This is a genomic window from Rhizobium sp. SAFR-030, from assembly GCF_059415005.1.
The window spans coordinates 392,245-504,068 of the sequence record NZ_JBPFDO010000004.1 but is presented as its reverse complement, the minus strand read 5'-3'; the positions used below and the strand labels follow the sequence as shown (position 1 = coordinate 504,068).

General features: G+C 63.8%; 110 protein-coding genes (1 of these 110 running past the window's edge). 60 read left to right on the top strand and 50 right to left on the bottom strand.

Annotated features, from left to right (window positions below):
* The 5 genes in view from ACR65N_RS15395 to cyoA are tightly spaced (at most 39 nt apart) and all read right to left on the bottom strand, a layout consistent with a single transcriptional unit that may run on beyond the window.
* Positions 1-698: the 5' portion of an SURF1 family protein gene (locus tag ACR65N_RS15395; RefSeq protein ID WP_440457776.1), read on the bottom strand. 46 nt of this gene lie to the left of the window's left edge; only the first 698 of its 744 coding nucleotides appear in the window; the start codon lies at positions 696-698; the stop codon falls past the left edge of the window.
* A gap of 39 nt (positions 699-737) precedes the next feature.
* Positions 738-1,145 carry a cytochrome o ubiquinol oxidase subunit IV gene (gene cyoD, locus ACR65N_RS15390; protein ID WP_430304834.1) on the bottom strand — a complete coding sequence of 136 codons (408 nt, stop codon included), beginning with the start codon at positions 1,143-1,145 and terminating at the stop codon, positions 738-740.
* Positions 1,142-1,762, bottom strand: coding sequence for a cytochrome o ubiquinol oxidase subunit III (gene cyoC / locus ACR65N_RS15385; RefSeq protein WP_430304833.1), 621 nt, complete (start codon positions 1,760-1,762; stop codon positions 1,142-1,144). Before cyoC ends, cyoD begins: the two co-directional genes overlap by 4 nt.
* A 4-nt stretch (positions 1,763-1,766) precedes the next feature.
* On the bottom strand, positions 1,767-3,773 hold the full coding sequence (gene cyoB, locus ACR65N_RS15380; protein ID WP_430304832.1) for a cytochrome o ubiquinol oxidase subunit I: 2,007 nt from the start codon (positions 3,771-3,773) through the stop codon (positions 1,767-1,769).
* Between the two features lie 30 nt (positions 3,774-3,803).
* Positions 3,804-4,934: a ubiquinol oxidase subunit II gene (cyoA, locus tag ACR65N_RS15375; protein WP_440457713.1), complete on the bottom strand. Its 1,131-nt coding sequence runs from the start codon at positions 4,932-4,934 to the stop codon at positions 3,804-3,806.
* 334 nt (positions 4,935-5,268) lie between these two features.
* Here cyoA and ACR65N_RS15370 point away from each other — a divergent pair, with 334 nt between their 5' ends.
* Positions 5,269-6,615, top strand: a complete 1,347-nt coding sequence (locus ACR65N_RS15370) for an MFS transporter (RefSeq protein ID WP_430304830.1) — start codon at positions 5,269-5,271, stop codon at positions 6,613-6,615.
* A 179-nt stretch (positions 6,616-6,794) separates the two neighbouring features.
* Positions 6,795-7,538: a hypothetical protein gene (locus tag ACR65N_RS15365; protein WP_440457712.1), complete on the top strand. Its 744-nt coding sequence runs from the start codon at positions 6,795-6,797 to the stop codon at positions 7,536-7,538.
* 69 nt (positions 7,539-7,607) lie between these two features.
* Here the strand turns inward: ACR65N_RS15365 and ACR65N_RS15360 are convergent, their stop codons facing one another.
* Positions 7,608-8,399 carry an AAA family ATPase gene (locus tag ACR65N_RS15360; RefSeq protein ID WP_440457711.1) on the bottom strand — a complete coding sequence of 264 codons (792 nt, stop codon included), beginning with the start codon at positions 8,397-8,399 and terminating at the stop codon, positions 7,608-7,610.
* A gap of 289 nt (positions 8,400-8,688) precedes the next feature.
* On the opposite strand from ACR65N_RS15360, the gene treZ reads away from it, so the two are divergent.
* Positions 8,689-10,464, top strand: coding sequence for a malto-oligosyltrehalose trehalohydrolase (treZ, locus tag ACR65N_RS15355; RefSeq protein WP_440457710.1), 1,776 nt, complete (start codon positions 8,689-8,691; stop codon positions 10,462-10,464).
* Positions 10,457-12,334, top strand: coding sequence for a 4-alpha-glucanotransferase (gene malQ / locus ACR65N_RS15350; RefSeq protein ID WP_440457709.1), 1,878 nt, complete (start codon positions 10,457-10,459; stop codon positions 12,332-12,334). The genes treZ and malQ overlap by 8 nt, the downstream gene beginning before the upstream one ends.
* Here malQ and cysG read toward each other — a convergent pair.
* On the bottom strand, positions 12,331-13,845 hold the full coding sequence (gene cysG, locus ACR65N_RS15345) for a siroheme synthase CysG (protein WP_440457708.1): 1,515 nt from the start codon (positions 13,843-13,845) through the stop codon (positions 12,331-12,333). The genes malQ and cysG overlap by 4 nt on opposite strands.
* 267 nt (positions 13,846-14,112) lie before the next feature.
* On the opposite strand from cysG, the gene ACR65N_RS15340 reads away from it, so the two are divergent.
* The 3 genes from ACR65N_RS15340 (at position 14,113) to ACR65N_RS15330 (ending at position 18,153) form a co-directional block, all read left to right on the top strand.
* Positions 14,113-15,159, top strand: coding sequence for a LacI family DNA-binding transcriptional regulator (locus ACR65N_RS15340; RefSeq protein ID WP_440457707.1), 1,047 nt, complete (start codon positions 14,113-14,115; stop codon positions 15,157-15,159).
* Between the two features lie 286 nt (positions 15,160-15,445).
* The gene (locus tag ACR65N_RS15335) at positions 15,446-16,375 is read left to right on the top strand and encodes a nucleoside hydrolase (RefSeq protein WP_440457706.1); all 930 of its coding nucleotides are present in this window, start codon (positions 15,446-15,448) and stop codon (positions 16,373-16,375) included.
* Positions 16,372-18,153: an adenine deaminase gene (locus ACR65N_RS15330; RefSeq protein WP_440457705.1), complete on the top strand. Its 1,782-nt coding sequence runs from the start codon at positions 16,372-16,374 to the stop codon at positions 18,151-18,153. Before ACR65N_RS15335 ends, ACR65N_RS15330 begins: the two co-directional genes overlap by 4 nt.
* A gap of 31 nt (positions 18,154-18,184) precedes the next feature.
* On the opposite strand, the gene ACR65N_RS15325 is transcribed toward ACR65N_RS15330, so the two are convergent.
* Positions 18,185-18,934 carry a response regulator gene (locus ACR65N_RS15325; protein ID WP_440457704.1) on the bottom strand — a complete coding sequence of 250 codons (750 nt, stop codon included), beginning with the start codon at positions 18,932-18,934 and terminating at the stop codon, positions 18,185-18,187.
* Positions 18,935-19,056: 122 nt separating this feature from the next.
* Here ACR65N_RS15325 and ACR65N_RS15320 point away from each other — a divergent pair, with 122 nt between their 5' ends.
* Both ACR65N_RS15320 and ACR65N_RS15315 read left to right on the top strand, forming a co-directional pair.
* Complete coding sequence (locus ACR65N_RS15320) at positions 19,057-19,809, top strand: Crp/Fnr family transcriptional regulator (protein ID WP_430304820.1); 753 nt, start codon at positions 19,057-19,059, stop codon at positions 19,807-19,809.
* Between the two features lie 30 nt (positions 19,810-19,839).
* Positions 19,840-21,747 (top strand): PAS domain S-box protein, encoded by a 1,908-nt coding sequence (locus ACR65N_RS15315; RefSeq protein WP_440457703.1) that lies wholly within the window; start codon positions 19,840-19,842, stop codon positions 21,745-21,747.
* Positions 21,748-21,753: 6 nt separating this feature from the next.
* Here ACR65N_RS15315 and ACR65N_RS15310 read toward each other — a convergent pair whose 3' ends face one another.
* Complete coding sequence (locus ACR65N_RS15310) at positions 21,754-23,517, bottom strand: ABC transporter ATP-binding protein/permease (RefSeq protein ID WP_440457702.1); 1,764 nt, start codon at positions 23,515-23,517, stop codon at positions 21,754-21,756.
* A 309-nt stretch (positions 23,518-23,826) separates the two neighbouring features.
* Between ACR65N_RS15310 and ACR65N_RS15305 the strand changes: the two genes are divergently transcribed.
* From ACR65N_RS15305 to ACR65N_RS15275, 7 genes are all read left to right on the top strand, one after another.
* Positions 23,827-25,455: an AMP-binding protein gene (locus tag ACR65N_RS15305; protein ID WP_440457701.1), complete on the top strand. Its 1,629-nt coding sequence runs from the start codon at positions 23,827-23,829 to the stop codon at positions 25,453-25,455.
* A 161-nt stretch (positions 25,456-25,616) separates the two neighbouring features.
* Positions 25,617-26,753, top strand: coding sequence for an ABC transporter substrate-binding protein (locus tag ACR65N_RS15300; RefSeq protein ID WP_440457700.1), 1,137 nt, complete (start codon positions 25,617-25,619; stop codon positions 26,751-26,753).
* A 9-nt stretch (positions 26,754-26,762) separates the two neighbouring features.
* Positions 26,763-27,683 carry a branched-chain amino acid ABC transporter permease gene (locus ACR65N_RS15295; protein ID WP_440457699.1) on the top strand — a complete coding sequence of 307 codons (921 nt, stop codon included), beginning with the start codon at positions 26,763-26,765 and terminating at the stop codon, positions 27,681-27,683.
* 13 nt (positions 27,684-27,696) lie between these two features.
* Positions 27,697-28,668 carry a branched-chain amino acid ABC transporter permease gene (locus ACR65N_RS15290; RefSeq protein ID WP_440457775.1) on the top strand — a complete coding sequence of 324 codons (972 nt, stop codon included), beginning with the start codon at positions 27,697-27,699 and terminating at the stop codon, positions 28,666-28,668.
* A complete protein-coding gene (locus ACR65N_RS15285; protein WP_430304812.1) occupies positions 28,661-29,410 on the top strand; it encodes an ABC transporter ATP-binding protein in 750 nt (249 codons plus the stop codon). Before ACR65N_RS15290 ends, ACR65N_RS15285 begins: the two co-directional genes overlap by 8 nt.
* Positions 29,410-30,093 carry an ABC transporter ATP-binding protein gene (locus ACR65N_RS15280; RefSeq protein ID WP_430304810.1) on the top strand — a complete coding sequence of 228 codons (684 nt, stop codon included), beginning with the start codon at positions 29,410-29,412 and terminating at the stop codon, positions 30,091-30,093. Before ACR65N_RS15285 ends, ACR65N_RS15280 begins: the two co-directional genes overlap by 1 nt.
* Positions 30,094-30,153: 60 nt before the next feature.
* Entirely contained in the window at positions 30,154-30,459 is a 306-nt protein-coding gene (locus ACR65N_RS15275) for a hypothetical protein (protein ID WP_440457698.1), read from the top strand.
* A gap of 49 nt (positions 30,460-30,508) precedes the next feature.
* Here the strand turns inward: ACR65N_RS15275 and ACR65N_RS15270 are convergent, their stop codons facing one another.
* Genes ACR65N_RS15270 through ACR65N_RS15260 form a run of 3 tightly spaced genes read right to left on the bottom strand, consistent with a single transcriptional unit; the run spans position 30,509 to position 33,255 of the window.
* Positions 30,509-31,720 (bottom strand): pyridoxal phosphate-dependent aminotransferase, encoded by a 1,212-nt coding sequence (locus tag ACR65N_RS15270; RefSeq protein WP_440457697.1) that lies wholly within the window; start codon positions 31,718-31,720, stop codon positions 30,509-30,511.
* A 15-nt stretch (positions 31,721-31,735) separates the two neighbouring features.
* Entirely contained in the window at positions 31,736-32,380 is a 645-nt protein-coding gene (locus ACR65N_RS15265) for a TetR family transcriptional regulator C-terminal domain-containing protein (RefSeq protein ID WP_440457696.1), read from the bottom strand.
* Complete coding sequence (locus tag ACR65N_RS15260) at positions 32,377-33,255, bottom strand: dimethylarginine dimethylaminohydrolase family protein (RefSeq protein WP_440457695.1); 879 nt, start codon at positions 33,253-33,255, stop codon at positions 32,377-32,379. The genes ACR65N_RS15265 and ACR65N_RS15260 overlap by 4 nt, the downstream gene beginning before the upstream one ends.
* A gap of 182 nt (positions 33,256-33,437) precedes the next feature.
* Between ACR65N_RS15260 and ACR65N_RS15255 the strand changes: the two genes are divergently transcribed.
* From ACR65N_RS15255 to ACR65N_RS15240, 4 genes are all read left to right on the top strand, one after another.
* Positions 33,438-34,211: an ABC transporter ATP-binding protein gene (locus ACR65N_RS15255; RefSeq protein WP_430304804.1), complete on the top strand. Its 774-nt coding sequence runs from the start codon at positions 33,438-33,440 to the stop codon at positions 34,209-34,211.
* A gap of 32 nt (positions 34,212-34,243) precedes the next feature.
* Positions 34,244-35,026, top strand: coding sequence for a transporter substrate-binding domain-containing protein (locus ACR65N_RS15250; RefSeq protein ID WP_430304803.1), 783 nt, complete (start codon positions 34,244-34,246; stop codon positions 35,024-35,026).
* A gap of 105 nt (positions 35,027-35,131) precedes the next feature.
* Complete coding sequence (locus tag ACR65N_RS15245; RefSeq protein ID WP_440457694.1) at positions 35,132-35,854, top strand: ABC transporter permease; 723 nt, start codon at positions 35,132-35,134, stop codon at positions 35,852-35,854.
* On the top strand, positions 35,851-36,663 hold the full coding sequence (locus tag ACR65N_RS15240) for an ABC transporter permease (protein ID WP_440457693.1): 813 nt from the start codon (positions 35,851-35,853) through the stop codon (positions 36,661-36,663). Before ACR65N_RS15245 ends, ACR65N_RS15240 begins: the two co-directional genes overlap by 4 nt.
* 19 nt (positions 36,664-36,682) lie before the next feature.
* On the opposite strand, the gene ACR65N_RS15235 is transcribed toward ACR65N_RS15240, so the two are convergent.
* Both ACR65N_RS15235 and ACR65N_RS15230 read right to left on the bottom strand, forming a co-directional pair.
* A complete protein-coding gene (locus ACR65N_RS15235) occupies positions 36,683-37,888 on the bottom strand; it encodes an MFS transporter (RefSeq protein WP_440457692.1) in 1,206 nt (401 codons plus the stop codon).
* Entirely contained in the window at positions 37,885-39,261 is a 1,377-nt protein-coding gene (locus tag ACR65N_RS15230; RefSeq protein ID WP_440457691.1) for an LLM class flavin-dependent oxidoreductase, read from the bottom strand. Before ACR65N_RS15230 ends, ACR65N_RS15235 begins: the two co-directional genes overlap by 4 nt.
* 100 nt (positions 39,262-39,361) lie before the next feature.
* Here ACR65N_RS15230 and ACR65N_RS15225 point away from each other — a divergent pair, with 100 nt between their 5' ends.
* Positions 39,362-39,928 (top strand): helix-turn-helix domain-containing protein, encoded by a 567-nt coding sequence (locus ACR65N_RS15225; RefSeq protein ID WP_430304798.1) that lies wholly within the window; start codon positions 39,362-39,364, stop codon positions 39,926-39,928.
* Positions 39,929-40,040: 112 nt separating this feature from the next.
* On the opposite strand, the gene cydB is transcribed toward ACR65N_RS15225, so the two are convergent.
* Positions 40,041-41,045, bottom strand: a complete 1,005-nt coding sequence (gene cydB, locus ACR65N_RS15220; protein ID WP_440457690.1) for a cytochrome d ubiquinol oxidase subunit II — start codon at positions 41,043-41,045, stop codon at positions 40,041-40,043.
* A complete protein-coding gene (locus ACR65N_RS15215) occupies positions 41,035-42,471 on the bottom strand; it encodes a cytochrome ubiquinol oxidase subunit I (protein ID WP_440457689.1) in 1,437 nt (478 codons plus the stop codon). Before ACR65N_RS15215 ends, cydB begins: the two co-directional genes overlap by 11 nt.
* Positions 42,472-42,825: 354 nt before the next feature.
* Here ACR65N_RS15215 and ACR65N_RS15210 point away from each other — a divergent pair, with 354 nt between their 5' ends.
* From ACR65N_RS15210 to ACR65N_RS15200, 3 genes are read left to right on the top strand one after another with little or no spacing between them, the layout of a single operon-like run.
* Positions 42,826-43,089, top strand: a complete 264-nt coding sequence (locus ACR65N_RS15210) for a hypothetical protein (protein WP_430304795.1) — start codon at positions 42,826-42,828, stop codon at positions 43,087-43,089.
* Positions 43,090-43,112: 23 nt separating this feature from the next.
* Positions 43,113-43,319: a hypothetical protein gene (locus ACR65N_RS15205; RefSeq protein WP_440457688.1), complete on the top strand. Its 207-nt coding sequence runs from the start codon at positions 43,113-43,115 to the stop codon at positions 43,317-43,319.
* A 17-nt stretch (positions 43,320-43,336) separates the two neighbouring features.
* The gene (locus tag ACR65N_RS15200) at positions 43,337-43,570 is read left to right on the top strand and encodes a hypothetical protein (RefSeq protein WP_430304792.1); all 234 of its coding nucleotides are present in this window, start codon (positions 43,337-43,339) and stop codon (positions 43,568-43,570) included.
* 56 nt (positions 43,571-43,626) lie between these two features.
* Here ACR65N_RS15200 and ACR65N_RS15195 read toward each other — a convergent pair whose 3' ends face one another.
* Entirely contained in the window at positions 43,627-44,379 is a 753-nt protein-coding gene (locus ACR65N_RS15195; RefSeq protein WP_440457687.1) for an endonuclease/exonuclease/phosphatase family protein, read from the bottom strand.
* A 96-nt stretch (positions 44,380-44,475) separates the two neighbouring features.
* On the opposite strand from ACR65N_RS15195, the gene ACR65N_RS15190 reads away from it, so the two are divergent.
* Positions 44,476-45,429, top strand: a complete 954-nt coding sequence (locus ACR65N_RS15190) for a putative bifunctional lysylphosphatidylglycerol flippase/synthetase (RefSeq protein ID WP_440457686.1) — start codon at positions 44,476-44,478, stop codon at positions 45,427-45,429.
* On the opposite strand, the gene ACR65N_RS15185 is transcribed toward ACR65N_RS15190, so the two are convergent.
* Positions 45,403-46,902, bottom strand: coding sequence for a phospholipase D-like domain-containing protein (locus ACR65N_RS15185; RefSeq protein WP_440457685.1), 1,500 nt, complete (start codon positions 46,900-46,902; stop codon positions 45,403-45,405). The genes ACR65N_RS15190 and ACR65N_RS15185 overlap by 27 nt on opposite strands.
* A gap of 121 nt (positions 46,903-47,023) precedes the next feature.
* Complete coding sequence (locus ACR65N_RS15180) at positions 47,024-47,179, bottom strand: hypothetical protein (RefSeq protein WP_430304788.1); 156 nt, start codon at positions 47,177-47,179, stop codon at positions 47,024-47,026.
* Between the two features lie 143 nt (positions 47,180-47,322).
* On the opposite strand from ACR65N_RS15180, the gene ACR65N_RS15175 reads away from it, so the two are divergent.
* On the top strand, positions 47,323-47,829 hold the full coding sequence (locus ACR65N_RS15175; RefSeq protein WP_430304787.1) for a ferritin-like domain-containing protein: 507 nt from the start codon (positions 47,323-47,325) through the stop codon (positions 47,827-47,829).
* A 112-nt stretch (positions 47,830-47,941) separates the two neighbouring features.
* Here the strand turns inward: ACR65N_RS15175 and ACR65N_RS15170 are convergent, their stop codons facing one another.
* From ACR65N_RS15170 to asnB, 3 genes are all read right to left on the bottom strand, one after another.
* Positions 47,942-48,142: a hypothetical protein gene (locus ACR65N_RS15170; RefSeq protein ID WP_440457684.1), complete on the bottom strand. Its 201-nt coding sequence runs from the start codon at positions 48,140-48,142 to the stop codon at positions 47,942-47,944.
* A 160-nt stretch (positions 48,143-48,302) separates the two neighbouring features.
* Positions 48,303-48,521: a hypothetical protein gene (locus ACR65N_RS15165; RefSeq protein ID WP_430304785.1), complete on the bottom strand. Its 219-nt coding sequence runs from the start codon at positions 48,519-48,521 to the stop codon at positions 48,303-48,305.
* 81 nt (positions 48,522-48,602) lie between these two features.
* Positions 48,603-50,549: an asparagine synthase (glutamine-hydrolyzing) gene (gene asnB, locus ACR65N_RS15160; RefSeq protein ID WP_440457683.1), complete on the bottom strand. Its 1,947-nt coding sequence runs from the start codon at positions 50,547-50,549 to the stop codon at positions 48,603-48,605.
* Between the two features lie 187 nt (positions 50,550-50,736).
* Between asnB and ACR65N_RS15155 the strand changes: the two genes are divergently transcribed.
* The 5 genes from ACR65N_RS15155 (at position 50,737) to ACR65N_RS15135 (ending at position 57,255) form a co-directional block, all read left to right on the top strand.
* Positions 50,737-52,593, top strand: a complete 1,857-nt coding sequence (locus ACR65N_RS15155; protein ID WP_440457682.1) for a sensor histidine kinase — start codon at positions 50,737-50,739, stop codon at positions 52,591-52,593.
* A gap of 2 nt (positions 52,594-52,595) precedes the next feature.
* The gene (locus ACR65N_RS15150) at positions 52,596-53,957 is read left to right on the top strand and encodes a sigma-54-dependent transcriptional regulator (protein WP_440457681.1); all 1,362 of its coding nucleotides are present in this window, start codon (positions 52,596-52,598) and stop codon (positions 53,955-53,957) included.
* 221 nt (positions 53,958-54,178) lie between these two features.
* Complete coding sequence (locus tag ACR65N_RS15145; RefSeq protein ID WP_440457680.1) at positions 54,179-55,162, top strand: tripartite tricarboxylate transporter substrate-binding protein; 984 nt, start codon at positions 54,179-54,181, stop codon at positions 55,160-55,162.
* 113 nt (positions 55,163-55,275) lie between these two features.
* Positions 55,276-55,746: a tripartite tricarboxylate transporter TctB family protein gene (locus ACR65N_RS15140; RefSeq protein ID WP_440457679.1), complete on the top strand. Its 471-nt coding sequence runs from the start codon at positions 55,276-55,278 to the stop codon at positions 55,744-55,746.
* Between the two features lie 3 nt (positions 55,747-55,749).
* Positions 55,750-57,255, top strand: a complete 1,506-nt coding sequence (locus ACR65N_RS15135) for a tripartite tricarboxylate transporter permease (RefSeq protein WP_430304777.1) — start codon at positions 55,750-55,752, stop codon at positions 57,253-57,255.
* A gap of 15 nt (positions 57,256-57,270) precedes the next feature.
* Here the strand turns inward: ACR65N_RS15135 and ACR65N_RS15130 are convergent, their stop codons facing one another.
* Positions 57,271-58,329, bottom strand: a complete 1,059-nt coding sequence (locus tag ACR65N_RS15130; protein WP_440457678.1) for a LacI family transcriptional regulator — start codon at positions 58,327-58,329, stop codon at positions 57,271-57,273.
* A gap of 228 nt (positions 58,330-58,557) precedes the next feature.
* Here ACR65N_RS15130 and ACR65N_RS15125 point away from each other — a divergent pair, with 228 nt between their 5' ends.
* From ACR65N_RS15125 to ACR65N_RS15095, 7 genes are all read left to right on the top strand, one after another.
* Positions 58,558-59,814, top strand: coding sequence for an ABC transporter substrate-binding protein (locus ACR65N_RS15125; protein ID WP_430304774.1), 1,257 nt, complete (start codon positions 58,558-58,560; stop codon positions 59,812-59,814).
* Between the two features lie 194 nt (positions 59,815-60,008).
* The gene (locus tag ACR65N_RS15120; protein WP_440457677.1) at positions 60,009-60,932 is read left to right on the top strand and encodes a carbohydrate ABC transporter permease; all 924 of its coding nucleotides are present in this window, start codon (positions 60,009-60,011) and stop codon (positions 60,930-60,932) included.
* Positions 60,932-61,813, top strand: coding sequence for a carbohydrate ABC transporter permease (locus ACR65N_RS15115; protein ID WP_440457676.1), 882 nt, complete (start codon positions 60,932-60,934; stop codon positions 61,811-61,813). The genes ACR65N_RS15120 and ACR65N_RS15115 overlap by 1 nt, the downstream gene beginning before the upstream one ends.
* A 5-nt stretch (positions 61,814-61,818) precedes the next feature.
* Positions 61,819-62,925, top strand: coding sequence for an ABC transporter ATP-binding protein (locus ACR65N_RS15110; protein WP_440457675.1), 1,107 nt, complete (start codon positions 61,819-61,821; stop codon positions 62,923-62,925).
* A gap of 164 nt (positions 62,926-63,089) precedes the next feature.
* Positions 63,090-63,299, top strand: a complete 210-nt coding sequence (locus ACR65N_RS15105; protein WP_430304770.1) for a hypothetical protein — start codon at positions 63,090-63,092, stop codon at positions 63,297-63,299.
* A gap of 177 nt (positions 63,300-63,476) precedes the next feature.
* Positions 63,477-65,159 (top strand): HWE histidine kinase domain-containing protein, encoded by a 1,683-nt coding sequence (locus tag ACR65N_RS15100; RefSeq protein ID WP_440457674.1) that lies wholly within the window; start codon positions 63,477-63,479, stop codon positions 65,157-65,159.
* 32 nt (positions 65,160-65,191) lie between these two features.
* Positions 65,192-66,280: a DNA topoisomerase IB gene (locus tag ACR65N_RS15095; RefSeq protein ID WP_440457673.1), complete on the top strand. Its 1,089-nt coding sequence runs from the start codon at positions 65,192-65,194 to the stop codon at positions 66,278-66,280.
* A 94-nt stretch (positions 66,281-66,374) separates the two neighbouring features.
* Here the strand turns inward: ACR65N_RS15095 and ACR65N_RS15090 are convergent, their stop codons facing one another.
* Together ACR65N_RS15090 and ACR65N_RS15085 are read right to left on the bottom strand one after the other, a co-directional pair.
* Complete coding sequence (locus ACR65N_RS15090; protein WP_440457672.1) at positions 66,375-66,935, bottom strand: type 1 glutamine amidotransferase domain-containing protein; 561 nt, start codon at positions 66,933-66,935, stop codon at positions 66,375-66,377.
* A 38-nt stretch (positions 66,936-66,973) separates the two neighbouring features.
* On the bottom strand, positions 66,974-67,174 hold the full coding sequence (locus ACR65N_RS15085; protein ID WP_440457671.1) for a hypothetical protein: 201 nt from the start codon (positions 67,172-67,174) through the stop codon (positions 66,974-66,976).
* Between the two features lie 188 nt (positions 67,175-67,362).
* On the opposite strand from ACR65N_RS15085, the gene coxB reads away from it, so the two are divergent.
* The 5 genes from coxB to ACR65N_RS15060 are packed head-to-tail and all read left to right on the top strand — an operon-like array spanning position 67,363 to position 73,026.
* Positions 67,363-68,430, top strand: coding sequence for a cytochrome c oxidase subunit II (gene coxB / locus ACR65N_RS15080; RefSeq protein ID WP_440457670.1), 1,068 nt, complete (start codon positions 67,363-67,365; stop codon positions 68,428-68,430).
* Positions 68,427-70,946 carry a cytochrome c oxidase subunit I gene (ctaD, locus tag ACR65N_RS15075; RefSeq protein ID WP_440457669.1) on the top strand — a complete coding sequence of 840 codons (2,520 nt, stop codon included), beginning with the start codon at positions 68,427-68,429 and terminating at the stop codon, positions 70,944-70,946. Before coxB ends, ctaD begins: the two co-directional genes overlap by 4 nt.
* 3 nt (positions 70,947-70,949) lie before the next feature.
* A complete protein-coding gene (locus ACR65N_RS15070) occupies positions 70,950-71,333 on the top strand; it encodes a hypothetical protein (protein WP_440457668.1) in 384 nt (127 codons plus the stop codon).
* Positions 71,330-71,965, top strand: a complete 636-nt coding sequence (locus ACR65N_RS15065) for a cytochrome c oxidase assembly protein (RefSeq protein ID WP_440457667.1) — start codon at positions 71,330-71,332, stop codon at positions 71,963-71,965. The genes ACR65N_RS15070 and ACR65N_RS15065 overlap by 4 nt, the downstream gene beginning before the upstream one ends.
* Positions 71,965-73,026, top strand: a complete 1,062-nt coding sequence (locus ACR65N_RS15060; protein ID WP_440457666.1) for a c-type cytochrome — start codon at positions 71,965-71,967, stop codon at positions 73,024-73,026. The genes ACR65N_RS15065 and ACR65N_RS15060 overlap by 1 nt, the downstream gene beginning before the upstream one ends.
* Before the next feature lie 316 nt (positions 73,027-73,342).
* Here the strand turns inward: ACR65N_RS15060 and ACR65N_RS15055 are convergent, their stop codons facing one another.
* Positions 73,343-73,621 (bottom strand): hypothetical protein, encoded by a 279-nt coding sequence (locus ACR65N_RS15055; protein WP_440457665.1) that lies wholly within the window; start codon positions 73,619-73,621, stop codon positions 73,343-73,345.
* A 113-nt stretch (positions 73,622-73,734) separates the two neighbouring features.
* Between ACR65N_RS15055 and ACR65N_RS15050 the strand changes: the two genes are divergently transcribed.
* The 3 genes from ACR65N_RS15050 (at position 73,735) to glgX (ending at position 76,363) form a co-directional block, all read left to right on the top strand.
* Positions 73,735-74,013 (top strand): hypothetical protein, encoded by a 279-nt coding sequence (locus ACR65N_RS15050; RefSeq protein WP_430304756.1) that lies wholly within the window; start codon positions 73,735-73,737, stop codon positions 74,011-74,013.
* A complete protein-coding gene (locus ACR65N_RS15045) occupies positions 74,010-74,207 on the top strand; it encodes a putative periplasmic lipoprotein (protein ID WP_440457664.1) in 198 nt (65 codons plus the stop codon). The genes ACR65N_RS15050 and ACR65N_RS15045 overlap by 4 nt, the downstream gene beginning before the upstream one ends.
* A gap of 77 nt (positions 74,208-74,284) precedes the next feature.
* Complete coding sequence (gene glgX, locus ACR65N_RS15040) at positions 74,285-76,363, top strand: glycogen debranching protein GlgX (RefSeq protein WP_430304754.1); 2,079 nt, start codon at positions 74,285-74,287, stop codon at positions 76,361-76,363.
* Between the two features lie 79 nt (positions 76,364-76,442).
* On the opposite strand, the gene ACR65N_RS15035 is transcribed toward glgX, so the two are convergent.
* The 6 genes from ACR65N_RS15035 to ACR65N_RS15010 all read right to left on the bottom strand — a co-directional run bounded on the left by ACR65N_RS15035 (position 76,443) and on the right by ACR65N_RS15010 (position 81,264).
* A complete protein-coding gene (locus tag ACR65N_RS15035; protein ID WP_430304753.1) occupies positions 76,443-76,826 on the bottom strand; it encodes a hypothetical protein in 384 nt (127 codons plus the stop codon).
* Positions 76,823-77,683, bottom strand: coding sequence for a DODA-type extradiol aromatic ring-opening family dioxygenase (locus ACR65N_RS15030; protein WP_430304752.1), 861 nt, complete (start codon positions 77,681-77,683; stop codon positions 76,823-76,825). Before ACR65N_RS15030 ends, ACR65N_RS15035 begins: the two co-directional genes overlap by 4 nt.
* A gap of 38 nt (positions 77,684-77,721) precedes the next feature.
* Entirely contained in the window at positions 77,722-78,900 is a 1,179-nt protein-coding gene (locus ACR65N_RS15025) for a CaiB/BaiF CoA transferase family protein (protein ID WP_440457663.1), read from the bottom strand.
* A 9-nt stretch (positions 78,901-78,909) separates the two neighbouring features.
* Entirely contained in the window at positions 78,910-79,722 is an 813-nt protein-coding gene (locus tag ACR65N_RS15020) for a citryl-CoA lyase (protein WP_440457662.1), read from the bottom strand.
* A 27-nt stretch (positions 79,723-79,749) separates the two neighbouring features.
* Complete coding sequence (locus ACR65N_RS15015; protein ID WP_440457661.1) at positions 79,750-80,325, bottom strand: NADPH-dependent FMN reductase; 576 nt, start codon at positions 80,323-80,325, stop codon at positions 79,750-79,752.
* Positions 80,326-80,448: 123 nt separating this feature from the next.
* Complete coding sequence (locus tag ACR65N_RS15010) at positions 80,449-81,264, bottom strand: IclR family transcriptional regulator domain-containing protein (protein ID WP_440457660.1); 816 nt, start codon at positions 81,262-81,264, stop codon at positions 80,449-80,451.
* 118 nt (positions 81,265-81,382) lie between these two features.
* Here ACR65N_RS15010 and ACR65N_RS15005 point away from each other — a divergent pair, with 118 nt between their 5' ends.
* The 5 genes from ACR65N_RS15005 to ACR65N_RS14985 all read left to right on the top strand — a co-directional run bounded on the left by ACR65N_RS15005 (position 81,383) and on the right by ACR65N_RS14985 (position 85,980).
* A complete protein-coding gene (locus ACR65N_RS15005) occupies positions 81,383-82,651 on the top strand; it encodes an amino acid ABC transporter substrate-binding protein (RefSeq protein WP_440457659.1) in 1,269 nt (422 codons plus the stop codon).
* A gap of 66 nt (positions 82,652-82,717) precedes the next feature.
* The gene (locus tag ACR65N_RS15000) at positions 82,718-83,596 is read left to right on the top strand and encodes a branched-chain amino acid ABC transporter permease (RefSeq protein WP_440457658.1); all 879 of its coding nucleotides are present in this window, start codon (positions 82,718-82,720) and stop codon (positions 83,594-83,596) included.
* Positions 83,593-84,543, top strand: a complete 951-nt coding sequence (locus tag ACR65N_RS14995) for a branched-chain amino acid ABC transporter permease (RefSeq protein WP_430304744.1) — start codon at positions 83,593-83,595, stop codon at positions 84,541-84,543. The genes ACR65N_RS15000 and ACR65N_RS14995 overlap by 4 nt, the downstream gene beginning before the upstream one ends.
* Positions 84,540-85,253, top strand: a complete 714-nt coding sequence (locus ACR65N_RS14990; RefSeq protein ID WP_440457657.1) for an ABC transporter ATP-binding protein — start codon at positions 84,540-84,542, stop codon at positions 85,251-85,253. The genes ACR65N_RS14995 and ACR65N_RS14990 overlap by 4 nt, the downstream gene beginning before the upstream one ends.
* On the top strand, positions 85,246-85,980 hold the full coding sequence (locus ACR65N_RS14985) for an ABC transporter ATP-binding protein (RefSeq protein WP_440457656.1): 735 nt from the start codon (positions 85,246-85,248) through the stop codon (positions 85,978-85,980). The genes ACR65N_RS14990 and ACR65N_RS14985 overlap by 8 nt, the downstream gene beginning before the upstream one ends.
* Before the next feature lie 15 nt (positions 85,981-85,995).
* Here ACR65N_RS14985 and ACR65N_RS14980 read toward each other — a convergent pair whose 3' ends face one another.
* The 8 genes from ACR65N_RS14980 to ACR65N_RS14945 all read right to left on the bottom strand — a co-directional run bounded on the left by ACR65N_RS14980 (position 85,996) and on the right by ACR65N_RS14945 (position 94,277).
* Positions 85,996-87,066 carry an LLM class flavin-dependent oxidoreductase gene (locus tag ACR65N_RS14980; RefSeq protein WP_440457655.1) on the bottom strand — a complete coding sequence of 357 codons (1,071 nt, stop codon included), beginning with the start codon at positions 87,064-87,066 and terminating at the stop codon, positions 85,996-85,998.
* Positions 87,067-87,137: 71 nt separating this feature from the next.
* Positions 87,138-87,977 (bottom strand): ABC transporter permease, encoded by an 840-nt coding sequence (locus ACR65N_RS14975; RefSeq protein WP_440457654.1) that lies wholly within the window; start codon positions 87,975-87,977, stop codon positions 87,138-87,140.
* A complete protein-coding gene (locus tag ACR65N_RS14970; RefSeq protein WP_440457653.1) occupies positions 87,970-88,776 on the bottom strand; it encodes an ABC transporter ATP-binding protein in 807 nt (268 codons plus the stop codon). The genes ACR65N_RS14975 and ACR65N_RS14970 overlap by 8 nt, the downstream gene beginning before the upstream one ends.
* Positions 88,777-88,780: 4 nt before the next feature.
* On the bottom strand, positions 88,781-89,785 hold the full coding sequence (locus tag ACR65N_RS14965; protein WP_440457652.1) for an ABC transporter substrate-binding protein: 1,005 nt from the start codon (positions 89,783-89,785) through the stop codon (positions 88,781-88,783).
* A gap of 50 nt (positions 89,786-89,835) precedes the next feature.
* The gene (gene ssuD / locus ACR65N_RS14960; RefSeq protein ID WP_440457774.1) at positions 89,836-91,017 is read right to left on the bottom strand and encodes an FMNH2-dependent alkanesulfonate monooxygenase; all 1,182 of its coding nucleotides are present in this window, start codon (positions 91,015-91,017) and stop codon (positions 89,836-89,838) included.
* A gap of 153 nt (positions 91,018-91,170) precedes the next feature.
* Complete coding sequence (locus ACR65N_RS14955; RefSeq protein WP_440457651.1) at positions 91,171-92,025, bottom strand: NADPH-dependent oxidoreductase; 855 nt, start codon at positions 92,023-92,025, stop codon at positions 91,171-91,173.
* Positions 92,026-92,194: 169 nt separating this feature from the next.
* On the bottom strand, positions 92,195-93,658 hold the full coding sequence (gene glgA, locus ACR65N_RS14950) for a glycogen synthase GlgA (protein WP_440457773.1): 1,464 nt from the start codon (positions 93,656-93,658) through the stop codon (positions 92,195-92,197).
* Positions 93,659-93,944: 286 nt separating this feature from the next.
* Entirely contained in the window at positions 93,945-94,277 is a 333-nt protein-coding gene (locus ACR65N_RS14945; RefSeq protein ID WP_440457650.1) for a DUF2934 domain-containing protein, read from the bottom strand.
* 176 nt (positions 94,278-94,453) lie between these two features.
* Between ACR65N_RS14945 and ACR65N_RS14940 the strand changes: the two genes are divergently transcribed.
* Positions 94,454-94,666, top strand: coding sequence for a hypothetical protein (locus ACR65N_RS14940; RefSeq protein ID WP_430304734.1), 213 nt, complete (start codon positions 94,454-94,456; stop codon positions 94,664-94,666).
* A 101-nt stretch (positions 94,667-94,767) separates the two neighbouring features.
* On the opposite strand, the gene ACR65N_RS14935 is transcribed toward ACR65N_RS14940, so the two are convergent.
* The 4 genes from ACR65N_RS14935 to ACR65N_RS14920 all read right to left on the bottom strand — a co-directional run bounded on the left by ACR65N_RS14935 (position 94,768) and on the right by ACR65N_RS14920 (position 96,400).
* Positions 94,768-95,265: a YciE/YciF ferroxidase family protein gene (locus ACR65N_RS14935; RefSeq protein WP_430304733.1), complete on the bottom strand. Its 498-nt coding sequence runs from the start codon at positions 95,263-95,265 to the stop codon at positions 94,768-94,770.
* A 102-nt stretch (positions 95,266-95,367) separates the two neighbouring features.
* Positions 95,368-95,529, bottom strand: coding sequence for a hypothetical protein (locus tag ACR65N_RS14930; protein WP_440457649.1), 162 nt, complete (start codon positions 95,527-95,529; stop codon positions 95,368-95,370).
* Positions 95,529-95,741: a hypothetical protein gene (locus ACR65N_RS14925; protein ID WP_440457648.1), complete on the bottom strand. Its 213-nt coding sequence runs from the start codon at positions 95,739-95,741 to the stop codon at positions 95,529-95,531. Before ACR65N_RS14925 ends, ACR65N_RS14930 begins: the two co-directional genes overlap by 1 nt.
* 74 nt (positions 95,742-95,815) lie before the next feature.
* Positions 95,816-96,400 (bottom strand): cysteine hydrolase family protein, encoded by a 585-nt coding sequence (locus ACR65N_RS14920; RefSeq protein ID WP_440457647.1) that lies wholly within the window; start codon positions 96,398-96,400, stop codon positions 95,816-95,818.
* A gap of 172 nt (positions 96,401-96,572) precedes the next feature.
* Here ACR65N_RS14920 and ACR65N_RS14915 point away from each other — a divergent pair, with 172 nt between their 5' ends.
* Entirely contained in the window at positions 96,573-96,914 is a 342-nt protein-coding gene (locus ACR65N_RS14915; protein ID WP_440457646.1) for a hypothetical protein, read from the top strand.
* Here the strand turns inward: ACR65N_RS14915 and ACR65N_RS14910 are convergent.
* Together ACR65N_RS14910 and ACR65N_RS14905 are read right to left on the bottom strand one after the other, a co-directional pair.
* The gene (locus ACR65N_RS14910; protein WP_440457645.1) at positions 96,911-97,090 is read right to left on the bottom strand and encodes a hypothetical protein; all 180 of its coding nucleotides are present in this window, start codon (positions 97,088-97,090) and stop codon (positions 96,911-96,913) included. The genes ACR65N_RS14915 and ACR65N_RS14910 overlap by 4 nt on opposite strands.
* Before the next feature lie 191 nt (positions 97,091-97,281).
* The gene (locus ACR65N_RS14905) at positions 97,282-97,653 is read right to left on the bottom strand and encodes a hypothetical protein (RefSeq protein WP_440457644.1); all 372 of its coding nucleotides are present in this window, start codon (positions 97,651-97,653) and stop codon (positions 97,282-97,284) included.
* Positions 97,654-97,794: 141 nt separating this feature from the next.
* On the opposite strand from ACR65N_RS14905, the gene ku (ACR65N_RS14900) reads away from it, so the two are divergent.
* The gene (gene ku, locus ACR65N_RS14900) at positions 97,795-98,607 is read left to right on the top strand and encodes a non-homologous end joining protein Ku (protein ID WP_440457643.1); all 813 of its coding nucleotides are present in this window, start codon (positions 97,795-97,797) and stop codon (positions 98,605-98,607) included.
* 94 nt (positions 98,608-98,701) lie between these two features.
* Here the strand turns inward: ku (ACR65N_RS14900) and ku (ACR65N_RS14895) are convergent, their stop codons facing one another.
* Complete coding sequence (gene ku, locus ACR65N_RS14895; RefSeq protein WP_440457642.1) at positions 98,702-99,598, bottom strand: non-homologous end joining protein Ku; 897 nt, start codon at positions 99,596-99,598, stop codon at positions 98,702-98,704.
* Positions 99,599-99,791: 193 nt separating this feature from the next.
* Between ku (ACR65N_RS14895) and ACR65N_RS14890 the strand changes: the two genes are divergently transcribed.
* Positions 99,792-100,277 (top strand): sigma-70 family RNA polymerase sigma factor, encoded by a 486-nt coding sequence (locus ACR65N_RS14890; RefSeq protein WP_440457641.1) that lies wholly within the window; start codon positions 99,792-99,794, stop codon positions 100,275-100,277.
* A 25-nt stretch (positions 100,278-100,302) separates the two neighbouring features.
* On the opposite strand, the gene ACR65N_RS14885 is transcribed toward ACR65N_RS14890, so the two are convergent.
* Positions 100,303-100,938 carry a UdgX family uracil-DNA binding protein gene (locus ACR65N_RS14885; RefSeq protein WP_440457640.1) on the bottom strand — a complete coding sequence of 212 codons (636 nt, stop codon included), beginning with the start codon at positions 100,936-100,938 and terminating at the stop codon, positions 100,303-100,305.
* A gap of 165 nt (positions 100,939-101,103) precedes the next feature.
* Here ACR65N_RS14885 and ACR65N_RS14880 point away from each other — a divergent pair, with 165 nt between their 5' ends.
* Entirely contained in the window at positions 101,104-103,446 is a 2,343-nt protein-coding gene (locus ACR65N_RS14880) for a glucose/quinate/shikimate family membrane-bound PQQ-dependent dehydrogenase (RefSeq protein WP_440457639.1), read from the top strand.
* 100 nt (positions 103,447-103,546) lie between these two features.
* Here ACR65N_RS14880 and ACR65N_RS14875 read toward each other — a convergent pair whose 3' ends face one another.
* Both ACR65N_RS14875 and ACR65N_RS14870 read right to left on the bottom strand, forming a co-directional pair.
* Positions 103,547-103,816, bottom strand: a complete 270-nt coding sequence (locus ACR65N_RS14875; RefSeq protein ID WP_440457638.1) for a BON domain-containing protein — start codon at positions 103,814-103,816, stop codon at positions 103,547-103,549.
* 56 nt (positions 103,817-103,872) lie between these two features.
* Entirely contained in the window at positions 103,873-105,423 is a 1,551-nt protein-coding gene (locus tag ACR65N_RS14870; RefSeq protein WP_440457637.1) for an ATP-binding protein, read from the bottom strand.
* 164 nt (positions 105,424-105,587) lie between these two features.
* Between ACR65N_RS14870 and ACR65N_RS14865 the strand changes: the two genes are divergently transcribed.
* From ACR65N_RS14865 to cysP, 4 genes are all read left to right on the top strand, one after another.
* A complete protein-coding gene (locus ACR65N_RS14865; RefSeq protein WP_430304719.1) occupies positions 105,588-106,193 on the top strand; it encodes a TetR/AcrR family transcriptional regulator in 606 nt (201 codons plus the stop codon).
* 43 nt (positions 106,194-106,236) lie between these two features.
* On the top strand, positions 106,237-107,373 hold the full coding sequence (locus ACR65N_RS14860) for an efflux RND transporter periplasmic adaptor subunit (protein ID WP_430304718.1): 1,137 nt from the start codon (positions 106,237-106,239) through the stop codon (positions 107,371-107,373).
* Positions 107,374-107,396: 23 nt separating this feature from the next.
* Positions 107,397-110,549: an efflux RND transporter permease subunit gene (locus tag ACR65N_RS14855; RefSeq protein WP_440457636.1), complete on the top strand. Its 3,153-nt coding sequence runs from the start codon at positions 107,397-107,399 to the stop codon at positions 110,547-110,549.
* Between the two features lie 211 nt (positions 110,550-110,760).
* Positions 110,761-111,747, top strand: coding sequence for a thiosulfate ABC transporter substrate-binding protein CysP (cysP, locus tag ACR65N_RS14850; protein ID WP_440457635.1), 987 nt, complete (start codon positions 110,761-110,763; stop codon positions 111,745-111,747).
* Positions 111,748-111,824: the final 77 nt, after the last annotated feature.

The window sequence follows — 111,824 nt, the reverse complement described above, 5'->3', positions numbered from 1 at the left end:
CCCGCCGCCATCGCCGCCAGCGCATACCAGGTCAGCGCATAGACGAGATGGCTGTTGCGGAAGGCAATGACCGTCAGGCCACCGACGGGGTAGCCGCCGGGGTTTGGCGTCGCGTCCGCGTCGATGAAATAAGGTGCGACATTGGTCAGCCCGCGACTTTCCGCGATCGCCGTGACGTCACGTGAATACCAGCGGTCACCCTCGGGATCGTTCAATCGCAGGAAGGCCCCGCCTGGCTCAGAGATGCGCAACAGGCCGGTGATCGTCACCTCGCTCTCGGCCAGCCCTTGCGAGCGGCTGGAGGGATCACGTCGATCTGGCGGTATAAAGCCGCGATTGATGAGGATGGTCGTGCCATCCGCCGTCAGCAGCGGCGTCAGCACCCAGAAGCCGGCCCCTCGCTCAGTGACAGCCTGAACCAGGGCCTCCTTGTCGTTGAGCAGGCGGCCGCTGGCGCTGACGCGGCGGTATTCGTCGTTCGCGGCGTCGATGCCCGCCCACGTGGACCGGCCGGGAGCCGGCACCGGATCCGCATGCACGCGGGCATCAACGCGCTCGATCAGGTCGAGCTTCCAGAACAGCCGCTGCACCTGCCAGCTTCCCAGCCCGACGAAGACAAGAAAGAGGCCCGCCATCGCAACGGCAAATGCGACGGGTCGCCTTGCGGTGCGGGGACGGGCCTCAGTGGTCATCGGTATGTCCTTGATGGACGGTGCCCAAGGCGCCGCCCCATGCCGTTACGGCATGTTCTTCATCATTTCCGGGCTCATCGGCATCATGTTGGTGTTCAGATGATGCATGACCCAGAGCGAGCCGGAGAGGGCGATGGCGACGACGATGATCGTGAAGATCAGCGCCAGGATGGTCCAGCCGCCTTCGGACTTGGAGTTCATGTGCAGGAAGTAGACCATGTGGACGACGATCTGCACGGCGGCGAGCGCCATGATGATGGCGACGGTGGCGGCCTTGCTATCAAGCACGTCGGCCATCACCAGCCAGAACGGGATGGCGGTCAGGATCACCGACAGGACGAAGCCGGTCATGTAGCTCTTCAGCGTGCCGTGAGCCGCTTCGTGACCGTGGCTGTGCCCATGATGCGTGTTGTGGGCGCTTTCCTGCGCCGGCGCGTGCGGGTTCGAGCTCATCCGGTAACTCCGATCAGGTAAACGAGGGAGAAGACGCCGATCCAGACCACGTCGAGGAAGTGCCAGAACATCGACAGGCACATCAGGCGACGGCGATTGGCCTCGATCAGCCCGTGGCGGGCGACCTGGACCATCAGCGTCACCAGCCAGATGCAGCCGAAGGTGACGTGCAGGCCGTGGGTGCCGACCAGCGTGAAGAAGGCCGACAGGAAGCCGGAGCGCTGCGGACCGGCGCCTTCGTTGATCAGGTGATGGAACTCGTACAGTTCGAGACCCAGGAAGATCAGGCCGAAGATGCCGGTGATGCCCAGCCAGAACAGCGTCTCCGCCTTGGCATTGCGCTCCATCTGCAGCATGGCGAAGCCGTAGGTGATCGACGACAGGAGCAGCATCGCAGTGTTGATCGCGACGATGTTGAGGTCGAACAGATCGGCGGGCGAGGGGCCGGCCGCGTAATTGCGGCCGAGCACGGCGTAGGTGGCGAAGAGGACCGCAAACATCAGGCAGTCGCTCATCAGGTAGATCCAGAAGCCCAGCATGGTGCTGCTTTCCGGATGGTGGTCTTCCGTCAGGTAGAATTGCGGCTTTTCGGCCGAAACGGCGTGGCTTTCACTCATGATATCAGGCCTGTTCCGCTAGCTGCTTGGTCCGGGCGTCTTCCGTCTCGACGACGGTTTGGGCCGGGATGTAGTAGTCGCGCTTGTAGTTGAAGGTATGGGCGATCGAAACCACCAGGATGCCGAGGAATGCCAGCACCGCCAGCCACCACATATACCAGATCATGCCGACGGCGAGCGCGACGCTGAGACCGGAGAGGATGACGCCGGTGCCGGTGTTCTTCGGCATGTGGATCGGCCGGAAGCCTTCCAGCGGACGCACGTAACCGCGGCTCTTCATGTCGTACCAGCTGTCATGATCGTGGACGACAGGCGTGAAGGCGAAGTTGTACTCCGGCGGCGGCGACGAGGTCGACCATTCCAGGGTGCGGCCGTTCCACGGGTCGCCGGTCGTGTCGCGCAGCTGGTCGCGCTTCAGGAAGCTGACGATCAGCTGGATGATGAACGCACCGATGCCGACAGCAATCAGGACTGCACCGAAGGCCGCGATGACGAACCAGATCTGCAGCGACGGGTCCTCGAAGTGGTTGACGCGACGGGTGACACCCATCAGGCCGAGCACGTAGAGCGGCATGAAGGCGACATAGAAGCCGATCAGCCAGAACCAGAAGGAGATCTTGCCCCAGAACGGATCCAGGCGGTAGCCGAAGGCCTTCGGATACCAGAAGTTGATGCCGGCCAGCAGACCGAAGACCACGCCACCGATGATCACGTTGTGGAAGTGGGCGATCAGGAACAGCGAGTTGTGCAGAACGAAGTCGGCCGGCGGAATGGCCAGCATGACGCCGGTCATGCCGCCGATGACGAAGGTCACCATGAAGCCGATCGTCCACATCATCGGCACTTCGTAGCGAATGCGGCCGCGATACATGGTGAACAGCCAGTTGAACATCTTCGCGCCCGTCGGGATCGAGATGATCATCGTGGTGATGCCGAAGAAGGCGTTGACGCTGGCGCCCGAGCCCATCGTGAAGAAGTGGTGCAGCCAGACAAGGTAGGAGAGGATGGTGATGACGACCGTCGCATAGACCATCGAGGCATAGCCGAATAGGCGCTTGCCAGAGAAGGTCGAGACGATTTCGGAGAAGATGCCGAAGGCCGGCAGGATGAGGATGTAGACTTCCGGGTGACCCCAGATCCAGATGAGGTTGACGTACATCATCGGGTTGCCACCAAGGTCGTTGGTGAAGAAGTTCGTGCCGGCGTAGCGGTCGAGCGTCAGCAGTACGAGCGTGGCGGTGAGGATCGGGAAGGAAGCGACGATCAGGACGTTGGTGCAGAGCGAGGTCCAGGTGAAGATCGGCATCTTCATCATGGTCATGCCCGGCGCGCGCATCTTGACGATGGTGGCGATCAGGTTGATGCCCGACAACGTCGTTCCGACACCTGCGACCTGCAGTCCCCAGATATAGTAGTCGACCCCGACGCCCGGGCTGTAATCGGCACCCGACAGCGGCGGATAGGCGAGCCAGCCGGTCCGGGCGAATTCACCGACGAACAGCGACAGCATGATGATCGCAGCACCGGCTGCCGTCATCCAGAACGAGAAGTTGTTGAGGAAGGGGAAGGACACGTCGCGGGCGCCGATCTGCAGCGGCACGACGTAGTTCATCACCCCCGTCACCAGCGGCATGGCGAAGAAGAAGATCATGATGACGCCGTGCGCCGTGAAGATCTGGTCGTAGTGGTTCGGGGGCAGGTAGCCCTCGTTGGCACCAAACGCGATCGCCTGCTGGGTGCGCATCATCACCGCGTCGGCAAAACCGCGCAGCAGCATGATCAGCGAGAGGATGACATACATGATGCCGATCTTCTTGTGGTCGACGCTGGTGAACCAGTCGTTCCACAGGTAGCCCCACAGGCGGAAATAGCTGATCGCGGCGACGACGGCCAGGCCGCCGAGGATGACGGCGATGAAGGTCACCAGCAGGATCGGCTCATGGGTGAACGCCAGCGAGTCCCATGACAACCGACCGAAGATGAATTCCATCAGGTTACTGTTCGTGAACATCTGAGTTTCCAGTATGTCTCAAGCCGCCGGTTACGGCTTCGTGTTTGTGTTCAGCTGGTCAGGGGCAACGCCATGACCTTCATGGCCGCCTTCGGGGGCGGCGGGAGCATCGTTGATGCCTTCGGCTTCCTGGCCCGTCTTGGCACCGTGGCCGGTCGCCGGGTAGGTAGCGCCGGGTCCAGCCTGAGCCGACCAGCGGGTATCGTATTCCAGCCGCTCGCGGTTCTCGTGGCTTTCGACGCCGGCACCGCCCATCATGTCGATATGCATCATCTCGTTCATGCACATCTGGCCGGCGCGGACGCACAGGTTGAGGATGGCATCGTAGAGGCCGTTCTCGACATTGGCGTAATAGGTCACCGGAACGCGGCTGCTCGGCTGCTCCAGTTTCAGGTAGGCGTCGCGGTTGAGAGCCGTTCCCTGGCCCTTGACGCGCTGTACCCATTCATTGAAGCCGTCATTGCTGAGGCCGTGGAACTTGAAGCGCATGCCGGAGAAGCCGTCGCCGCTGTAGTTGGCGGAGAAGCCTTCGTAGACGCCTTCCTTGTTCATCACCGCGTGCAGCTTGGTCTGCATGCCAGGCATGGCGTAGATCTGGCCGGCGAGAGCGGGGATGTAGAAGGAGTTCATCACCGAGGCGCCGGTGATCTTGAACTCGATCGGCGTGTCGATCGGCGCGGCGATCTCGTTGACCGTGGCAATGCCCTGTTCCGGATAGAGGAACAGCCATTTCCAATCCAGCGCCACGACCTCGATGGTGATCGGCTTGGTCTCGGCGGTCACCGGGCGGGCCGCATCGATGCGGTCGAGCGGACGGTACGGGTCGAGCTTGTGGGTGCTGATCCAGGTCACGGCGCCGAGCGCGATGATGATGGCCAGCGGCGCCGACCAGATCACCACTTCGAGACGGGTCGAGTGATGCCACTCGGGATCGTACTTGGCGTCGGTGTTGGAGCGACGGTAATGCCAGGCGAAATAGAGCGTCAGGCAGATCACCGGAATGATGATGAGCAGCATCAGCACCGTCGAGACGATGATCAGGTCACGCTGCTGCATGGCGATGTCGCCAGATGGCGACATCACGACGAGATCACAGCCCGAAAGGGCGAGGAGTAGGACTAGGGCACTAAGCCGGCGAATGAGTTGCATCAACCGTGGCATCTTTCAGTTCGAAATTTGCGTTTCGTCTACTTGCGACTAAAGCACGAGATCAAGGCTCCCTATGAGGTCTTTCGTCGCAGTGCAAAGCATTTTCGTGCACTGCAGCAGGAACTCACAGGGATGCGCCGGGTTCTAGGTGCGCGAACTGGAAAATCGGCTCACAGTTCGCAGGCCCGCAGCCTAAAGCGCATATTTCACGAAATTCGGCCTTTCGGCGACTAAATTCGGGCGCGCCGGGACCGCAAGTCGAGAAACAGACTTGAAACCCGTCAGATATGCATCATCCTCTCCTTTGGGGAGGCGACCATTCGCCGCAAAGGAGGAGTTCCCTTACATGACTACAGCAGGAAGCCCTACATCGTCCGAGTTTGAGCGCGACGCGCGCCGCATGCATGACGACAAGCCGCTCTCGGCAGGCAACATCGTCATCGGCGTCATCATCGGCCGGATGTCGGAGTTCTTCGATTTCTTCGTCTTCGGTCTCGCATCCGTCCTGGTATTTCCGCGCCTGGTGTTTTCTTTTGCCGGCGATCCGGTCACCGCAACCCTGATGGCCTTCGGCGTCTTCTCCCTGGCGTTCATCGCAAGGCCTGTCGGCTCCGTCGTCTTCATGTGGATCGACCGGACCTACGGACGGGGCACGAAGCTGACGATCGCGCTGTTCATCCTCGGCGGATCGACTGTCTCGCTCGCCTTCCTCCCCAGCTACGAATCCGCTGGCGTCTGGTCGGTCATCCTCCTGGCGCTGTTCCGGCTCGGCCAGGGCTTTGCGCTCGGTGGCGCCTGGGACGGCATGGCATCGCTTCTGGCGCTCAACGCGCCGAAGGAGCAGCGCGGCTGGTACGCGATGATCCCGCAGCTTGGCGCACCGTTCGGTTTTGCACTGGCAAGCGCCCTCTTCGCATACTTCGTCGCTAACCTGTCGGACCAGGATTTCCTCGCCTGGGGCTGGCGTTACCCGTTCTTCGTCGCCTTCGCCATCAACGTTGTCGCGCTGTTCGCCCGGCTGCGCATTGTTGCCAGCAGCGAGTTCGGCAAGCTCTTCGAAAGCCATGAACTGCAGGCGCGGGCGATCTCCGAAACGGTCTCCGTCCACGGTCGCGACATCCTGCTCGGCGCTTTTGTGCCGCTCGCAAGCTTTGCCATGTTCCACCTGGTGACGATCTTCCCGCTCAGCTGGGTGACCCTGTTCGGCGGCCAGTCGGCCGGCGAGTTCCTGTTCGTGCAGATCATCGGCGCCGCCGTCGGCATCGTCGCGGTCATCGTCTCCGGCATGGCCGCAGACCGGATCGGCCGCCGCCGGCAGCTGATGATCGGCGCCGTCCTCATCGCCATCTTCAGCTTCACCGCACCGTTCCTGCTGGAAGCGGGTGGCAAGGGGCAGGACGCCTACATCATCATCGGCTTCGGCATTCTCGGCCTCTCCTTCGGCCAGGCGTCCGGCGCCGTATCGTCGCGTTTCGGCCTGACCTACCGCTACACCGGCTCGGCGCTCACCTCCGACCTTGCCTGGCTGGTTGGGGCCGGTTTTGCACCGCTGGTGGCGCTCGGACTTGCCAGCAAGTTCGGCATCATCTTCATCGGCGGCTACCTGATCTCGGGTGCCATCTGCACGCTGGCAGCCCTGACGCTCAGCCGCATCCTGGGCTCGGCCGAGCATCAGTCGCCAGTCGACCGCTAAGCGCTTTTGCTTCGCGCCGACACTCCATCTCACCGATAACGGCGCCGGCACTCTGCCGGCGCCGTTTCCGTTCAAGGTGCTCAGATCCGAGTTTCGCGACCGCTGCCGGGTTGAAGCGCCCTTCGCAACATGCGAACCAAGGGGTCGGCGACAAACGTCTGATGGAGGAAACTGCCGATATGATGGAAGACACGGATCACCTGGCGGGATTGCTCGCCGAAGCGATCGCCACCGGTGGGCTGGTCGACAAAACCAATCTTGTCGTGCCGGACGTCCAGGGCGCCTATGTCGTACAGGCGGCCATTCTCGACAAGCTCGGGGTCTCCCAGCCACAGGGCTACAAGTTCTCGCTGCGAGACGGGCAGCTGTTCGGCGCGCCGCTGATCTTCGTTGAAAGCGCCCGCGAGTTTCCCTTCGCGCCGGGCATCCGCATCGAGGTGGAACTGGCGATGACGCTCGGGCAGGACCTGCCGCCGCGCGGCACTCCCTATACCCGCGAAGAGGTCCAGGCTGCCATCGAAACGGTGGCGATCGGCATCGAACTCGTCCGCTCCCGCTACATCGACGGTGCGGGCGACGCCTATCCGCTGCTGCTGTCGGACATGATGAGCAATGTCGGTTACGTCCTTGGACCGGAACTGGACCGGCACGTGCTGGATGCCGGCGCCGATCTGGGCGGCCTGACGCTGACAAACGGCGCCATTGCGCTGTTCGACGGGCCTGCCAAACACCCCGACGCCGATCCGCTGGCCGCGGTGCTCGCCTGCGCCAACCGCGGACTGCCGACCTTCAACGGCGGCTTCCTGCGGAAGGGCCAGGTGGTGACGACCGGAACGCTGTCCGGCGCGCCATATATCACTGCACCATCCGAGGTCACTGCCGCGCTCGGCGGCGCCTCGCTGTCGATCACGCTGAAGGGCTGACAGCGAAGCAGATCCTGAGGAGACAAGACGCCTGCCCGACGGCGGGCGTCTTGTTGGTTCTGAGGCGGTTCAGGCCGCCGTCTTGCGCTTGGCCGGCGTTGCGGCGTCGGCTGTATTGGCGGCGCGGGCAGGCGAGCGACGCTTCTTCTCCGTCTCACCGGCAGCGGCGACGGGCTTGGCGGCTTTCGGCTTGGCAGGCTTTACCGGCAGAAGGGCCAGCAGTTCCGCGGCCAGCTGCCGGGAATTCTCCTGTGCCCTGTCGAGGTTGCTGACGCGCTGCGGATCCATGCCGTAGAGCGTGCCGCCGGTGACGAACATGTCGCGGTAGGCGGCACGTTCGATCAGCGCCGTCTCCAGCACATGCACCTGCTGCTTCGCAAGCATCGCCTTCACCGCCGTCATTGCCCGCGTGGTGATGATCGAATTGATCCGCGTCAGCACCACCGAATGCGGGATCGAGATGGCGCATTCCGCTTCCAGCGCCTTGAGGATCTGCAGAACCTGGGCACCGCCGACCGCGTCCATGGCGCAGCCCTGAACCGGGATCATCACCCGGTCTGAAAGACCGACTGCCTTGGCAAGCAGCGGCGAGAGACCGCCCGCGACGTCGATCAGGACGTGATCCATCTTCTTCTTCAACGCCTTCACTTCGGCTTCGATCGTGTCTTCCGTGACGCGCGAAACGACCGTGAAGCCGGCGGGCCGTTTGTCCAGCCCGTCCCAGCGGCTGATCCACTGCTGCGGATCGGTATCGAGAAGCGCAACGCGCAGGCCGCGCTGGGCCAGTTCGGCGGCAAGCAGCAGAGCGACGGTGGTCTTGCCGGCGCCACCTTTGGTATTCGCGAATGTAATTGTTGCCATTGTACCCTCGGAAATGACGTTAAATATTCATCTCGTGCGCGGCACGCTTTGCGTCTTCTTGGGGTGTCGGCTTGCGCGAAGATGATGTGTAACATTTCAGGACAAAGCTTGCGCGGCGCTGGCCAGCCTGACTGTCCAACGGTTCCGTCGCCAACCTTCCTGCAGACCTGATCGATTTGGCCATTCGCTGTGCCGGTGCAGCAACATGACGCGGCGGCGAACTGCCGGGAAACCTTTCGTCTGGGCGCGAGTTACACACGCGGTCCTCCCACATAAAAGGTTCAAACGCTTGACTGACTTCCTGTTCGGCCCTGTGCTCCAGTCCTCGTCGACGCTGTTCCGGTTCTGGTCGCCGCAATATGATCGCGTGCAGTTGAAGATCGAGGGCCAGGAGCTGCGGAATATGCAGCCCTCCAGCTCCGGATGGCACGAGCTGAGCGTCAACGGCGCCGGTGTCGGGACCCGCTATTCGTTCGTGCTGCCGGACGGGCTGACGGTTCCCGATCCGGCTTCCCGGCACCAACCGCAGGACGTCCACGGACCGAGCGAGGTGATCGATCTTCAGGCCTATAGCTGGCGTCATCCGGACTGGCGCGGTCGGCCAGTCGAGGAGCTGGTGTTCTATGAAATGCACATCGGCACCTTCACACCCGAAGGCACGTTCCTCGCGGCCATCGAGCGGCTGGACCACGTGCGCGACCTCGGCGTGACGGCGCTGCAGATCATGCCGATCGGCGACTTCCCGGGCAATTACGGCTGGGGCTACGACGGCGTCATGCCCTATGCACCGGAAAGCAGCTACGGCCGACCGGAGGATCTGATGGCGCTAGTCGATGCCGCGCACGAACGGGGCATCTGCGTGTTCCTCGACGTCGTCTACAATCACTTCGGACCCGACGGAAACTACCTGCCGGCCTATGCGCCGATCTTCACCGAGCACCACAAGACGCCGTGGGGCAACGGCATCAACTACGATGGCGAGGATTCGATGCCGGTGCGCGAATTCGTCATCCAGAACGCCATCTACTGGACGCGGGACTTCCGCTTCGACGGGCTGCGCCTCGATGCCGTGCACGCCATCAAGGACGACAAGGAGGAGCATGTCCTGCGCGAGCTTGCGCGCCGCGTCCGCGAAGCAGCCGGCGATCGGCATGTCCACCTCGTCGTCGAGAACGAAGACAACAACAGCGACCTGCTGACGCGCGATGCGGACGGACAAGCGCCGCTGTTCACCGCACAGTGGAACGACGACATCCACCACGTGCTGCACATCGCCGCCACCGGCGAAGAATTCGGCTACTACAAGGATTATTCCGAAGAGCGCCCGGAAAAGACCGCCAAGGCGCTGGCAGAGGGTTTTGTCTTCCAGGGCGAGATGATGGAGTACCGCGGCGAGACGCGCGGTACGCCGAGCGCCCACTTGCCGCCGACCGCGTTCATCTCCTTCATCCAGAACCACGACCAGATCGGCAACCGCGCACTTGGCGATCGGATGATCGCATCGCAGCCGCTCGAACCGCTGAAGGCGGTGGCGGCCGTCTATCTGCTGGCGCCGCAGCTGCCGATGCTGTTCATGGGCGAGGAATGGGGGGCGGCGGAGCCGTTTCCGTTCTTCTGCGACTTCAACGAGGATCTCAACGAGAAGGTTCGCAAGGGGCGTCGCGAAGAACTGTCGCGTCTGCCGGGCTTCGATGCCGAGGATCTGCCGGATCCGACCAGCCGCGAGACGTTCAACAGCGCCAAGCTCGACTGGTCGAAGCTGGGCTCCGGTGCCGGTACCGCGATGCTCGACTTCTACCGGACGCTTCTCAATCTGCGCCGCGACCGGATCGTGCCGCTGATGCGCGGCGTCGGCGGCAATGTCGGTCGTTACGCCCAGCAGGGCGAGGCGCTGTTCGTCGAATGGCACCTGGCGGACAAGCGACTGCAGCTGCAGGCAAACCTGAGCGGCAAGCCGGCTCGCCTGTCTCAGCCGATCGACGGCGAGATCATCTACGATATCGGCCGCATCGATGGACAGGCGGCCGATCCCTGGTCGCTGGTCTGGAGCCTTGTCGATGGCTGATCGGAAACCGAAGGCGAAAGCGAAACGGAAGCCGGCCGATCCGCAGGCATCACGACTGGACGATCTGGCGCGCAAGCACGGCATCGCCTTGACGAGGCCGGAGCCGGACGGCACGGAGGTACCAATCTCGACGGAGACGAAGCGGCGGATCCTTGCGGCGCTTAACGTCTCAGTCGATGGAGAGACGGTGCCGGATGGACCGATCTGCTTCCTGCCGCAGGTGCTTGCCGACCGGCGCGTCTGGGGCTTGTCGCTGCAGCTTTACGAGCTGCGTTCGGCCCGAAACTGGGGGATCGGCGATTTCGCCGATCTCTGGATGATGGCTGGGATCGCCGGCGAGATGGGTGCCGATTTCATCGGCCTCAATCCGCTCCATGCGCCTTTCCTTGCCGACGCGGCCCGTTGCAGCCCCTATGAGCCTTCGAACAGACGTTGGCTGAACCCTCTCTACATCGCCGTCGATCAGGTGCCCGGCTTCCAGCCGCGCGACTCGCTGGTAAAGGAGCTTGAGCGTCTGCGCCAGACCGACCTGATCGATTACGCCGCGGTTGCCGACGTCAAGCTGGAGGAACTGCGCAGCCTGTGGCAGGCATGGCGTAGCGGCGGCGGTGCGAAGGCACCCTATGAGGCGGATGCATTCGAAGCCTTCCAGACGGATGGCGGGCGGTCGCTGCGGCTGCATGCAGTGTTCGAGACGTTGTCGGCCCACAGCGCTGCGGGCAAGGGATCGATCGGCTGGCGGCAATGGCCGGCGGAGCTGCAGTCGCCGGACAGTCCGGCTGTGCAGGATTTCGCCCAGTCGCGAACCGACGAGATCGAGTTCCACAGCTGGCTGCAATGGGTCGCCCATGTTCAGCTGACCCAGTCCGCCGAGGCCTGCCGAGAGGCCGGCCTGCAGATCGGCCTCTACCTCGATCTCGCCGTCGGCGAAGCGCTGGACGGTTCCGCCACCTGGAGCGAGCCGGATATCTACGTGTCCTCGGCCAGCATCGGCGGTCCGCCGGACCCGTGGGCCGTGGATGGTCAGGACTGGCGGCTGGCGGCGTTCCTGCCCTCCGTCATCGCTGCCGGGGACCAGTCTCCCTACCGGCTGATGCTGGATGCCGCCATGCGCTATGCCGGGGCGATCCGTATCGATCATGCGGCCGCCCTCAGCCGGCTGTTCCTTGTGCCCTTCGATGCGTCCCCGGCGGATGGCGCCTATGTGAACTACCCGAAGGAGGCTCTGCTGCGGGTGCTGTCGGACGCCTCGCATCATCACCACTGCCTGGTGATCGGCGAGGATCTCGGCAATCTGCCGGCCGGGCTTCGCGAGGATCTGGAAAAGGCACGGCTGCTCTCCTACCGGATCTTCTCCTACGAGCGAAACGACAAGGGTTTCATCGCGCCAAAAAACTACCCGGCACTCGCACTTGCCTGCGTGTCGACGCACGATCACCAGACGCTCGGTGGCTGGTGGCGCGGCGCCGACATCGCCATGCGGGCCGAGCATGGCCTCGTGCCGCAGGCGACGGCGGACAAGGATCTGAAGGCTCGGACCGTCGAGCTCGCTGACCTGGCGAAGCTGCTGAAGGCCGAGCGGCTTGCGGCACCCGATCCCCGCAGCGAGGGCCTGCAGGATGCGGACCTCGACCGGCTGACGGTCAGCCTGCACCGGCTGCTTGCCCGCACGCCGTCAATGCTGCTGGCGGTCCGGCTGGCGGATCTGACCAAGGAGGAAAATCCGACGAATGTGCCCGGCACCAGCGCCAGCTATCCGAACTGGCGGCCGAAATTGTCGCTGACGATCGACGAGCTGAAGCAGGCCGCGCTCGTCAAGGAGGTGGCGAAAGCCTTGGCCAGCGAACGTCCCAAGCAGAGCCGACGCTAGACGCCCGACCGACGAAGGGGCTGGGCCGTCTCGGGATCGAGATCCACGTAGCCGGGCTGGCGCTGTGCCTCGACGAAAGCATCGCCGATACCGATCAGAACCGGGTTCTCGTAGCCGATCCTCGCCATTGCCAGCGGCATCTCACCAAGCGTGCCGATCCAGCGCTGTTCGTCGTCGCGGGCGATGGCGCTGACGATGACGGCAGGAGTGGCTGCCGGCATGCCATGCGCCGTCAGTCTCTCGGTAATCGCGGGAGCTGTGCGCCCGCCCATGTAGAAGACGGTGGTGACAGTCGGATCGGCAAGTGTGGACCAGTTGATGTCGGCGGGCAGTTCGCCCTTCCGCGAATGGCCGGTGACGAAGCGGACCGACTGGGCGTGGTCGCGATGGGTGAGCGACACGCCGAGACGCGCCGCCATGGCGGTGGCGGCCGTGACACCAGGCACCACCTCGACGGGGATGCCTTCACTGCGAAGGCTTCGGATTTCCTCGCCGGCACGACCGAAGATCATAGGGTCTCCGGATTTCAGCCGCACGACGCGCTTGCCGGCCTTGGCGAGCGCAATCATCGTCGCGTTGATATCTTCCTGCTTGCAGCTTTCCCGGCCGCCGCGCTTGCCGACGAGCATGCGCTTTGCCTCCCGTCGCGCAAGCTCCAGGACATCGGCGGAAACCAGGTCGTCGAACAGGATGACATCGGCAGCCTGCAGCGCCCGCACCGCCTTCAAGGTCAGCAGCTCGGCATCGCCCGGTCCGGCTCCGACCAGCGTCACGATTCCGGCTGCCTGGCCACGGGATCCTTGGGCAGCACGTCCGGCATCCGCCACCAGCCGCTCGGCAACGCCGTCGACGGGTGCCTCGCGAAAGACCCGGTCAACGAAGGCTTCCCAGAATGTGCGGCGTTCGGTGCCCGGCTGCAGCCGGCGATTGATGGCGTCGCGGATGTTCTGGGCGATCTCGGCCCAGGTTTTCAGCGCCGGCGGAAGAAGCGTCTCGATGCGGCGGCGGATGGCCTGTGCAAGGATAGGAGCCGCACCGTCGGTGGAGATCGCGATGACCACCGGTGAGCGGTTGACGATCGAGCCGAACTGGAAGTCGCAGAAGGCCGGCTTGTCGATGACGTTGACGGGAACGCCTGCCGCCCTTGCCGCGCAGTAGAAGGCCTTGGCCTCGTCGTCCGTCTCGCAGTCGGCAAGCGCGATGGCGGCGTTCTCGAAGATGCCGATATGCCAGGGGCTGTCATGATGCCGGAGAGCAGGCTCCGTCTTATCGCCCTCGGCGGAGAGCATGTCGCGGAAGGTGTCCGAAAGCTCGTGCAGGGGAGAGTAGACGTCGACCATCGCGCCGCAGGCGACCAGCAGTTCCGCTTTCCACGCAGCGCCTTCCGAGCAGCCAGCCAATACGACGCGCCTGCCGGCAAGCGAATAGAACACCGGCAGCTTTGCCAGCGGTTCCATACGGGCCGGGTGAGCGGTGCGGCGGTCAGCCTCGTGCACCTGCGACAGGGTCATGCGTGAGCTCCATGGTCGCGATCCATGCATCGCGATCAGACGTCGGATCGTTGCCTCAGTTGCCACTTCCGGCGGTGAGCCGGCAAGAAATATTAGTCTGGAATTCGGCGAGATGTTGAAAAGGTCGTCCGGAAGCTTGTTCGGCCGGACCCCGGGTAACGGTTTCTGCCCCTCGCAAGTCAATGCTGTGAGCAATGCCCGACGGCGGCTCGACACTTCAGAAAATTGCCGGTATCGATTAAACGATTAACCAGCCTTGGTCCCCGAATGACGCCGGAAAAGCCCAAACTGGCGCGGATTGCCGAAACGCTCGGCGTGTCCATCGCCTCCGTTTCGAATGCGCTGTCCGGCAAGGGGCGCGTATCGCCGGAGCTTGCGCAGCGGATACGCACGCTGGCTGACGAGTTGGGGTACGTGCCAAGCGTCGCCGGCCGTGCCCTCCGCACCGGTCGCAGCGGCGTGCTGGGGCTGGTGCTTCCGGATATCGCCAACCCGTTGTTTCCGCAGATCGCCCAGGCGATCGAGCGGGCTGCCTCGACGAAGGGCTACGGCGTGCTGATCGGCGATTCGCGCGGCGAGACGGAGGCGCAGGCCGACGCCATCGCCCGCCTGACGGAGCGCGGTGTCGACGGCCTGGTGGTCATCCCCCGGCGCGGCACCAGTGTAACCGGCGTGAACTGCCCCGTCGCAGTCATCGATTCCCCCTCGACGCCGGGCAATACCGTTGCTGCCGATCACCTGGACGGCGGCCGACAGATGGGCGCTCATCTGGCAGCGCTCGGCCATCGTCAGGTCGTCATTCTGGCAGGAAGTCCGCTCTCCAACGTCCAGGCGGACCGTGTCGCAGGCCTGAAGCAGGGGCTCGGTGCGCAGGCGGTGGTGGATGTCGTGTGGCTCGACGGTCTCGATACGCGAAGCGAAAGCGGCACGTCGCTTGGTCTCGGCGCCTGGGTTGCGGAGGGGACGACCGCCTTTGCTGCCCTTTCGGACCTGATCGCGCTGCGGGCACTCACCGAATTGCAGGGAGCTGGGATCACCGTTCCCGACCAGGTCACGGTGACCGGCTTCGACGACCTTATCTGGTCGTCCGTCGTCACGCCGCCGCTGACGACGATGCGGATGGACATGGTGCAGATCGCCACCATCGCGATAGGGTCGCTGACGCAAGCGATTGCGGAAACCTCCCGCACCGTCACCTCGGCGTTCGGGACGATCGTCTCCGAGCAGCCCAACGTGCCGATGACACTCGTGGTTCGCCAGTCCTGCGGACCGGTCCCGACGCGTCGGCAAACCACTTCAACGGGAGGTCGCTGATGCCCGCACCCCATGCTGTCCGCCGCGACGCTTCGTCCTCGTCCTGGGGATTGAACGCTGTCGCCTCGGCCAGCCCTATTTATGCCTTGGTTCGGGTATTTCATCATCTTGAAATATTCAGCCTCTCCGTCTTCCATCGTATTCTTGCCCCAGCGGGCAAATCCGCAACTCCCGGACCTGTCCCACAAGCGGCGGGACTGTTCGGGCCGTCGCGCGTGGCGATCCTGGTCTCAGGTCCTTTCCAGGACGTCGCGCGCGGCGCATTTTTCCATTGCGGGGATCGGTGATGGGCGTCTGGATCGACACCGACATGGGGTTCGACGACATCGCAGCTGTGCTCGTGGTACGACATTGCGGTGACCCAATCGACGGCATCTCACTGGTCTTCGGCAATACGGATCTGGAGCAGGTCGAGCGCAACGCCGCCAGTGCCGCGAAAACCTTCGATTGGCCGTTTCCCTTGCATCGCGGTCGCTCGCTGCCAGTGCTGTGCCACCTGGAAACCGCGCAAAGCATCCTCGGTAATCTCGGAATGCCAACCGTCGGCAGGCGCCTGCCGGACGTGCCGGTGAGCCTGCACCCGCAGGATGCCTTCGCAGCGCTCTGCCGCTGGCTGGAGACCGCGCCTGACGGCCGCCGCCGCATCCTCGCGCTCGGCCCGCTCACCAACATCGCTGCCCTCTGTCTCGCGCGACCCGATCTTGCCGCGCGCATCGACGACCTCGTCTGGATGGGGGGCGGCGTGACCAGCGGCAATCACACCGCCTCTGCCGAGTTCAACGCGTTTGCCGATCCGGAAGCGGCAGCGATCGTCATTTCTCACGGCCTGCCGCTCAAGATGGTGGACCTCGACCTCTGCCGGAAAGTGCTGGCCGCACCTGCCGACGTGGCGCCGGTGCGCGCCGGGTCCGGACGCAACGCAGAACTGCTGGCCGACCTTCTGGCCGGTTTCATCGATATCGCCGTTCAGCGCGGCCGGCCGGCGATGTCGCTCTACGACGCGGTCGCCGCCGTCGCCTTCGTCCGTCCCGATCTGGTCGTCTGGCGCGCGGCGCGGATCGACATCGAGCTGCAGGGGCAGCACACACGCGGACGCACGGTCGTCGAGACCCGACCCGGCCGCGCGCCCTTCAATGCCGCTTATGCCGCCGACATCGAAGCCGATGCGGCGCTGAAGATCATTCTCGACGTATTCAACAACGAAGCCTGCCGATGACCCGTCCTTTCGAACTCTTCGACCTCAACCTCCCCGAACTGCGGCACCGTGCCGTGCAGGCGGCGCGCGGCGAATGTGCCTTCGACGTGCTGGTGAAGGGCGGCACCGTCGTCGATGTGGTGACGGGAGAGCTTCGGCTGGCCGATATCGGCATCGTCGGGCCGCTGATCGCCAGCGTCCATGCACCCGGCGCCCGCGCAGATGCGCGCAATGTCATCAACGCTGCCGGCGGTTTCGTCGCGCCGGGGCTGATTGATACGCACATGCACATCGAAAGCTCGATGGTGACGCCGTCTGCCTATGCGCGCGCCGTGGTGCCGCGCGGCGTGACGACCGTCGTCTGGGACCCGCATGAATTCGGCAACGTGCTGGGCACGGCCGGGGTCGACTGGGCGGCGGACGCGGTCATCGACCTGCCGCTGCGGGTGATCCTGCTGGCGCCGTCATCTGTGCCCTCGGCGCCGGGCCTTGAACGTGCCGGCGCCGATTTCGGACCGCAGGAACTGGCCGAGATGCTGGCGCGGCCGGATATCGCCGGGATCGCCGAGATGATGAACATGCGCGGCATCATCGAGGGCGATGCCCGCATGCAGGGCATCATCCAGGCCGGGCTGGATCAGGGCAAGCTGATCTGCGGACACGCGCGCGGGCTTTCGGGCGCCGACCTGCAGGCCTTCGTCACCGCCGGCGTCAGTTCCGATCATGAACTGGTCTCGGCCGACGATCTGATGGAAAAACTGCGGGCTGGGCTGACGATCGAGCTGCGCGGCAGCCACGACCATCTGCTGCCGGAATTCGTCGCGGCGCTCAACACGCTCGGACATCTTCCGCAGACCGTCACGCTCTGCACCGACGACGTGTTTCCCGACGACCTGCATGCGGCGGGAGGCCTGGATGACGTGGTGCGGCGCCTGGTGCGGTATGGTCTGAGGCCCGAATGGGCGCTTCAGGCAGCGACGATCAACGGCGCGCGCCGTCTCGGCCGCCACGATCTCGGAGTGATCGCTCCGGGTCGGCGGGCGGATCTGGTGGTCTTCGAGGATCTCGAACAGTTCACCGCACGCAGGGTCCTGGTATCGGGACGCGAGGTGGCGGCCGGCGGTGCGGTCCTGTCACTGCCGACGGCGACCGATACCGCGGCACTGACGGGGACCGTGAAGCTCGATCCGTTGACACCTCAGGATTTCCAGGTCCGGGCCGACGGCCATTCGGTGCGGCTCGCGACGATCGACCGTCCGCGCTTTACCCAGTGGTCCGAGATTACCGCAGACGTCGTCGAAGGCGTCGTGGTGCCGCCCGAGGGGACGACGCTGATCGCGGTCGCGCATCGCCATGGCCTGGCGGACGGCCGTCCGCGGGTGGGGTTCCTCACCGGATGGGGGCGCTGGCGCGGCGCCTTCGCCACCACGGTCTCGCACGACAGCCACAACCTGACGGTTTTCGGCCAGGATCCGGTCGATATGGCCGCCGCCGCCAATGCCGTGATCAAGGCCGGCGGTGGGCTGGCGGTCGCGTCAGGCGGTTCGGTCCAGGCCATCCTGCCATTGCCGCTTGCCGGCCTGGTGTCGGATGGCGGCGTGGCGGAGATCGGCGCCGGCTTTGCCGAGATCCGTTCTGCGATGGACCGGATCGTCGACTGGCAGCCGCCCTATCTGGTCTTCAAGGCCTGCTTTGGCGCGACGCTCGCCTGCAATGCCGGGCCGCACCAGACGGATCTCGGGATCGCCGATGTGGTCACCGGAAAGCTGATGGAAACGCCGGTTCTGGAGACCGTCTGACAGGCCGAGGCGGACCGGCAGGCGAGGCGGGCTAGCTGGTGCTGCTCGCCATCGGTGCCGTCGCATTGCCGGTGAAGATGTAGCCGACGCCGCGCACCGAGCGGATGAGCGTCGGGTGGGCCGGATCGAGCTCGATCTTCTTGCGCAGGCGAGCGATCTGCGCGTCGATCGCCCGATCGAAGGCTTCCAGCTGACGGCCGCGCGTCTGGTCCATCAGCATCTCGCGGGTCAGCACCCGGCCGGAATTGCGCACCATCACCGTCAACATGTCGAACTCGCCGGTGGTCAGCTCGACCTCCTGCTCGTCGGGGTTCATCAGCCGACGGCGGCTGAGCTCCAGACGCCAGCCATCGAACGCCAGCACCTGCGACAGATCCTCGCGGACGGGCTCGACCGGTCGGCGGCGGCGCAGGATGCTGCGCACCCGGGCCAGCACCTCGCGCAGGTGAAAAGGCTTGGGGATGTAGTCGTCGGCACCGATCTCGATGCCGATGATGCGATCGAGGACATCGTCGCGTCCGGTCAGCATGACGATCGGGACATCGGATGTGGCGCGCACCTCGCGCGCCAGCGCCAGCCCGTCCTCGCTGTTGGGCAGCACGAGGTCGAGGAGAATGAGGTCTATCGGGTGATCCGCAAGCGTCCGACGCATCGATGTGCCATCCGAGGCGCCGTGAACGAGGAAGCCTTCCTCCTCGAAATAGCGCGTAACCATCTGGCGGATGCGGACATCATCGTCGACGACAAGAATACGATCGGGTCGTCCTTCACTTTTCGCCATGCCTGCCCCGCCGAGACATTCCTGTTACACGCCGTTACACGATCGCGCCGGCTTGTAACATGCCGGGCATCCTCCTGTCACCGCCGCTGAGGATAGTCAGCTCATCAGACAGAGGGACAGACATGCTCACGACAAGCACACAAACCCATGCCGGTTTCGCCGTGGTAGCCAACATGAAGCCGCAGCTGGCGCGACTGGAAGAGCTTTTTCAACCGCTGCCGCGCGAGATGCTGGATGTCGGCGAGGGGTTGTTCTGGCAGGGCGACAAGGCGCAGCACGTCTTCGAGATCACCGATGGACTGTTGAGGATTTTCAAGATCATAGGCGATGGAAGACGGGTCATCACCGGTTTCCTGTCCGCCGGCGACATGGTGGGGTTGTCGCTGAAGAACGTCTATCTCTACAGCGCCGAAGCGGTGACGCCGGTGAAGGTGCGCCGGATGACGAAGCGCGCCTTCCAGGAGGCCATCGAGCAGTCTCCAGAGCTCCGCCCGCAGCTCTATTCGCTGATGTGCGACGAAATGGCCGCCGCCCAGGAGCAGATGGTGCTCTTGTCGCGCAAGAGCGCCGAGGAGCGTGTCTGCAGCTTCCTGCTGCTGCTTGCCAGGCGTAAGCACGGCACCCGGCAGATCGCCCGGATCGTCGAACTGCCGATGAGCCGGCAGGACATGGCCGACTATCTGGGGCTCACTATCGAGACCGTATCTCGGACCATTACCAAGCTGGTGACGCGCGGCGTCATCACGCCGAACGGCCGTCACGCCTTCGATATATCCAGGCCCGGAAAACTGCTTGCGCTGTGCGGGGACGACGATAGTTATGACGACGTCGGCGATAGTGCCGCAAGAACCCGCCAGGCCGTCTGGCCGCAGTAGATGTCCGCCTGCAGGGAGGCAATCGTCCAGATGGGTGACACGGCCAGCAACAGGGATCCGCTGCCCGACCTTGCGCACCTGATCTCGATCTTCGATCCGATCAACCTCATCGCCCACGGCACCGACGGCGTGATCCTGCAGTGGAGCGCCGGCAGCCAATCGCTGTTCGGCTGGACGGCGGACGAAGCGGCGGGCCTGCACGTCATCGATCTGCTGGCGCCGGTGCCGGACATCGCCATTGCGACGATCGTCGAGACCGTTCGTCGCGAGGGCGCCTGGAAGAGCATCCTCGAATATCGCCACAGGGATGGCCATCCGATCTCGGTTCTCAGTCGCTGGCTGATGACGACCGTGGAGGACCAGCCGGTAATCCTGCAGATCAACGAGGACTTTCGTGCCGCCGCTACGGTGCAGGAGGATCTGGCGGTGCGGGAAGCGCATTTCCGGTCGATCCTGCAGACCGTGCCGGAAGCCATGGTGGTCATCGACGAGACGGGCATCATCACCTCCTTCTCGTCGACTGCCGAGGCGCTGTTCGGGTACGCGTCGGCCGAAGTGGAGGGCAGCAATGTCCGCATCCTGATGCCGGCGCCCGACCGCGGCAGCCACGATCGCTACATTCACAACTACATGACGACCGGCCAGCGCCGCATCATCGGCCTCGGCCGGGTGGTCAAGGGCTTGCGCAAGGACGGCTCGACCTTCCCGATGGAGCTGGCGGTCGGCGAGGCGATCTCCAACGGCAAGCGGATCTTCACCGGCTTCATCCGCGACCTGACCAGCCGTCACAAGATCGAGGAAGAGCTGCGCCAGGCGCAGAAGATGGAGGCGATCGGTCAGCTGACCGGCGGACTGGCGCACGACTTCAACAATCTGCTGACGATCATCAGCGGCAATCTGGAAATGCTGGAGAACAAGATCAGCGATCCGAAGGCGCGCGTGCTGCTGCAGGAAGCGCAAGGCGCGACGAACGACGGCGCCAAGCTGACCGGCCAGCTGCTGGCGTTCGGGCGACGGCAGCCGCTCAACCCGCGGCTGACCGATCTTGGCCAGATGATCTCCAGCTTCTCCGAGCTCATCCGCCGCACGATCGGCGACAGGATTGAACTCGGGACGATCCTCAGAGGCGGCGGAAACCTGGCGCTCGTCGACGGGCCACAATTGCAGAACGCGCTCCTCAATCTGACGCTGAATGCCCGTGACGCCATGCCGAATGGCGGACAGCTGACGATCGAGGTCAGCCGCGCGCACGTCGATTTCGATCATCTGCAGATGTACCCGCAACTGAGGGCCGGCGATTACGTGCTGATCAGCGTCTCCGACACTGGCGCCGGTATGGCCGAAGACGTCAAGCAGCGTGCCTTCGAGCCGTTCTTCACCACCAAGAGCACGGGTGCCGGAACCGGCCTCGGCCTCAGCATGGTCTACGGGTTCGTGCGCCAGTCGGGTGGCGATATCCACATCGACAGCCAGCCGGGGCAGGGCACAAGCGTACGACTTTTCCTGCCGGCTGCCGCGGACACTGTTTCTCCTCCGCTGGACGAGGAAAGCCCGATCGCGATGCCCGATATCCCGGGCGGGCAGGAGACCATTCTTGTCGTCGAGGACGATCCGCGAGTCAGGCGCATCGCCGTCGCCCGCCTGGAAAGCGCCGGCTACCGTGTCTTCCAGGCCGCCAATGGTGCCGAGGCGCTGGTGCTGATCGATACGGTGGATGACGTCGCTCTGCTGTTTACCGACGTCGCGATGCCGGGCATGTCCGGCGATCAGCTTGCCGAACGGGTTCGTCAGCGCAGGCCCGGCATCAAGATCCTGTTTACCTCCGGCTATGCCGAGCCGGAGGTCGCCGGCCAGCAGCTGGCAGCCGATGGAAGCTGGCTGAAGAAGCCGTACACGGCGCGGGAACTCGCGGTGCAACTGCGCACGCTGCTCGATTGACGGTTGTCAGGCGAGAGGCGCGCCGAGCGGCTGGAGATGGATGGCCCGCGGGCCGATCGACAGGAAGTTTTCTGACCGTCCAATATAGATGATCGTCGTCTCGGTCATTGCATCGAGGATGGCGATCAGTTGCTTCTGCGTCTCCGGGTCGAGCGTTTCCAACGCATCGTCGATGACGATCCACTTCGGCCGGATCAACAGCGCGTGCGCGACCCGCAGGCGGGCCTGGTCCTCTTCCTCAAGGACACGGTCCCAGCGGTCACGCGCGTCCAGCCGCTCGAGGAGACGGCCAAGGCCCACTGTCTCCAGAACCTGCGCCATCTGCGCGTCAGGATAGGCGGCGGCAGCATGCGGGTAGGCAATCACCTCTCGCAGAGTGGCATCCGGAAAATAGCCCTTCTGCGGAACGAACAACAGGTCCTGCGCCGGAGGCAGGAGGATCTCGCCCTTGCCCCACGGCCAGACGCCGGCAAGCGCCTGGAACAGAAGATGGCGGTTAGCGCCCGGATCGCCGTTGACCATCACCCGTTCCCCCTGGCCGATGACGAACTCGCCGTCCAGCCGCAGTCCCCGCTCGGCGCCGGAAGCTGACGGAGCCGGCGCCAGCACCAGGTCTTTCAGCACGATCGCCTGGTCGGTGCGGTTTGCCAGCTGCAGATCGGCGCCCTCCTGGTGATGATCGTCGATTTCGCACATTACGCGGCGGAAGACCGAGACGCGGTAGAGTGCCGACTTCCAGTCTGCGATCGGCCGGAAGTTGTCGACATACCAGCGCAGCGCCGTGTTGACCTGGTTGAAGGCACCGACGGCCATCATCAGTCCGCCGAAGGAGAGGCTGCCGCTGAAATAGACGGGCGCGGCAATGAGGATCGGCGCGATCGTCGTCAGCCATCCGAAGCCGGATGAGACCCAGGTGAGATTTGTGTAGGCGCTTGCCAGTCTTCGGATGAGGATGAGGACGGCGGTGATCGCTTGCTGGATGCGGCGGCGCTCGCTCTCCTCGCCATTGGTCAGGGTGATCGCCGTCAGGTTCTCGTTGGCGTGCATCAGGGCGAAGCGCAGCTCGGCTTCCTTCGAGTAGCGCTGCGTGTTTAGCTCCGGCAGGTGGCGGCCGACGAGGTTGCTGAGGATCGAGGCGGTGGCGGCATAGACGAGTGCCGCCCACACCATGTAGCCGGGGATGGCGATGCTTTTTCCGTCGATGGTGAAGGCGAAGTCGGCAGAAATTACCCAGAGAACACCGATGAAGCTGACCAGCAGGATGGTCGAGTTGACGAGGCCAATGGCAAGCGTCGTCGTCAGTTCGGCAAAATTGCGGGCATCCTCGTGCAGGCGCTGGTCGGGATTGACGCCGATCGTGCCGAAATTGGCGAGCTTCAACGCCCGCCGCGGCTTCATCCACTGATCGACGAGGTCCCGCGAAAGACCTTCGCGCATGTAGAGAGCGGTCATCTGGTTCAGCCACGCCTGCACGACGTTCAGCACCAGCAGCGATCCTGCAATCATCGCGAAGACCCGCAGTTGCTCGAGGAAGGCCGGGAGGTTTCGCTGCTCCAGTGAGTTGTAGAAGGGCGTGTTCCAGCTGTTGAGGAGATACTGGGCAAAGACGGTGGCAAGGATCACTGCCAGCAGGGCGGACGTCAGGACCAGCACCCGGAGGCGTACCGTCGACGACCAAAATGCGCCGGCCATCATCCTGATCTGTGCGAAGAAGCCGAATCCGGCACTGCCGATGTCGTGGTCGGTGAAGTGGATATCCGTCTGCGCCATAAGTCCATCCGAGCCTGAATGCCGCGCGGCACGTCCGCATGTACCGCGCCTTGCCTTTCTACACCGAAATCCTGAAGCAATGGCGCCAATTTACGGCCACCCGGCACAGATCGCCGAGCACGATGAAGGATATCGGCAGTCAGCCCAGCGCATCTCGATAACGAGATATTACATGCTTAAAATTTCTAGCTTGCATGTCCGCCGCTCCGGTGCAATTCTTGGCTCATCAAGAGGCGGAAACAGCCTCACCGCATTCTGCAGCAAGAGAGGAACTTGCTCTGGAGTGTCTGACAAGACAGGGGAATACAGATGCTGGGACCGACCAGTCATGTGGATACATTTGCGCGCGATAACCTTCCGCCGCCGAGTGAGTGGCCGGAGCTTCTTCTCGACGGCTTTGATTATCCCGAGTATCTCAACGCGGCGGTCGAGCTGACGGACCGCATGGTCGACAAGGGTTTCGGCGACCATACCGCGCTGATCGGCAACGGTCGGCGACGGACCTACAAGGAACTCTCCGACTGGACGAACCGGATCGCCCGCGCGCTGACGGAAGACTATGGCCTGAAGCCCGGCAACCGTGTGCTGATCCGCTCGGCCAACAACCCGGCCATGGTCGCCTGCTGGCTGGCGGCGACGAAGGCCGGCGCCGTGGTGGTCAACACCATGCCGATGCTGCGCGCCGGCGAGCTGGCAAAGACCATCGACAAGGCCGAGATTTCGATGGCGCTGTGCGACACGCGGCTGATGGACGAACTGGTGGCCGCCGCCAAGGACAGCAAGTATCTGAAGCAGGTCATCGGCTTCGACGGTACGGCCAGTCACGACGCCGAGCTTGATCGTGCCGCTCTCGACAAGCCGGTCCGCTTCGAGGCCGTCAGGACCGGTCGTGACGACGTCGCGCTCCTCGGCTTCACCTCCGGTTCGACAGGCATCGCCAAGGCGACGATGCACTTTCATCGCGACCTGCTGATCATCGCCGATGCCTATGCGAAGGAAGTGCTGAACGTGACGGAAAACGACGTGTTCGTCGGGTCGCCGCCGCTCGCCTTCACCTTCGGGCTGGGGGGCCTGGCGATCTTCCCGCTGCGCTTCGGGGCGGCGGCAACGCTTCTCGAACATGCAACGCCGCCGAAGATGATGGAGATCATCCAGACCTACAAGGCGACCATCTGCTTCACCGCGCCGACCGCCTACCGGGCAATGCTGGCGGCGATGGATGCCGGCAGGGCGGACCTGTCGTCGCTGCGCATTGCGGTGTCGGCCGGGGAAACCCTGCCGGGTCCGGTGTTCGAGGAGTGGACGGAAAAGACCGGCACGCCGATCCTCGACGGTATCGGCGCCACCGAGATGCTGCATATCTTCATCTCCAACCGCCTCGACGATGCCAGGCCCTACTGCACTGGAAAGCCGCTGACCGGCTACCAGGCAAAGGTCGTCGACGAGGAAATGAACGAGGTGCCGCGCGGCACGGTCGGGCGGCTTGCGGTCAAGGGGCCGATCGGCTGCCGCTACATGGCCGACGACCGGCAGAAAGAGTATGTGCGCGACGGCTGGAACCTGACCGGCGACAGCTTCACGCAGGACGAGGACGGGTTCTTCCACTTCGCCGCCCGCTCGGACGACATGATTGTCTCGGCCGGCTACAACATCGCCGGACCGGAGGTCGAGGCAGCGCTCCTGAAGCATGAAGCGGTGCTGGAATGCGCGGTCATCGGCGTGCCCGACGAAGAGCGTGGCCATGTCGTTCAGGCGCATGTGGTGCTGGTCGATCTGAGCCAGGCCTGCGACGCGCTGGCCAAGCTGCTGCAGGAGCATGTGAAGTCCATCATAGCGCCCTACAAGTATCCGCGGTCGATCGTCTTTACCGACAGCCTGCCGAAGACTGAGTCCGGCAAGATCCAGCGCTTCCGGCTGAAGCAGGAGCGCGCCGCCTGACGAACGGGCGGCGGATGGACGAGCGTTGAAGCTGTCTGTGGATGGTTTCTTTCGACTATGAAAGTTTGGCGCCGTCCGGCTATGGTTGGCGCCGGAAATGCACGGCCTGGCCGTGACGATAATAATAAGTGGAACATCAAAAAAGAACGGGAGTGCATGACATGAAGACCATTCTGAAGGCCACGACGCTGGCTCTGGCGCTCGGTTCCTCGACGCTTGCCATGGCTGAACCGGTCAAGATCGGCCTGATCACCACGCTGTCGGGCGGCGGCGCCGGTCTCGGCGTCGATACCCGCGACGGGTTCATGCTGGCGATCAAGCAGTCCGGCAACAAGGACATCACGGTCGTCACCGAAGACGATGCGCAGAAGCCGGAACTTGCCGTGCAGATCGCCGACAAGATGATCCAGAGCGACGAAGTCGACATTTTGACCGGTATCGTCTGGTCCAACCTGCTCATGGCCGTGGTGCCGGGTGCCGTTGCCCAGGGCAAGCTCTACATCTCGACGAATGCCGCTCCGGCAGCGCTGGCCGGCGAGAAGTGCGATCCGCTCTACTTCAACGCGGCCTACCAGAACGACAATCTTCATGAAGCCATGGGCGAATACGCCAACAAGGGCTACAAGAAGATGTTCATCATGGCCCCCAACTACCCGGCCGGCAAGGATTCGCTGACCGGCTTCAAGCGCTACTTCAAGGGCGCTGTCGCCAACGAAGTCTACACCCAGGTCGGCCAGACGGACTACGCTGCCGAAATCGCCCAGATCCGTGCCTCCGGCGCCGACGGCGTCTTCGCCTTTCTTCCGGGCGGCATGGGCATCGCCTTCATGAAGCAGTATGCCCAGTCGGGCGTGAAGACGCCGGTCATGGGCCCGGGCTTCTCGTTCAGCCAGGACGTTCTGCCGGCCATCGGCGACGCCGCACTGGGTGCCAAGGCGTCCGGCCAGTGGGCGAAGGACCTCGACAACGAGGCGAACAAGAAGTTCGTGCCGGCGTTCCAGAAAGAATACAACCGCCTGCCGTCGATCTACGCGCTGCAGGCCTATGATGCCGCCCAGCTGATCGTTGCCGCCGCATCCAAGGCCAGCGTCAAGGATACGGCAGCCTTCGCAGCAGAACTCAACAAAGCCGACATCCAGTCGCCGCGCGGCAAGTTCAAGTTCAACACCAACCGCCACCCGATCCAGGACATTTACGTCACTGAAGTGGTGAAGGACGGCGGCGTGCTGACCAACAAGATCGTCGAGAAGATCTTCACCGATCACGGCGATGCCTATGCGAAAGACTGCAAGAAGTAAGGCGGTCTTGTGACCTTTGCTCTCGCACTCGAGCAGTTGCTGAACGGCGTTCAGCTCGGCGTCATGCTGTTTCTGATGGCTGCCGGGCTGACGCTGATCTTCGGCGTCATGGGCCTGATCAATCTGGCCCATGGTTCGCTCTACATGGTCGGCGCGTTCGCCTGCGCAAGCGTTGCGGCGTGGACGGGCTCGTTCTGGCTCGGCCTCATTGCCAGCCTTGCGGCGGCGGCCGCCGCCGGGGCAATCATCGAGATCACCGTGATCCGCAGGCTCTACGATCGCGACCACCTGGACCAGGTGCTAGCGACCTTTGCGCTGATCCTGATCTTTTCGGAAGGCACGCGCTGGCTGTTCGGCTCCTTCCCGCTCTATCTCGACATCCCCGTCTTGCTGCAGGGCGCCGTCGGGCTGCCGGGCGGCGCGCAATATCCGCTCTACCGTCTGGCGATCATCCTTGCCGGTGCCCTGGTCGCCCTCGGTCTCTATGCGCTCATCTCCAAGACCCGTCTTGGCATGCGCATCCGGGCCGGCGAAAGCGACCGCGAGATGATCGGCGCTCTGGGCGTCGATATCCGCACGCTCTATACGCTGGTGTTTGCGCTGGGTGCGGCCCTTGCAGGGCTTGCCGGCGCCATGGTCGGCGCGCTGCAATCGGTGCAGGTCGGCATGGGCGAGCCCGTTCTGATCCTTGCCTTCGTCGTCATCGTCATCGGCGGTATCGGCTCGATCAAGGGAGCCCTTGTGGGCGCGCTGCTGGTCGGCGTTGTCGATACGATGGGGCGTTTCCTGCTGCCGCAGGGTCTGGCGATGATCGTGCCGCCGGCGCAGGCGGGCCTCATCGGCGGGGCGTTGGCCTCGATGCTCATCTACATCCTCATGGCGATCATCCTGGCGGTCAAACCGCGCGGGCTGTTCCCGGCGCAGGGGTGAAAAGATGGCCATCATGACCCGCGAAACCATCATCAACATTCTGCTTGCGGCGCTGCTGCTGGCGGTGCCGTTCATCGCCCAGGCCGTCGGCCAGCCGTTCACCATCACACTAGCCACCCGTATCGCCATCCTGGCGCTGGCGGCAGTCGGGCTCAACATCGCGCTGGGGCTCGGCGGGCTTGTCTCCTTCGGCCACGCCGCCTTCTTCGGGGTCGGCGGCTACGTCGCAGGCATCCTCTCGTCGCATGCGTTTTCCGGCGATCCGATGTTCTTCGGCTTCTCCGGCTCCAAGCAGATGCTCGTCGTCTGGCTGGTCGCCATCGTCGCCGCCGGCCTGCTGGGGCTTGCGATCGGTGCCATCAGCCTGCGCACATCCGGCGTCTACTTCATCATGATCACGCTCGCCTTCGCGCAGATGGTCTACTACTTCGCCATCTCCTGGCCCGCCTATGGCGGCGAGGACGGGCTGTCGATCGTCGTGCGCAACCAGTTTCCCGGCGTCAACAGCATGCGGCCGATGAACTTCTTCCTCATCTGCTATGGGGTGCTGATCGTCGGCATCGCGATCTCGGCGCTGATCCGTGCCTCGCGCTTCGGCGCCGCGCTGCAGGCCGTCCGCCAGAACGACGTGCGGGTTGCCTCGATCGGCATTTCGCCGATGCCGGTCCGCCTGACGGCCTTCGTCATCTCCGCCATGATCACGGCGGTCGCCGGCGCTCTCTATGCCGATCTCAACCGCTTCGTCAGCCCGTCCATGCTATCCTGGCATATGTCCGGCGAGCTGATCGTGCTGATCATTCTCGGCGGCACCGGGCGGCTGATGGGACCGGTCGCCGGTGCGGCGCTCTACGTGATCTTCGAGTACCTGCTCGGCGGGATCACCGAACGCTGGCAGTTCTTCCTCGGGCTCATCCTGCTGGCAACGGTTTTGTTTGCTCGCGGCGGACTGGTCGGGCTGCTGGCCGGAAAGGTGCGTCATGGTTGATCCGGTTCTCGTCATCGACGATCTGCGCAAGAGCTTCGGCGCGCTGAAGGCGACCGACGGCGTGTCGATCGATCTACGCCCCGGCGAGATCCACGCGCTGATCGGCCCGAACGGGGCCGGCAAGTCGACGCTCATCCACCAGATCTGCGGCACGCTGCGCCAGGACACCGGCAGCATCCGTCTTTCGGGTGAGGAAATCGGCACGCTCACGGCAGCGCAACGCGCCCGCCGCGGTCTGGGGCGCACGTTCCAGGTCTCGTCGCTGGCCGGCGAGTTCTCGGCGCTGCGCAACGTCATGCTGGCGGTGCAGGCCGGGCAGGGCTCGAGCTTCCGGTTCTTCCGCCCGGTGATGCGCGATCGGTCGCTGATCGACGAGGCGATGGCCAGGCTTGAGCGGGTGGGGCTTGCGAGCCGCGCCCAGGTGCCGGCGTCCGAACTGTCGCATGGCGAAAAGCGCCAGCTGGAGATCGCCATCGCATTGGCGCTCGACGTCAAAGCCTTCCTTCTCGACGAGCCGATGGCCGGCATGGGACCGGAAGGCTCCAAGGTGCTGACGGGCTTCCTCGACGGGCTGCGGCAGGAAGCGCCGATCCTGCTGGTAGAGCACGACATGGATGCTGTCTTCGCGCTTGCCGACCGAATCTCGGTGCTCGTTTACGGGCGGGTGATCGCAACCGGCAGCGTCGACGAGATCCGCAACGACCCGATCGTCCGCCAGGCCTATCTGGGAGATCATGCCTGATGCTTCTCGACGTGCAGGACATCACCACTTTCTATGGCGGCAGCCAGGCGCTGTTCGGCGTCGAGCTTCGCATCGGCGAAGGCGAGGTCGTGGCGCTGATGGGTCGCAACGGCATGGGCAAGTCGACGACCATCAAGTCGATCTGCAATCTCATGCCGCCGCGGTCGGGTCGCATCTTCTTCGACGGCAAGACCACGGAGCGGCAGGCGCCGTTCAAGGTGGCGCGGCTCGGGGTCGGACTGGTGCCGGAAGGCCGGCGCTGCTTTCCCAATCTCTCGGTCTACGAAAACCTGGTCGCAGCCGCGCGGCCGGGTCGCTGGACACTGGAGCGCGTCAACGAACTCTTCCCGCGCCTGCAAGAACGGCATGCGCAGATGGCAAAATCCCTGTCGGGCGGCGAGCAGCAGATGCTGGCTATCGGCCGGGCGCTGATGACCAATCCGCGGCTGCTGATCCTCGACGAAGCGACCGAGGGTCTCGCGCCGGTGATCCGCCAGGACATCTGGCGGGCGATCCGCACGCTGAAGGCGGACGGGCTGTCGATCCTCGTCGTCGACAAGACGCTGTCGGAACTGCTGCCCGTCGCGGACCACTGCGTGATCCTGGAAAACGGCCGCAATGCCTGGGCCGGCCGACCCGATCAACTGACGGCCGAACTGCAGGACCGATATCTCGGCGTATAGCTGCGGCCGGAACGTTGTCGGGTGCCACGGGTTCTCTCCTCAATCGAGAAGGAGAACACCATGCAGAACAACGGACAAGACAGCCGCGAGCAGATCCCCCTCGACAATGGCGTCGAAACCAGCGCCGGGACGGGCGAGGGAAAGACGCCGCACCAGCCGGACCCGATGACGACCGACATCCTGAAGGCGAAGAAGCTGCAGGAATCGGATCTCAAGACGGGCGAGGGAACGCAGGTTCATCCGGGCGGCCGGGTTGCCGATGCCGGCGACGCATCCGGCGGGACGCCCATTCCCTACGACATCGAAGCACAAGCCGACAGCGTCGGCCGCCAGTCGGCCAGCGTCAAGACCGACGAGGCGGAGTGACATCCGGCCCGTCCGAAACCTATCATCGGCGCGCCGATGTTTGCTGAGCTCAGGCCTTCAGCCTATCCACGGACTTCTGATCTGCCGGGAGTGCCGCCAGCCGACCGGCGAGCGTTGCCATGCGGTTCACCGCCTCTTCCAGAACGTCGTCCGGCACGGTGAGCGAGATGCGGATGAAGCCGGCCGCCTGATGGCCGAAGGATGAGCCGGGCATGACCGCGACCTTTTCCGACTGCAGCAATTCCCAGGCATAATCGGCGCCGCCGAGGCCGGTGCCGGTCACGTCCACCACGACGAACATGCCGCCCTCGGGCATCATCGGCTTCAAGAGGTTGCTGCCGGCCAGCGTCTTTTCGACGATCGCGGCGCGCCGCTGGTAATTCGCACGCATCACGTCGGCCGTCTCGAAGGGCTTCGACAGCGCCAGCGCCGTCATGTCGGAGATGAACGGCTGCACGCCGAACAGCATGGTTTCGGAGACAGGCAGCAGCTTCAAGCAGAATTCGTCCGGACCGGCGGCCCAGCCGCTGCGGAAACCGGGAGCGGCGTGCGACTTGGAGATCGAGGAGACGACGATCGTCCGTTCCGCAAGCTCTTCCATGTCGAAGGGCGAGGCAAAATCCTCGCCGAAGATCAGCTGCTCATAGACTTCGTCACAGACGATCCACAGGTCGTGCTTGCGGCAGATCTTGCCGATGGCGGCGATCTCGGCTTCGGTCAGCACGGCGCCCGTGGGGTTGTGCGGCGTGTTGAGGAGGAGGACACGAGCCTCCGGCGTGATCGCCCGCTCGAGGTCTTCCGCCTGCATGTGGAACCGGTTTTCCGGCCGCAACGGTACCGGAATGAAATGGGCGCCGGTCGAGGCAATCACGCCTTCATAGGTGGCATAAAGCGGATCGCCGACCAGCACGCCGTCTCCGGCCTCGACGAGCCCCATCATCACGGCATAGAGTGCGGTCTGGGTACCGGGGAAGCAGAGGAAGTTCTTTTCCGTCACGCCGGGGCGGCGCTTCGCGTACTTTTCCACCAGCGCCTTCAGCACCGGCGGTTCGCCGCGACCGTTCGAATAGCGGGTGCGGCCGGCATACATCGAGCGGGCGCACTCATCCAGCAGATCCTTGTGCGGCGGCTCGTCCGGCTCGCCGATGGTCAGCTCGATGATCGGTTCGCCGGCGGCCTTCATGCGGCGCGCCGCCAGATGAAGGGCCCAGCGGCCGGAACCGAGATCCGCCAGGCGGTCGGTGATGGATGCGTAGCGCATGAAAGCGTCTCCAGTTCAGGTGTGGTCGGCAGCCGCCAGTTCGCCGGGGGAAAGGCCCAGCAGCCGCTCGACGAAGATCAGTGCCGTATCGGACAGTTCGCTTTCGCCAAACATGTCGGCGACCAGCGTCCCCTCCAGCCACAGGCCGTCGATGATGCCGTTAAGCGCAATGGCATGCCGACGGCAATCCTGCGCATCGAGCGGCGCGCCTTTTTCGCGGAAGAAATCATAGAGCACGGTCTGCAGCGACTTGAGGAATGCGAGATAATGCTCGCGGTGGATGGCGGCGAAGACCGGATCGATGCGGATATGGCCGATGAAGGCGGCCCACAGCGACAGGGTTCGCGGATCGGTGACGGGCGGCGTCAGGTTGGCGGTGATGAACGAGCGGAGCCGTGCGCGCGCATCCGTGCCATCCGTCACGGCAGCATGCGCCGGCGCGCACATATCCGTCATCAACTGACGATAGGCGGCCTGCATCATCTGGTCCTTGCCGTCGAAATAATGCCGGATCAGGCCGCCGGTGACCCCGGCGCGGGTGGCGATCTGGCGAACCGTCGCGCCCTGGATGCCGAACTCGGCGATGCAATCGAGCGTCGCGGCGATAAGGTCCTCGCGGCGCTCGGCTTCGGTGGCCCGATGATAGGTCCGGCGTGTCAAGCGGCCTGCCGGAGCACGGGACGGGTGAGGCAGGTGGGGCCGCCCTCGCAGGCGATGCACAGGGCATCGGCCTCGAAGGTCTCGACCGTGCAGCCATGCGCCTCCATCGCGGCTCTCGTCGCCGGAAAGCCGTCGACCATGATCACCTTGCCGGGGCTCAACGGCAGGACGTTGAGGTTGAGGCCGTTGCTCGACGCGAAATCCGCCTCGGGGGCGTGGATCAGGGTGTAGCCGCGCTCCTTGAGCAGCATGTAGAAGGCGGCCGGCATCAGCGGTGCGTGCACCAGCGCCAGCTTCTCGGCGAGCGGACTGATCACCGACATCAGGTGCAGGCACGCTTCCTCGCCGAGCCAGAGCGGCAGGTCGTAGCCGAGCACCGTCACGCCGAGCGGCGCGAGAATGGCCGAAAGCTGCTCGATGCCCGCCTGGTTGGTGCGCACGCCGCGGCCGACGGCCAGCGTCTTGCCGTCGACCCAGACGCAATCGCCGCCTTCGACGGTGCCTGGCGCCACGATCGTGCCGAGGATGGGGATGCCGGCGGCACGATAGGCGTCCGCATGCATCTGCGGCTCGTTCTGGCGCAGCGCCTTGCCCATGCGCAGAATAACGGCACCCCTGTCGGTCATCAGCGACGGATCATGGGTGAACATGGAATCGGCCAGTCCGTCGCCCGTGTCCTCGATCCAGATGATCTCGGCGCCGCCACGCTCCACGAGCTCGGCGAAGCGGGCATGCTGGACGATCGCCTTCTCGGCATCGAAGGTCGCACCATAATGCCAGTCGGCTGCCTTGGCGGCCCGCAGGCTGTCGCCCGGGCGACGCATGAGCACACGGGTCAGCGGCGTGGACATGGCCTGGGAGCCGTAGCCGTTCATGAAAAACCCTCTGAATGGTTGGATTGGAAAGCAGACTGCCGTTATTATACGCTTGAGTAATTTTCGGACAAGTGCAAAACTCGACTGCATAGTTGCGGTGCCAGCTCCGCCTGATAAAAACAATGCTGGGGGAACAGTCGGTGCAGGTGACGGGACGTTTGACGTCCTGCGGTGAAGGTAACATGACGGACACGGCGCAAGCCATCGAAGTTCGCGATCTTTATAAGCGGTTCGGACCGCTTGAAGTTCTCAAAGGCGTATCACTGACGGCACGGCAGGGCGACGTTATCGCTCTCATCGGCGGTAGCGGGTCGGGCAAATCCACCTTCCTGCGGTGCATCAATATGCTTGAGACTCCGACGGCCGGGCAGGTTTCCATCCATGGCGAAACCATCGAGATGAAGACCGACGGCTATGGCGGGCTGGTGCCGGCGAACCGTCGCCAGGTCCAGCGGATCCGCACCAAGCTCGGCATGGTCTTCCAGTCCTTCAATCTCTGGCAGCACATGACCGTTCTGCAGAACGTCATCGAGGTGCCGGTCCACGTTCTCGGCCAGCCACGCGATCAGGCGATCGAGGTTGCCGAGGGCCTTCTGCGTCGCGTCGGCCTCTACGACAAACGCGACGCCTATCCCGCATTCATGTCCGGCGGCCAGCAGCAGCGTGCGGCGATCGCCCGCGCGCTCGCCATCCAGCCGCTGGTGATGCTGTTCGACGAGCCGACCTCGGCGCTCGATCCCGAACTCGTCGGCGAGGTACTCTCCGTAATCGCCGGCCTGGCGCAGGAAAAGCGCACGATGATCCTCGTCACCCACGAGATGAAATTCGCCCGTCAGGTGGCAAGCCATGTCGTCTTCCTCCATGACGGAGTGATCGAAGAGCAGGGTCCGCCTGCGGCGATCTTCGAAAATCCGCAATCGGAGCGGCTGAAGAAGTTCATCAGTTCCATCCACTGAACCACCAACAGAATATCGAAAAGGGGAAATCCATGAACACTCTGCTGAAGTCCGCAGCCATCGCGCTTGCAGTGTCCGTCGCCGCATTCGGCTCGGTCGCCGCCCAGGAAGTCAAGGTCGGCGTGGCCGCCGAACCCTATCCGCCGTTCACCTCGCCAGATGCCAGCGGCAAGTGGACCGGCTGGGAAGTCGAGTTCATGGATGCGGTATGCGCCGAGGCCAAGCTGAAGTGCGTGCTGACGCCGGTCGCGTGGGACGGCATCATCCCGGCTTTGACGTCGAAGAAGATCGACGCGATCATGAGCTCCATGTCGATCACCGACGAGCGCAAGAAGACCATCGATTTCTCGGACAAGTACTACAACACGCCGACCGCGGTCATCGGTCCGAAGGGTGACAAGTTCGAAGCGACGCCGGACGGCCTGAAGGGCAAGATCATCGGCGTCCAGGTTTCGACCATCCACGCCGAATATGCGCAGAAGTACTTCGGCCCGGGTGCCTCCGAGATCAAGGAATACCAGACGCAGGACGAGGCCAACAACGACCTCGCAGCCGGCCGTCTCGATGCCGTGCAGGCCGACCTGATCACGCTCGATTCCTTCCTGAAGTCGGACCAGGGCAAGGCCTGCTGCGACCTGAAGGGCAATGTCCAGGATGATCCGGCCATTCTCGGCGCCGGCGTCGGCATCGGCCTGCGCAAGGAAGACACCGCGATGAAGGACAAGTTCAACGCAGCCATCAAGGCCATCCGCGCCAACGGCACCTACGACACGATCTCGAAGAAGTACTTCGATTTCAACGTCTACGGCAAGTAATCGCACCCAAGCCTTGGTCGCCGGATCCTGCCTTGCGGCGGGGTCCGGCGATTGCGATCCTGCCTCCGATCAAGTCTCCCGACGAAGCCCTGAAAGCGTTTGCCGATGGACGCCACTCTCCAACTCCTGTCGCTATCCGCCCCCGGCTGGGGTGGCGCGCTGCTGGCGGGCCTTCTGACCTCGCTGCAGGTGGCGGTCGGCGGATATCTGCTCGGCCTGATCATCGGCGTCGGCGGTGCGGCGGGCAAGCTGTGGGGCGGGCCGATCCTGCGCGATCTGCTCGAAGTCTATACGACCGTCGTGCGCGGCGTGCCGGAACTGGTGCTGATCCTCATCCTCTATTACGCCGGCACCGACGCGGTGAACCAGGTGACGATGCTTCTCGGCATGCCGCCGGTGGACATCAGCGGACTTGCGGCGGGCATCTTCGTCATCGGCGTGGTTCAGGGCGCCTATGCGACGGAAGTGCTGCGTGGCGCCATCCTTGCCGTGCCGCCGGGCCAGCTCGAAGCGGCGAGGGCCTACGGGATGTCGCCCTTCCTGTCGCTGCGCCGCGTGACGCTGCCGGCCATGCTGCCTTACGCGCTGCCCGGCCTCTCCAATCTCTGGCTGATCACCACCAAGGACACGGCGCTGCTGGCCGTCGTCGGATTTGCCGAACTGACGCTCGTGACGCGCCAGGCGGCCGGCACGACGAAAGCCTACCTGACATTCTTCCTCGCAGCCGGCGCTCTCTATCTTCTCGTGACGCTCGTTTCCAGCCTGCTGATCGGCATCCTTGAGAAGCGTTCCCGCCGCGGCATGGTGCGGCCGGGAGGCACGTCATGAGCGATCCCGTCCTCGTGCCGACATTCGAGATGCCAAAGGCCCGCAGCCTGCTGGAACCGCATCGGCTGTTCCTGATGGCGCTCGCCGCGCTGTTGGTGTTCTGCGTCGCCTGGTTCATGCGCTGGGACTGGCTGCCGCGCTACCAGACGCGCCTCATCTACGGCCTCGGCGAGACCATCCTGCTGCTGTTTTCCACGTCCTTCGTCGGCTTTCTGATCGCCGTGCCTCTCGGCCTGGCGCAGGTCACCGGCCCGCGGCCGCTCGCATGGCTGGCCCGAGGTTTTTGCACCCTGATCCGCGGAACGCCGCTGCTGCTGCAGCTCTGGCTGCTCTATTACGGCCTGGGTTCGCTGTTCGCCCAGTTTCCGGAAATCCGCTCTTCGTTCCTCTGGCCGTATCTGCGGCAGGCCTGGCCCTACGGCTTCGTGGCGCTGACCATCTCGTTTGCCGCCTATGAAGGCGAAGTGATGCGCGGTGCGTTTGCCGGCGTGCCGCGCGGCGAGTTGGAGGCGGCGCGGGCCTATGGCATGCGTCCGTTCACGCTGTTCCGCCGCATCTGGCTGCCGCGGGCCATCCAGCGCACGCTGCCGACGCTGACCGGCGAGACGGTGCTGCAGCTGAAATCGACGCCGCTGGTCGCGACGATCACCGTCGTCGACGTCTACTCGGTGATCTCCAAGGTTCGCCAGGACACGTTCCTGACTTACGAACCGCTGCTGCTGCTGGCGCTGATCTACCTCCTCCTCACCGGTATCCTGGTGTTTGCCTTCCGGCAGCTGGAAAAGCGCGTTCCCAACCGCGGCGCCTGAGGGCCGGGCCGTCTCAGGATCAGGAGAGACGGCCGCTGCGGCGCAGGCGCAGCATCGCCCAGGCGCCGAGAAACGGGCCGGGGGCGAGGAAGACAAACGTCCACTGCCAGCTTCCAAGCCACGCCGCAAGCTGCGGCATCAGCCAGATGCTGATGCTGGTCAGCGCAAAGCCCATGCCCATCTGCAGCGACAGCGCCGTGCCGACCAGATGACGTTCCGACAGTTCGGTCGCGGCGGCGGAGAACTGGGCGGAATCGCCGATGACGGTGATGCCCCAGACGAGCACCAGCGTCATCAGCAGCCAGAACGGACCGTCGAAGACAAAGCCGACGATGAGCGCGCAGCTTCCCGATATCAGCATCATGCCGGCGGTGGTCAGCGCCCGGCCGAGACGGTCGGAGAGCAAACCGCCGGCAACGCAGCCGACGATGCCCGCGGCAAGCGCCGCAAAGGTGGCGAGCGAGCCGCCGGCCGACACACTGCCGGCAAACCCCGCCGGTGAGGCGGTCAGATAGGCGAGCAGCCAGGCCCAGAGCGCGTAGAGCTCCCACATGTGGCCGAGATATCCGGCATTGACGAGCATCAGGTCGCGGTTGCGGAACACCTGGCCGATCTGCCGGGGGTCGAAGATCGTCCGGGCGAAGGGATGTGGCCCTTCCCGAACGGCGGCGAGGAAGATCACCCCGCCGACCAGTCCCGAGGCGGAGGCAAGTGTCACGACGATCCGCCAGTCGAGCGCCGCCGTCAGTCCACGGAACAGATGTGGCAGCGAGGAGCCGGCGGTGAGCGCGCCGATGACCAGGCCGAGTGCCAGTCCGCGCCGGCGCTCGAACCATGTCGCTGCGAGCTTCATCGCCGGGGGATAGACGCCGGCCAGCGCAAAGCCGGTCAGGAAACGGCAGGCGACCGCGCCGGCAAGGCCTGGCTCCAGCAGCAGTGCCGCATTGGCGAGCCCGGCAAGCGCTGCCGAGCATGCGGCCAGCCGGTTCATCCGCACGATGTCTGGCAGGTTGATCAGGCTTGCCAGCAGTGCGCCCGTGACGAAGCCCAGCTGTACGCCGTTGGTCAGCCAAGCCGTCGCGCCGCTGCCGAGTGCGAGGTCACGCGTCAGTTCGGCGCCGACCGCCGTGGCCGAGAACCAGGATGACAGGGATAGAACGACGGCGAGACACAGCCAGCCGAGCATCGGCCAGTCCTTCGCCGCGTGCATCCCCGGTTGTTTCATCTGCTGGATCCATTGGCCGCTCCGGGCCTGTAGCGTTCTGCGATGTGGCGGTCCGGCAGCCGCGGCGTGCCGAACAATTTGTCGCGCATGGTGCCCGGCCGGTAGGCGGTCTTGTAGACGCCGCGCTCCTGGAGGATCGGCACGACGAGCCCGATGATGTCGTCGAAGCATTCCGGCACAACGGTGCGCGACAGGTTGAAGCCGTCTATCCCGGCATCGATGCTCCACGCCATCAGTTGGTCGGCGATCCTCTCGGCCGATCCCACCATCGGCGGCTGGCGGCTGCCGAGCACCATCTGCTCCAGCAGCTTGCGCTTCGTCCACTGCGGCCCGGCGCTGCGGCTGATCGCCTCGACATTGGAGACGATCGCATTGCTCTGGCCAGCGTCAATCGGCTCGTCGAGATCGAATTTCGAGAAGTCGATGCCGAGCGACGACGCGGCATGCACAAGGGCCGCTTCAGAGCTGACGTAACGGCGGTAGTCCTCGAATTTCTCACGCGCCTCGTTCTCGGTCCGGCCCGTCACGATGGTCGCGCCCATGAACACCTTGATGTCGTCGGCCGGCCGGCCGTAGGCGACCGCCTTGGCGCGGATGTCCTCGACGATGGCCCGCACGCCGTCGATCTTCTGGCCGTTGACGAAGACGCATTCGGCATGGGTGGCGGCGAACTGCCGGCCGCGGGTCGAGGAGCCTGCCTGGTAGAGCACCGGCGTGCGCTGCGGCGAGGGGGCGCTCAGATGCATGGCGTCGAGACGGTACTGCTTGCCCTCGTGGCGGATCCGGTGAACCTTGGCGGGATCGGCATAGAGATGGGCTGCACGATCGAAGACGACGGCATCATCCTCCCAGCTGCCTTCCCACAGCCGGTACATGATATCCATGTATTCATCGGCCAGATCGTAGCGATCGTCGTGAGCGCTCTGCCCGTCCAGACCGATCGCCTTTGCCGCGCTGTCCAGATAGCCGGTGACGATGTTCCAGCCGATGCGGCCGCCGGTCAGGTGATCGAGAGTCGACATGCGTCGCGCAAACAGGAAGGGCGTCTCGTAGGTGAGGTTGGCAGTCACGCCGAAACCCAGATGCTCGGTCACCGCCGCCATCGCCGGCACCAGCATCAGCGGGTCGTTGACCGGAACCTGGACAGCGCCGCGCAGGGCAGCATCGGGGCTGCCGCCCAGAACGTCGTTGATGCCGACGACGTCGGCAAAGAAGATGCCGTCGAACAGGCCCTTCTCCAGCCGCTTCGCGTAGTCGGTCCAGTACGCAAGCTCGGTGTAGCGGTGCGACTGATCACGCGGATGCGCCCACAGCCCATGCTGGATATGACCGACACAGTTCATGTCGAAGGCGTTGAAGTGGATTTCGCGCATGCGGTCCTCGGGCAGGCCGAGCCATCGGTTGCACGATAGCCGGTATCTTCTATAGGATGTCGTCGTCTACCATAAGAGACGTTCGCGAAAGAAGGCAAGCATGGCATCAGCGGAAATCGTCGGCGCGCAGGAGATCGCCGCGCGCATCAGGATCGAGCGGGAGACCCGCGGCTGGTCGCTGGCCGAGCTTGCCGACCGCTCCGGCGTTTCGAAGGCGATGATCAGCAAGATCGAGCGATGCGATGCGAGCCCGACGGCCACCGTGCTCGGCAAGCTGTCGGGCGCCTTCGGCCTGCCGTTGTCGGTGCTGCTGGCGCTGGCCGAAACGCCGGACGATCGCCTGTCGCGCGCCGATCGACAGCCGATCTGGACGGATCCCGACACTAACTATACGCGGCGCGCGCTGTCACCGGCCAATGGCAACGGTCTCGAACTGATCGAGGTCGCGCTGCCTGCCGGCGTGCGTGTTCCCTATCCGGCCTCGGCTTTCGTCTTCCAGCGCCAGCAGATCCTGCTTCTTGCCGGCCGGCTCGATTTTTCCGAAGGCGAGACCGTTCACGAACTGCAGCCCGGCGATTGCCTCGAACTTGGTGCGCCGCAGCCTTGCGTGTTCTTCAATCCGGGTTCGGAGACGGCCCGCTATCTGATCGCGCTCGTGCGCCGATAGCCTCAGGCACCAAGCCACAGCTTGATGATGAGGCCGACCACGCTGACGGCAAGCACACCCGCCGCCCAGAGCGCCACGAACCAGGCGAGCTGGGATGCGATGCGGCCGCCCATCAGTGGTATCCCTCTTCCGGATCGACCTTGCCGCGGAACACCCAGTAGGCATAGGCGGTGTAGATGAGGATCAGCGGCACCAGGATGGCTGCCCCGATCAGCATGAAGATCAGGCTTTCCTCCGGAGCGGCCGCCTCCCAGATGGTGAGCGTTTCCGGGATGATGTAGGGATAGAAGCTGATGCCGATGCCGGCATAGGCGAGAACGAACAGGCCGAGCGCCGAAACGAACGGCCACGTGTCGTGCCGGATCCGCAGCGCTACAATCAGCGAGACGAAACTGGCGAGCACCAGCAGCGGCAGGACGACGCTGAAGATGGCGGTCGGATAACTGAACCAGCGGTCGAGGTATTGCGGCTTGAGGAACGGCGTCCACAGACTGACGCTGCCGATGGCGATGACCGTCAGGATCGCTGCCGGCAGGGCGATCCGTCTGGCCCGGGCAGCCAGCTCCCCCGAGGTTCGCATGACAAGCCAGGTGGCACCGAGCAGGGTGTAACCGATGATCAGCGCGATCCCGGTGCCGATCGAGAACGGCGTCAGCCAGTTCCACCATCCGCCCGCATAGGCGCGGTTGGCGACCGGGATGCCCTGCACCAGGGCGCCGAGCGCGATGCCCTGGCAGAAGGCGGCCATCGCCGAGCCGCCGGCAAACGACCAGTCCCACAGCCGTTCGCCGCGCTTGGTTCTCCAGCGGTATTCGAATGCGACGCCGCGGAAGATCAGCGCCACCAGCATGGCGATCAGCGGCGCGTAGAGGGCAGGAAGAATGGTCGCGTAGGCGAGCGGGAACACGGCCAGCAGCCCGCCGCCGCCGAGCACCAGCCACGTCTCGTTGCCGTCCCAGACCGGCGCAATGGTGTTCATCATCACGTCGCGATCGTGCTTTTCCGGGAACAGCGGAAAGAGGATGCCGACGCCGAGATCAAAGCCGTCGAGGACGACATAGGCAAGAACGGCGAAGGCGATGATTGCCGCCCAGACGACGGGAAGATCAAGCGCCATGATGCGCACCTCCATGGATCGGTTCGGCCTGCTGCTGATCGTCTCCCAGCCCAGGTGGCGGGGTGATGCCGGCGGTGCGGATCGGTCCCTGGCCCAGATGGCCGTCGGGATCGCGCGGCAGGCGGCCCATCAGCCGCAGGATGTAGAAGGTGCCGGCGCCGAAGACGAGGAAGTAGACGATGATGAAGGTGACGAGCGAGGCACCGACGGCCGGGGACGAGATCGGCGAGATGGACTGGGCGGTGAGCAGGTGGCCGTACACCGTGTAGGGCTGCCGGCCGACCTCGGTGGTGATCCATCCGGCAAGCACGGCCACGAAGCCGGCCGGACCCATGGCCACTGCCAGCCGGTGCAGCCCGCGGTTCTGGTAAAGCGTTCCCTTCCAGCGGCAGTAGAGGCTCCAGAGGCCGAGCCCCAGCATCGCGAAGCCAAGCCCGACCATGACGCGGAAGGAGAAGAAGATGATCTCGACCGGCGGCTCCAGCTCATCGGCTATCGTGTCGAGCCCGGCCAGTGGCGCGTTGAGGTCGTGCTTGAGGATGAGGCTGGACGCCCTGGGGATCTCGATGGCGTAATCGACGCGCTTGCGATCCTGGTCGGGGATGCCGAACAGGATCAGCGGTGCGCCGCCAGCACTGCTCTCGAAATGGCCTTCCATGCCCATCACCTTGGCCGGCTGGTGTTCGAGCGTGTTCAGCCCATGCGCGTCACCGGCGATGATCTGCAGCGGTGCCACGACGGAGATCATTCCCATCGCCATCGAGAACATCGTGCCGGCCCGCAGGGGTGCCGTGCGCCGCAGCAGGTGAAAGGCGCCGACGGCACCGACGACCAGCGCGGTCGTGAGGTACGCGGCCAGCAGCATGTGCGTGAAGCGATAGGGGAAGGACGGGTTGAAGATCACCGCCAGCCAGTCGATCGGGACGAACTGACCCTTGTCGTTCATGGCAAAGCCGGCCGGCGTGTGCATCCACGAATTGGCGGCAAGGATCCAGATGGCGGACATCAGCGTACCCGCGGCGACCATCAGGGTGGCGAAGAAGTGTAGCGCCGGGCCGACGCGCTTGCGGCCGAACAGCATCACGCCGAGGAAGCCGGCCTCGAGGAAGAAGGCCGACAGCACTTCGTAGCCCATCAGCGGGCCGATGATCGGACCGGCCTTGTCGGAGAAGACGCTCCAGTTGGTGCCGAACTGATAGGACATGACGATGCCGGAGACGACGCCCATGCCGAAGGACATGGCGAAGATGGTCTTCCAGAAATCGAAAAGCTCGATATAGACCGGCTTCTTCGTCCACAGGTGCAGGCCCTCGAGCACCGCCAGATAGCTGGCGAGGCCGATCGAGAAGGCCGGGAAGATGATGTGAAACGAGATCGTGAAGGCGAACTGGATCCGCGCGAGGATCGTTGCGTCGAAATTTTCCATGGCACACCCGTTATCCGCTCCATCCCCCGACGGTGCGTCGAGGTCGGCTGGACCACAATTAGGCGAGGTTTGGCTTCGAGCGGCAACCGATCTTGTTGCCGCAGGTCAGCATGCCACACCGGGCAAATGGTCGCAAATAAAAGAGGGGCGCTTCCGGTTGGGAAGCGCCCGAGTGGGGGAGGTTCTATGACGTTGCCGCCGCGTCTGGACGCGATCGACAGGCATCGAACATGATCGCATGACGATAGTTCCAGCCGATTTCGCACTTCGCCCAACCCCGGCTGTTGCACGCTTTTGGCGGAACATCGGACGCCAGGGGAGGTTTGGATAACAGCCAACGAAAGGAGGATAATGATGAGCGAAGCCGTACAGACGACCGACCACAAGGCCATCCGTCAATGGGTGGAGGAACGCGATGGTCACCCTTCGCGGGTCAAGGGCGCCGAGGAAGGCGGCCTGCTGAGGATCGATTTCGGCAAGCCCGAAGACAATCTCGAAGCCATCGAATGGGACGACTTCTTCGCGATCTTCGACGACAACAAACTGGCCTTTCTGCATCAGGACGAAACGAAGGACGGCAAGACCAGCCGCTTCAACAAGTTCGTCAACCGCACTTGAGGCCCCAGCCACAGGAGCATCAAATGTCCAACAACCAGCATTTCAAGACGACAAAGCCGAGCGATGTCGACCTCGCACGCGACCCAGGTATCGGCCAGTCGAAGGGGCTCAGCCGCTTCGAAGGCGAAGAGCCGATCGAAGGTGAAAACAGCGTCGAGGGCGATGTGCTGAACGATACACGCGCCGATGGCGGCATCGATCCAGATCAGCGGGGCAGGGCCAACAAGTAACGGCCGAGGAGATGACAATGCAAGGCAACAAGACACACCAGCAGCAGCGCAGCATCATCCAGAAGGACGAGAACACCGCCAATGGCGGCGCCGACTTCGATGCTCGCGCCGATCTCGACCGCGATGCGGCTGCCCGTGAGGCGTTCCGCAAGGGCGAAGAATCGATCCACGCCCGTGCCGGCGACGTGTCGATGAACGACGATCCGTCTATCGTGCGCGGCGTCATTCCGGGCCGGGATGCCTCCAGGTAAGCATCTTCGCAGCTAAAGTTTGGCACGAGGGCCGGCGTCGTCAAACGCCGGCCTCTTCATATCTCGATATGCGCGAGCAGGGGCAGATGGTCGGAGGCGCGCTTTGCCAGCCCGACATCGACGGCCTCGGACGACAGTATGCGCGGTCCGTGCGCGACGAACACGTGGTCGAGCCGCAACAGCGGCCAGCGCGACGGAAAGCTCGGCGCCGCAAGCCGGCCGGTCTGCGACCTGACATCATCGACGAGGCGGGCGAGCGTCTTGTAGGGGGCCGAGGAGGGAATGGAGTTGAAGTCGCCGATCAACACGAGCGGCTTTCCCTTGGCATCCGGGTGCGTCAGCCAGCCTTCTCCCGCAAGTTCATCCGCCTGCCTTTGGCGATCCCGCCGCAGCAGCCCGAGATGGGTATTGAACACCTGCAGCGGCCCGTCCACATCTACCTCGGCCCAGAGCGCGCCACGCGGCTCGCCGATCGAGGCCAGAGGTCCGGCCTTGATAAGCCGCATCGGGAAGGCGGTCATCAGCGCGTCGCCATACTGCTCCTCCTCGACGCTCAGCGCCGGGTGGAAAGCAAAATCCATCTTCAGGCGCTTGGCGATCGCCTCCGCCTGGTCGATGCCGCCGCTTCGTTTTCGACCAACGTCGAGCTCCTGCAGTCCGATGATATCCGGCGCCAGTTCGGCGATGACGTCGGCGATACGGCCCGGATCGAGCCGGCGGTCGGTCCCCACGCAGCTGTGAACGTTATAACTGAGGATGCGGATGGTCCGTCGCGGGCGCGCCGACGTATCTTGCAAGGGATCAATCATGAGGCGGGGAACCCGTTATCCCTGCCTTTCGTTCCCTTCGCACGCAACAAGTGGAGCCGGTCATCGCCGGCTCTTGAGAAAAACGGGAAGGCCTTCGTGACGCGGCACATCATCAGACTTCTTCTTGCGGTCATCATCGGGGTCGCCGTGGTGCTCGTCTATCGCAGCCTTAGCCGCTACAGCCTTGAGGATATCGGCAGTTCGCTGGCGATGATCCCCGCCTGGCGGCTCGCGACGGCCACGCTGTTTGTCGTCGCATCCTACGCCTGCCTGTCCGGCTTCGATTGGCTTGCGCTCCGCTATGTCGGAAAGCCGCAGCCGTTCCGCAGGGCAGCACTGGCGTCGTTTTCGGCGCTGTCCATCGGCCATAATGTCGGGGGTGCGGCGCTGTCGAGCGGCGCGGTGCGCTACCGCTTCTACACGCGCTGGGGGCTGACGACCGACGAAGTGGCCAAGGTCATCCTGTTCTGCGGGGCAACCGTGCTGCTGGGGCTCAGCATGCTGGCGGCACTGACGCTGCTGTTCATGCCGCCGACCGGCCAGACACTGCTGCAGTTGGATCCCTGGCCGCGGTTCTGGCTCGGCATCCTCTTTCTGAGCTACCCCGTCGCCTACTTCCTCTGCTCCATCTGGGGAAAGCCGCCGCTGAAGTTTCGGTCGTTCCGGATGGACATGCCGCCGACCGGTCTCTGCGCCGCCCAGATCCTGGTCGGTACGGTCAACTTCGGCTGCGTTGCGGGAGCCCTCAACCAGTTGCTCGGCACGTTCACGGATGTCGGCTACCTGCAGGTGGCCTCCGCCTACGTCACGGCAACGCTTGCAGCGCTGCTGAGCCACGTGCCGGGAGGGCTGGGAGTTCTGGAGGCGACGATGCTGCTGCTTCTGCCGGCGAGCGCCTCCATAGGTGCGCTCGTCGCCTTCCGGGTGTTGTACTATTTCATTCCGCTGCTGATCGGCGTGCCGCTGTTCCTGCTGAGCGAGGCGTATTTCCGCCGCCGTCCGCACACAGTGTCGCCCGCCGCTTCACGAGAAGCTGCGGGTCAGGCGTGAGATCGCCCAGCGGGTGCCGACCTTCATCTGCCGCACCGGCCAGAAGGGGCGCCGCGGATCCACGATCGACGTGCCAAGCAGCGAATCCGTCTCGCCGTTCGGATCGTCCACCTCGAAGCTGCGCAGACCGCGCGCCTTGACGTTGTAGCGCTCCATCGTCTGGATGAGAGAGCCGGTCTCCTGGATGGAGGCGGTGATCTCGGCCGGGCTGGCATCCAGGTGTTCGGCGATCAGGTCGTCGCGCAGGGAAAGCACCGCAGCCCGCCCTTCATCGGTCACCGGTTCGAAGGCCAGGTCGGATTCGGTATCCAGGCCTTCCGAGCGGTTGTTGAGGTTGGAGGAGCCGACACGGATGAAGCGGTCATCGACGATGACCAGCTTGGCGTGCACGACGATCTCCCGATCTTCACCCTGTTCGTTGGCGTTGACGGCATAGTAGACCCGCAGGCGGTCATGGGGGTCGTAGCGCTTCAGGCGGCGGATCAGGCGGGTGCGGTTGTGGCCCATCATCAGCTTTTCCAGAAGGCCGTGCGATTCCCGCGTCACCAGAATGATGATCTCGGGGCCTTCGGGCTCCTGCAGCCTGTCGATGATGGTACGGGCCACCGAAAACGATGCGAGATACTGCGATTCCAGGTAGATGTGGCGTTCGGCGGCGCGCAGGGCATCATGCGTCAGCTGTACCGCTTCGCGCCGACCGGGCCTTCCGTTCCAGCGCAGCGGTTCGGTCAGCGCCAGGGCAACCGGGCAGTCGACAAGCGCCGGCTGCAGATCCTCGGGCCACAGGTCCTGCGTCGACGGCGGTCCGGCTACCAGCGTCTCGCGCTTGGCGCGCTTCCAGCGCTTGCGGCAGGCATCACCGACCATCCGGGCGGCATCACCCGAAACGATCGACTGGATGTCGTGCACTGGTCCGTAGCAGGTGCCGTCTGGCGAGCAGCGCAGGTCGTTGGGGATGGCGTGCCGACGGTCGTCCCAGCGTCGAGCGGTAAGGTCGATACCGCCGAGGAAGGCAACGGCGTCGTCGATGCAGACCATCTTCTGGTGGTGGCTGGCGCGCAGCGGGTGATTGAAGTCGAATTCCATGTGAATGCGGGGATGGTCGTTCCAGCCGCTCTTCTGGAACAGCTTCAGGCTCTTGCCGGAATAGACGGGACCCATTCCCCAGACGAGGATATGCACGGTCAATCCGTCCCGCTCCTCGACCTTGGCGCGCAGAATGTCACCGAGCGTCGCGCTACCCGGCGCCTCCGGCTTCAGCCGGATACCCGGGTTGAAGTCCCAACCGACGATGAAGATCGAATGCTGCGCCTTGCGGAGAACCTCATCCAGCCGCCGGTAATATTCAGCCCCGTCGATCAGGAACGCCGCGCGGTCGCAGGTAGTCTGGCGCCAGACGTTGCGGCCGAGGCGAGCGATAGGCTGGCGGATTTTCGGCTGTGGAAGACGGTTGATGCTTGTGCCAACGTCCAAGATAGTCACCCCTGGTATCTCTGATGGCCAATGAAACGCGCATAGCGGCGACGGGTTCCCGTCGCCGCTCCTGCATCTCTCAGCAAAATATGTCGCCGCTTGCCTCTAGAAATGACCTCGGCTAGACCTGCTGCGGTGGCTCCCGCGTCTCGTCGGGATTTGGAACCGGATCCTCGTCCGGCAGGCGATCCGGCTCAGGCTCCATGATCGGTGGCTCGGGTGCCCAGACGGGGGAGGGCATTGGCGGCTGCTCGCTCGGTTCCCGGGGTTCGGGCATGTCGCGTCTCCTCTTCTGTTCGAGGTTCCAACTGATCGCCGCCCGGTTCGTTCCGAAAAAGCTTCCCACGCGGCCCGGAGGAACCCGAGGCCTGCAAGCCGAGTTGACTGGTTGATCCGAGATAGGGACAGGAGGATTGCGTCATGACCCATTCTGCCGACCATTTCCTTGCATGGCTGCGGGATGCGCATGCGATGGAGGTGCACGCGATCGCGCTGCTCCGCACCCAGATCGGCCGTATCGAGAATTATCCGGAGCTTCGCGCCCGGCTGGAAGACCATCTGGTGCAGACGGAAGCGCAGGCGCAGGCGTTGCAGCAGTTGCTGGACCGTCAGCCGGGTGGCGGATCGATGTTGAAGAATGTTGCCGGCCGTCTCAGCGCCACCGCACAGGGTGTCACCAGCCTGCTGTCGGGCGACGAGGTGGTCAAGGCGGCGATGGCCGCCTACACGTTCGAGCATTCGGAGATCGCCACCTACCGAGTTCTGATCGCTGCAGCGGACGAACTCGCCGATACGGAAGCGCTCGCCGTGTTTGAAAAGAACCTCGCCGAAGAGGTGGCCATGGCTACATGGCTGGAGGGCCATCTGGACGTGGTGACCCGCCTCTATCTGATGCGCGACGAGCGCAATCTCCAGGCAAAACGATAATAGCTGATGGACGCCGGTTACACCCGTCGTGCGGAGATCGAGAATGAGGTGGCAAAAATGAAGAACGGGCGCTGACGCCCGCTCTGGTGGTTCCCGGCAGATCGATGAGCGATCAGAGCCCCATGCGACTGTTCAGTTCGTGCGGATCACGAACCCCAGCCTGATAAAGCTCGATCATCTGTGCTGCGAGATGGGAGGCGACGGGATTGTCGCCATCAAGGCCGCGCTTGCGGCGTATCGTGTCGAAGCAGCCCTGGAGAAATTCCAGGTCCTGCGGCTCAAGGGTGGTTTGCACTGGTGCAAATTCCATCACTATGGCCTCCTCTAAAGGAGGGCGGAAGCGCATGCTTCCAGTCACCGGACGCCCTGATCTTCAGCCGGCGATGGCTCAAGGTACTCCTCTCGGCCACGGATGCAAGGCGGGGCGCCTTCACGAAAAAGCGAAGATCCGGCGGCGCCCCGTCAGCGGATGGTTACTCGTCCGCCAGACGATTGGCATCCTGATCGTGATACTGCTCGTTCTGGATCGCCTTGCCGTCCAGGCCACGCTCGCGCGAATGCTGCGCCTTGTCGCGGTTGGAAAGCACCATGTTTTCCGGCAGCTTTTCCTTGTCGATGTCGGTCATCGCGCCGGTGCCGCTCAGCTTGCCCTGCGATGCAGATCCGATGTGCTTGGAACTGGCGTTAGCCATGGCTTCCTCCTTGCATTGTCTCTTGTTCAACAAGGATAGAACCTCAAGCGCCGGGGTTTGATCCATCGGCATCGCGAAAAGTCAGGCAGTTGCCAGCGTTCCGGATCGCGCGCCGGCAAAGCAGCCGAGCCAGATCTGCGTCGAAAGGATGCCGATGAAGGCCGCATTGTCGCGGAAGCCGGTGAGCGGACGGCTGCCGGCCTTGGCGGCCAGTCTGGCGACGGCGCGCGGATCGAAAAGTCCGGCATCGCCAATCGCCTGCTCGCTCAGAAAGCTGGAGGTGCAGGCGCGACCGGCCGCACCGAGAAAGGATGCGCTGTCGGGTGCCCGATAGGGTTGCTTGGGCCGCTTGCCGACAAGATCCGGCAACAGGTCGCCGGCGATCTGGCGCAGCACGTGCTTTTCCGTCAGGTCCTTGAGCACCTGGTTCGGCGGCAGCCGCGTCGCCCGCTCGACAAGCCGATGGTCGAGAAACGGAAACCGGCCCTCGATGCCCTGCGCCATCGCCATCCGGTCGCCCTGGCTCGACAGGATGTAGCCGGGCAGCAGGAAGCGGGTCTCGAGGTACTGGGCCTGGTGCAGCGGATGCCAGCGGCGGAAGCGATCAGGAAGCCGCGCCGCGAGATCTTCGGCCGCATCGTAGCCGCTAAGTTTATGGCGCAGTTCTTCCGAGAAGAACAGCTTGGCGCCGCTCGTGGTGCGCATGCGAGGCCGGTGCGAGAAGAGCGGGTCATCCAGCCGATCCTGCGCGGTGCCGAAGAAGGCCGCCAGATAATCGGCGGACTGGTTCTGCAGGCCCGGGAGATAGGGATAGAGCTTGCGCAGCAGAAGGGGCCGGCGGCGGGAAGCCGGCTGGCGGGCGCAGAAGCGCCGCAACTTGGCCTCCTTGAAGATGTCGTAGCCGCCAAACACCTCGTCGGCGCCTTCGCCGGTCAGCACCACCTTCATGCCGGTCTGCCGGACGAGGCCGGCCAGCGCAAACAGCGGTGCCGGCGCCGTTCTCAGCACCGGCCGCTCGGCAAAACGGATCACATCGGCAAACGACGCCGCGATGTTCTCGGGCGTACTGGCCGCGGATCGATGGCGGGTGCCGAGCGCGTCGGCCACCTGCCGCTGGAAAGCGCTTTCGTCGTGTTCGGCGCTATCGAATGTGACCGAGAAGGTGTTGAGGCCGTCGGGTGCCATGGGTGCCGCAAGCGCGCAGATGAGCGACGAGTCGAGGCCGCCGGAGAGATAGGCGGCAACCGGCACGTCGGCCCGCATGCGCAGCCGCACCGCGTCGGTCAGCAATGCGGCGATTTCCTCTTGCGCCTCGCCTTCGTTCTGGTTGCCGCCGGTATCGCCGATGTCGGGATAGTCCAGCGTCCAGTACGGCCGGATGTCGACCGTGCCGTTCTCGACGATCATCCGATGTCCCGGCTCGAGCTCGAAAATATCCTTGAATGCCGTGCGCGGTGCGATCGGCGCCCAGAAGGTGAAAATCTGGTCAAGCGCGATCGGATCGAGATCCGCCTCGACGCCCGGCATCTCCAGCAGCGCCTTGACCTCGGAACCGAAGACCAGGCCGCCGTCTCTCGGCGTGTAGAAAAGCGGACGCACGCCCATCCGGTCTCGGGCGAGCAGCATGCGGTGCCGGCGGCCGTCCCAGAGTGCGAAGGCGAAGTCTCCGTTCATCCGTGTCAGGCACTCGTCGCCATAGGCTGCATAGAGAGCGAGTATGACCTCCGTGTCGCTGCCGGTACGGAACATTTGGCCGCGCTGCTTCATCTCTTCGCGCAGTTCGACGTAGTTGAAGATCTCGCCGTTGAAGACGATCGTCAGCGCGCCATCGGTGCTGTGCATCGGCTGCTGGCCGTCGCTCAGCCCGACGATCGACAGGCGGACATGCGCCAACCCGACATCGTCCTTGTGCCAGATACCGGATCCATCCGGTCCGCGATGGGCAATGGAGGCAGCCATGGCCGTCAGGACCGACGGCGCCCGAGCGGGGTCCAGGGCAATGTTGCAGAAACCGGCAAAGCCACACATGGTGAAGTCCTGAACCGACGGAAGGTTCTGTCATAATGCACACCGGTGTGCGGCAGCTAAACGCCGGCCTTTCCCGCTGCAGCATTGGCGAACGCGGTTAACCGAGTGTTGCGGGCCAAAGGCCGCAGGACTTGAGTTCGGCTGCCGGATACTGTGATATCGAGGAGCAGCCGGGGAGGGCTCGAAGGTGAGGACACGCTACCTGTCGGCAATTGCCGGCTTTGCTGCTCTGGCGATCCTGTTTGCGTTGTTCGGCGGCGAGGTCGTCGTGCGCCGCTATCTGAACGAGGCGCAGGCTCAAGGGGGAACGACGCTGCGGCTGGCGGTGGCCGCACTCGACGGACATCTGCGGCGCTATGAGGCGCTGCCGGCGCTGATCGCCGACCAGCCGGATATCGAAGCGCTGATCAGGGCGCCCGGCGATGCCGTCCGCAGACACGCCACCAACCTCTATCTCAGCCAGATCAACGCGCTGCTGAAATCCTCCGACATCTACATGCTGACGATGGACGGCGAGACGATCGCCGCCAGCAATTTCGACCAGCCGACCAGCTTCGTCGGCCAGAACTTCAGCTACCGCCCATATTTCCAGGAGGCGGCGCGCGGCGCGCAGGCACGCTTTTATGCGCTCGGCACGACATCGGCGAAGCGCGGCTACTACTTTTCCTCACCCATCGAGATCGGCGGCGAGATCCTCGGTGTCATCGTCTTCAAGGTCGACATCGACAGCATCGAAAGCTCCTGGGTCGGCGGCGATGCGCGGATCTTCGTGTCGGATCCGGAAGGCATCATCTTCATGACCGGGACGCCTGAATGGCTCTACAGTGCCGTCCTGCCGCTGACGCCGGAGCGCCGATCGCGGACCGAAGCTTCGCGACGCTACGCCGATGCGGTGCTGACCGAACTGCCGATGACGGAGCGGCAGGATGACGGCCATCGGCTGATGACGCTGACGACGGACAACGGGACACGCGAATATCTGGTTTCGGCGCAGGAGATGCCGGAAGCCGGCTGGACGGTCAATGTGCTGACCGACACGGCCTCGGCGCGGGCGCAGGCCCAGACGGTGGTCGTTGCCGGCCTGCTGCTGCTGTGCATGACCGGCCTCGGCTTCGCTTTCGTGATGCAGCGGCGGGCGCGGCTGGCGGAGCGTCTGCAGATGCAGGAACAGGCGCACAACGAGTTGGAACGGCGAGTGGAGGAACGCACCGCCGATCTTGCCCGGGTCAACAGCCGGATCGAAGACGAGATCGCCGAGCGGCGACAGACCGAGCAGCAGTTGCGGCAGACCCAGTCGGACCTCATCCAGGCCGGCAAGCTTGCCGGTCTCGGGCAGATGTCGGCCGCCCTGTCGCACGAGTTCAACCAGCCGCTGGCGGCAGCCAAGACCTATACCGACAGCGCCGCGGTGCTGATCGAGCGGGGACGGCTGGAGGAGGCGAGCGACAATATCCGCCGCATTTCGGCGCTGATTGACCGGATGGCATCGATCTCGCGGCATCTGCGCAATTTCGCCCGCAAGCCGAACGAGAAGCTGGGCGCCGTTGCGCTGGACGAGGTGATCCGCGAGACGCTGGAGATCGTCGCGGCGCGGCTGAAGGCGGCGCAGGCGGAACTGACGATCGAGCTGCCGTCGCCGCCGCCGATGGTCCAGGCGGGCTTCGTGCGCCTGCAGCAGGTGCTCGTCAACATTCTCACCAATGCCGCGGATGCGGTCGAGGGGCGCGACAACCGCACCATCACCCTCAGCGTCGAGCAGGCGACGGGGCCTCATGTGGTCGGCGGCCTCGCTGCCGAGCGCGTGACCATCTCCATCCGCGACCACGGACCGGGTGTCGGCTCGGCGATCCGCGAGCGGATATTCGACCCCTTCTTCACCACCAAGGGCATCGGCAAGGGCCTGGGGCTGGGCTTGTCGATCTCCTATAATATCGTCAAGGATTTCGGCGGCAGCCTCAGTGTCGAGGACCATCCCTATGGCGGCGCGATCTTCATCATCGAGCTGCCGGTCGCGGAGCAAACGATGGGTCAGGCGGCGGAGTGAGCATGCAGCGCGTATTGTTGGTCGACGACGAGGAGGAGTTGCGCCGCTCGACGGCTCAAGCGCTGGAGCTTGCCGGCCTGTCGGTCCAGACGCTGTCGAGTGGCGATCAGCTGCTCGAACTGATCGGCTATTCCTTCGACGGCGTCGTGGTCAGCGATATCCGCATGCCCGGCCTCGACGGCATGACGCTCCTGCACCGGGTGCGGGAACTCGATCCGGAAATACCGGTGATCCTGGTGACCGGCCACGGCGACGTGCAGCTTGCGGTCAAGGCAATGCGCGACGGCGCCTATGATTTCATCGAAAAGCCGTTCACCACGCCGCATCTGGCGGGTGTCATCCGCCGGGCCATCGACCGGCGCGGGCTGGTGCTGGAAAACCGCCGGCTGCGGGCAGTGGCCGGCAAGCGCGACGACCTGGAGACCCGGCTTCCCGGCCGCACCCAGGTGATGGTCGATCTGCGCTACCAGATCCGCGCGATTGGTGCTGCGGATGCCGATACGCTGATCATCGGTGATACCGGCGCCGGCAAGGAAGTGGTGGCGCGCGCCCTGCACGATGTCAGCCCGCGGGCGAACAAGCCCTTCATTGCCATCAACTGTGCTGCGCTTCCCGAAACGCTGATCGAGAGTGAGCTTTTCGGCCATGAAGCGGGCGCTTTTCCGGGCGCTCTTCGGCCGCGCTACGGCAAGTTCGAGCATGGCCGCGGCGGCACCATCCTGCTCGACGAGATCGGCTCGATGCCGTTCGACCTGCAGGCGAAGTTCCTGAGGGTGCTGCAGGAGCGCGTCATCACCCGGCTCGGCTCGAACGAGACGGTGGGTCTCGACGTGCGTTTCATCGCCACCAGCAAGGTGGATCTGGAGGCGGAGGTGGCTGCCGGTCGGTTTCGCGCCGACCTCTTCTACCGGCTGAACGTGGCGACGATCCGGGTGCCGTCGCTTGCCCAGCGCCGGCCGGATATTCCGCTGCTGTTCCTGCAGCTGGTGCGGGAGGCCTGCGCCCGCTACGGCCGCGACGACATGGATGTGCCGCAGGAGGTGGTTGCCTCCGTCGCCCAGCGAGATTGGCCGGGAAATGTGCGTGAACTGCGCAACGCCGCCGACCGGCTGGTGCTCGGGCTCGACATGCGGCCCGGCGATGGCGGCGCGCTGGTCAAGCCGGAGAGCGGGCGGCTGGCGGATCGCGTGTCGGCCTTCGAGCGCAACATCCTGGCGAGCGCCATTGCGGCGCATGGCGGGGCGCTGAAACCGGTCTATGAGCAGCTTGGGATCAGCCGCAAGACGCTCTACGAGAAGATGCAGAAATACGGCCTCGACAAGAAACTGCTGCTGCCCGACGCGCTGGGCGAGCTGGAGGAGTAGGCGCCCGATCCGATGGTTCTCGCCGTATTGGGTGGATTTCCGCCCGTCAGCGGGCGTCGATGGGGCGAAATCCACCCAAGCAGGTGCGGCTCGCCGTTGTTCTTTCGTTGAGGGCGATCGCGCCGATTGCAGGATGCGCGCATCTGGCGGCAGATGGGTCACCATGCCGTTGCGGGAGGAGCCGTCGACGGCTGGACTGATTTCATCTGAGGAGGATGTCGATGAAAATCTTCAAGGCGCTGGCCTGCGCAACCGCTTTCGCTGCCGTTTCCCTGTCTTCCACGCTTGCTGCCGCTGCCGGTTACCCGGAGCGCTCGATCACCATGATCGTGCCGTTCTCGGCCGGAGGGCCGACCGACACCGTCGCGCGTCTGGTTGCTGAATCGATGTCGAAGGACCTCGGCCAGCAGATCATCATTGAAAACGTCGGCGGCGCCGGCGGCACGCTCGGAGCCGGACGCGTGGCGAATGCCGATGCCGACGGTTACACGCTGCTGCTGCACCATATCGGCATGGCCACCAGCGCGACGCTCTATCGCAAGCTTGCCTACGACACGCTGAACGCGTTCGAATATGTCGGCCTCGTCACCGACGTGCCGATGACGATCGTCGCCCGCAAGGACATGGAAGCCCAGGACCTCAAGGGTCTGGTGGAATATGCCAAGACCAACAAGGACAAGGTGACGGTCGCCAATGCCGGCATCGGCGCCGCATCGCACCTGTGCGGCATGCTGTTCATGAGCGCCATCGAGACGCCGCTCGTTACCGTTCCGTACAAGGGCACCGGTCCGGCGATGACCGACCTTCTCGGCGGCCAGGTTGACATCATGTGCGACCAGACGACCAACACCACCAAGCAGATCCAGGGCGGCACGATCAAGGCCTATGCGGTCACCTCGCCGAAGCGCCTCGACGTGCTGAAGGACGTGCCGACGGCCGTCGAAGCCGGGCTCTCGGACTTCGAGGTCGGCATCTGGCACGGCATCTATGCGCCGAAGGGAACGCCGGCCGAGGCAACCGACCGGCTGTCAAAGGCTCTCCAGGTCGCGCTGAAGGATCCCAATGTCGCCGCCCGCTTCGCCGAGCTCGGCACCGCGCCGTCGCCGGATGCGGATGCGACCCCGGCAGCCCTGAAGACCAAGCTGGAAGGCGAGATCACCCGGTGGAAGCCGGTCATCGAAGCCGCCGGCCAGTATGCCGACTGAGGATCAGCGGAAATTGGAAAGCATCTGAGCGATCTTGCCCCCCTCTGGCTTGCCGGAGGGGGCAGTTCGGCTCGAATGTCCTGCCTTGATCCTCCACGTCATCGGGAGACATTATGAAATCCGTTCGCTTCGACCGAACCAATGCGCTCTGCGGCGCGCTCTTCATCCTGCTCGGGCTGTTCTTCGTCGTGCAGTCGCTCGATCTCGAACTCGGGACGGCATTCCGCATGGGACCGGGCTATTTTCCGCTGGTGCTCGCCTGCGTGCTGGTGCTGTTCGGGATGATCATCGTCGTCCAGTCGGCGCGCGTCGAACATGAAGGCGTCGGTCCGATCGCTTGGCGGGGGCTGATGTTCATCCTGCCGGCGCCGATAGTCTTCGGCATGACAGTGCGCGGCCTTGGCTTCGTGCCGGCGTTGTTCCTAGCGGCAATGATCGCCTCCTTCGCCTCGTCACGGATGACACCGCTGCTGTCGGTGCTGCTGTCGGCGGTCCTCACGCTGTTTTCGGTGCTCGTGTTCAGCTACGGCCTTGGCCTGCCTTTCCGCAGCTTCGGCCCCTGGCTCGGTTTCTGGGGAGGCTGACAGATGGAACTGTTCGACAATCTCGCGCTTGGCTTCATGACGGCCGGAACGCCGGCCAACCTCTTCTTCTGCCTCATCGGCGTGCTTCTCGGAACGCTGATCGGCGTGCTGCCCGGCATCGGCGCCACGGCCACCATTGCCATGCTGCTGCCGATCACCTTTCAGCTGGAGCCGGTGTCGTCGCTGATCATGCTCGCCGGCATCTATTACGGCGCCCAGTACGGCGGCTCGACGACGGCGATCCTCATCAACATGCCGGGCGAAAGCTCGTCCGCCGTCACCGCGATCGACGGGTATCAGATGGCGCGCAAGGGCAGGGCGGGCGCTGCGCTCGCAATCGCCGCTCTCGGTTCGTTTTTCGCCGGCACGGTGTCGACCTTTCTGGTGGCGATCTTTGCGCCGCCGCTGACCTCGATCGCGCTTGAATTCGGCGCTGCCGAATACTTCTCCCTGATGGTCGTCGGCCTCGTCTCGTCGATTGCACTGGCCTCCGGCTCCGTCATCAAGGCGCTTGCCATGGTCGTGCTCGGCCTGCTGCTCGGGCTTGTCGGCACCGACATCTACTCCGGCACTCCGCGCTTCACGCTCGGCATCCGGGAATACGCGGACGGGTTGAACTTCGTGGCGGTCGCGGTCGGTGTCTTCGGCATCGCCGAGATCCTGCGCAATCTCGAAGGCGAAAAGACCCGCACCGTATTGATGGCCAAGGTCACCGGCCTGATGCCGACCCGCGACGACTTCCGCCAGATGGTCGGACCGGTGCTGCGCGGCACGGCAATCGGCTCGGCCCTTGGCATCCTGCCGGGCGGCGGCGCGATCCTGGCATCCTTCGCCTCCTACACGGTCGAAAAGCGCGTCTCGAAGAACCCGAAGGAGTTCGGCCAGGGTGCGATCGCCGGCGTTGCCGGGCCGGAATCGGCGAACAATGCCGGCGCCCAGACCTCGTTCATTCCGCTGTTGACGCTCGGCATTCCGGCAAACCCGGTCATGGCGCTGATGATCGGCGCGATGATCATCCAGGGTATCGTGCCGGGGCCGAATGTCGCAACGGAACAGCCGGCGCTGTTCTGGGGCATTATCGCCTCCATGTGGATCGGCAACCTGATGCTGGTGGTCCTCAACCTGCCGCTGATCGGGCTGTGGGTGAAGCTGCTGACGATCCCTTACTACGTGCTGTTCCCGATCATCATGGCCTTCTGCTCGATCGGGGTCTACAGCGTCAACTCGAACGTCTACGACCTCTATGCCGTCGCGTTTTTTGGGTTGATCGGCTACGTGCTGGTGAAGCTTCGTTGCGAGCCTGCGCCGCTGCTGCTCGGCTTCGTGCTCGGGCCGCTCTTGGAGGAAAACCTGCGGCGGGCGATGATCCTGTCGCGCGGCGATCCATCGACATTCCTCACCCGTCCCATCAGCGCAACGCTGCTCGGCATTGCCCTGCTGGTGCTGATCGTCGTCTTCCTACCAAGCGTGCGGGCCAAGCGCGACGTGGTGTTCCAGGACGAGGAATGAGCACGTCGCGGTAGGCTAGAAGTCGGTCACGGTCTGCAGGTGTTGCAGGTCCGTGACCGGCGTTTCGCCGGCGATGCGCTGGAGGAGGACCTTGCCCATCAGCCGGCCAGCCTCAGACAGGTCTTCGTAGATCGTCGGGATGCGCGGTCGCACCTGATCGAACAGGCCCGACGTCTGCTTGGTGACGATGTGAACGTCCTCGCCGGGTTTCAGCGCGCGGTCGTAGGCGGCCGCCATTACCGCCATCGCCACCACTTCGCCGCCACAGATCACCCCGTCGATCCGGTTCGCCTCGCCGAAGCGGTCGTAGAAACAGGCACGCAAGGCATCCGACTTGCTGTCGAGCGTGACCGAGTCGGGGATGTCGTATGCGAGGCCTTCCTCGCGGATCGCCGTCATGAAGCCGTGCCGCATGTGACTGGCGAAGGTGAACTGGCCGGGCGGCAGGATGATCGCCAGCTTGCGGCAGCCGGCTTCGATCAACCTGCGCGCTGCCTGATAGGCGAAGGTGTAGTTGTCGTAGTCGACAAACGGATGCGGCGTAGCAAGTTCGGTGCGCCCATGACAGACGAACGGGAAATCGTTCTCCAGGAGCATTTTTGCCCTCTCGTCCTGCGGTTCGGTGCGCGTGAAGATCAGCCCATCGGCCATGCGGTTGCGCATGATGTGGCGAACCGGCTCGATCTGCGGCCGGTCCGAGAAATGCGGCGTGATGACGAGGTGGTAGCTGGTGTCGCGCAGTGCCTCGGTCAGGCCCTTGATCATCGACGTCGCATAGCCGAGAATTTCCTCGTGCGGATAGAGGATGAGGCTGATGACGCTGGTCTTGCCGGTGCGCAGACGCTGTGCTGCCCGGTCCGGCAGGTAGCCGATCTCGGCGGCAACCTGTGACACGCGCATCCGTGTATCGAGGGCGATCTGCACGTCGCCGGCCAGCGCCCGCGACACCGTCGTCACCGCAAGCCCTGTCATCTCGGCAATCGTCTTCAAGGTTGGCTTGCCGCCCGAGACCGTGGGCTTTGGTGCCCCGTCGCTCGGCGTGCGTCTACGCCGCCTGACTTTGTCGATCGTCATGCCGAGTGTCCTCCTCCACGCATAAACTCAGTCCTCCGAAAACGATACAAATCATACTTTTCGGGGAACCGGAAAGAGATTTTTTCATTTTTGCGCTGCGAAGTCAGAGGATTAGCGGCAGATGGCGGTGCCGATGAATTTCGCCGTCGCGGCTTGACACCAACGCCTGTTATATCGTTATAAATCACTCATCCGGAGAGGAGCCCGGATACAACGGGAGATTTCAAAATGAAAATTCGCTCTATGAAGATGCTTGCCGCAGGCGTGGCGATCATCGGTCTTGCTGCCGGTGCGGCAAAGGCTCAGGAAAGCGTCGAGGTTCTGCACTGGTGGACCGCGGGTGGCGAAGCCGCCGCACTCAACGTGCTGAAGGAAAACCTCCAGAAGGAGGGCGTGTCCTGGACGGACATGCCGGTCGCCGGCGGTTCCGGCGTCCAGGCGATGACGGCACTGCGCGCTCGCGTCACCTCCGGCAACCCGCCGACTGCCGTGCAGATGCTCGGCTTCGACATCCGCGACTGGGCCGAAATGGGCGTCGTCGGCAATCTCAACGAGCTTGCCGAAAAGCAGGGCTGGGAGAAGGTCATCCCCGCCGCGCTGCAGGATTTCGCAAAGTATGACGGCAACTGGATCGCAGCGCCGGTCAACATCCACTCGACCAACTGGCTGTGGATCAACAAGGCAGCGCTCGACAAGGCCGGCGGCAAGGCCCCGGAGAATTTCGACCAGTTCATCGCCATGCTCGACAGCTTCAAGTCGCAGGGCATCGTGCCGCTCGCACATGGCGGTCAGCCGTGGCAGGACGGAACGCTTTGGGAAGCCGTCGTGCTGTCCGTTGGCGGCGCCGATTTCTACAAGAAGGCGGTAATCGAACTCGACACCGCGTCGCTGAGCGGCGACACGATGCGCAAGGTGTTCGACAACATGTCGAAGCTGAAGACCTATTTCGACCCGAACTTCTCGGGCCGCGACTGGAACCTGTCGTCCGCCCTGGTCATCGAGGGCAAGGCCGGCGCCCAGGAAATGGGTGATTGGGCGAAGGGCGAATTCCTGCGCGCCAACAAGAAGCCGGGCACCGACTTCGTCTGCATCCGCTTCCCCGGTACGCAGGGCAACGTGCTGTTCAACGCCGACCAGTTCGTCATGTTCGACGTCGGCGAGAAGCAGCGTGACGCGCAGCTGAAGATGGCGGCAGCCGTCGAGGATCCGGCCTTCCAGATCGCCTTCAACACGGTCAAGGGCTCGGTTCCGGCACGCACGGACGTTCCCGGCGACCAGTTCGACGATTGCGGCAAGAAGGGCATCAAGGACGTTGCCGAAGCGGCTGAAAAGGGCACGCTGATGGGCTCGCTCGCCCATGGCTACGCTCAGCCGTCGGCCGTCAAGGAAGCCGTCTTCGACGTCGTAACCCAGCACCTCAACGGTCAGATCTCGACCGACGACGCGCTGAAGCGCCTGCCGGAAGCGGTTGCTGCGGCGAAGTAGTCAAAAAGACCCCGCCCCAAACCCCTCCCCACACGGGGGAGGGGCTTAACCCAGCCGCACTGTCTGGGCCTGATTTGGTCGGTGGGTGCTCCGCAGGTTTTCTCCCCCCTTGTGGGGGAGATGGCCGGCAGGCCAGAGGGGGCTTTTTTGTTGGCGCACCTTCAAACGTCTCTATTTCCATCCGGAGATCCCCCATGACCACAATCGAACCTGTTCCGGCGGTGACGGAAACCCGGGCGCGCCCGGGCTTCGCCGACCGCGCCCGCGACGTGCTGCCGAAGATCGTGCTGGCGCCGTCCTTCGCCATCACCCTCGTCTTTGTCTATGGCTTCATCCTGTGGACCGTCTACCTGTCGTTCACCAATTCGCGCATCCTGCCGGTCTACAAGCTCGTCGGCTTTGATGCCTATGCGCGGCTGTGGTCGCAGCCGAACTGGTACATGGCGATGAAGAACCTCGCCATCTTCGGCAGCCTCTACATCGGCATCTGCATCGTCATCGGCCTGGCACTCGCCATCCTCCTCGACCAGCGCATCCGCGGCGAGGGCGTGCTGCGGCCGATCTTCCTCTATCCGATGGCGCTGTCCTTCGTCGTTACCGGCACCGCCTGGAAGTGGTTTCTCAATCCGGGCCTCGGGCTGGAGCACACGATGCGCAGCCTCGGCTGGGAAAGCTTTCGCTTCGACTGGCTGGTCAATCCCGACATGGCCATCTACACCGTCGTCATCGCCGGCGTCTGGCAGGCCTCCGGCTTCGTCATGGCGATGTTCCTTGCCGGCCTGCGCGGCATCGACGGCGAGATCATCAAGGCAGCGCAGATCGACGGTGCGCCGATGACCTCCATCTACCGCCGGATCATCATACCGATGCTGCGGCCGGTGTTCCTGTCGGCCTTCATCGTGCTCGCGCACATGGCGATCAAGTCCTACGACCTGGTCATCGCGCTGACCGGCGGCGGTCCTGGCAATGCCACCGAGCTGCCGTCGACCTTCATGTATTCCTATACCTTCACCCGCAACCAGATGGCCGTCGGCTCGGCCAGCGCGGTGATGATGCTGATGGGGATCACCGCGATCATCGTGCCTTACCTCTATTCCGAACTGCGGGAGCGTAACTGATGAGCGGCGCAAGCGAAACGGTTACCGCGGGCTCGGCCAGGACGGCCCGCTATGTCATCTACGGGCTGCTGCTGGTGCTGGCGCTCGTCTACCTGCTGCCGCTCTACGTCATGCTGACGACCTCGCTGAAATCGCTCGACGAGATCCGCGCCGGCAACATGATGGCATTGCCGACGGCACCGTCGATCGACGCCTGGGTAAAGGCGTGGGGCGAGGCCTGTATCGGCGTCACCTGCGGCGGCATCCGCGGCTACTTCTGGAACTCGATCAAGATGGTCGTGCCGGCGGTGCTGATCTCGACGCTGCTCGGTGCACTGAACGGCTACGTGCTGACCAAGTGGCGCTTTCCGGGCCATAAGCTGGTGTTCGGCATGATGCTGTTTGCCTGCTTCATTCCGTTCCAGGCGGTGCTGATCCCGATGGCGCGCGTGCTCGGCACGCTTGGGCTTGCCAACTCGACGACCGGGCTGGTCTTCGTCCATGTCATCTACGGCCTCGGCTTCACGACGCTGTTCTTCCGCAACTATTATGAGGCGTTTCCGGACGAGCTGATCAAGGCAGCGATGATGGACGGTGCGGGCTTCTTCCGCATCTTCTGGCGCATTCTGCTGCCGACATCCGGGCCGATCATCGTCGTCACCATCATCTACCAGTTCACCAATATCTGGAACGACTTCCTGTTCGGCGTCTCCTTCTCGTCCGGCGCGAATTCGCCGATGACGGTGGCGCTGAACAACCTCGTTTCCTCCTCCACAGGCGTCAAGGAATACAATGTGGACATGGCCGCGGCGGTCTTCGCAGCGCTGCCGACACTGTTCGTCTACATCGTCGCCGGACGCTACTTCGTGCGTGGCCTGATGGCCGGCGCAGTCAAGGGATAATCGCCATGAGCTTTCTTCAGATCAAGAACCTGCGCAAGAAGATCGGCCCGGTCGAGGTTCTCAAGGGCATCGACATCGAGCTGGAAAAGGGCGGTTTCCTGGTGCTGGTCGGGCCGTCCGGCTGCGGAAAGTCGACGCTGCTCAACTCGATCGCCGGCCTTTTGCCGCCGACGTCGGGCGAGATCGTCATCGACGGGCAGGTGGTCAACGACCTGCATCCATCCAAGCGCGACATTGCCATGGTCTTCCAGTCCTACGCGCTGTATCCGAACATGACGGTGGAAGAGAACATCGCGTTCGCGCTGGAAATGCGCGGCGTGCCGAAGGCGGAACGCGAGCAGGCAGTGTTGACTGCGGCGAAGACGCTGCAGATCGAGCACCTGCTGAAGCGCCGCCCCAGCCAGCTGTCCGGCGGCCAGCGGCAGCGCGTCGCCATGGGCCGGGCACTGGTGCGCCAGCCGCGGGTCTTCCTTTTCGACGAGCCGCTGTCCAACCTCGATGCCAAGCTGCGCGTCGAGGTGCGGGCCGAGATCAAGTCGCTGCACCAGAACACCCACGCGACGATCGTCTACGTGACGCACGACCAGATCGAGGCGATGACGCTCGCCACCAAGATCGTCGTCCTGAAGGAAGGCGCCGTTCAGCAGGTCGGCACGCCGGCCGAGATCTACAACCTGCCGGCCAACATCTTCGTCGCCGACTTCATGGGCTCGCCGGCAATGAACATGCTGAAGGGCGAGGTGAACGGCAGCGGTGCCGATCAGCGGATCCGACTGTTCGAGGATGCCGGCATCAGCGTACCTGTGCCCTCGACCGTCGCGCCCGGCGCTCTGAAGGATGGCCAGTCTGTCATCGTCGGCCTGCGCCCGGAAACCATCAGCGATGCCGGCCTCACCGATCCGCAGGCCCGCCAGACGACGGTGATCGACGGGCATGTGACGATGGTCGAGCCGACCGGATCGGATACGTTCGTCACCGCGCAGATCAAGGGGAAGTCGTTCACCGCGCGTACCCGCGCCGACATCGTGCTGTCCGTCGGCCAGCCGTTCCAGTTCGTCATGAACCTCGACAAGGCGGTCGTCTTCGATCCGCAGACCACCGTGCGCCTCTGAGCGACCTTCGAGAGCTACCAACACCCACGGCCGCCGGCAGATCGCCCGGCGGCCGTTTCTGTCTCCCGGATACTTCTGAGGGCGACCCGACGGGAACCATAATCGGCAGAGCTGGTTGACTGCGCAATGCAGGATCTTCGTCCTGCCGGCACGGGAGACCATCTATGCGCAACGATATTCCGAAGGATAAGGGCACAGGCGCCGTTCATGGCGATGCCAAGGGCCAGTTTGCCAAGAGCGAGGGTGACCGCGAAGCCAGCGGCGTCCATTCCGCCAAACCCACCGTCATTACCGGCTCGGAAGACGCGACCGCTCACAAGGTGCCGCCCGGAAAGCATGTCGACAAGGCATGGTCGGAGAACAGGGAGGACTGACCGCCCTTCCGATTCCGCGCCAAGATCAGCAGAGCCGATTGCCATCCAGGTGGCTTGGTTCCGCCCGCAAAGTCAGTTAGAACAAGCCAACCATTTCTGACTGTTCGAGGCGAGGGCGACAAGCGATGATGGCAGCCGTCAGGGCCGCGACCGATACCGCAGCGGCTTGAATCCCTTATGCCCAGGTTTTCGCGGATATTTCCGACTGCTTCCATCGGTGCCTATCTGATTGCGCTGACTGCTGTCATCGCACTGCCGCTGATCGCCTTCGTCATCTTCCTGATGATTCGCCTTGAGGCGCAACAGCGCGAAATCCTCAACAGCGAGACGGAAGAAGACGCGCGCAGCATTGCGCGTTCGATCGACCGCGAGCTTGCCGATGCAGGAACGACGCTGCGTCTGATCGCCAACTCACCGGAACTGCAGGGCGGCAATCTACAGGCTTTCCACGGGCGCACCCAGAGGAGCCTCTCCGGCACCTCGCGCTTCATCATTCTGGCAGATGCGCAGGGCAACCAGAAGCTCAACACGCGTGTCGGGTTCGGCGAAAAGCTGTCAGCCGTCTCCGACCGCCAGGGGATGAAAACGGTGCTGGAGGAGCGCCGGGCTGTCGTGTCCAACATCATCTTCGGCGCCACCAGCCAGCGCTGGGTTTTCAACATCCTCCTTCCGCTGACGCCGGACTATGCGCAGGCGGGGTCCGTGCTGATCCTGACGCAGAATGCCGAGGACCTGCAGCGCTTCATCAGCACCGAATCGCTTCCGGCGGGCTGGTCGGTGGCAGTTCTCGACCAGACCGGGAACGTCGTCACCTCGACAGCCGCAAGGCCCGGCGAGCGCGGTCCTTTCGCGCCCGGCGCAGTCGAGCTGATGTCCGGCGTCAGCGGCACGATCGAAGACGTCGGCGGCAATCCACGGCAGATGTACGGCTATGCGCGGATTGCCGAGTCGTCATGGAAGGTCGTCGTCTGGGGGCCCATCTCCTCGGCCCAGGCCAACATCATCGCCACGTCGCGCGATCTCATCATCGGCAGCATTGCCCTTCTCGTTTTCGGCATGGTGATCACCTACCTGGTCGGGCGGCAGCTGCGCGTTCCCATCCGCCAGATCGCCGAGATGGCCGAGCGCATCGGCCACGGCGAGATCGTGCCGCCCATCGAGACGCGCATCACCGAAGCAAACCAGATCGCGATTGCGCTCTCCAACGCCTCGTTCGACCGCAGCCAGGCGGAAGATCGCATCCACTTGATCATGCATGAGCTCGTGCATCGCACGAAGAACATCATGACGCTGATCCAGGCGATGATGCGCCAGCTGGCCCGGCGGGAAACAAGCATGGCTGAGTTCCAGCGTGCCATCGGCGAGCGGCTTCAGGGGCTGGGCAAGTCGATCGAGATGCTGGCACAGGAACAGTGGCAGGGCGTGCCGATCCACCGGGTCGTCGCACTGCACCTGGAGACGTTTGCCGAAACCTTCAACCGGGTCGATGTCTGCGGTCCCGACATCGCTTTGCGCGCCGAAGCCGTCCAAAACCTTGGCCTGGTGCTGCACGAACTGGCGACGAACTCCGTAAAATACGGTGCTCTTTCGGTTCCTGATGGGCGGGTCGCGTTGAACTGGTCCATCAGCGTGGAAGACGATCCGCGCCTGACGATTACGTGGGAGGAGCGCGACGGGCCGGCGGTCGCTGAGCCGAAAGCCACCGGCTTCGGGACGACGATCATCAACCGCCACGCCGCTGCATCTTTTGGCGGTCACGTGCAGCTCGAATACCGGCCGCAGGGCGTGCGCTGGAGCCTGACGGGGCCGCTGCGGATGTTCGAGCGTGCGTCCGCGGACGGACCGAAGGACCGCGTGTAGGAACGAACCGCGCGCCGCCGCGTTGGGCGGCAATGGACGTCACACGCACTCTCGATCCCCTTGCCCCCTCCCTTGCCGAGATCGGCCTGACCTATGTCAGCGATGCCGAGCCCGGCATACGCCGCCTGCGCAAGGGGCGGGGCTTCTGCTACCGGATGCCCGACGGCACGCTTGTCTGCGAAGGGCCGGAGAAGCAGCGGATCACCGCGCTCGGGCTGCCGCCGGCCTACGACAACGTCTGGATATGCCTCGATCCGCGCGGCCACCTGCAGGCGACGGGTCTCGATGCGCGCGGCAGAAAGCAGTACCGCTACCATGCCGCCTGGCAGGCCTTCCGCAGCGAACTCAAATACGACCAGCTGATCCGCTTCGGCGAAGCGCTGCCGCGAATCCGCCGGCGGGTGCAGCGCGACCTCAACCTCGGGCTCGACCATCCTGAGGCGGTGCTGGCGGCGCTCGTGGCGCTGATGGATGCGACGCATCTGCGCGTCGGCAATCGCGCCTATGCCAAGGAAAACAAGACCTACGGGGCGACGACCCTGCTCAAGCGCCACATGAGCATGTCGGAGGATTCCGTGGTGCTGAAGTTCACCGCCAAGGGCGGCAAGCGCGTTCGGCACACCATTCGCCATCCGCGACTGCAGCGGATCTTCGAAGAGATCGCCGATCTGCCGGGACGCCAGCTGTTTTCCTGGCCGGACGAAGACGGTACGCCGCATGCGGTCGATTCAGGACGCCTCAACGCCTACCTTGCGGGGGCAGCGGGCCTGTCGGTGTCGGCCAAGACTTTTCGTACCTGGGGCGGCAGTCTTGCGGCCTTCGGTGCCGCACGTCAGGCGCATGCCGACGGCGAGAAGATCAGGATCAAGATGCTGACCACGGCAGCGTCGGAGAAGCTGCAGAACACCCCGACGGTCTGTCGCAACAGCTACATCCACCCGTCCATCCTCGCTTTGTCGGAGGATCCGAGCCCGCTGGAAGCGCTGGTCGGGGATCCCCTGCGGGCGCAGGCAAAGCTGACCGGGTTGCGTGCCGACGAACAACGCATGCTGTCGTTCCTGATGGATGCGGCAGATGCCACCAAGGCGGCCCTGGTGGAGGCGGTTACCGAACCGAGCTGAGAACCTCGGATCCGATTTTTGCTGTCCGTTTCCAACGATACAACGAGAAAAGGCCGCGCACCGGGCGCGGCCTTTCGTCAATCTGTCCGTCGGTTCAGGCAGCGCGTCGCTCGTGGCGGCCTTCCTGCACTTCCTCGACGATCTTGGCGACGAAGGCCTGCAGATCCTTCGGCGAACGCGAGGTAATGATGCCCTGGTCGGTCACCACTTCCTTGTCCTCCCAGGTCGCGCCGGCATTGCGCACGTCGGTCTGGATGGAGTGGAAGGACGTCGCCTTGCGGCCGCGCAGCGCGTCGGCCTCGACCAGCAGCCAGGGACCATGGCAGATCGCCGCCACCGGCTTGCCCCTGCTGACGAAATCTCGGACGATCTGAACGGCCTGCTTGTCGGTGCGCAGCACGTCCGGATTGATCTGGCCGCCCGGAATAACCAGCGCGTGGTAATCCTCGATCTTGACGTCGGCGACGGTCAGATCGACGGCAACGCTGTCACCCCAGTCGGTCTCGTCCCAGCTCTTGATCTCGCCGGCCTTCAGGGAGGCGATCTTGACGTCTGCACCCTGCTTGCGCAATTCCTCAAGCGGGACGCGAAGTTCGGAACGTTCGTAGCCGTCGGTGGCGAGGATGAGGATCTTGGCGGATTTGATGTCGGTCATATCGTATTCCTTGTCTTTATCCCGTTTTGATGGCCGTCTCAGAGGCGGCCGGTCGAGAGGTCGCGGCCATTGATCGAAGCGGGAACGCTGATCTCGTCGCGCGGCCGCCGCGGTAGCGGCAGTTCCACATGGTCGGGTACCACCACATGAAGATTGGTGGTTGCCGGCGTGTCCGCCTTCCGTCGCTCGGCCTTCTGTCGATCGAGAAAGTCGGTTGCCTTGCGAATAAATTCACGCATGTCTTCCTCCCGTGTGTGACCGAGCGGCCCGCGGCCTCTCTGTGGTGTTAACCGTCGGGGCGGCGCCTGGTTCCAAATTCGAAAAAAACGAGATCCGGCGTGGAACAAATCCAAAGTTGCGGCGTTAGCGCCCGATCATATGCCGATCACTCGGCGCCGAGTTTCCATCCCGAGCCGCAGGGGCGCGAATGCACGATGACCGCTTGACCGGCGTATGCCGGCCAATCCGATCACCAGTCACCCGTTGGAAATCGCGTCTTTCAGCCGCCGCCTTTCTTTCCGTCAGCCTGAGCTCGTGTTCCGGGGTACAGTCGGCGCTTGATCCTGCCGGATCGGAAGCCTCTGCGGTCGCGACGCTGTTCTGGGTCATGGTGGTCGGCGGCGGCGTGATATGGCTCGGCGTGATCGGCCTGATGATCTACGCCAGCCGCAAGTCGCGCTCTTTGATGGGCGAGGCCGGTGCGTCAAAGGTCATCTTCTTCGGCGGCGTGGCATTCCCCGTCGTCGTCCTGGCCGGTCTGTTGAGTTATGCCGTCTGGCTGATGCCGGCGATGCGGCCCTGGTTCGGCGGCGAGGGCGAGGGGCTGCGGCGCATCGAGGTGACCGGCGAGCAGTTCTGGTGGCGGGTGCGCTATCTCGATACATCGGGAAAGGTGATCCGCGAAAGCGCCAACGAGGTGCGGATGCCGGTCGGCGAGCGGGTGCTCTTCCGGCTCAAGGCAAGCGACGTCATCCACTCGTTCTGGATCCCGTCGATCGGCGGCAAGATGGACGCCATTCCCGGTCGCATCAACGAACTGCAGCTGATGGCGACGAAGCCCGGCTCCTATCGCGGCGTCTGTGCCGAGTTCTGCGGCACTTCGCATGCGCTGATGGCATTCACCGTCCAGGCAATGCCGGCATCCGAGCTCGACGCCTGGCTGGCTGCGGCGCCGGCGCCTGCCGTTTCGCCCAACCCCGGAGGTCCGGCGCCGGCAGATCCTGCTCCCGGCCTGGCGCTCTTCCTGCGGCACGGCTGTGCGGCCTGTCATGCGATCGACGGGACAGAGGCCGAAGGCCGGATCGGTCCCGACCTGACGCGGTTCGGCCAGCGTCCGACGATCGGTGCCGGAACGCTGCCCAACACGCATGAGAACCTCGTCCGCTTCATCCGCGCGCCGGACCAGATCAAGCCGAATGTTCGCATGCCCGCCTATGGAATGCTGCCGGAGGATGAGCTTGCTGCCATCGCCGAATATCTGAGAGGACTGGAATGACCGTCGAGCTGGGACCGCTGCTGCCTCAGGAAGAGCGCGCGGCGCAGGAAACGCGGTTGCGCGACGTCTGGCGCACGCCCTCCGGCTGGCGCTACTGGACCTCCGTCAACAACAGCGAGATCGGCCTGTGGTACGGCTGCACGGCCTTCGCGTTCATGCTGTTTGCCGGCGTACTGGCGCTGATCGTCCGTCTGCAGCTTGCCGTGCCGAACAACGATCTCGTCAGCGCCGATTTCTACAACCAGGCCTTTACGCTGCACGGAACGGTGATGATGTTCCTGTTCGCCGTGCCGATCTTCGAGGCAGTGGCGATCTTCCTCTTGCCGTCGATGCTCGGCTCGCGCGAGCTGCCTTTCCCGCGCCTGTCGGCCTTCGGCTTCTGGAGCTTCGCGATCGGCGGCATCTTCGTCTGCGGCTCGATCTTCTTCGGTGCCGCGCCGAACGGTGGCTGGTTCATGTACCCGCCGCTTGCCACCGACAAGGAACAGATCGGCATCGGCGCCGACATCTGGCTGCTCGGCCTGTCGTTTATCGAGGTGGCGTCGATTGCCGCCGCGGTGGAACTGATCGTCGGCATCATGAAGTGCCGGGCGCCCGGTATGCGCGTCAACATGATGCCGCTGTTTGCCTGGTACCTGCTGGTCGTGGCGGGCATGATCCTGTTCGCCTTTCCGCCGCTGATCGCCGGCGACCTGCTGTTCGAGATGCAGCGCATGTTCGACTGGCCATTCTTCGACGCGGCGCGCGGCGGCGACCCGCTCCTGTGGCAGCACCTGTTCTGGATCTTCGGCCACCCGGAGGTCTACATCATCTTCCTGCCGGCCATTGCGCTGATGGCGATGATCGTCCCGACCTTCGCGCAGCGGCCGATCGTCGGATATTCGTGGATCGTGCTGGCGGCGGTCGGCACCGGCTTCCTCAGTTTCGGCCTGTGGGTCCACCACATGTTCGCAACCGGCTTGCCGCAGATCTCGCTTGCCTTCTTCTCGGCGGCATCCGAGGCCGTCGTCATTCCGACCGGCGTGCAGATCTTCGTGTTCATCGCCACCATGCTGGCCGGGCGGGTGGTGTTCTCCGTGCCCATGTTGTTCGGTGCCGGCGGGCTCGCGATCTTCATCATCGGCGGCCTGACCGGGGTGATGGTGGCGCTCGTGCCGTTCGACTGGCAGGCGCACGACACCTATTTCGTCGTCGCCCACCTGCACTATGTGCTGATCGGCGGCATGCTGTTTCCGGTCACTGCCGGCATCTACTATTTCTACCCGTTCTTTGCGGGCAAGAAGCTCTCCGACCGGCTTGGCAAGATCTCCTTCTGGCTGATGTTCGTCGGCTTCAACGTCGCCTTCTTCCCGATGCATTTCGTCGGCCTTCGGGGAATGCCGCGACGCGTTTTCACCTATCCGGCCGACATGGGCTGGGACTGGATGAACCTGATCTCCACTGTCGGCGCCTTCATCTTTGCCGCCGGTTTCGCGCTCGTCGTGGCTGACGTGCTGCGGCCGAAGAGCCGCGTGCCGTCGGCGCCCGACAATCCGTGGAACGCCGGCACGATGGAGTGGCTGAACCAGAGGGACGAGACCTGGGGCCTGCGGTCGATCCCGATCGTCAACAGCCGCTATCCGCTCTGGGACCAGCCAGATCTGCGCCGCAACATCGAGGACGGGCGCTACTATCTGCCGGACGCCGAGACCGGGCACCGCGAGACGCTGGTCACCTCGGTCCTCGATGGCGAGCCTCTCCAGGTGCTGCGCGTCGGCGGTTCTTCGATCGTGACCATGGTCGCCGCGGCGATGCTAGGCGGCGTGTTCATCTCGATGACCTACGAGTGGTGGTGGATCACCATCGGCTGCAGCGTCGGCACGCTCATCGCCATTCTCTACTGGCTATGGACCGGCACCGCGCAGATCCCGGAGGCCGACGATCGCGAGGTCGGACTCGGCCAGAGTTTCCCCCTCTATGTCTCCGGCCCGGCATCGGTCGGCTGGTGGGCGATGTTCATCACCATGGTCGGCGACTGGACCGCCTTCGCCAGTCTGGTCTTCGGCTATTTCTTCTACTGGACGCTGCACGACGATTTCACCGCAGGCATCGCCGGCCCGGGTATGTTCTGGCCGGTCGTTGCCGGTACGCTCTTCCTGCTCGCCTGGAGCGCCATGCTGGTTGCCCGTTCCACCAACGATCATGATCGGGTGTGGGCGACGCGGCTGCTGCTGATCGGCTCGGCTATCCTGACCATCGGCGGGACGCTTGCGGGCTTCCAGGGACCGCTGAGCTACGACATGCAGCCGACCCAGCATGTCTATCCGGCAACGGTCTGGGTGCTGGTGATCTGGACAGCTGCACATGCGGCAGTGGCGCTGATCATGCAGCTCTATTGCCTGGCTCGCAGTTTTACCGGCAGGATGACCGGCAAGTACGACCAGGACATCCGCAACGTCGTGCTCTTCTGGCATTTCATGGCGTTCACGGCGATTGCCACCTTCGCCATCATCGGCCTCTTCCCGAGCCTGAGGTAAGCCATGAAAAGCTTCATCCCTCGCGAAGTCGAAACTCTCTGGACGCTGTTCACCGCGCCGACGGTCTGGGCGCTGCACTTCCTCGTCTGCTACGTCGTGATGGCGATCTACTGCGCCAAGCCTGGGTTCTTAGGCCTTGGCTTCAACGACTACCGATGGATCCTCGGCGCGTTCACCCTGGCATCGCTCGCCTTCATCGTCTTTGCCGGCTATCTCGCCTGGCGGCAGTGGGGTTTTGGCTCCGGCGATCCGCCACACGATGAACCGACGGAGCATGGTCGCCGGTTGTTCCAGGGTTTTGCGACGCTGCTGCTGTGCGGTCTCAGCTTCGTCGCCGTCTTCTACACGTCGATCCCGCTGATCTTCCTGGCGGAGTGCCAGGCATGAAGCGGATCTGCCTGATCGCCGGTCTTGCACTTCTGGTCCTGGCCTGGATGCTGCTGGCGATCGAGAACGCTGCCTCGTTCTCAGTGCACATGATCGTCCACATGGCGGTTGTGGCCGGCGCGGCACCGCTGATCGCCATCGGCATTTCGGGCACGCGCCATGATTTTGTCGCCCGGCTGCCGATGGTGACGCCGATCTCGGCCTCGATGATCGAACTGGTTGTGATCTGGGGCTGGCATCTTCCGGCGCTGCGGGCGCTCTCGGAAACATACCCGCTGGTGCGTGCCACCGAACAGGCATGCTTCCTGATCGGTGGCCTGGTGCTCTGGCTCTCTTGCTTCGGCGGCGGCGGTGCCGGGGCAGACGCGCGGCGGCTCGCGGGCACGCTCGGCCTGCTGTTCACCTCCATGCACATGACGCTGCTCGGTGCGCTGCTGTCACTTGCGACACGGCCTCTTTACGGCGCGGGCCTGGTCACCTGCTTCGGCATGACGCTGACGGCAAGCCAGGACCAGCAGGTGGGAGGCGTGGTGATGCTGCTCATCGGGGCGGCCGTCTACCTGGCAGGCGGAGTGGCGCTTCTCGCCCGCACGCTCGAGGCGCCGCCGGCCGCCAAACACGGGAAGGGCTGATGTTCGTTCGCTGGAAATACCTGATCGCAGCCGCCGTCGTGGCGCCCTTCGTCGGCCTCTTCGTCGCCTGGAGCGGCCTCATCGGCATCGGCGCCAGTTCCGGGCACTGGTCGATCACCGACTGGTTCCTGCACTACACGATGCGCAGTTCGATCCGGACCGCAGCACTCGGAAAGACAGTGCCGCCACTGGACAATCCGGAAATGCTGCCGATGGCAGCCGCTCACTACGAGCAGGGCTGTGCCATGTGCCATGGCTCGCCGGCCCGCGCGCGGCCGGCAGTTGTCTTCGGCATGCTGCCGGTGCCGCCGGAGCTTGCACCGCAGGTTCCGACCTGGACCAATGCCCAACTCTTCCAGATCGTCCAGCATGGCGTGCGCTTTACAGGCATGCCGGCCTGGGCGGCCGAGCACCGGGAGGACGAGGTGTGGGCGATGGTCGCCTTCCTGCGCCAGCTTCCGGGCATGGATGCCGCCCGCTACCGGCAGTTGGCAGGGCTCGCGCCAGGTGAACCGGCGGGCCAGGCAGACGTGCTTGGCTGTCAGTCCTGTCACGCCGAGGATCGGCTCAACGGGCGCAGCCTCATCCCAAGCCTTGCCGGCCAGTCGCCGGACTATCTGCGCGACAGCCTCGTCGCCTATCTGGAAGGTGAGCGGCACAGCGGCATTATGCAGACCGCCGTCAATGGCCTGAAGGTTGAGGATGCGGGGCGTCTGGCGGCTTACTTTGCCGGACTGCCGCGCAATGGGATTGCGGCTGCAGACAGAAATCCTCGCGGTGCAGATGCTGCTGCGGGTGAACAGCTGGCGCTGCGCGGCCGGGCCGAAAATCAGATCCCCGCCTGCTCGACATGCCACGAAAAAGCTGACGGCAATCCGGCATTCCCACGGCTTTCAGGCCAGAGCGTTCCGTATCTGGCGCAGCAGCTTCGACTGTTTCGGGATGGGTATCGGGGTGGGGGATCGTTCAGCCACCTGATGACACGCGCCGCCGACAATCTGACGGACAAGGACATCGAGGATCTGGCGGCCTATTATGCCGGTCGCGAGGCTGTCCGCTGAGCGTCGTTCCGAGCTAGCGCCCCGGATCGTCCAACTTGAATGCGCCAGCCCGCCGGGGCTGGCCGTCTCTTCAGACCGGTATGATCAGCATGTAGCAGGTGGCGATTGCCAGAACCAGGCTTGCAGCTTCCATCCATTCGCGCGTCATGTCCACACTCCCTTGTGTCTTGTGCTGCCGAAACGGACAATCTGCCTTTCCGGTTCCACACAATCGCCACAGGTGTGAAAAATGCGTTGAGATCCTGTCAGAATGATGACAGGCGCAGCCGATGGGGTGGCTGCGGCCGGATGTTCCGGCCGCTCAAGGGATGGTCCGTCAGGCCATCCGGCGCAGTGCTGCCGCGCGGGCGCGTGCCGCCTCCAGGATGGAACGGATCTCATTCGCAGCCGATTGCTCGATGGCAAAGCTCGCATCGGGCATGACGCCTGGATCCTCTTCGTTATCCTTGAAAGTGGCGTCTTCCGACAGCCTGCGGGTGAACGACTGGATGCTCTCGGCGCCTCCGAGCAGTGCTGCGACAAAGTCAATCAGCAGTTCGCGATGGGCGTTCAGCCGGCCTTCCAGCGATTCAGAACTCGATAGTGCCACGTCCATGATGTGTTCTCCTCATCCATCAGTCTCTTCAACCTAGTGCGGCATCGTCGTGAGGGAACAATGCGGCGCGGCGGAAAGTTTACCCGGCAGATTAAAGGTTCAGGAGAAACACCATGTCTGGATTAGCGACCGCTGGAACCGCGCCTCCGGGCCGCGACGTGCGCGATCGTCTTATTCTCGCGCTCTATGCCCAGCTGAAGGCCGAGAGGGCGACGCGCGAGGCGCTGGAATATGTCATCCGCAACGGCGCCATTTCGCCGGAAGTGCTGGAAGCCATCGCCGGCGATCCGGTTCCGGCAGCAAGCGAGGCGGATATCGCCGCCGTCGAGAAGGTCGTGGCCTTTGACCGCCGGAAGGCGGATCGGACGGCGGTCAAGGAGGTCAGCCGATGAAGAGGTTCCTGATCGTCGGCGCCGCCGTGGTGCTGCTGGCGGGTTGCGATTCCAGCGACAATACGCAGCAGGATCCAATCGACAATACACCGCCGCCGAGCACCACCGGCGCCAATCCTGCGCCGGCCAGCCGGGACCCGACGCCTGAGTCTGGAAGAGGCGGCGACGTCCCCTCGACCTCTCCCCGGCCTTAGGCTCGTTTGCACAACTGCGTGGGAACGAAAGCTGCGGTCGCGCTTTGTTGGGACACGAATTTCGAAGAAGGTGCGGCATGGACAGCAGATCAACCAACTTTACCGTCGAATCCGGTTCCTGGCTCCAACTCGGAGCCAATTATGATGGCCAGGGAACCAACTTCGCCATCTTTTCCGCGCATGCCGAACGTGTCGAACTCTGCCTGTTCGATCCGACCGGCAAGACAGAGATCGGTCGCGTCGAGCTCCCCGAATACACGCACGAGATCTGGCACGGCTATCTGCCAGGCGTGAAGCCGGGCCAGCTTTATGGCTACCGCGTGCATGGTCCATTCGATCCGGAAAACGGTCATCGCTTCAACCCGAACAAGCTGCTCGTCGACCCTTACGCTCGCGAACTGGTCGGCAAGTTCGAGTGGAACGATGCGCATTTCGCCTATGACCTGCTGCACGAAGACAAGGACCTGACGTTCGACCAGCGCGACAGCGCCCCGTTCACGCCGAAGTGCCGGGTCATTGATCCGTACGCGTTTGACTGGAGCGGCGATAATCGCCCGAGCGTCAGCTGGCCATCGACGGTTCTCTACGAAACCCACGTGAAGGGCTTCACCAAGCTGAACCCGGCGATCCCGGAAAACATGCGCGGCACGTTCGACGGCATGGGCCACAAGGCCACCGTCGACTACATCAAGAGCCTCGGTATCACCTCGGTCGAACTCATGCCGGTGCACGAGTTTCCCGATGACCAGCACCTTCTGGACAGGGGGCTCCACAATTTCTGGGGCTACAACACGATCGGCTTCTTCGCGCCGTCCTCGCGTTACTACGGTCCGTCGGGCATCCAGGGCTTCCGCGACATGGTGCGGTCCTTCCACGATGCCGGCATCGAGGTCGTCCTCGACGTGGTCTACAACCACACGGCCGAAGGCAACGAGCTCGGGCCGACGTTGTCGTTCAAGGGTATCGACAACTTCTCCTACTACCGCACGCTGCCCGACAATCACCGCTACTACATCAACGACACCGGCACTGGTAACACCGTCAACACCTCGCATCCGCGCGTCCTGCAGATGGTGCTGGATTCGCTGCGCTACTGGGTCGAGCACATGCATGTCGACGGGTTCCGTTTCGACCTCGGGACGATCCTCGGCCGCGAGCCGGAAGGTTTCGACGAACGCGGCGGCTTCTTCGATGCTATCACCCAGGACCCGACCCTGTCGAAGGTCAAGCTGATCGGCGAGCCCTGGGACATCGGTCCGGGCGGCTATCAGGTCGGTGGCTTCCCGCCGGGCTGGGCCGAGTGGAACGACAAGTATCGCGACACGACCCGCGAATACTGGAAGGGTGACAACGTCCCGACGGACTTTGCCGCGCGCCTGCTGGGCTCCGGCGATCTCTACGACCAGCGCGGTCGCCGTCCGTGGGCAAGCGTCAACTTCATCACCGCCCATGACGGCTTCACGCTGAACGACGTGGTCTCGTACAACGAGAAGCACAACGAGGCGAACGGCGAAGACAACAACGACGGCCACAACGACAACCGCAGCTACAACTACGGTGAAGAAGGCCCGACTGAAGACGAGAACATCATCGCAGTGCGCGACCGCCAGAAGCGCAACTTCCTCGCGACGCTGTTCTTCTCGCACGGCACGCCGATGCTGCTCGCCGGCGACGAGTTCGGTCGCAGCCAGATGGGCAACAACAACGGCTACTGCCAGGACAGCGAGATTTCCTGGGTACACTGGGAAAACCTGCCGGAAAGCTGCGAGGAGCTTCGCGACTTCACGCGCCGGCTGATCACGTTGCGCCGGGAGCAGCCGCTGCTGCGTCGCGAGAACTGGCGCGACGGCATGGACATCAAGTGGTTCAACGCCGGCGGCGGCTTCCAGACGGCGGAGCAGTGGGACGAAGGCTCGACCATCGGTCTCTACATCGGCCGCGGCGACCTCCAGGAGGAGGAAGGCGTGTGGCACGACGTGCTGCTGCTGTTCAACCCGTTCGAAGGCAATGTGCCGTTCCGCATTCCGCAGTTCGGCGAGGGCGGCTGGGTGCTGGAACTGACGACGTCCGACGTCAACAAGCGCGGCCAGGTCATCACCCGGGAGCGGGACTTCGAACTCGAAGGCCGCAGCCTGGCGCTGTTCCGCCGCGCCTGATCTCGACTGTCATCTAAACTGCTGCGGCCGCCCATCGGGCGGCCGTTTGCGTTCGTGCTTGGAGACTGTCTTGGCGTGCCTAGATGCTCGCCGCCTGCCACATGGCAACGGTCGGATAGTCCTTGCCCGTCCAGTGATGCAGCTTCTCGGCGTATTCGCGCTGAAAGGACAAGGGCCCGCTCTTTGCCATGTAATCCTCGTCGTAGATGGCGATGAAGATCGTCAGCGACAGGAAGAAATGAGCACCCATCTCGAACAGCGTCACGTAGTCGTGGTTGATCAGCGCCTCGCGTTCGGCATCCGTCAGCGAATGGACGGTCGACAGTTCGGCATCGTTGAGACGCGGGCCGATCGACTGCTCCCAGCTGGCCACCAGACTGCGCGGATCTTCCTTGTAGCGGCGCAGCAGCTCCGGGTCCCGGTCGACGGTGAAGAGGAACTTGTTCACATAGTATTTGCTCATGCCGCAGCTCCTTCCGGATACCAGGTGAAGTAGGCTTCCATCGTGTGGAAGAGGTCAAGATTGTCGTGGTAGGCGGTCGGCGTGGGGCCGGCGATGCCCATCATCAGGATCAGGTCCATGAAGCCGTGCGTAGCGTTGCCGCTCTTCGTCATGCTGTCGTGGGTGACGTTTTCGAGGATCGCCTCGATGTTGCCGGTGGACAGCCATTCGATCGCGTTGCGGTCGAACTCCGGGTCCGGTCCGGTCTCCTTGAACTGGCGCGGGCCGCCAAGCTCCAGCGACAGGTGGCCGCTGCCGATCGCCGCGATCCGCTTGTCGCTGGGGAAGGCGTCGATGACCTCGCGGATGGCCCGGCCGAGATCCCAGAAACGCTTGGGTGAGGGAAGCGGCGGCGCGAAGATGTTGGTGTAGATCGGCACGACCGGAAGGTCGGCTTGCGGCCGCGTCGTGATGATCGGGCAGATGATCGAGTGATCGAGCTTCAGTTCGTGGCTGAAGGAGAAGTCGAAGCCGCGATCCATCAGGCCGCGATGCATAAACTCGGAGAGTTCCTCATGGCCTTCGAGCACGTATTTCGGCAGCCCAAACTCGCGTTCCTCGTTGTAGAAGGTCGCGTCGTAGCGGGGCGCCTTGCCGATCATGAAGGTCGGATAATTGTCGAGGAAGAACTGGTGGAAGTGGTCCGATCCGATCATCACCAGGATGTCCGGCTTGGCGCGGGTCAGCGTCTCGCGATAGGCCTCGATCTTGCGCTTCCATTCTGGCGCCTGCGGGATCTGCTGTTCCGGCGGCATGGTTGTCGCCTTCAGGTAAAAGGGGTGGTGCGTGGTCGCAAGGACCGCTGCCAAAGTTGCCATGTTCTCCTCCCAAGTGCTTTCTCTGTCGGACCTGATGATCAATGAGCCGGCGCGGCCGGCTGCATTTCCGGCCATTTCTTCGGATCGCTTCCCAGTGCCGAGCGGATCTGGTCGCCATGCTGGTTGACGACCGGTGCGGCGCGCACGGTGCTTGCATGCTTGCCGTCGAACGAATAGGCCGGCCGGACCGTCTGCTCGGCGCCCTCGATGCGTCCCGCGACCGGCACGAACATGCCCAGATGCTGCGCCTGCGGGTCGTTGACCACCTCGGATATGCTGTTGATCGGGGCGAAAGGCACATCGAAGCGATCGAACCGCTCCAGCCATTCGCCGCGATTGCGGGTCGCGAAGATGGCGTTGAGTTCGGCGCTCAGCGCCTCGTAGTTGTCGATCCGCTTCAGGCGCTGCGAGAACCGGTCATCGGCGGCGAGCGCTTGGCCGTCGACCGCCTCGACAAGCGCGTCCCAGAACTTGTCGAGCGACGACAGGTGGAAGGCGAACAGCTTTTCATCCTTGCACCGGACAATGAAGGCCTGGGCCAGACGAGGGCGGTCGACGCCGCTCGGTTCTTCGCCGAGCGCGAAGTAGCCCATGAACGGCTCGACTGCGAAATGCATCATCGCCTCGATCATCGAGATGTCGATGCGCTTGCCCTTGCCGGAGACGCCGCGCTCCACCAGGGCCGCGGATATGCCCAGTGCGGCATAGATGCCGGTGATCGCGTCGGCGAGCGCTGGTCCGATGAACCGCGGCTGCTGCGGATCGATGGCGACGCTGAGAAAACCGCTGACCGCCTGGGCGACCGAATCGTAGACCGGCCGCTGCGCATAGGGTCCGTCGGGCCCGAAGCCGCTGATCGAGCAGTAGATCAGCTTCGGATTAATCCTGGCGAGCGTCTCGTAATCGGCCCCGAAGCGGCCGGCGGCGCCGGGCCTGAAATTCTGGATGTAGACGTCCGCCTGGGCGATCAGCTGATAGAAGACGTCGCGGTCCTGGTCATTCTTGAGATCGAGGCCGATCGCCCGCTTGTTGCGGTTGTAGGCCTGGAAATGGGCGCTGTAGAAGCCTGTCTTGAAGCTGCGGTAAGGGTCGCCGTTGCCGGGCGATTCGATCTTGATAACGTCGGCGCCGAGATCGGCAAGCATCATGCCGGCGCAGGGACCGGTGATGAAGGTGCCCTGTTCGACGATGCGGATATGATTGAGAGCGGTGAGCATGTCCGGATCCTAGTTCTCGTTCGCGACGAAACCCGTTGGCGCGGGACCGTCGTAATCAATGGCGCCTGCTGCGGCGTGGGACATGATGAAGCCGATCGGCCGGGTCTGTTCTTCCAGCAGATGGCCGATGAGGCCGGCGGTGCGTGCCAGAAGCGGCACCCCCTTCAGCGCCAGCAGTGGGTAGCCGGCATCGAGCAGCACACACGGAATGGCACTCGAGACATTCATGACCAGCGGTTTGCCGATGATGTCAGGAATCAATCTTTCGACTGTTTTTGCAATCTCGCAGTGGATGCCGGACAGCCCCAGTTCGGCGGCAATGGCGAGAAGGCGCTCGGCGCGCGGGTCGCTTCCCTTGTGCAGCGGGTGTCCGTATCCCGGCAGCGGCTTGCGGTCGTTCTTGTAACGCCGCATCAGCTTTTCGGCGGCCGCTTCCGTGGAGCTGCCGTCGGCTTCCTTCAATTCACGAACGTCGCGGAAGAAGGCGCCGGCCGATTCCGATGCCCCGAGGATCACCGAACCGCAGCCGAGAAGGCCCGCCGCGACGGCGCCCTGGACGGCTTCCGGCGATGCGGCAAGCGTCATGCGCGCCGCCTGGACGCTCGGCACCAGCCCATGCTCGGCAATGGCGACAAGCGTCGCGTCCAGCATGCGGCGCTGCTTGTCGTCGGGCAGCGTGCCGGCCACCAGCAGCCAGGTATATTCGGTGAAGGAGATCGAGCCGACCAGGTCGTTCACCAGGTCGTGGCCGCGGACGATGATCGTGTCGGGATTGGAGGTGCAGATCGCCTGGTAGGGGGCTGATTGCTTGCCGATTTTCATGCGGAAGTCCTCAGATGCTGACGATGGTCAGGGTGTGATGTCGGTGGTGTCGGTGAAGCGGCGGGCCCAGCGCTCGAACTGGTCCATGTAGCCCTGCAGAAAGATGCGGGTGTCGTCATTGGTCACGTCGCCTTCGGGCGTGATGAGGCCGGGCACCAGGTGGATGAAGGCTTCCGGCTGTCCCATGACCGCCACGTCGAGGCAGCCAAGCACGGCCCGCAGGTGCTGCTGCGCGGCGGCGGTGCCGATGCGCCCATAGGATGCTCCGGCGATCGCTGCGGGCTTGCCGGCCCAGACGCTGGCGCCGAACGGGCGGGAGGCCCAGTCGATGGCGTTCTTCAGCATCGCCGAGATCGAGCGGTTATGCTCCGGTGTCAGGATCAGCAGGCCGTGGGCCCTGCGGATCTGCTCTTTCAGCCGCTCGGCGGCATCCGGAAACCCATGATCGAGACGGTCCTGATCGAAGAGCGGCAGGTCGTGGATAGATACCCAGTCGAATTCCATCTCGTGACTGGCGAGCCGGGTCAGCGCCAGCGCCAGCAGCCTGTTGAGCGATGCCTGATGGGCGCTGCCAACGATGACGGCGATCTTCAACCGTGTCATGAGACCCTCCCAGCTCCCAAAATATTCGCTGTGCGAACTTATATTCGTATAATGAATAGCTGTAGAGACGCCTGTCAAGACCGGTCCCGTCGAAATCGGATCCGGTGACAGAGTGCCGGGTCGTTATCGCGCCGTCGGCGGAGCCGGTGCCAGCGAGTGAACGAGTGTCGGGAAACGGGCAAAAAGCTGGGATAGACGGTTGGCAGCAAGCCGAAGTTCCGGCAGGCGCTGCTCGACCAGTTCGTCGGGCGTCAGTCGCGGCGTATAGCCCGAACTGTTGATCGAGCAGACGACGCGGCCGGTCGTATCCTTTACCGGCACGGCGATTGCGGTGATGCCGTAGTCGAGCTGGTCGACGGTGATCGAGTAGCCGCTCGCCCGCACTTCGACCAGCGTCTTGCGCAGCTCCGCCTCGTCCGTCACCGTGTAGTCGGTGAGCTTGACCGGGCTGTAGGCCTGGAAGTAGCGGTCGAGGTCCTCCTCCGGCAGCGCGGCGAGCAGGGTCCGGCCCATGGACGTGGCATAGGCCGGATAGGTCACGCCGAGGCTGGCGTTGCGACGCACACCGAGGCTTTCCGACAGATGGGCGACGTAGAGGACGTTGGTGCCGTCGAGCACCGCCATGTTGGCGGCATCGCCGAATTGTGCGGTGATCCGGTGAAGCTCGGGCGTCACCGCTTCCTCCACCTTGAAGGCGTTGAGATAGGACGAGCCGAGCGACAGGATGCGGGGTGCCAGCAGGAAGTGCTTGTTGTGGCGGCGAATGAAGCCGAGTGCCTCAAGGGTCAGGACGTTGCGCCGGACAGTGGCGATCGACATGCCGACCTTGCGGGACAGTTCGGCGAGCGTCATTTCCGGATCCGCGGCGTCGAAAGCTTCCAGGACGGACAGGCCCCTCGCGAGGGCTTCGACGAAGTCGGACGACTTGCTGTCGATCATGGGATTCTCCTGCCTTTTCTTTTTCGTTCGCACAAGGGATTGACAAGCGCAAGACCTACTGCCTATCGTTATGCGAATATTTATTCGTACAGCGAATTTTCTTGGGAGGGAAAAAACGATGAAGACGAGACGGGATTTTCACAAGCTGATGGCGGCGACGGCTGCCGGACTGGCCGCTCCGGCGATCCTAGGCAGCAAGGCGTTTGCGCAGGACAAGCCGATCCGGGTGGGAGCGAGCGTGTCGCTCACCGGTCCGCTCTCAAGCACCAAGAACGGCCTGATCGGTTACGAGCTGTGGCGCGACGACGTGAACGCCGCCGGTGGCCTGCTTGGCCGCAAGGTCGAGCTGATCACCTATGACGACCAGAGCAGCGCCGCCAACGTCCCGGCCATCTATTCCAAGCTCGTCGACGTCGATGCCTGCGACGTGCTCTTCTCGCCCTACGGTGCCAATCTTTCCGCCCCGGTCATGCCCTTCATCAAACAGCGCGACCTGTTCATGATCGGCATGTTCGGGCTTGCCGGCAACGACGTGGCGCGGCACGACAAGTTCTTCCACAGCGGCCCCTGGGGGCCGAATTCCGGCCGCGACTGGGCCCGGGGCTTCTTTGATCTTGCCAAGGCGCAAGGGGTGAAGACGGTCGCCATCATCAATGCCGACCTGGAGTTTTCCAAGAACGCTGCCAAGGGTGGTGCAGAGGTCTGCAAGGAATACGGCATGGAGGTCGTGTTCAACCAGAGCTACCCGCCGAATACCAGCGACTTCTCGTCGATCATCCGCAACATCAATGCCGCCGATCCCGATGCGATCTTCATCGCATCCTATCCGGCCGACAGCACGGCGATCATCCGCGGCGTCAAGGAAATCGGCATTTCCGATAAGGTTAAGATCTTCGGCGGCTGCATGATCGGTCCGCAATACGGCGCGCTTCTGAGCTCACTCGGCCCGGAACTGAACGGCCTCGTCAACTCGCACACCTTTGTGCCGGAGCCGACGATGCAGACGCCGGAGATCAAGAACTTCTTCGACCGCTATACGCCGATCGCGCTGAAGCAGGGCGTCGATCCGCTCGGCTACTACATCCCGCCATTCTATTACGTCGCAGGCCAGCTGGCCGCCGCGGCAATCACCGGATCCAAGTCGGTCGATCCGGCGAAGATGGCAGAATTCCTGCACGCCAATACGGTCGACACGATTGCCGGCCCGATCGCCTTCAACGAGATCGGCGACTGGAAGGAGCGGCGGGTGCTGATGGTCCAGTTGCGCGGCATCAAGGGCAATGATCTGGAACAGTTCCGCAGTCCCGGTCGCCAGGTGATCCTGGATCCGCCGTCGCTGAAGACGGGAGATCTCGCCGGTCCCTACAACAAGGCCCGCGCCGGCTGACAACCGGCCACGTCATTTTCTCCAACGATCCAGAGAGCCGGCGTGATGCCGGCTCAGGGCCTAATCATGCTTTCATTCGACATTCTGCTAAATGCCCTGGTGACGGGGATCCTGCTGGGTAGTGTCTATGCGGCGCTGGCGCTTGGTCTGGCGATCACCTTCGGTATTCTGCACATACCCAATATAGCCCACCCGACGCTCGTCATCGCGGGGGCCTTCTTCGTCTATACGCTGGCCCAGTGGGGCGTGGATCCGATCCTCGCGGCGCTGATCGGCCTCGTTCCCTTCTACCTTCTCGGCGTTGTGCTCTACCTGTTCTACTCGCGGCTCTTCGAGCGGCGCGGCGGCGCCAACGTGCTGCAGAGCCTGACGCTGTTTTTCGGCCTGTCGCTGGTGATCGAGATCCTGCTGTCGCTGAGCTTCGGCTCCGAGCTGAAATCGGTCAACGTCTCTTATATCGGCTCCAGCTTGCGGCTCGGCATCCTCACCATTCCCTATCGGCTGCTGATCCCGGCGCTTCTCGCGCCGGTGATGATCGGCGCCGTCTGGCTCTATCTCAGCCGCACCAATACCGGCACGGCCATCCGCGCCGTGGCGCATGAGGAGCGGGCCCTGTCGATCGCCGGGCTCAACCCGGCATCCATCAAGCGACACGCCTTCGGCATCGCCACCGCCACCGCCGTGGTCGCCGGCGCCGCACTGATCATGGTCGGCCCGATTGAGCCGTTTTCCGGGCGCTTCCAGATCGGCCGTGTGTTTGCCATCGTCGTGCTGGCAGGCATGGGCTCGATCCCCGGCAGCCTGGTGATTGCCATCGTCATCGGCATCGCCGAGGCGCTCGTCTCCAGCTACCTCAATCCTTCCTGGTCTCCCGGCGTTGCCTTCGCGATCCTGCTTCTCGGCCTCGCACTCCGCCCCCAGGGCCTGTTCGGAGCAGCGCGATGACCAAGAATTCCATCCTCTTCCTCGTCGGCATCGCCATCGTCCTCGTGCTCGGTTTCCTGATGCCCTGGGTCTTGAAGAACCCGTTCTACTTCTTCGTCGGCTACGTCGTCCTGCAATATGTGACGATCGCCACCGGCTGGAATATTCTCGGCGGCTATGCCGGCTACATCAATTTCGGCGCGGCGGGCTTCTTCGGCGCGGGCGTCTATCTGTCGGCCTTCCTGTTCACGACGCTCGGCCTGCCGCTGCCGCTCTGCATCCTTGCCGCAGCCATCCTCGGCGCCGTGCTCGGCCTGCTGATGGGCTATCTGACACTGCGCATCCAGGGCGTCTACTTCGCCATCGCGACGCTCGGGCTCGTGGTCGTGCTGGAAACCATCGTCCACAACATCCCGGCGCTTGGCGGCGCCAGCGGCATGGCCGTCTACGGGCCGCGTCAGCCGTTCTGGAGCCCTGGGCCGTCGCAGTATAATTTCACCGTCATGCTGATCATTGCGGCCGCTGCCGTGACGCTCGCCCGGTTCGTCGAGATCTCGTGGATCGGCCGCGGGCTGCGTGCCGTGCGGGCGAGCGAGGATGCAGCCGAATGTTCCGGCGTACCGACGCTGCGCCTGAAGCTGCTCGCCTGTGCACTCAGCGGAGCCGTGCTTGCGGCAGCCGGAGCGCCCTATCCGTTCTACACCTCCTATGTGGAGCCGGTCACCGCCTTCAGCCTGATCATCGGCCTCAATGCCATCGCCATGCCGCTGATCGGCGGCACTCGCAGCTGGGTCGGCCCGGTCCTCGGCGCATTGTTGCTCGCCTCGGTCCAACAGATCGCCACGGTGACCATATCCTCCGAGCTCAACATCCTGTTCGTCGGTCTGGTGCTGATCGCCTTCGTCGCCTTCGCGCCGGGCGGACTTGCCGAACTCTTCGGCCGCAAGCAGGGGAGGGCGAGGTCATGAGCGAGACGATCCTGTCCCTGAAGGGGGTCGAGAAGATCTTCGGATCGTTTCGGGCGCTCGGTCCGGTCGATCTCGATGTGTCGGCCGGAGAACGGCTCGGCATCATCGGTCCGAACGGCGCCGGCAAGACGACGCTGATCAACTGCATCACCGGCGTCTACGCTCCGGACAGAGGTTCGGTACATTTCCAGGGTCGCGACATCTCCCATATAGAGGCGCACAAGCGGGCGCGGCTCGGCATCTCGCGCAGCTTCCAGATCCCGCGTCCCTTCACCGGCATGACGGTTCTCGAAAACCTTCTGGTGCCGCTCGATTACTGCCATGTCGACGGCAGCAAGGCGGAGCGGGCCCACGCGGTGCTGGCAAGCGTCGGGCTGTCGGGCCGCACCGCCGATGCCTCCGAAACCCTATCGCAGCTCGAACTGCGCAAGCTCGAGCTTGCCCGCGCCCTGGTCGGCAATCCGAAGGTGCTGATTGCCGACGAGGCGATGGCCGGACTGTCGGACGAGGAGATAGACGAGGTTCTGGAAATCCTCTTCGCGCTCAACCGGTCCGGTGTAGCGGTGATCATGATCGAGCACATCATGCATGCGGTGATGCGCTTTTCGCAGCGGATCGTCTGCTTCGAGACCGGCCGGCTGATCGCCACCGGCACCTCGGCGGAGATCGCCGACAACCCGCTCGTTCAGAAGGTGTATTTCGGTGAATAGGCTGATCATCGACAATCTGTCCGCCGGCTACGGCGCCGTCTCCGTGCTGCGCAACGTTTCGCTGGAACTCAACGAGGGCGAGATGGTGGCGCTGCTCGGCATGAACGGCAACGGCAAAAGCACGCTGCTCAACTGCGTGCTGGGCTTCGTGCGCGCCAGTGCCGGGCGGATCCTCCTCGAGTGGAACGGCAAGAGCACGGATCTCACCAGGCTGCAGCCGCACGAGATCGTCCGGCTTGGCCTGTCGATCGTGCCGGAGGGCCGCCGGCTTGTGCCGAACATCTCGGTCGAGGACAATCTCAAGCTCGCCGGCAGCAATCCGGTGGTCCGCGACCGTATGAAGGAAAACCTCGCCTACTGTTTCGACACCTTTCCGCTTCTCCTGGAACGGCGCCGGCAGATCGCCTCGACCATGAGCGGCGGCCAGCAGCAGTTGCTGGCAATCGCCCGGTCATTGATGACCTCGCCGAAGATCGTCGTCATCGACGAGCCGTCGGTCGGCCTGGCACCGATCGTGGTGCGCGACGTGCTGGCCGCGATCGAACATCTGCGCGAAAAGAGCGGCATGACCATCCTGATGGCCGAGCAGAGCTTCTTCCAGGCGATCGACGTCTCGTCGCGCGCCTACGTGCTGGCGCATGGCAGCATCCGCAAGGAGTTCAAGCGCTCCGACGGCGAAATTGCCCATGACGACTTGCGCCGGGCGATGCTCGGGACGACGCACTAGGCAGGTCGAGACGTCTCAGCCGCGCAGCAGCGGCAGCAGGGTGTCGCCCTGACGCTTGATCTCGGTGAGATAAGGCGTGTCGGAGAGGATGAAGTGGGTAATGCCGAGGTCCCGATACTTCTTCAGGGACCGGGCGACCTCCTCGGCAGAACCGACCAGCCACGTCGTGCCGGCACCGCCGCCGCCGAACTTGCCCGGCGCCGTATAGAGGTTGTCGTCGATGACATCGCCGCGCGCCTGCAGGTCGAGCAGCCGGCGCTGTCCGACCGCGACCGGACCGCCATGGTCGTTCCAGCCGGCGCCCTTCACCCGGGCCATGTCAGCCACCTTGGCTTGCGCATCCGCCCAGGCTGCTTCGGCCGTATCGCGGACGAGGGTGGTGATCCGCAAGCCAAACTCGAGCGGCGGCAGGTCGCGATCAAGGTCGCGGCTGAGCGTCTTCAGCCGTGCGATCCGCTCGGCGACGTCGTCCAGCGGCTCGCCCCAAAAAAGCTGAACGTCGGCTTCCGTCGCCGCCACCTGTTCAGCGGCCTCCGATGCGCCGCCGAAATAGAGTTGCGGGTGGCGCCTCGCGCCGCGCGGCTCGAGCCGCGGCGCCACGGTGGAGTTTGTCACCTGGAAATACTCGCCTGCATGGCTGACGTCCTCTTCCGTCCAAAGTCGTCGCACCAGCCGCATGAACTCCTTGGTGCGTGCATAGCGCTGCGTCTGATCGCCCTCGCTGTCGCCATAGGCGGACAGGCTGTCCTGACCGGAGACGATGTTGACCTTGACGCGGCCGCCGGTCAGCTGGTCGAGCGTCGCCGCCGCGGCGGCGAAATTGGCGGGGCGCCAGTAGCCGGGCCGGGTGGCAATCAGCGGCTCGAACGTCGTGGTGCGTGCGGCAAGCGCTGCTGCAACTGTGAAGGTATCGGGCCGACCCCAGCCGGTGCCGATCAGCGCGCCTTTCCAGCCGTGATCCTCAAGAGCCCTCGCCTGGGCGGTCAGTGTCTCCAGGTTGTTGGCGCTCGCGCCGCTGTTGTCGCCGCGGTGGCCGGTCTTCACGTCGTTCGGGATATACCAGAGAAACTCGGAATTGCTGCTCATGCGACTGCCTGCATTGGAGGGCCGACATGCGGCCATGGGTTCTGTGCTTTCGGACAAGGCGGTGGAGCAGCCTAGCGCTGCATTCCCCAGCGCCGGACCGTGACGTTTTCGACAATCCGGAAGATGATGCCCTCGACCAGCAGGCCGATGATGATGACCATCGCCAGACCGGCAAACACCTTGTCGGTGAACAGCTCGTTGCGGTTGCGGAAGATGAACCAGCCGAGCCCGCCGGCGGACGAACTGACGCCGAAGACGAGTTCGGCAGCGATCAGCGTGCGCCAGGCAAACGCCCAGGCAATCTTCATGCCGTAGAGGATCGAGGGCAGGGCGGCCGGAATGAGGATGCGCACCACATAGGAGGGGCCGCGCAGTCCGTAATTGCGCCCGACCAGCCGCTGGGTTTCCGGCACGCTCTCAAAGCCGGTCAGCGCAGCAAGCGCGAAAGGCCAGAGCACCGCATGCACCAGCACGACCAGCAGGCTCTTTTCACCAAGCCCGAACCACAGCATCGCGACCGGCAAGAGCGCGATCGCCGGCAGCGGATTGAACATCGAGATCAGCGTCTGCAGCAGCTCGCGGACGAACCGGCTGACCACGGCAAGCGAGACGAAGACGAAGGCCAGCGCAATGGCAGTAACGTAGCCCTTCAAAAGCACGTAGAGCGATGCCCAGGCAGACTGCAGAAGGTTCTCGGTGGTGATCGCTTCCCAAAGCGCCGTCATGGTGGCGGTGAAGGTGGGAAACAGGATCGGCTTGCCGTTGTAGCGGGCGGCCAGTTCCCAGATCAGCGCCAACAGTGCCAGGACCAGGATCTTGCGGATCGCCGGCGAGTTCCAGGCGAAATCGCGGATCCGGTCCCAACCCTGGCGTTGTCCTGTCGCGGTCCCGGGCACGCTAAAATCAGACATGCTGGAGCACCTTTGTGCTGGTGACCGGCGGGAACAGCAGGGCGTGAACCTCGCGCGACAGCGCTTCCAGCCGCGCGCTGCCCAGATCGCCGCGGTCAAAATCGCGCGTGTCGAGGCTGGTGATCGTCCGGCCGGGATGCGGGCTGAGGAGATGCAGTTTGGTGCCGATGAGGATCGCCTCCTCGATGGAATGGGTGACGAACAGCAGCGTGAAGCCGAGCTCCTCGGCGAGATCGAGAAGCTCGCCCTGCAGCTGGGTGCGGGTGAGGGCATCGAGCGCGGCGAAAGGTTCGTCCATCAAGAGCACGTCGGCATCGGTCACCAGCGCGCGGGCGATCGCTGCGCGCTGCTTCATGCCGCCGGACAGCGTGTGCGGGTAGCTGTCGAGCACGCGCTCCAGCCCGACCTTTTTCAGTGTTGCCTCGGAGCGCTCACGAACGTCCGTTCTGGACAGGCTGCTTGCCCTGTGCAGCGGGAATTCGACGTTCTGACGGACCGTCTTCCACGGCAGAAGCTGGTCGAATTCCTGGAAGACGACGATCCGGTCGGGGCCGGGCCCTGTGACCGCGCGGCCGCGCACGCGGATTTCCCCGCCGGCAGGCTTTAGGAAGCCCGCCACTGCCTTGAGGATCGACGACTTGCCGCACCCCGAAGGCCCGAGCAGCACGAGGCGCTCGCCCTCTGCTGCGCGAAAGGAAACGTCGTCGACGGCCCGAACCGTGTGCTTCGCGGTCGGGTAGTCCAGCGTAAGGCGGTCGACTTCGAAGACGGCCGGAGGATGAGGATCGCGTGCGAGCATGGCTTCAGCTTCCGTTCTCGCCGTGCAGCTCGTCGAAGGTATAGTCCTTCCAGCTCTCGGCCTTCTTCTTGATGGCACCGGTCCGGTAGAGGAAGTCGGCGAACGCGAAGGAGCGCGATGGAACGACGGTGAACTTGCTTTCCGGAGCCTCGATCAGCGACTGGATGAAGGCGGGATCAAGCTTGGATTTCTCGACCCGCACATAGGTCTCGGCCGCCGCCTTCTTGTTGGCTTCGATCCAGGCGCTCGCTTCCTTCAGCGCTTCGAAGAAGGCCTGGAACGTCTTCGGGTTTTCTTCCCGCCACTCGGTGGTGGCGTAGAGATAGGTCGGCGTCACCGGTCCACCGAGCACATCGTAGGAGGAGAAGATCTTGTGGATCTTCGGGTCCTTCAGGGCCTGCTCCTGGAACGGCGTGTTGGAGAGGTGCGAGGTGATTTCCGTGGAGCCGGAAAGCAGCGCTGCCGTCGCATCCGGATGCGGCAGGGTGATCGTGTTGTTGTCCAGCCTGCCCTGGTTGCCTTGGCCGAACTCCTTCTCCGCGGCCATTTGCAGGATGCGCGCCTGAACCGAAACGCCGACCGCCGGCAGGGCGATCTTGTCGGTGGCGGCAAAATCCTTGAGCGACTTGATGTCGGGATTGCTGCTGATCAGGTAGTTCGGCTGATTGGCAAGGCCTGCAACGATCTTAACCTCGCCGTCCGTCCGGCCCCAGAGCGTCAGGAACGGGCCGATGCCGGCGGCGGCGATGTCGATCGAGCCGGAGAGAAGCGCCGCATTGATGGCGTCGCCGCCGGAAAGCTGTGCCCATTCCACCTTGATCTCGTCGAGGCCGAGCGCCTTGGCGTGTTTCTCGAGGAGGTTCTGGTCGCGGATCACGTGCAGCGGCAGATAGAGCGTACCGAACTGCTGGGAGATGCGGATCAGCCCCTCGGCGGAAGCGCCCGTGGCCGGACCAAGTGTCGTCAGCGCCAACGCCGCTGCTGCAATGAATTTTAGAGAGTGGATCATGAAGCGGCCTCGTGAGCGGAAAAGGGAGTTACGAAAGAAGCGATCGTCGTTCAGCCGGCAGCATTGGCGAGCTTCGAGCCGCCATAGTCGCCGACGGCAAATTCGTTCGCGACGCTGTCGCGCAGGCCCTGCCGCCGATTGGCGTCGATGCCGAGCAGCGGGAACAGCAGTTCGGCGACCCGGTAGGCTTCCTCGAGATGCGGATAGCCGGAGCCGATGATGGTATCGATGCCGAGCGCCTGGTATTCGCGCAGCCGCTCGACGATCTGGGCTGGCGTTCCGACGAGCGCCGTGCCGACGCCGGTGCGCACAAGGCCGACCCCCGCCCACAGGTTGGGCGCAACCAGGAGCTTGTCGCGGCGCCCGCCGTGGAGGGCTGCCTGGCGGCGCTGGCCGACGGAATCCATCTCCTTCTGAAAACGCTGCCAGGAGCGCTCGATCTGATCGTCGGAAATATGGGCGATCAGCCGGTCGGCGGCGCGCCAGGCATCGTCCTCGTCTTCGCGGACAATGAAATGGATGCGCATGCCGAAGCGGATCCGGCGCCCGGTGCGGGCAGCTTTGGCCCGTACCGTGTCGATCTTCTCCTTCACCTGCTCCAGCGGCTCACCCCAGGTGAGGTACATGTCCGTGGCATCGACCGCGAGATCCTGTCCGGCCTCCGACGATCCGCCGAAATAGAGAGGCGGGTGCGGTTGTCCGACAGTCGGAAAATCCGACCGGGCGCCCTTCAGATTGTAGTACTTCCCGTCGAAATCGACCGTCTCACCGGCCAGCAGCCGTTTCCAGATGTCGAGGAATTCCGCAGCCTGCTGATAACGCTCGTCATGGCTCAGAAAGATGCCGTCCCCGGCAAGCTCGGTCGGATTGCCGCCGACGACGACGTTGAGCAGCAGCCGGCCGTTGCTCAGCCGGTCGAGCGCCGCCGTCTGGCGCGCTGCAAAGGTGGGGGAGGTGACGCCGGGACGCAGCGCCACGAGGTATTTCAAGCGCTCGGTGACCACCGACAGGCCGGTCGCGGTGATCCAGCTGTCTTCGCAGGACTGGCCCGTCGGCAGGAGGACGCCTTCGAAACCGAGTTCGTCGGCGGCGATGGCAACCTGCTTGAAATAGCGGAATTCCGGCCTGCGGCTCAGGTGCTCGGTGCCGAGATAGGTGCCGTCTCCATGCGTCGGGATGAACCAGAAGAAGTTCAGCGGTTCTGTTCTACCTGCAGCGTTTCCAGCAGTGATCATCGACTTCTCCTACCCAAGTTGAAGGCAAGGCTAAAGTCGACCGGATCGATAGAGAAGGAAGATTATTCTGTTCTTCCGGGCCGGGCGCCACGGGATAACTACTGCCGGGTCAGGATGGCGAACCCCATTTCGAGTTTGAGAGGCGGCGCCCTACTTCACCTTGAAGCCCATCCGGCGGACCGTTTCGAGCAGCCTGTCGCGGCCCTTCAAGGCGGCGGTGTCGGCGATGCGGCTGGCGGCGACGCTTGTCCAGCCGCGCGTTGCCATTGCCTGACCTGCCTGGAAGGCGCGCATCCGGTCGTCATAGGCCTGGAGATCGGCGTCGGGTGCTGCCTGCTGGTAATGCTCGCGATGAAGGACGAGGGACTGCGGCAGGCGCGGCTTGATCTCGGTCGCGACCGCCGGATCGGGGTAGCCGACGGTCATGCCGAACACCGCGAAGGCTTCCGGAGGTAGGCCGAGCATCTCCGCGACTTCGGCCGGATGGTTGCGGATGCCGCCGATATAGCATGTGCCAAGTCCGAGCGATTCCAGCGCCACGAGTGCATTCTGGGCCGCCAGCGCCGCGTCGATCGACGCCAGCAGGATGCTCTCGAAGTAATCAAGACCTTCGCCGGTGCGGCCTTCGCGGCTGGCGATGCCGCGCAGGCGGGAGAGATCGGCTAGCCAGACTAGGAACAGTGGCGCCGAAACGATCTGCGGATTGGGGCCGGCGAGCTTTTCCAGTTGGGCACGGCGGTCGCGATCCTCCACCGCGACGACGCTCCAGGCCTGCAGGCTGGAGGATGTCGGTGCCGACTGTGCAGCAGCGATGGCCAGTTGAAGCACGCCCTCGGGAACCGGCTTTGGCAGATAGGTGCGCACCGAGCGGTGCGACAGCATGGCGTCGAGGGCCGCGTTCCAATCGGATGTGTCGGCCGGCTGGCTTTCGCCGTAGCGCCGCTGCAGGAGTTCGTCGTGGGAACCTTGCGCGGCGGAGGCGGCTGCGAAGCGAGGGGAGGACATCTGGCGGCACCTTGTCTCGGTTGCGTCTATCTGGCGGGTGTTTTGCCTATAGGGCGTGTTTCGCCACAGAACAACCGCGTCACCAGCCGCCGGGTGGAGCCCCAGACAGAAAAACCGGCGTCTTGCGACACCGGCTTTGGGTTCTTCCGAGTTTCGTCGATCTCGATCGTCAGGCGTCGAACGCCTGTGCATCGCCGATCCTACGGCGGACCAGCTCCCGGTAAATCGCGGCGTATTTCTCGGCGCTGCGCTCCCAGGAAAATCGGGTCTTCATGCCCTGGTTCTGCAGGCGCGCCCAGTTGCGGGTATCCGAATAGGTGTCGAGTGCCCGGCGCAGGGCGAGACGCAATCCGTCCGGGTTGACCGGGTGGAACTGGAAGCCGGTCGCGACGCGGGCGGACATCGCCGCATCATTGGCGTCGATGATGGTTTCCGATAGACCGCCGGTTCGCGAGACAACGGGCACGCAGCCGTAGCGCAGGGCGTAGAGCTGCGTCAGGCCGCAGGGTTCGAACCGCGACGGCTGAACGATGGCATCGGAGCCGGCATGGATCAGGTGGGCCGTCGGTTCGTCGTAGCCGATATGGACCGCCATGCGGCCCGGGAAGCGGGCGGCTGTCCGCTTCAACGCTTCTTCAATCTCGTGGTCGCCCTTGCCGAACACGATGATCTTGCCGCCGCGATAGAGAACCTCGTCGGCGGTATCGGCGAACATGTCCATGCCCTTCTGCCAGGTCAGGCGCGTGACGGCCGAAAAGACCGGGCCATCGTCTTCTTCGAGGCCGAAGCGCTGCAAAAGCACGTTGCGGTTCTCACGCTTGCGCTTCAGCGTCGTTGCGCCGTAGTTGCGCGGCAGAAAAGGATCGGTCGCCGGATCCCAGACGTCGAGATCGATGCCGTTGACGATGCCGCGCAGCGACATCACCCGCTCGTTCAGGACGCCGTCGAGGCCCATGCCGAAACGCGGCGTGAGGATCTCGCGGGCATAGGTGGGGCTGACGGTGGTGATGGCGTCAGCCGTCTGCAGCCCGCCCTTCAGGTAGGAGATGTCGCCGAAATATTCGAGGCATTCGGTGGTGTAGGTGCTGTCGGGCAGGCCGATCGCGCTCAGCCGGTCGGCGCCGTATTGGCCCTGGAAGGCGAGGTTGTGGATGGTGATCACCACCGGCACCTTGCAGCCCATCTCGCGCATGTAGACGGATGTCAGCGCCGACTGCCAGTCATGCGTATGAACCAGATCCGGCTGCCAGTCCGGCAACAGGCCATTGGCGATTTCGGCCGCCGCCCGCGACAGCGCAGCAAAGCGTTTCCAGTTGTCCGCATGGTCGTTGCCGTCGGCGTCGACATAGGGTCCGCCCGGCCGGTCGAATAGCGCCGGCGCGTCGAGGACGAACAGATCGAGACCGTCAAACTCGCCGCGCAGCAGCGTCGCCTGCTCACCCAGAAGATTGTCGAAATGCATGACGGGAACTGCAGTGTCGAACTGCTGCTTTACCACCGGATATCCGGGCAGAAGCGAGGTGGTCTCCATGCCGCAGGACATCAGAGCCTTGGGCAGTGATCCGGTCACATCGGCCAGTCCGCCAGTCTTCACCAAAGGAAACAGTTCCGAAGTAACCGAAAGCACTTTCATTCGTGGCAGATCCCGCTTCCACTGGTTCGTACCGCTGAAACCGTCCCGGCTGCCGAGCCTGTTCCGGCGATCATCGAAGGTAAAGGGAGCGTTCATCATTGCGAACTTCTCCGCGCATCCATCGCGTCCTGGCAAACGTGGAGAGCAAGTCCAGCGTTCCATGCGAGTGAGGAAATCGGATCACGACCGAAGCGAGATTGCATGCCATATCCACAGAACTGTACAGAACACTTGCCGCCGCGAAGCGTTTCGCGGCGGGACATAGAGATTGGATTGTGATAGTGCGCTAGGTTGTGGAGGCCTTGCGCGCCGGTCGCTTCTTCGCAGCTGATCCGGCATCCGGTTTGATGATTGCGGCCGCTTTGGGCGCTATCTTCTGCTTACCGGTGGATGCCCCGGCAGATTTCGCCGGTGCCGTGTCGATGACCGGGTCGGTCGGCGCAGGCTCTGCGGCAATGCCCTTCGCACGGTCCGAACCGTTCTTGGCGCCCGTGCCGTTCTGCGAGGAATATTCCTGTCGTGCCTGTTCCCAATGCTCTGCGTGCTTGCCGTGGGGGCGTCCTTCCTCCTCCCACAGCGCGTAGGCCCTGCTTTTAATCCACTCGTCTGAGACCGCCATCTTCCTCTCCATTCGCCCAAGCTCAACAACACCAAGCGAGCCGGAAGGTTCCGCGCCCTAATTAATTTTGTGCGCTGCAACTAAGGCTGGCAATCCCCATTTGTGCCCTTTTTTCGCCTTTATGAGGAACTTCTTTTCTTCAGCAGCGTTCGGTGCGCGAGTTAGGAGGAACTCCCATGGAAAAGCGCTTCGATATCCTTCCGCACGAAACGGGCTGGATCTACCTTGCCGATGGCCAGCCGTCGGCATCATACCCGTGCTACGATCTCGCCCTGAAGGCGGCAAAGGTCCATTCCGCCAAAGAGATGAGCGCCATGAAGCGGATCGTCTTCCGCACCCAGGCGCTGAATGGCGAGATGGTCAAGATCACGTCGCCGATCCATCCCTGAGCTGCATCGTCTGTCTGCATAGGTAACCCGCGGCCTCGACCGCGGGTTTTTTCATTCTGGTGGAGAGATGCGGTCCGCTCGTGGAGCAGACCGCGGATAGATCAGGCAGCCTTCTGAGCTGCGGAGTTGACGGTGCTTTCAGCAAGCTGGGTCAGCGCTTCGTCGGTCTTGGTTTCTTCGGCAAGCGTTTCTTCCAGAAGAGCGATCGCTTCCTTCATGCCGAGCTGCTTTGCCCATGCGCGCAGCGAACCGTAGCGGCTGATCTCGTAATGCTCGACGGCCTGGGCGGCAGCCAGCAGGCCAGCGTCGAGCGCCGGAGTGTCCTTGAACTCCTCCATGATCTCTTCGCTCTCTTCGATGATGCCATCGATCGCCGCACAGGTCTTGCCGCGGGCGCGCTTGCCGATCAGTTCGAAGACCTGCTGCAGACGTTCGATCTGCGTGTCGGTCTCTTCCTTGTGCTTCAGGAACGCCTGCTTCAGGGCGTCGCTCTGGGCGCCGCGCGCCATCTTCGGCAGAGCACGGGCGATCTTGCGTTCTGCGTAGTAGATGTCCTTCAACTGTTCGTAGAACAGGTCGTCAAGCGTCTTGGCAGCCATGATACTTCTCTCCTCGATTCATGGATGTGGATGATTGATGGTGCGGTGGATTAACCGACATCGGCTGATAAGGTTCCGGCGGACACCTCAGCCAAACGTCTATCAGGAGCGCGTCGTAGGCTTGTCGTAGAGGTCGGCGATCGCGGCAGTCTGCACGTTCTTCTCACGCTCGGAGAGACGCCGGCGGCGCATCATCGCAAAGACGATAGCGCAGCCGAGAAGCACCGGGCCGACGGCGACGGCAAACAGCCAGAACTTGTCCATCAAGAGCGCTCTCCCTGGGCGCGTTCGTCGCGCTTGAGTTCGTCGGCTGGGTAATCGTCGGCGGTCCGCTTCTTTTCGCCCTCGGGATCGTCCGCGAAGATGTTGGCTTCGCCCTGGACATAGCCGCTCGGGCGGTTTTCCGCCGGTCCTTCCCAGCGCGGCCACTGTGAGATCTCGCCGGGCTTGCCATTAGTTTTCGGTTCGTGTCGCATGGGGTCCTCCTGTCGGATTTCTCTGTATGCCTGACCTGTCCAACCCCTCCGCCGGAGTTTTTGTTCCGCTTGCGTCAGGGCCACCATGCGCGCACGTCGTCGGCAGTCTTCAATTCGAGCTGGACCGAGAAGCGGCTGGCAAACAGCTGGAGGGAGGCGTCATGGGTTTCGTCCGAGGCGCTGCAGATAGCGTCCTTCACCAGCACCACCTTGTATCCCAGGTCGACGGCGCCAAGGATCGCCGCAAGCACGCAGACATCGGTCTCTCCGCCCGACACGACAAGCGTATGCGCGCCTCTTTTCTGTAGATGCACATGCAGTCGGCCATCGAGCCACGGCGAGTAGATCGGCTTGTCGAAGACCATTGCCGGCGGCACGAGTTCACGCAGTTCCGGCAGGATGTCGATCATCGCCTCTCCCTGGGCAAGACGCGTCATGTTCGACCATTTCTCGTAGTAGGGCCGCCACATGCCGACCGCATCCTCCGGTCGGTCAGGCGGCACGAACCTGGTAAAGATGGTCGCCTGCGGATGTGCCCGGGCAATGTCGGCCACCGGGCCGCGCACTTTCTCCATCCAGTCGATGTGCCAGGGCGTGTCCTCGGCAAAGATCCGCTGCATGTCGACGCAAAGATGAATTCGGCCACTCGGCACGTTCATGATCTGCTCCTGCTTTTGTCGATGGCAGACGCAACCGAAAAGCCGTCCCGAAAGTTCCTGCCGTGGCCGGCACCGGATCGCATCGGAATGAAGCAGATGGTGCCGAACGCCGCACAGAATGTCGGGCCGGCAGTGTTTGCCAACTGGCCGCAGAAGAACGAGGAAATTCGATATGGAGCTGGAGTTGAAGATCTACCGCCTTGTGCCCACTGCGCCGGCAGATGATCCGCAATGGATGGACCGCCCGCCGCAGGGAGAGGTGGTGGTCCGGGCGCTGACCACTGGCGACGCAAGGCTGGTGGCAAGCGAAGCGGAGCTGGATTTCACCGATACCGACGCCAAGCCGGCCGAGGGCAATTCGACGGAGATGGCCAGCGCCTTCCGGAGCGAAAAGCTCTACACCGTGATCGAGGACGACAGCGGCAGGTATGTCGCCGACGGCCCGCGCGGCGTGGTGGACGGGTCGGTCAGACGTGATACGATCGCGCCGGTCGAAAGCGGCCGAGGCCTCTAGCCGGCGTTGTTGTCGAGCTTGTCGGCAAGAGCCTTCTGCAGTTGAAGAGCAAGGTCGAGCAGCCGGTCCGGCACCGGCTCCTTCTCGATTTCCGTCAGAAGGTGAGCCACCTTGGTGCTCACCTTGTTGCCAAGCACGGCCTTCCCCCCGGTCGTCGCAGCGATCTCTTTCGTCATTCTGACCTCTCCGGACCTGTTCATTGCAAGGCTGCCGATCCAACGGGGCCTGAACGGCGCCGATATCGACACCTGCTAGAACTACTGGAAAACGCAGAATGGTCCCGCTTGTCAATCGCAACGAACGGCAAAGCAACGCCCGGCGGTGCGTTCTGCCGCCGGGCGTTGCTTATTCATCAGTGCGTGCGGGATCAGCTGGCGCTGTTTCGCCCCGGGATGGAGGTGATCGTGGCGGACACCGGATCGCTTGCCGGGAAGGTATCTTCCAACCCTTCGTCGAGCTGCTGCTCAAGGTCGCTGTCGCTGACATTGGTATCTGAAGCGACGGTCGCGGCGCGGCCGTCCTGGTTTGCGCCGTCGATCATCTCGTCCGGCAGGTCATTGTTCTGGACGAGGCGGCTCAGCAGTTCCTTGGCTTTGCCAACGGCGTTGGTGCGGTTGACCCCACGCGTTCCGGACCGCAGGCTGACCGATATCACGTCGCCGCTCTGGTCGATGAATTCCACCGTGTAACCGGAGGTTCCGCTTCCTTCGGCGATTACCTGCGTGCCAACAATGCTCATGGTCTGGACCTTTCACAGTTCTTAATCTTGTCGCAGCAGGAAACGGGATGGGGCGATCTTTGTTCCTTTGCCTGATCGGCTATCGGCATCTGGAACCTCGAAGGCCTGTCAGGGGTTTCCTGCTCGAAAAGAGAGGGTCCCATGGCACCGCGCGTCTTCTGGAAAGGCTATCTGAAGCTGTCGCTCGTCACCTGCCGCGTCACCATGACGCCGGCGGTCTCGGAGGGCAACAGGGTCCGCTTCCACAACCTCAATGCCAAGACCCATAACCGGGTGCTCAGTCAGTATGTCGACGCCGTCACCGGAAAGCCGGTCGACGACGACGATCAGGCAAAGGGCTACGAGCGCGGCGAGGGCGACTATGTCCTCCTGGAGGACGACGAACTGGAGGATATCGGCCTCGAAAGCAGCCGCACCATCGACATCGAGACCTTCGTGCCGATGGGCGACATCGGCTGGATCTGGTACGACCGGCCGCATTTCCTCGCTCCGGACGACAAGGTCAGCGAGGAGGCGTTCTCGGTCATCCAGGCGGCGATGAAGGTTACCGGCACGGCAGGCATCGCACGGCTGGTGATGTATCGCCGGGAGCGGGCGGTGCTGCTCGTGCCGCGCGACAACGGCATCGTCGTCTGGACGCTGCGCTATGGCGATGAGGTGCGCGATCCGGACGCCTATTACGAGAAGGCGGATGCCGGCAGTGCCGACCGCAAGCACCTGTCGATCATGAAGAAGCTGATCGCCGAGCGCACCGAAGCCTGGGATCCGTGCATGGCGGAAGACCCGGTGCAGGACAAGCTGCTCGAGATCATCGAGAGCCGAAAGAAGAAGACCCGCAAGACGAAGAAGAAGGAAGAGCCGGCGCCGGAACGCCGCGACAACGTCATCGACATCATGAGCGCCCTGAAGAAGAGCCTCGAGAGCGAACGGAAGGGGCCGGGGCGCTCCCGCTAGGCCAACGTGGTCAGGCGCAGCAAGGCGCCTGAATTTCGCTTTCAGACTCGCGCCGGCAGATACGCATTCAGCCTGAGTTATTGCGGCTGTGTCGTCAGCCGGCTTTGCGCTGAGCCGATGCGGTCGCGCGCTTGGATCCACTTGCGGTCTTGGTTTTCGGCTTGGCAGCTGGCTTCGTCTTGGCAGCGGCCTTGGGCTTCGCACCCTTCTTCTCGACGCCGGCGCCGGCGCTCTGGCGAAGCGCCTCCATCAGGCTCGTGACGTTGGTTTCCTTCGGCTTCGGCCTTGCCGGCAGCTTGCGACCTTCGATCTTCGCCTTCACCAGGTCCTGCAGCGCAGCCTCGTAACGATCATCGAACGCGGCGGGGTCGAAACGTCCACGCTTGGTGTCGATGATATGCTTTGCCAGATCGAGCATCTCGCCCTCGATCTTCAGCTCTGAAATGTCGGCAAAGACCTCAGCGGACGAGCGCACCTCGTATTCGTAGTTCAGCGTGCTGGCGATCAATCCGTCGTCGTAGGGGCGGATCAGCAGCGTGCGCAGCCGACGGAACAGCACGGTACGGGCGAGCGCCGCGACCTTTCCTTCCTTTAGCCCCTGCCGGATGAGATCGAAGACCTCGGCGGCGTGGTCATCGCTGGGCGCCAAATAATAGGGACGGTCGAGATAGAGGGTGTTCACGTCACCGCAGGGAATGAAGGTTTCCAGAGCAAGCGTCTTGTCGCTATCCGGGACCGCCGCCTTGATCTCCTCGGGATCCAGGATGACATAGTCGCCGTTCGAGGTCTCGTAGCCTTTGACGATATCGTCGTGCTCGACTTCCTTGCCCGTGTCGCTGTCGACCATTTGACGATGGACCCGGTTGCCGGTGCGGCGGTTGACGATATTGAAGCTCACGCGGTCGGACGTCGACGCCGCGGTATAGAGAGCAACCGGGCAGTTCAGCTCGCCAAGCGTCAGGTAGCCTTTCCAATTTGCGCGCGGTGCCAAGACAGTTCCCTCCAGTGGACGCGATTCAACAGAAATTGATCCCGTTTGTTCCCTCGAAAGGTGCTGTCAACAAAGGCATAACGGCTCGTCAGGACAACATAAACAAGCGGAACCAAATAGACATTGGAGACGTTTGCCAACCGTCACCCCCACCCATGGAACTGGAGAGGTTGCAACGGTGTCTGAATCACAGTTGAGTCGCGATCCTGCACGTGCAGACATTGTCAGGCTCATCCCCGCTCTGCGCGCCTTCGCCCGTACGTTTTGCCGCAACTCGTCGGATGCGGACGACCTGGTGCAGGAGACGCTGATGAAGGCTCTCGCAAACCTCGACAAGTTCGAGCCCGGGACAAAGCTGAAGTCCTGGCTGTTCACCATCATGCGGAACACCTTCTATACACGTGCCAAGGTTCTTGGTCGCGAGGCGCCGGGTGTCGAGGAGTGCGTTTCCGGCGATTCGCCGATGGAGGCGACGCAGGAGGTCCAGGCTCGCACACGCGAGGTCCAGCGGGCGCTTGAAAAGCTGCCACCCCATTACCGCGAGGTGCTGACGCTGGTCGCCATTCTCGGCGAGAGCTACGAAGCGGCGGCGGAGATCTGCAACTGTGCCGTCGGCACGGTAAAAAGCCGGCTCAACCGGGCACGCCACCAGATCCTCCAGGAACTCGGCGAAGACTAATCGTGTCCCGCCTGTCCGGCTCCTTTCAACCAAGATAGGCGCCGATGCGGCGCAGGTCGTCGACGAACCGCGTCTTCTCCCGCTCACGATCGGCGGGGTCCGGCAGCCGCAGCAGGTAGGACGGATGTATGGTCATCAGTACCTCACTGCCATCCATCGATTTGAGCACCTGGCCGCGGTCGCGGGTCACCTTGGCCTTCGGTCCCAGTAGGGAATAGGCGGCGGTGGCACCGAGTGCGACCGTCAGGCGCGGCTTGATCAGCCGACGTTCGGCGTTCAGCCACCAGGCGCATGCCTTGATCTCACCGGTATTCGGCTTGGCGTGGATCCGCCGCTTGCCGCGCGGCGTGAACTTGAAGTGCTTGACCGCATTGGTCACGTAGCAGAGACCCCGATCGATCCCGGCTTCCTCCAGGCACATGTCGAGCAGTCTTCCAGCCGGTCCGATGAACGGCCTTGCGGCCAGATCCTCCTTGTCTCCCGGCTGTTCACCAACCAGAAGCACCCGCGCGTCGTCGTTCCCCTCGCCGAACACCAGATGGGTGGCATCCTGGTAGAGGGGACATCGCCGGCAATCCTCCGCGTCCGAGGCCACGTCCGCCAGCCGATCGCCGGGTGCTGAATCGGCCTGCCACTGGGCGATCTTGGACGATACGTCCATGCCTGTCTCCCGGGTCTTTGTTGCCTGTCATCGAACCGCGAGATGGCTCGATCGTTCCGCCTGGAACAAGTCGGGCGCCTGGACTGGAACTAACTCCCATTGTTCCAGTTATCCCGGCCGGGGAAGGCCCCACCTTCAACGCCTCTCTGACTTGGGATTTGACACATGTCCGTTACGATCACAGCGATCCTGTTCACCTTGATCGGGATCGCGCTGGCGGCCGGCGGCGCTCAGCTATTGATGCTCGGTGGCAGCGCTTATTACATCATCACCGGCATCGCGTTCCTGGTAACCGCGATTCTGCTGTTCCTCCGGCGCCCTTCGGCGCTCCTCGTCTACGCGATCGTCGTTATCGGCTCGCTGATCTGGGCCGTCTGGGAAGTCGGTCTCGACTGGTGGCAGCTCGGCCCGCGCGGCGGCGTTGTCATCATCCTCGGTCTCTGGCTGCTGACGCCATGGATCCGCCGACCGCTTGGCTTCCGAAGCCCGACGACCGGCTTCCGCTATGGTGCAAGCGCAGGTCCGCTTGCTGCTGCCGTCGTTGTGTCGATTGCGGTTGCGCTTCTGTCGATGTTCGTCAACAGCACGGACGTCAACGGCAATCTGCCGGAAGAGCAGGTCGCCGCAGCGCCCGTGCTCGGCGGCAACGTGCCGGCCGGCGAATGGCACCAGTATGGCCGCACGCCTTACGGCCAGCGCTACTCGCCGCTCGACCAGATCAATCTCGAAAACGTGTCGAGCCTTCAGGAAGTCTGGCGCTACCAGACTGGTGACGTGAAGCTGCCCGAGGATGTCGGCGAGACGACCTACCAGGTCACACCGCTCAAGATCGGCAACTCGCTGTACCTCTGCACGCCGCACAACTGGGCGATCGCGATCGATGCGACGACCGGCAAGCAGCAGTGGAAGTATGATCCGAATGTGGGTCTCAACCCCGATCGCCAGCATCAGACCTGCCGTGGCGTCAGCTACTATGTGGAGCCCACGGCCCAGCCCGGCACGGCTTGCGCCCAGCGCGTGTACCTGCCGACCTCGGATGCTCGGCTGATCGCGCTTGATGCGACGAACGGCCAGGTCTGCACGACGTTTGCCGACAACGGTGTTCTGCACCTCGAACAGGGAATGCCCTACAATCCGGCCGGCTACTACTATTCGACCTCGCCGCCGGTCATCGTCGCCGGCAAGATCATCATCGGCGGGGCGGTCAACGACAACTATTCGACGCAGGAGCAGTCTGGCGTCATCCGTGCCTTCGACGTCAACTCCGGCGCACTTCTGTGGAACTGGGATTCCGGCAACCCGACACAGACCCAGCCGCTGCCGCCGGGCCAGACCTACACCGCCAACTCGCCCAACAGCTGGTCGGTGTTCAGCGTCGACGAGGAACTGGGACTTGTCTACATCCCCCTCGGTAACCAGGTTCCCGACCAGCTCGGCATGAACCGCTCGGAAAGCGTGGAAAAGTATTCGTCCTCGATCGTCGCGCTCGACATCAACACCGGCGCCGACCGTTGGGTTCGCCAGACCGTCCACCACGACCTGTGGGACATGGACGTGCCGGCCCAGCCGGTGCTCGTCAACCTGAACCGGGATGGCGCTGTCGTGCCGGCGCTGGTCGGTCCGACAAAGCAGGGCGACATCTACGTGCTCGACCGGCGCACCGGCGAGCCGATCATCCCGGTCACCGAACAGCCGGCCCCGGGCGGTGCCATTCCGGAAGACCGAACGGCCCCGACGCAGCCGATCTCGGCGCTCAACTTCCGTCCGCGGACGCTTGAGGGCCGTGACATGTGGGGTGTCACCATGTTCGACCAGATGGTGTGCCGCATCAGACTGGAGCAGCTGAAATACGAGGGGCAGTACACCCCGCCGTCGCTCGAGGGCAGCATTGTCTATCCGGGCAATTTCGGCACCTTCAACTGGGGCTCTGTCGCTGTCGACCCGGAACGCATGGTGATGTTCGGCATGCCGACCTACCTCGCCTTCACCTCGCAGCTCGTTCCGCGCGCCGAGGTGCCGCCGAAGGGACAGGACGAGAAGGGCTCGGAACAGGGTCTGAACCGCAACGACGGCGCGCCTTACGCCGTGCGGATGGGGCCGTTCCTCGGCCCGCTGCAGATTCCCTGCCAGGCACCGCCTTGGGGCTATGTCGCCGGCACCGATCTGCGCACCGGCAATGTCGCCTACAAGAAGAAGAACGGCACGGTCCACGACATGACGCCGCTGCCGCTGCCCTTCAAGCTCGGCGTCCCGGGTATCGGTGGGCCGATGATCACCAAGGGTGGCGTCGCCTTCCTCGGTGCGGCCGTCGACAACTACCTGCGCGCCTATAACCTCACCAATGGCGAGCAGCTGTGGGAAGCGCGTCTGCCGGCCGGCGGCCAGGCAACGCCGATGACCTATTCGGTGGATGACGGGCGCCAGTTCGTGGTGATGGTCGCGGGTGGTCACGGCTCGGTCGGCACCAAGCCGGGCGACTACGTGATCGCCTACGCTCTGCCGCGCTAGGCAAGGCGCACTAATGACGAAAACGGCCCGGGCAGCGATGTCCGGGCCTTTTTTTGTTGTTCAGTCGATCGAACTGGTGACGGTAGTCGTGAGTGCGAGACTAATGCGATGCGCTGAGTTCGTTGATGGCAGCTGTCACTCCGGGGACGGAGAGTGCCACCTCTTCGGCCCGCACGCGTTCTCCCTCCTGCAGGACCGAGCCGCGTAGGGTGACCGTCGAGCCGCTTGCGATCACGGTCACGTCCGACGCATCGAGGCCGCCGGCGCTTGCCAGAGCTGCGGCGACCGCCGTCTCCAGCTCGGCCACCGGCGGAAATTCGGCCTCGACGGTCGGTTCTGCTTCATGAAAGGTCTGAGGTTTGTTGACCATCGTCGGTTCTCCCTATTCTGTCCGTCGTGGAAGAACGCCGGACGCTGCACAATTGTTCACGGCTGGACGAGAACCGTCCTGATGATGTCGCGCAACTGGTTCTGCGAGAATGGTTTGGGCAGACGCGGCAGTTGCGAGCCATCGCCGGAGGGCAGTTCGGCATAACCGGTGGCAAGCACGACCGGCGTCTGCGGATAACTGTCGCGAACGCGGGAGGCGAGCTCTGCCCCCGTCATCCTCGGCATCGAGTGGTCGGTGATGATCAGGTCGATCGCCCGTCCGCTTTCGATGACCGCCAGCGCCTCTTCACCATTGTAAGCCTCGATCACCGTATGCCCGAGATCCTCCAGCATCAGCGTCGTGTTCATCAGCACCAGCGCATCGTCATCGACGGCAAGCACGGTGAGAGGTCGGTCGGCGTCTGGCTGCTGGGGCGTCATCGTCACTGTTTCTTCAGGTTGCGGCAGGTTGGTTTCGGAAGCGGCGGGAAGGATCAGCGTCACCGTCGTTCCAGCGCCCGGAACACTCGACAGACGCAGCGCGCCGCCCGATTGCTCCATGAAGCCCTGGACCATCGACAGTCCAAGGCCGGTCCCCTTGCCGATACCCTTGGTGGTGAAGAACGGCGTCGTGGCGCGGATCAGTGTCTCCTCGTCCATGCCTTCGCCATCGTCGGCTACGGACAGCTTCACGTAGCGGCCCGGCTTCAACGTTCCGTTCTGTGTCGCAATCTCGCACATCCGCGCGCCGATACGGATGGTGCCGCCTTTCGGCATCGCGTCGCGGGCGTTGACGACGAGGTTGAGGAGCGCCGTGTCCAGCTGGTTGGCGTCCCCCATGACGTGCGGCAGATCCGTGTCGCAGTCGACCTCCACCGTCGTGTTGGCGGTCAGCGACCGTCGCACCAGTTCGAGCATGTCGTCGACCAGCAGCCGGATGTCGATCGACTGAACTTCGAGTTCCTGCCGGCGCGAAAAAGCGAGCAGGCGCTGGGTCAATGCAGCACCGCGCTCGGCGCCGCGGATCGCGTTGGTGAGCAGGGGTGTGAACTGCGGATCCGGCGGCATGCGCTTCTGCAGCATTTCCAGTGACCCGAGGACGGCCATCAGAAGGTTGTTGAAGTCGTGGGCGATGCCGCCGGTCAACTGACCGATGGCCTCCATCTTCTGCGCCTGGAAGAGTTCCTCGCGGGCCTGGGCAAGTTCGATCTGGGCGTTGCGCTTCTCGCTGATGTCGCGGGTGATCTTGGCGAAGCCCAGGAGGCTGCCGTCGTCGTCGACGATGGCATCAATCACGACACTGGCCCAGAAGCGGCTGCCATCCTTGCGGACGCGCCAGCCCTCCTTCTCGAAGCGGCCTTCCCGCGCCGCGTTCTCAAGCCCGCGGCCCGGATCTCCAGCCTCACGGTCTTCCAGCGCGTAGAACTGCGAGAAGTGGTGGCCGATGATCTCGTCGGCGGCATATCCCTTGAGCCGCTCGGCGCCCGGGTTCCAGCTGACGACGAAGCCATCCGGGTCCAGCATGTAGATTGCGTGATCGGTGATGGCGTTGATCAGTAATCTCAGACGGTCGCCTGTCTCAAGTTGCGCCAAGCGGCGATCAGCCATGATATTCGGTTCCCCCAACCCTGCTGCCTCGCAGCGTGCCCTAACGATCTTCGGTAGCAAAGGTTCCCGAGCGGATCGCGTGTTTCATCGTCATTGACAAGAGCCGCCGAAATGTTATGAATGATGAAATACGAAATTCGTCAGTCATCAATTAGGCAGCCCTTATGGACGATCTCTCACAGATACCATCTGACCCGGCCCGCCTGGAAACGGTTGAGCGGATCCTCGATGCCGCCGAGCGGCTTTTCAGGCATTACGGTTACTCGAAGACGAATGTCGCCGATGTTGCCCGGGACCTGTCGATGTCGCCGGCCAACATCTATCGCTTCTTCTCTTCCAAGGCCGAGATCCATCAGGCCATCGCGCGCCGCATGCTGCGGGTGCAGTGCGAGGCGCTGAAGGCGAACGCCGCGCGTCAGGTTCCGGCGGCAGACCGCCTGCGGGATCATCTGCTGGTGCAGTACCGCATGACGGTCGAGACGATGATCGACGAGGAGAAGGTCCACGAGATGGTGGTGGTGGCGATGGACCAGCAATGGCCCGTCGTTCAGGAGCATCTCGACCAGGTGCGGGCGATCATCGCCGGCATCATCGTTGACGGCATCGCAGCCGGCGAATTCCGCGAGCAGGACCCGTTGCTGGCGGCCGAGTGCTTCATGTGCTGCGGTGTTTCGCTCTGTCATCCTATGCTCGTCGCCAAGAAGATCGCCGCAGACGAACACATCACCCCCGAGGCGCTGGCGGAATTCGCAATCCGCGCCCTGAGATAATTCAGCAGCCCCGCGGGGCGTTCTTTCACGGTAGGAGCCGCACATGTCGAACATGCGATTGGCAGTTTTCAGGTCTGTGGCTCTTGGCGCGATGCTGGTTGGTCTTGCCGCCTGCAGCGATGAGACAGTTGTCGAGCAGGCGCCGGTTCGGCCGGTGAAGGTCGTCGAGGTCAAGGCGCCGGACGATGGCCGCCTGATGCAATATTCCGGATCGGTGCGGGCTCGTACCGAGATCTCCCTCGGCTTCAGGGTGGACGGCAAGATCACCGAACGGCTGGTTGATGTCGGGCAGCGGGTGAAGGCGGGCGACGTGCTCGCCAAGCTCGATCCGGTCGACTACGAGCTGTCGGTGCGCCAGGCCGAAGCCCAGCTCGCATCGGCTGAAAAGCAGATGGAAATCAGCAAGCTGGCGCTCCGTCGCGCCGGCATCCTGCAGGAAAAGAGCATCACCTCGCAGTCGACGCTGGAACAGAGCCAGCTCACCTATGAGCAGGCGCTCTCTTCGCGTGACGCTGCGGCATCGGCACTGGAGCAGGCGCGCAACCGGGTTTCCTACGCCAACCTCACGGCGACCGTCGATGGCATCGTGACCGCCGTCAATGCCGAAGCGGGCCAGGTTGTTGCCGCCGGTTCTGCAGTCCTGTCGGTCGCCGCAGACGGCGCAAAGGAAGTCGAGATCGCGGTCCCGGAGGGCGACATAGCCCAGTTCAAGCCGGGCAAGAGCGTCAAGGCGACATTCTGGTCGAACAGCGGGCTGTCGCTCGAGGGCAAGGTTCGTGAAGTGGCGGGCAGTGCCAACAGCCAGTCGCGCACCTTCCTGGTCCGGGTCAGCCTGCCGGAGAACGAAAACGTCCTGCTGGGAATGACGGCGACCGTTGTTGCCAAGGCCGATGATGCTGTGCCGGCCTTCGTCCTCCCGCTTGCAGCGCTTGCGACGCAGGAGGGCAAGTCGGTCGTCTGGCTGGTCGACCGATCGAACCAGACGGTCCATCCACGCGCCGTCACCGTTGCCGGCGTATCCCTGGACGGTGTCCGGGTCAGCGATGGCATCGCCGCGGGTGATCTGGTGGTCTCGGCCGGAACGCAGTTCATGCGCAGCGACATGAAGATCCGCGTCTATGAGGGTGGCACGCAGAGTGCCGGCGAGACGAACGGCGCCGGCGCCGCGTCGCGGTCGTGATCTGAGCGCGAAGGAGAGGGACCATGAGCTTTTCGCGTCAGAACACGCCGGACAAACAGCCCTTCAACCTGTCGCGATGGGCAATCGCCCATCCGAGCATCGGCCGCTTCCTGTTCGGCCTGATCATCGTCATCGGCGGCCTCGGCATCATGAACATGGGCCAGAAAGAGGATCCCGATTTCACCTTCCGGGTAATGGTGGTGCAGGCCGTCTGGCCGGGTGCCTCGATCCAGGAGATGCAGGATCAGGTCGTCAACAAGATCGAGCGGAAGCTGCAGGAAACGCCGCATCTCGACTGGGTGAAGTCGTATACGCGGGCCGGCACGTCGATCACGACGATCCAGATCAAGGGCGACACGAACGCCCGCCAGGTGGCCGATGCCTTCTACCAGGTGCGCAAGAAGATCTCCGACATCGAACAGGAGCTTCCAAGCGGCGTTCTCGGCCCCTATTTCAACGACGAGTTCGGTGACACCTATGTCACGCTGCACGCAATCACCGGCGACGGCTATTCCTATCCGGAGCTGAAGGATTTCGCCATCCAGGCGCGCGACATGCTGCTCGCGACGAAGGGCGTCGAGAAGGTCTCGATCCTCGGCGATCAGGCGCAGAAGATCTACATCGACATCTCCTCCAAGGCGCTTTCCGAACGAAAGCTGACGCTCAACAACATCCGGGACGCGCTGTCCGGGCAGAATAACGTCGATCCCGCCGGCAGCGTGCAGACCACGACGCGGTCGGTGCGCATCGCCGTGGAAGGTGGCCTGCGGACGCCGGAAGACATCCGCGAACTGCGCATCCGCAGCGGCGAACAGGTGTTCCGCCTCGGCGACATCGCCACCGTCTCCGCCGGGCTCGTCCAGCCTTACGACCGCAAGTTCCGCTTCAATGGCCGGGATGCCGTCGAGGTCGGCGTCGTCATGCAGAACGGCTTTAAGGTGACCGACGTCGGCACGTGGATCGACGAGACCTACCACACTTTCGAGGCCTCGCTGCCGGTCGGCGTCGGCGTCGAACAGGTCGCCAACCAGCCGGAAGTCGTGCACGAGGCGATCGGAGAGTTCACCCAGGCGCTGCTCGAGGCGCTGGTCATCGTGCTCATTGTCTCGCTGCTGTCGATCGGCTGGCGCTCCGGCATCGTCATCGCCATCTCCATCCCGCTGGTTCTCGCAGCGACCCTGGCAATCATGTACGAGCTCGGCATCGAGCTGCAGCGCATCTCGCTTGGCGCGCTCATCATCGCGCTCGGCCTGCTTGTCGACGATGCGATGATCGTCGTGGAAATGATGGAGCGCAAGCTGGAGGAGGGGCTCGAGAAACTCGACGCAGCAACGTTCGCCTACAGCTCGACCGCCTTCCCGATGCTGACCGGAACGCTGATCACCACGGCGGGCTTCATTCCGGTCGGATTTGCCGATTCCACCGCCGGCGAATATGTCCGCTCGCTGTTCTACGTGGTCGGCATCGCGCTCGTCACCTCGTGGTTTGTCGCAGTCTATTTCACGCCCTGGCTCGGCTACATGATCCTCAAGCAGAGGCCGCATGTGGGCACCCATCACGATGCCTACGACACGCGCTTCTACCGCGGTCTTCGCTCGACGGTGACCTGGGCCGTCAGGCACCGGCTGATCGTGCTGATGCTGACCGGCGCCGTGTTCGTCACCAGTCTGTGGTCGTTCCAGTTCATCCCGCAGAGCTTCTTCCCGCAATCATCGCGGCCGGAAATCCTCGTCGACATGTGGTTGCCGGAAGGCACCGCGATCGAGGAGGTTGAGCGGCAGGCCAAGGCCCTGGAAGCGCGGGTGATGGACGATCCGGACAAGAAGTTCGTTGCCACCTTCATCGGCGAGGGTGCGCCGCGCTTCTTCCTGCCGCTCGACCAGCAATTGCGCAACCCGAACTTCGCCCAGCTGCTGGTGATGTCGAACGGGCTCGAAGAGCGCGAGCGGCTTATCGTCAAGCTGCGCAAGATCCTTGCGGAGGATTTCCCCGACGTGCGCGGCAAGGTCGACCGCCTGTTCCTCGGCCCGCCGGTCGGTTGGGCGGTGCAGATGCGTGTCGTCGGTCCGGACAGGGCCGAGGTCCGCCGCATCGCCGACCAGGTCAAGGAGCGTTTCCACCAGAACCCGCTGCTCGGCACCATCCACGACGACTGGCTGGAACCGGTCACGAGCCTGAAGCTGGTGATCGACCAGGATCGCGCCCGGGCGCTCGGCGTCACATCGCAGCGTGTGCGCCAGATGCTCTATGCAGCAGTGTCCGGTGCGGAACTCGACCAGTTCCGCGAAGGCGAGGAGACCATCTCCATCGTCGCCCGCGAACCCGATGCCAACCGCAACCTGCTGACGGCGATCGAATCCGTCTACGTCCCGAGCGACAACGGCAGCTTCGTGCCGATCTCGCAGATCGCCCGGCTGGTTCCGGTGCAGGAGAACGGCATCGAATGGCGCCGCGACCGCCTGCCGACGATCTCTATCAAGGCGACAGTGCCGGATGGCGTCGAGCCGAACGACCTGGTCATGAAGATGTACAACGGCATGGACGATCTGAAGCAGGCACTGCCGGCCGGCTACAAGCTCGAGATCCAGGGCGGCGCGGAAGATGCGACCGAAAGCCAGATGTCGATCGCCGCGAAGGCGCCGGTCATGCTGTTCGTCATCGTCGCACTGCTGATGATCCAGCTGCAGCATTTCGGCAAGGCGATGCTGGTGCTGTCCACCGGACCGCTCGGCATCATCGGTGCGGCAGCGGCGCTGCTGATCACCGGCGCGCCATTCGGTTTCGTGGCGATCCTCGGCGTCATCGCGCTGCTCGGCATCATCATCCGCAACTCGATCATCCTCGTCGACCAGATCGACCAGGATATCGCCAGCGGCCATCCGCGTGCCGAGGCGATCATCGGGGCCGCGGTGCGGCGTTTCCGGCCGATCATGTTGACAGCGCTGGTGGCAGTCCTGGCGCTCATCCCCATCTCGCGGGGACTGTTCTGGGGGCCGCTCGCCTATGCGATGATGGGCGGCATCCTGGTCGCCACCGTGCTCACCATCCTGGTGCTGCCGGCCGGTTACGCCCTGTTCTTCGGCCGCGAGCCGAAAACCACAAAACCATCCTCCGGCGAAAACGATGATCAGCCGAAGGAACAGATGTCGCTCAACCTGTCCACCGCCGCTGAATGAGCGACCTGCGGGAAGCGGTTTCCCTGCCGCTTCCCGCGCCATTTTCCGAGCCTTTCCATCTGCGCGCATGGCCTTCTGGAATGCCTGTTGCGCAATCGGCTCGGAAAGAGTGGAAATTTCTCCAGCGACGTTCCCGGCTGGTCGGCGGTTCCTCGCGTCGCGGCGCGCCTCGCTCTAGGTTCCGGTCAATCATCTTGACCGGAGTCCCCGCATGAACCGCCTTCTCATTCTCGGCACGGCGCTCGCCGCCCTCGTTGCCGTTCCGGCGCTGGCCCAGCAGCCGACCAAGCTCCTCAACGCGTCCTATGACGTCGCACGCGAGCTGTTCGTCGCCGAGAACGAGGCGTTCCTCAAGGGGCATCCGGGCGTCACCATCGATCAGTCGCATGCCGGCACTTCCAAGCAGGCGCGTGCCATCGTGGAAGGCCTCGAGGCCGACGTCGTCACCTTCAACCAGGTGACGGACATCGATTTCCTGGTGAAGCAGGGCTTTGTTTCGGCCGACTGGCAGAAGGATTTCCCCAACGCCTCGTCGCCCTTCTATTCCTTCCCGTCCTTCCTGGTCCGCGCCGGCAACCCGAAGAACATCAAGGACTGGAACGATCTCGTCCGCGACGACGTGAAGGTCATCTTCCCCAACCCGAAGACCTCCGGCAATGCCCGCTACACCTATCTGGCAGCGGCTGCCTACGCCAAGGAAGCCTTCGGCGGTGACGAGGAAAAGGTCGAAGCCTTCCTCAAGAAGATCTTTGACAACGTGCCGGTGTTCGACACCGGAGGCCGCGCCGCAACGACGACCTTCGTCGAGCGCGAGACGGGCGACGTGCTGATCACCTTCGAGGCAGAGACGCGCGGCATCGCCAAGCAGTACGGTGCCGACAAGGTGGAAGGCGTCATTCCCTCGGTCTCGCTGCTAGCCGAGTTCCCGGTCGCCATCGTCGACAAGGTTGCCGACAAGCGCGGCTCGCGGGAGCTGGCCAAGAGCTATCTCGACTTCCTCTACAGCGAGGAGGGCCAGCGGGTCGCCGCTCAGTTCGGCCATCGCGTCCACAACGAGAAGGTCACCGGCGAGTTCAAGAAGGACTTCCCCGAGATCCGGCTGGTCAATGTCGATCAGGTGTTCGGTGGCTGGGAGAAGATCCAGAAGGAGCACTTCGCCTCCGGCGGTACACTCGACAAGTTGTACGGCAGCCGCTAACCGACAAGACTGGTTATACCGTGAAACCCGGCGGATCCGTCTCCGTCGGGTTTCGGCGTGAACAACGGGAAGCGGAT

Bases quoted from the DNA above. Each gene is read 5' to 3' on its own strand.
- cyoD (WP_430304834.1), bottom strand. From the start codon at position 1,145: ATGAGCTCGAACCCGCACGCGCCGGCGCAGGAAAGCGCCCACAACACG.
- cyoC (WP_430304833.1), bottom strand. From the start codon at position 1,762: ATGAGTGAAAGCCACGCCGTTTCGGCCGAAAAGCCGCAATTCTACCTG.
- cyoB (WP_430304832.1), bottom strand. From the start codon at position 3,773: ATGTTCACGAACAGTAACCTGATGGAATTCATCTTCGGTCGGTTGTCA.
- cyoA (WP_440457713.1), bottom strand. From the start codon at position 4,934: ATGCCACGGTTGATGCAACTCATTCGCCGGCTTAGTGCCCTAGTCCTA.
- ACR65N_RS15370 (WP_430304830.1), top strand. From the start codon at position 5,269: ATGACTACAGCAGGAAGCCCTACATCGTCCGAGTTTGAGCGCGACGCG.
- ACR65N_RS15365 (WP_440457712.1), top strand. From the start codon at position 6,795: ATGATGGAAGACACGGATCACCTGGCGGGATTGCTCGCCGAAGCGATC.
- ACR65N_RS15360 (WP_440457711.1), bottom strand. From the start codon at position 8,399: ATGGCAACAATTACATTCGCGAATACCAAAGGTGGCGCCGGCAAGACC.
- malQ (WP_440457709.1), top strand. From the start codon at position 10,457: ATGGCTGATCGGAAACCGAAGGCGAAAGCGAAACGGAAGCCGGCCGAT.
- cysG (WP_440457708.1), bottom strand. From the start codon at position 13,845: ATGACCCTGTCGCAGGTGCACGAGGCTGACCGCCGCACCGCTCACCCG.
- ACR65N_RS15340 (WP_440457707.1), top strand. From the start codon at position 14,113: ATGACGCCGGAAAAGCCCAAACTGGCGCGGATTGCCGAAACGCTCGGC.
- ACR65N_RS15335 (WP_440457706.1), top strand. From the start codon at position 15,446: ATGGGCGTCTGGATCGACACCGACATGGGGTTCGACGACATCGCAGCT.
- ACR65N_RS15330 (WP_440457705.1), top strand. From the start codon at position 16,372: ATGACCCGTCCTTTCGAACTCTTCGACCTCAACCTCCCCGAACTGCGG.
- ACR65N_RS15325 (WP_440457704.1), bottom strand. From the start codon at position 18,934: ATGGCGAAAAGTGAAGGACGACCCGATCGTATTCTTGTCGTCGACGAT.
- ACR65N_RS15320 (WP_430304820.1), top strand. From the start codon at position 19,057: ATGCTCACGACAAGCACACAAACCCATGCCGGTTTCGCCGTGGTAGCC.
- ACR65N_RS15315 (WP_440457703.1), top strand. From the start codon at position 19,840: ATGGGTGACACGGCCAGCAACAGGGATCCGCTGCCCGACCTTGCGCAC.
- ACR65N_RS15310 (WP_440457702.1), bottom strand. From the start codon at position 23,517: ATGGCGCAGACGGATATCCACTTCACCGACCACGACATCGGCAGTGCC.
- ACR65N_RS15305 (WP_440457701.1), top strand. From the start codon at position 23,827: ATGCTGGGACCGACCAGTCATGTGGATACATTTGCGCGCGATAACCTT.
- ACR65N_RS15300 (WP_440457700.1), top strand. From the start codon at position 25,617: ATGAAGACCATTCTGAAGGCCACGACGCTGGCTCTGGCGCTCGGTTCC.
- ACR65N_RS15290 (WP_440457775.1), top strand. From the start codon at position 27,697: ATGACCCGCGAAACCATCATCAACATTCTGCTTGCGGCGCTGCTGCTG.
- ACR65N_RS15285 (WP_430304812.1), top strand. From the start codon at position 28,661: ATGGTTGATCCGGTTCTCGTCATCGACGATCTGCGCAAGAGCTTCGGC.
- ACR65N_RS15280 (WP_430304810.1), top strand. From the start codon at position 29,410: ATGCTTCTCGACGTGCAGGACATCACCACTTTCTATGGCGGCAGCCAG.
- ACR65N_RS15275 (WP_440457698.1), top strand. From the start codon at position 30,154: ATGCAGAACAACGGACAAGACAGCCGCGAGCAGATCCCCCTCGACAAT.
- ACR65N_RS15270 (WP_440457697.1), bottom strand. From the start codon at position 31,720: ATGCGCTACGCATCCATCACCGACCGCCTGGCGGATCTCGGTTCCGGC.
- ACR65N_RS15260 (WP_440457695.1), bottom strand. From the start codon at position 33,255: ATGAACGGCTACGGCTCCCAGGCCATGTCCACGCCGCTGACCCGTGTG.
- ACR65N_RS15255 (WP_430304804.1), top strand. From the start codon at position 33,438: ATGACGGACACGGCGCAAGCCATCGAAGTTCGCGATCTTTATAAGCGG.
- ACR65N_RS15250 (WP_430304803.1), top strand. From the start codon at position 34,244: ATGAACACTCTGCTGAAGTCCGCAGCCATCGCGCTTGCAGTGTCCGTC.
- ACR65N_RS15245 (WP_440457694.1), top strand. From the start codon at position 35,132: ATGGACGCCACTCTCCAACTCCTGTCGCTATCCGCCCCCGGCTGGGGT.
- ACR65N_RS15240 (WP_440457693.1), top strand. From the start codon at position 35,851: ATGAGCGATCCCGTCCTCGTGCCGACATTCGAGATGCCAAAGGCCCGC.
- ACR65N_RS15235 (WP_440457692.1), bottom strand. From the start codon at position 37,888: ATGAAACAACCGGGGATGCACGCGGCGAAGGACTGGCCGATGCTCGGC.
- ACR65N_RS15230 (WP_440457691.1), bottom strand. From the start codon at position 39,261: ATGCGCGAAATCCACTTCAACGCCTTCGACATGAACTGTGTCGGTCAT.
- ACR65N_RS15225 (WP_430304798.1), top strand. From the start codon at position 39,362: ATGGCATCAGCGGAAATCGTCGGCGCGCAGGAGATCGCCGCGCGCATC.
- cydB (WP_440457690.1), bottom strand. From the start codon at position 41,045: ATGGCGCTTGATCTTCCCGTCGTCTGGGCGGCAATCATCGCCTTCGCC.
- ACR65N_RS15215 (WP_440457689.1), bottom strand. From the start codon at position 42,471: ATGGAAAATTTCGACGCAACGATCCTCGCGCGGATCCAGTTCGCCTTC.
- ACR65N_RS15210 (WP_430304795.1), top strand. From the start codon at position 42,826: ATGAGCGAAGCCGTACAGACGACCGACCACAAGGCCATCCGTCAATGG.
- ACR65N_RS15205 (WP_440457688.1), top strand. From the start codon at position 43,113: ATGTCCAACAACCAGCATTTCAAGACGACAAAGCCGAGCGATGTCGAC.
- ACR65N_RS15200 (WP_430304792.1), top strand. From the start codon at position 43,337: ATGCAAGGCAACAAGACACACCAGCAGCAGCGCAGCATCATCCAGAAG.
- ACR65N_RS15195 (WP_440457687.1), bottom strand. From the start codon at position 44,379: ATGATTGATCCCTTGCAAGATACGTCGGCGCGCCCGCGACGGACCATC.
- ACR65N_RS15180 (WP_430304788.1), bottom strand. From the start codon at position 47,179: ATGCCCGAACCCCGGGAACCGAGCGAGCAGCCGCCAATGCCCTCCCCC.
- ACR65N_RS15175 (WP_430304787.1), top strand. From the start codon at position 47,323: ATGACCCATTCTGCCGACCATTTCCTTGCATGGCTGCGGGATGCGCAT.
- ACR65N_RS15165 (WP_430304785.1), bottom strand. From the start codon at position 48,521: ATGGCTAACGCCAGTTCCAAGCACATCGGATCTGCATCGCAGGGCAAG.
- asnB (WP_440457683.1), bottom strand. From the start codon at position 50,549: ATGTGTGGCTTTGCCGGTTTCTGCAACATTGCCCTGGACCCCGCTCGG.
- ACR65N_RS15150 (WP_440457681.1), top strand. From the start codon at position 52,596: ATGCAGCGCGTATTGTTGGTCGACGACGAGGAGGAGTTGCGCCGCTCG.
- ACR65N_RS15145 (WP_440457680.1), top strand. From the start codon at position 54,179: ATGAAAATCTTCAAGGCGCTGGCCTGCGCAACCGCTTTCGCTGCCGTT.
- ACR65N_RS15140 (WP_440457679.1), top strand. From the start codon at position 55,276: ATGAAATCCGTTCGCTTCGACCGAACCAATGCGCTCTGCGGCGCGCTC.
- ACR65N_RS15135 (WP_430304777.1), top strand. From the start codon at position 55,750: ATGGAACTGTTCGACAATCTCGCGCTTGGCTTCATGACGGCCGGAACG.
- ACR65N_RS15130 (WP_440457678.1), bottom strand. From the start codon at position 58,329: ATGACGATCGACAAAGTCAGGCGGCGTAGACGCACGCCGAGCGACGGG.
- ACR65N_RS15125 (WP_430304774.1), top strand. From the start codon at position 58,558: ATGAAAATTCGCTCTATGAAGATGCTTGCCGCAGGCGTGGCGATCATC.
- ACR65N_RS15120 (WP_440457677.1), top strand. From the start codon at position 60,009: ATGACCACAATCGAACCTGTTCCGGCGGTGACGGAAACCCGGGCGCGC.
- ACR65N_RS15115 (WP_440457676.1), top strand. From the start codon at position 60,932: ATGAGCGGCGCAAGCGAAACGGTTACCGCGGGCTCGGCCAGGACGGCC.
- ACR65N_RS15110 (WP_440457675.1), top strand. From the start codon at position 61,819: ATGAGCTTTCTTCAGATCAAGAACCTGCGCAAGAAGATCGGCCCGGTC.
- ACR65N_RS15105 (WP_430304770.1), top strand. From the start codon at position 63,090: ATGCGCAACGATATTCCGAAGGATAAGGGCACAGGCGCCGTTCATGGC.
- ACR65N_RS15100 (WP_440457674.1), top strand. From the start codon at position 63,477: ATGCCCAGGTTTTCGCGGATATTTCCGACTGCTTCCATCGGTGCCTAT.
- ACR65N_RS15095 (WP_440457673.1), top strand. From the start codon at position 65,192: ATGGACGTCACACGCACTCTCGATCCCCTTGCCCCCTCCCTTGCCGAG.
- ACR65N_RS15090 (WP_440457672.1), bottom strand. From the start codon at position 66,935: ATGACCGACATCAAATCCGCCAAGATCCTCATCCTCGCCACCGACGGC.
- ACR65N_RS15085 (WP_440457671.1), bottom strand. From the start codon at position 67,174: ATGCGTGAATTTATTCGCAAGGCAACCGACTTTCTCGATCGACAGAAG.
- coxB (WP_440457670.1), top strand. From the start codon at position 67,363: ATGCACGATGACCGCTTGACCGGCGTATGCCGGCCAATCCGATCACCA.
- ctaD (WP_440457669.1), top strand. From the start codon at position 68,427: ATGACCGTCGAGCTGGGACCGCTGCTGCCTCAGGAAGAGCGCGCGGCG.
- ACR65N_RS15070 (WP_440457668.1), top strand. From the start codon at position 70,950: ATGAAAAGCTTCATCCCTCGCGAAGTCGAAACTCTCTGGACGCTGTTC.
- ACR65N_RS15065 (WP_440457667.1), top strand. From the start codon at position 71,330: ATGAAGCGGATCTGCCTGATCGCCGGTCTTGCACTTCTGGTCCTGGCC.
- ACR65N_RS15060 (WP_440457666.1), top strand. From the start codon at position 71,965: ATGTTCGTTCGCTGGAAATACCTGATCGCAGCCGCCGTCGTGGCGCCC.
- ACR65N_RS15055 (WP_440457665.1), bottom strand. From the start codon at position 73,621: ATGGACGTGGCACTATCGAGTTCTGAATCGCTGGAAGGCCGGCTGAAC.
- ACR65N_RS15050 (WP_430304756.1), top strand. From the start codon at position 73,735: ATGTCTGGATTAGCGACCGCTGGAACCGCGCCTCCGGGCCGCGACGTG.
- ACR65N_RS15045 (WP_440457664.1), top strand. From the start codon at position 74,010: ATGAAGAGGTTCCTGATCGTCGGCGCCGCCGTGGTGCTGCTGGCGGGT.
- glgX (WP_430304754.1), top strand. From the start codon at position 74,285: ATGGACAGCAGATCAACCAACTTTACCGTCGAATCCGGTTCCTGGCTC.
- ACR65N_RS15035 (WP_430304753.1), bottom strand. From the start codon at position 76,826: ATGAGCAAATACTATGTGAACAAGTTCCTCTTCACCGTCGACCGGGAC.
- ACR65N_RS15030 (WP_430304752.1), bottom strand. From the start codon at position 77,683: ATGGCAACTTTGGCAGCGGTCCTTGCGACCACGCACCACCCCTTTTAC.
- ACR65N_RS15025 (WP_440457663.1), bottom strand. From the start codon at position 78,900: ATGCTCACCGCTCTCAATCATATCCGCATCGTCGAACAGGGCACCTTC.
- ACR65N_RS15020 (WP_440457662.1), bottom strand. From the start codon at position 79,722: ATGAAAATCGGCAAGCAATCAGCCCCCTACCAGGCGATCTGCACCTCC.
- ACR65N_RS15015 (WP_440457661.1), bottom strand. From the start codon at position 80,325: ATGACACGGTTGAAGATCGCCGTCATCGTTGGCAGCGCCCATCAGGCA.
- ACR65N_RS15010 (WP_440457660.1), bottom strand. From the start codon at position 81,264: ATGATCGACAGCAAGTCGTCCGACTTCGTCGAAGCCCTCGCGAGGGGC.
- ACR65N_RS15005 (WP_440457659.1), top strand. From the start codon at position 81,383: ATGAAGACGAGACGGGATTTTCACAAGCTGATGGCGGCGACGGCTGCC.
- ACR65N_RS15000 (WP_440457658.1), top strand. From the start codon at position 82,718: ATGCTTTCATTCGACATTCTGCTAAATGCCCTGGTGACGGGGATCCTG.
- ACR65N_RS14995 (WP_430304744.1), top strand. From the start codon at position 83,593: ATGACCAAGAATTCCATCCTCTTCCTCGTCGGCATCGCCATCGTCCTC.
- ACR65N_RS14990 (WP_440457657.1), top strand. From the start codon at position 84,540: ATGAGCGAGACGATCCTGTCCCTGAAGGGGGTCGAGAAGATCTTCGGA.
- ACR65N_RS14980 (WP_440457655.1), bottom strand. From the start codon at position 87,066: ATGAGCAGCAATTCCGAGTTTCTCTGGTATATCCCGAACGACGTGAAG.
- ACR65N_RS14975 (WP_440457654.1), bottom strand. From the start codon at position 87,977: ATGTCTGATTTTAGCGTGCCCGGGACCGCGACAGGACAACGCCAGGGT.
- ACR65N_RS14970 (WP_440457653.1), bottom strand. From the start codon at position 88,776: ATGCTCGCACGCGATCCTCATCCTCCGGCCGTCTTCGAAGTCGACCGC.
- ACR65N_RS14965 (WP_440457652.1), bottom strand. From the start codon at position 89,785: ATGATCCACTCTCTAAAATTCATTGCAGCAGCGGCGTTGGCGCTGACG.
- ACR65N_RS14955 (WP_440457651.1), bottom strand. From the start codon at position 92,025: ATGTCCTCCCCTCGCTTCGCAGCCGCCTCCGCCGCGCAAGGTTCCCAC.
- glgA (WP_440457773.1), bottom strand. From the start codon at position 93,658: ATGAAAGTGCTTTCGGTTACTTCGGAACTGTTTCCTTTGGTGAAGACT.
- ACR65N_RS14945 (WP_440457650.1), bottom strand. From the start codon at position 94,277: ATGGCGGTCTCAGACGAGTGGATTAAAAGCAGGGCCTACGCGCTGTGG.
- ACR65N_RS14940 (WP_430304734.1), top strand. From the start codon at position 94,454: ATGGAAAAGCGCTTCGATATCCTTCCGCACGAAACGGGCTGGATCTAC.
- ACR65N_RS14935 (WP_430304733.1), bottom strand. From the start codon at position 95,265: ATGGCTGCCAAGACGCTTGACGACCTGTTCTACGAACAGTTGAAGGAC.
- ACR65N_RS14930 (WP_440457649.1), bottom strand. From the start codon at position 95,529: ATGGACAAGTTCTGGCTGTTTGCCGTCGCCGTCGGCCCGGTGCTTCTC.
- ACR65N_RS14925 (WP_440457648.1), bottom strand. From the start codon at position 95,741: ATGCGACACGAACCGAAAACTAATGGCAAGCCCGGCGAGATCTCACAG.
- ACR65N_RS14920 (WP_440457647.1), bottom strand. From the start codon at position 96,400: ATGAACGTGCCGAGTGGCCGAATTCATCTTTGCGTCGACATGCAGCGG.
- ACR65N_RS14915 (WP_440457646.1), top strand. From the start codon at position 96,573: ATGGAGCTGGAGTTGAAGATCTACCGCCTTGTGCCCACTGCGCCGGCA.
- ACR65N_RS14910 (WP_440457645.1), bottom strand. From the start codon at position 97,090: ATGACGAAAGAGATCGCTGCGACGACCGGGGGGAAGGCCGTGCTTGGC.
- ACR65N_RS14905 (WP_440457644.1), bottom strand. From the start codon at position 97,653: ATGAGCATTGTTGGCACGCAGGTAATCGCCGAAGGAAGCGGAACCTCC.
- ku (WP_440457643.1), top strand. From the start codon at position 97,795: ATGGCACCGCGCGTCTTCTGGAAAGGCTATCTGAAGCTGTCGCTCGTC.
- ACR65N_RS14885 (WP_440457640.1), bottom strand. From the start codon at position 100,938: ATGGACGTATCGTCCAAGATCGCCCAGTGGCAGGCCGATTCAGCACCC.
- ACR65N_RS14880 (WP_440457639.1), top strand. From the start codon at position 101,104: ATGTCCGTTACGATCACAGCGATCCTGTTCACCTTGATCGGGATCGCG.
- ACR65N_RS14875 (WP_440457638.1), bottom strand. From the start codon at position 103,816: ATGGTCAACAAACCTCAGACCTTTCATGAAGCAGAACCGACCGTCGAG.
- ACR65N_RS14870 (WP_440457637.1), bottom strand. From the start codon at position 105,423: ATGGCTGATCGCCGCTTGGCGCAACTTGAGACAGGCGACCGTCTGAGA.
- ACR65N_RS14865 (WP_430304719.1), top strand. From the start codon at position 105,588: ATGGACGATCTCTCACAGATACCATCTGACCCGGCCCGCCTGGAAACG.
- ACR65N_RS14860 (WP_430304718.1), top strand. From the start codon at position 106,237: ATGTCGAACATGCGATTGGCAGTTTTCAGGTCTGTGGCTCTTGGCGCG.
- ACR65N_RS14855 (WP_440457636.1), top strand. From the start codon at position 107,397: ATGAGCTTTTCGCGTCAGAACACGCCGGACAAACAGCCCTTCAACCTG.
- cysP (WP_440457635.1), top strand. From the start codon at position 110,761: ATGAACCGCCTTCTCATTCTCGGCACGGCGCTCGCCGCCCTCGTTGCC.